At 74.7% G+C, this 92,574-nt stretch carries 76 protein-coding genes and 4 pseudogenes; 45 read left to right on the plus strand and 35 right to left on the minus strand.

The annotated features are described in order from the left end of the window. Positions 1-202: pseudogene (locus ACFVGO_RS03045) on the minus strand (NmrA family transcriptional regulator); the annotation flags it as partial. Positions 203-590: 388 nt separating this feature from the next. Further along, positions 591-1,424 (minus strand): SDR family oxidoreductase, encoded by an 834-nt coding sequence (locus tag ACFVGO_RS03050; RefSeq protein WP_380630717.1) that lies wholly within the window; start codon positions 1,422-1,424, stop codon positions 591-593. A 162-nt stretch (positions 1,425-1,586) separates the two neighbouring features. Here ACFVGO_RS03050 and ACFVGO_RS03055 point away from each other — a divergent pair, with 162 nt between their 5' ends. Then, a complete protein-coding gene (locus ACFVGO_RS03055) occupies positions 1,587-2,063 on the plus strand; it encodes a hypothetical protein (RefSeq protein WP_380630718.1) in 477 nt (158 codons plus the stop codon). A 275-nt stretch (positions 2,064-2,338) separates the two neighbouring features. On the opposite strand, the gene ACFVGO_RS03060 is transcribed toward ACFVGO_RS03055, so the two are convergent. From ACFVGO_RS03060 to ACFVGO_RS03095, 8 genes are all read right to left on the minus strand, one after another. Further along, a complete protein-coding gene (locus ACFVGO_RS03060) occupies positions 2,339-5,200 on the minus strand; it encodes a condensation domain-containing protein (protein WP_380630720.1) in 2,862 nt (953 codons plus the stop codon). Continuing rightward, a complete protein-coding gene (locus ACFVGO_RS03065) occupies positions 5,197-7,065 on the minus strand; it encodes a non-ribosomal peptide synthetase (RefSeq protein WP_380630721.1) in 1,869 nt (622 codons plus the stop codon). Before ACFVGO_RS03065 ends, ACFVGO_RS03060 begins: the two co-directional genes overlap by 4 nt. Before the next feature lie 68 nt (positions 7,066-7,133). Continuing rightward, a complete protein-coding gene (locus ACFVGO_RS03070; protein WP_380630723.1) occupies positions 7,134-9,023 on the minus strand; it encodes an amino acid adenylation domain-containing protein in 1,890 nt (629 codons plus the stop codon). Between the two features lie 39 nt (positions 9,024-9,062). Beyond that, a complete protein-coding gene (locus ACFVGO_RS03075) occupies positions 9,063-10,238 on the minus strand; it encodes an acyl-CoA dehydrogenase family protein (RefSeq protein WP_359900872.1) in 1,176 nt (391 codons plus the stop codon). After that, the gene (locus tag ACFVGO_RS03080) at positions 10,235-13,321 is read right to left on the minus strand and encodes an amino acid adenylation domain-containing protein (RefSeq protein ID WP_359900869.1); all 3,087 of its coding nucleotides are present in this window, start codon (positions 13,319-13,321) and stop codon (positions 10,235-10,237) included. The genes ACFVGO_RS03075 and ACFVGO_RS03080 overlap by 4 nt, the downstream gene beginning before the upstream one ends. 322 nt (positions 13,322-13,643) lie before the next feature. Then, the gene (locus tag ACFVGO_RS03085) at positions 13,644-14,957 is read right to left on the minus strand and encodes a non-ribosomal peptide synthetase (RefSeq protein WP_380630724.1); all 1,314 of its coding nucleotides are present in this window, start codon (positions 14,955-14,957) and stop codon (positions 13,644-13,646) included. 173 nt (positions 14,958-15,130) lie between these two features. Further along, on the minus strand, positions 15,131-16,456 hold the full coding sequence (locus ACFVGO_RS03090; protein WP_380352247.1) for an MFS transporter: 1,326 nt from the start codon (positions 16,454-16,456) through the stop codon (positions 15,131-15,133). 480 nt (positions 16,457-16,936) lie between these two features. Next, positions 16,937-18,073: a PP2C family protein-serine/threonine phosphatase gene (locus ACFVGO_RS03095; protein WP_380630726.1), complete on the minus strand. Its 1,137-nt coding sequence runs from the start codon at positions 18,071-18,073 to the stop codon at positions 16,937-16,939. Between the two features lie 184 nt (positions 18,074-18,257). Here ACFVGO_RS03095 and ACFVGO_RS03100 point away from each other — a divergent pair, with 184 nt between their 5' ends. Further along, complete coding sequence (locus ACFVGO_RS03100) at positions 18,258-18,476, plus strand: hypothetical protein (RefSeq protein WP_380630727.1); 219 nt, start codon at positions 18,258-18,260, stop codon at positions 18,474-18,476. A gap of 38 nt (positions 18,477-18,514) precedes the next feature. Here ACFVGO_RS03100 and ACFVGO_RS03105 read toward each other — a convergent pair whose 3' ends face one another. Further along, complete coding sequence (locus ACFVGO_RS03105; protein ID WP_380352241.1) at positions 18,515-19,180, minus strand: maleylpyruvate isomerase family mycothiol-dependent enzyme; 666 nt, start codon at positions 19,178-19,180, stop codon at positions 18,515-18,517. Between the two features lie 71 nt (positions 19,181-19,251). Between ACFVGO_RS03105 and ACFVGO_RS03110 the strand changes: the two genes are divergently transcribed. Further along, positions 19,252-20,379 carry a LysR family transcriptional regulator gene (locus tag ACFVGO_RS03110; RefSeq protein WP_359900855.1) on the plus strand — a complete coding sequence of 376 codons (1,128 nt, stop codon included), beginning with the start codon at positions 19,252-19,254 and terminating at the stop codon, positions 20,377-20,379. Here the strand turns inward: ACFVGO_RS03110 and ACFVGO_RS03115 are convergent. Then, entirely contained in the window at positions 20,292-21,446 is a 1,155-nt protein-coding gene (locus ACFVGO_RS03115) for an erythromycin esterase family protein (protein ID WP_380630728.1), read from the minus strand. The two genes, ACFVGO_RS03110 and ACFVGO_RS03115, sit on opposite strands and share 88 nt — an antisense overlap. 169 nt (positions 21,447-21,615) lie before the next feature. Here ACFVGO_RS03115 and ACFVGO_RS03120 point away from each other — a divergent pair, with 169 nt between their 5' ends. After that, complete coding sequence (locus ACFVGO_RS03120) at positions 21,616-22,335, plus strand: TioE family transcriptional regulator (protein WP_380352236.1); 720 nt, start codon at positions 21,616-21,618, stop codon at positions 22,333-22,335. A 34-nt stretch (positions 22,336-22,369) separates the two neighbouring features. Continuing rightward, a complete protein-coding gene (locus tag ACFVGO_RS03125) occupies positions 22,370-22,789 on the plus strand; it encodes an SgcJ/EcaC family oxidoreductase (RefSeq protein ID WP_359900846.1) in 420 nt (139 codons plus the stop codon). Between the two features lie 100 nt (positions 22,790-22,889). On the opposite strand, the gene ACFVGO_RS03130 is transcribed toward ACFVGO_RS03125, so the two are convergent. Beyond that, positions 22,890-23,744: a BTAD domain-containing putative transcriptional regulator gene (locus ACFVGO_RS03130; RefSeq protein ID WP_380630792.1), complete on the minus strand. Its 855-nt coding sequence runs from the start codon at positions 23,742-23,744 to the stop codon at positions 22,890-22,892. 280 nt (positions 23,745-24,024) lie between these two features. After that, the gene (locus ACFVGO_RS03135) at positions 24,025-24,735 is read right to left on the minus strand and encodes a ScbR family autoregulator-binding transcription factor (protein ID WP_380352234.1); all 711 of its coding nucleotides are present in this window, start codon (positions 24,733-24,735) and stop codon (positions 24,025-24,027) included. Positions 24,736-25,196: 461 nt separating this feature from the next. Here ACFVGO_RS03135 and ACFVGO_RS03140 point away from each other — a divergent pair, with 461 nt between their 5' ends. Both ACFVGO_RS03140 and ACFVGO_RS03145 read left to right on the plus strand, forming a co-directional pair. Next, positions 25,197-26,195, plus strand: coding sequence for a ScbA/BarX family gamma-butyrolactone biosynthesis protein (locus tag ACFVGO_RS03140; protein WP_359900840.1), 999 nt, complete (start codon positions 25,197-25,199; stop codon positions 26,193-26,195). A 307-nt stretch (positions 26,196-26,502) separates the two neighbouring features. Next, positions 26,503-27,033 (plus strand): DUF5959 family protein, encoded by a 531-nt coding sequence (locus ACFVGO_RS03145; RefSeq protein ID WP_359900837.1) that lies wholly within the window; start codon positions 26,503-26,505, stop codon positions 27,031-27,033. A gap of 7 nt (positions 27,034-27,040) precedes the next feature. Here ACFVGO_RS03145 and ACFVGO_RS03150 read toward each other — a convergent pair whose 3' ends face one another. Both ACFVGO_RS03150 and ACFVGO_RS03155 read right to left on the minus strand, forming a co-directional pair. Beyond that, on the minus strand, positions 27,041-28,558 hold the full coding sequence (locus ACFVGO_RS03150) for an MFS transporter (protein WP_380630729.1): 1,518 nt from the start codon (positions 28,556-28,558) through the stop codon (positions 27,041-27,043). Further along, complete coding sequence (locus ACFVGO_RS03155; protein WP_380630730.1) at positions 28,558-29,046, minus strand: MarR family winged helix-turn-helix transcriptional regulator; 489 nt, start codon at positions 29,044-29,046, stop codon at positions 28,558-28,560. Before ACFVGO_RS03155 ends, ACFVGO_RS03150 begins: the two co-directional genes overlap by 1 nt. Before the next feature lie 83 nt (positions 29,047-29,129). Between ACFVGO_RS03155 and ACFVGO_RS03160 the strand changes: the two genes are divergently transcribed. Next, a complete protein-coding gene (locus ACFVGO_RS03160; protein WP_380630732.1) occupies positions 29,130-29,798 on the plus strand; it encodes a response regulator in 669 nt (222 codons plus the stop codon). Positions 29,799-29,894: 96 nt separating this feature from the next. Here ACFVGO_RS03160 and ACFVGO_RS03165 read toward each other — a convergent pair whose 3' ends face one another. The 3 genes from ACFVGO_RS03165 to ACFVGO_RS03175 all read right to left on the minus strand — a co-directional run bounded on the left by ACFVGO_RS03165 (position 29,895) and on the right by ACFVGO_RS03175 (position 33,532). Beyond that, positions 29,895-31,208, minus strand: a complete 1,314-nt coding sequence (locus ACFVGO_RS03165) for a sensor histidine kinase (protein ID WP_380630733.1) — start codon at positions 31,206-31,208, stop codon at positions 29,895-29,897. A 162-nt stretch (positions 31,209-31,370) separates the two neighbouring features. Continuing rightward, complete coding sequence (locus tag ACFVGO_RS03170; RefSeq protein ID WP_380630735.1) at positions 31,371-32,762, minus strand: FtsX-like permease family protein; 1,392 nt, start codon at positions 32,760-32,762, stop codon at positions 31,371-31,373. 5 nt (positions 32,763-32,767) lie between these two features. Continuing rightward, complete coding sequence (locus ACFVGO_RS03175) at positions 32,768-33,532, minus strand: ABC transporter ATP-binding protein (RefSeq protein WP_380630793.1); 765 nt, start codon at positions 33,530-33,532, stop codon at positions 32,768-32,770. Between the two features lie 174 nt (positions 33,533-33,706). Here ACFVGO_RS03175 and ACFVGO_RS03180 point away from each other — a divergent pair, with 174 nt between their 5' ends. The 26 genes from ACFVGO_RS03180 to ACFVGO_RS03305 all read left to right on the plus strand — a co-directional run bounded on the left by ACFVGO_RS03180 (position 33,707) and on the right by ACFVGO_RS03305 (position 68,408). Further along, positions 33,707-33,904, plus strand: a complete 198-nt coding sequence (locus ACFVGO_RS03180; protein WP_380630736.1) for a hypothetical protein — start codon at positions 33,707-33,709, stop codon at positions 33,902-33,904. Beyond that, entirely contained in the window at positions 33,901-34,629 is a 729-nt protein-coding gene (locus tag ACFVGO_RS03185) for a hypothetical protein (protein ID WP_380352223.1), read from the plus strand. Before ACFVGO_RS03180 ends, ACFVGO_RS03185 begins: the two co-directional genes overlap by 4 nt. Positions 34,630-34,690: 61 nt before the next feature. After that, a complete protein-coding gene (locus ACFVGO_RS03190; protein WP_380630737.1) occupies positions 34,691-35,596 on the plus strand; it encodes a ketopantoate reductase family protein in 906 nt (301 codons plus the stop codon). A gap of 177 nt (positions 35,597-35,773) precedes the next feature. After that, entirely contained in the window at positions 35,774-36,169 is a 396-nt protein-coding gene (locus ACFVGO_RS03195) for a hypothetical protein (RefSeq protein ID WP_380630738.1), read from the plus strand. A gap of 497 nt (positions 36,170-36,666) precedes the next feature. Continuing rightward, positions 36,667-38,400 (plus strand): peptidoglycan-binding protein, encoded by a 1,734-nt coding sequence (locus ACFVGO_RS03200; RefSeq protein WP_380630739.1) that lies wholly within the window; start codon positions 36,667-36,669, stop codon positions 38,398-38,400. Between the two features lie 19 nt (positions 38,401-38,419). Continuing rightward, the gene (locus tag ACFVGO_RS03205) at positions 38,420-38,887 is read left to right on the plus strand and encodes a hypothetical protein (RefSeq protein WP_380630740.1); all 468 of its coding nucleotides are present in this window, start codon (positions 38,420-38,422) and stop codon (positions 38,885-38,887) included. Positions 38,888-39,074: 187 nt separating this feature from the next. Continuing rightward, complete coding sequence (locus ACFVGO_RS03210; protein ID WP_380630741.1) at positions 39,075-40,922, plus strand: phage tail sheath family protein; 1,848 nt, start codon at positions 39,075-39,077, stop codon at positions 40,920-40,922. 7 nt (positions 40,923-40,929) lie between these two features. After that, entirely contained in the window at positions 40,930-41,454 is a 525-nt protein-coding gene (locus ACFVGO_RS03215) for a phage tail protein (RefSeq protein ID WP_380630743.1), read from the plus strand. Positions 41,455-41,465: 11 nt separating this feature from the next. Continuing rightward, entirely contained in the window at positions 41,466-42,197 is a 732-nt protein-coding gene (locus ACFVGO_RS03220; RefSeq protein WP_380352214.1) for a hypothetical protein, read from the plus strand. Beyond that, positions 42,190-42,888: a hypothetical protein gene (locus tag ACFVGO_RS03225; protein ID WP_380352212.1), complete on the plus strand. Its 699-nt coding sequence runs from the start codon at positions 42,190-42,192 to the stop codon at positions 42,886-42,888. Before ACFVGO_RS03220 ends, ACFVGO_RS03225 begins: the two co-directional genes overlap by 8 nt. A gap of 37 nt (positions 42,889-42,925) precedes the next feature. Beyond that, positions 42,926-44,194: a DUF4255 domain-containing protein gene (locus tag ACFVGO_RS03230; RefSeq protein ID WP_380630744.1), complete on the plus strand. Its 1,269-nt coding sequence runs from the start codon at positions 42,926-42,928 to the stop codon at positions 44,192-44,194. Between the two features lie 20 nt (positions 44,195-44,214). Beyond that, positions 44,215-46,194: an ATP-binding protein gene (locus ACFVGO_RS03235; RefSeq protein ID WP_380630746.1), complete on the plus strand. Its 1,980-nt coding sequence runs from the start codon at positions 44,215-44,217 to the stop codon at positions 46,192-46,194. After that, entirely contained in the window at positions 46,185-46,565 is a 381-nt protein-coding gene (locus ACFVGO_RS03240; protein WP_359900789.1) for a hypothetical protein, read from the plus strand. Before ACFVGO_RS03235 ends, ACFVGO_RS03240 begins: the two co-directional genes overlap by 10 nt. Continuing rightward, entirely contained in the window at positions 46,562-52,795 is a 6,234-nt protein-coding gene (locus ACFVGO_RS03245) for a DUF4157 domain-containing protein (RefSeq protein WP_380630747.1), read from the plus strand. The genes ACFVGO_RS03240 and ACFVGO_RS03245 overlap by 4 nt, the downstream gene beginning before the upstream one ends. Before the next feature lie 20 nt (positions 52,796-52,815). Further along, positions 52,816-53,400, plus strand: coding sequence for a hypothetical protein (locus ACFVGO_RS03250; RefSeq protein WP_359900783.1), 585 nt, complete (start codon positions 52,816-52,818; stop codon positions 53,398-53,400). Positions 53,401-53,405: 5 nt separating this feature from the next. Beyond that, positions 53,406-54,038, plus strand: coding sequence for a hypothetical protein (locus ACFVGO_RS03255; RefSeq protein ID WP_380630794.1), 633 nt, complete (start codon positions 53,406-53,408; stop codon positions 54,036-54,038). After that, complete coding sequence (locus ACFVGO_RS03260; RefSeq protein WP_380630750.1) at positions 54,038-54,397, plus strand: hypothetical protein; 360 nt, start codon at positions 54,038-54,040, stop codon at positions 54,395-54,397. Before ACFVGO_RS03255 ends, ACFVGO_RS03260 begins: the two co-directional genes overlap by 1 nt. Then, positions 54,390-55,547 (plus strand): hypothetical protein, encoded by a 1,158-nt coding sequence (locus tag ACFVGO_RS03265; protein ID WP_359900777.1) that lies wholly within the window; start codon positions 54,390-54,392, stop codon positions 55,545-55,547. Before ACFVGO_RS03260 ends, ACFVGO_RS03265 begins: the two co-directional genes overlap by 8 nt. 22 nt (positions 55,548-55,569) lie before the next feature. Continuing rightward, positions 55,570-56,079 (plus strand): phage baseplate assembly protein V, encoded by a 510-nt coding sequence (locus ACFVGO_RS03270; RefSeq protein WP_359900775.1) that lies wholly within the window; start codon positions 55,570-55,572, stop codon positions 56,077-56,079. Between the two features lie 14 nt (positions 56,080-56,093). Further along, on the plus strand, positions 56,094-56,426 hold the full coding sequence (locus ACFVGO_RS03275) for a hypothetical protein (protein ID WP_359900772.1): 333 nt from the start codon (positions 56,094-56,096) through the stop codon (positions 56,424-56,426). Further along, positions 56,423-56,863, plus strand: a complete 441-nt coding sequence (locus tag ACFVGO_RS03280) for a GPW/gp25 family protein (RefSeq protein ID WP_359900769.1) — start codon at positions 56,423-56,425, stop codon at positions 56,861-56,863. Before ACFVGO_RS03275 ends, ACFVGO_RS03280 begins: the two co-directional genes overlap by 4 nt. Further along, entirely contained in the window at positions 56,860-60,069 is a 3,210-nt protein-coding gene (locus ACFVGO_RS03285) for a putative baseplate assembly protein (protein ID WP_380630752.1), read from the plus strand. The genes ACFVGO_RS03280 and ACFVGO_RS03285 overlap by 4 nt, the downstream gene beginning before the upstream one ends. Further along, on the plus strand, positions 60,066-63,845 hold the full coding sequence (locus tag ACFVGO_RS03290) for a putative baseplate assembly protein (RefSeq protein ID WP_380630753.1): 3,780 nt from the start codon (positions 60,066-60,068) through the stop codon (positions 63,843-63,845). Before ACFVGO_RS03285 ends, ACFVGO_RS03290 begins: the two co-directional genes overlap by 4 nt. A gap of 64 nt (positions 63,846-63,909) precedes the next feature. Beyond that, entirely contained in the window at positions 63,910-66,129 is a 2,220-nt protein-coding gene (locus ACFVGO_RS03295) for a hypothetical protein (RefSeq protein ID WP_380630754.1), read from the plus strand. A gap of 29 nt (positions 66,130-66,158) precedes the next feature. Further along, positions 66,159-67,574 carry a DUF6519 domain-containing protein gene (locus ACFVGO_RS03300; RefSeq protein ID WP_380630755.1) on the plus strand — a complete coding sequence of 472 codons (1,416 nt, stop codon included), beginning with the start codon at positions 66,159-66,161 and terminating at the stop codon, positions 67,572-67,574. Positions 67,575-67,748: 174 nt separating this feature from the next. Then, positions 67,749-68,408 (plus strand): transcriptional regulator, encoded by a 660-nt coding sequence (locus tag ACFVGO_RS03305; protein WP_380630756.1) that lies wholly within the window; start codon positions 67,749-67,751, stop codon positions 68,406-68,408. 28 nt (positions 68,409-68,436) lie between these two features. Here the strand turns inward: ACFVGO_RS03305 and ACFVGO_RS03310 are convergent, their stop codons facing one another. Both ACFVGO_RS03310 and ACFVGO_RS03315 read right to left on the minus strand, forming a co-directional pair. After that, on the minus strand, positions 68,437-68,958 hold the full coding sequence (locus tag ACFVGO_RS03310) for a hypothetical protein (RefSeq protein WP_359900751.1): 522 nt from the start codon (positions 68,956-68,958) through the stop codon (positions 68,437-68,439). 196 nt (positions 68,959-69,154) lie between these two features. Further along, complete coding sequence (locus tag ACFVGO_RS03315; RefSeq protein ID WP_359900748.1) at positions 69,155-70,378, minus strand: ROK family protein; 1,224 nt, start codon at positions 70,376-70,378, stop codon at positions 69,155-69,157. A gap of 304 nt (positions 70,379-70,682) precedes the next feature. On the opposite strand from ACFVGO_RS03315, the gene ACFVGO_RS03320 reads away from it, so the two are divergent. Then, complete coding sequence (locus ACFVGO_RS03320) at positions 70,683-72,440, plus strand: SpoIIE family protein phosphatase (RefSeq protein ID WP_380630757.1); 1,758 nt, start codon at positions 70,683-70,685, stop codon at positions 72,438-72,440. 118 nt (positions 72,441-72,558) lie between these two features. Here the strand turns inward: ACFVGO_RS03320 and ACFVGO_RS03325 are convergent, their stop codons facing one another. Both ACFVGO_RS03325 and ACFVGO_RS03330 read right to left on the minus strand, forming a co-directional pair. Then, on the minus strand, positions 72,559-73,767 hold the full coding sequence (locus tag ACFVGO_RS03325; RefSeq protein WP_359900742.1) for an aminotransferase class I/II-fold pyridoxal phosphate-dependent enzyme: 1,209 nt from the start codon (positions 73,765-73,767) through the stop codon (positions 72,559-72,561). Between the two features lie 200 nt (positions 73,768-73,967). Next, positions 73,968-74,342, minus strand: a complete 375-nt coding sequence (locus tag ACFVGO_RS03330) for a hypothetical protein (RefSeq protein WP_380630759.1) — start codon at positions 74,340-74,342, stop codon at positions 73,968-73,970. A gap of 225 nt (positions 74,343-74,567) precedes the next feature. Between ACFVGO_RS03330 and ACFVGO_RS03335 the strand changes: the two genes are divergently transcribed. Further along, positions 74,568-76,232: an LCP family protein gene (locus ACFVGO_RS03335; RefSeq protein ID WP_380630760.1), complete on the plus strand. Its 1,665-nt coding sequence runs from the start codon at positions 74,568-74,570 to the stop codon at positions 76,230-76,232. An 82-nt stretch (positions 76,233-76,314) separates the two neighbouring features. Here the strand turns inward: ACFVGO_RS03335 and ACFVGO_RS03340 are convergent, their stop codons facing one another. The 4 genes from ACFVGO_RS03340 to ACFVGO_RS03355 form a co-directional block, all read right to left on the minus strand. Beyond that, the gene (locus ACFVGO_RS03340; RefSeq protein ID WP_380350204.1) at positions 76,315-76,974 is read right to left on the minus strand and encodes a zinc ribbon domain-containing protein; all 660 of its coding nucleotides are present in this window, start codon (positions 76,972-76,974) and stop codon (positions 76,315-76,317) included. A 93-nt stretch (positions 76,975-77,067) separates the two neighbouring features. Further along, positions 77,068-77,361, minus strand: a complete 294-nt coding sequence (locus ACFVGO_RS03345) for a hypothetical protein (protein ID WP_359900733.1) — start codon at positions 77,359-77,361, stop codon at positions 77,068-77,070. Between the two features lie 179 nt (positions 77,362-77,540). Further along, a complete protein-coding gene (lepB, locus tag ACFVGO_RS03350) occupies positions 77,541-78,599 on the minus strand; it encodes a signal peptidase I (RefSeq protein ID WP_380630761.1) in 1,059 nt (352 codons plus the stop codon). Positions 78,600-78,662: 63 nt separating this feature from the next. Further along, positions 78,663-79,259 (minus strand): XRE family transcriptional regulator, encoded by a 597-nt coding sequence (locus ACFVGO_RS03355; protein WP_359900727.1) that lies wholly within the window; start codon positions 79,257-79,259, stop codon positions 78,663-78,665. A 121-nt stretch (positions 79,260-79,380) separates the two neighbouring features. Between ACFVGO_RS03355 and ACFVGO_RS03360 the strand changes: the two genes are divergently transcribed. After that, the gene (locus ACFVGO_RS03360) at positions 79,381-79,737 is read left to right on the plus strand and encodes a hypothetical protein (protein WP_380630762.1); all 357 of its coding nucleotides are present in this window, start codon (positions 79,381-79,383) and stop codon (positions 79,735-79,737) included. Positions 79,738-79,740: 3 nt separating this feature from the next. Here ACFVGO_RS03360 and ACFVGO_RS03365 read toward each other — a convergent pair whose 3' ends face one another. Together ACFVGO_RS03365 and ACFVGO_RS03370 are read right to left on the minus strand one after the other, a co-directional pair. Next, positions 79,741-79,902 carry a hypothetical protein gene (locus tag ACFVGO_RS03365; RefSeq protein ID WP_359900721.1) on the minus strand — a complete coding sequence of 54 codons (162 nt, stop codon included), beginning with the start codon at positions 79,900-79,902 and terminating at the stop codon, positions 79,741-79,743. A 198-nt stretch (positions 79,903-80,100) separates the two neighbouring features. Next, positions 80,101-81,264 carry a magnesium and cobalt transport protein CorA gene (locus ACFVGO_RS03370; RefSeq protein ID WP_380630763.1) on the minus strand — a complete coding sequence of 388 codons (1,164 nt, stop codon included), beginning with the start codon at positions 81,262-81,264 and terminating at the stop codon, positions 80,101-80,103. Between the two features lie 528 nt (positions 81,265-81,792). On the opposite strand from ACFVGO_RS03370, the gene ACFVGO_RS03375 reads away from it, so the two are divergent. Continuing rightward, positions 81,793-83,127, plus strand: a complete 1,335-nt coding sequence (locus tag ACFVGO_RS03375) for an NAD(P)/FAD-dependent oxidoreductase (protein ID WP_380630764.1) — start codon at positions 81,793-81,795, stop codon at positions 83,125-83,127. Positions 83,128-83,212: 85 nt separating this feature from the next. On the opposite strand, the gene ACFVGO_RS03380 is transcribed toward ACFVGO_RS03375, so the two are convergent. Continuing rightward, positions 83,213-84,133 (minus strand): alpha-L-glutamate ligase, encoded by a 921-nt coding sequence (locus ACFVGO_RS03380; protein WP_359900712.1) that lies wholly within the window; start codon positions 84,131-84,133, stop codon positions 83,213-83,215. A 271-nt stretch (positions 84,134-84,404) separates the two neighbouring features. Here ACFVGO_RS03380 and ACFVGO_RS03385 point away from each other — a divergent pair, with 271 nt between their 5' ends. Then, complete coding sequence (locus ACFVGO_RS03385) at positions 84,405-86,006, plus strand: ABC-F family ATP-binding cassette domain-containing protein (protein ID WP_380630765.1); 1,602 nt, start codon at positions 84,405-84,407, stop codon at positions 86,004-86,006. Positions 86,007-86,070: 64 nt separating this feature from the next. Here ACFVGO_RS03385 and ACFVGO_RS03390 read toward each other — a convergent pair. Continuing rightward, positions 86,071-86,220 (minus strand): annotated as a pseudogene (locus ACFVGO_RS03390) (SAM-dependent methyltransferase); the annotation flags it as partial. A 340-nt stretch (positions 86,221-86,560) separates the two neighbouring features. On the opposite strand from ACFVGO_RS03390, the pseudogene ACFVGO_RS03395 reads away from it, so the two are divergent. Both ACFVGO_RS03395 and ACFVGO_RS03400 read left to right on the plus strand, forming a co-directional pair. Then, positions 86,561-86,671 (plus strand): annotated as a pseudogene (locus tag ACFVGO_RS03395) (hypothetical protein); the annotation flags it as partial. A 538-nt stretch (positions 86,672-87,209) separates the two neighbouring features. Further along, positions 87,210-87,467 (plus strand): tyrosine-type recombinase/integrase, encoded by a 258-nt coding sequence (locus ACFVGO_RS03400; RefSeq protein ID WP_359900883.1) that lies wholly within the window; start codon positions 87,210-87,212, stop codon positions 87,465-87,467. Here the strand turns inward: ACFVGO_RS03400 and ACFVGO_RS03405 are convergent. Next, positions 87,424-87,714, minus strand: coding sequence for a helix-turn-helix domain-containing protein (locus ACFVGO_RS03405; RefSeq protein WP_380350493.1), 291 nt, complete (start codon positions 87,712-87,714; stop codon positions 87,424-87,426). The two genes, ACFVGO_RS03400 and ACFVGO_RS03405, sit on opposite strands and share 44 nt — an antisense overlap. A 22-nt stretch (positions 87,715-87,736) precedes the next feature. Between ACFVGO_RS03405 and ACFVGO_RS03410 the strand changes: the two genes are divergently transcribed. From ACFVGO_RS03410 to ACFVGO_RS03420, 3 genes and pseudogenes are all read left to right on the plus strand, one after another. Next, on the plus strand, positions 87,737-88,474 hold the full coding sequence (locus tag ACFVGO_RS03410) for a DUF5131 family protein (RefSeq protein WP_380630766.1): 738 nt from the start codon (positions 87,737-87,739) through the stop codon (positions 88,472-88,474). Continuing rightward, a complete protein-coding gene (locus ACFVGO_RS03415; protein ID WP_380630767.1) occupies positions 88,365-88,715 on the plus strand; it encodes a DUF5131 family protein in 351 nt (116 codons plus the stop codon). Before ACFVGO_RS03410 ends, ACFVGO_RS03415 begins: the two co-directional genes overlap by 110 nt. A gap of 515 nt (positions 88,716-89,230) precedes the next feature. After that, positions 89,231-89,329, plus strand: a pseudogene (locus ACFVGO_RS03420) (Rieske 2Fe-2S domain-containing protein); the annotation flags it as partial. A gap of 102 nt (positions 89,330-89,431) precedes the next feature. Here ACFVGO_RS03420 and ACFVGO_RS03425 read toward each other — a convergent pair. The 3 genes from ACFVGO_RS03425 to ACFVGO_RS03435 all read right to left on the minus strand — a co-directional run bounded on the left by ACFVGO_RS03425 (position 89,432) and on the right by ACFVGO_RS03435 (position 91,209). Further along, complete coding sequence (locus tag ACFVGO_RS03425) at positions 89,432-90,427, minus strand: iron-containing redox enzyme family protein (RefSeq protein WP_359900704.1); 996 nt, start codon at positions 90,425-90,427, stop codon at positions 89,432-89,434. Then, positions 90,424-90,729, minus strand: coding sequence for a hypothetical protein (locus ACFVGO_RS03430; RefSeq protein WP_359900702.1), 306 nt, complete (start codon positions 90,727-90,729; stop codon positions 90,424-90,426). The genes ACFVGO_RS03425 and ACFVGO_RS03430 overlap by 4 nt, the downstream gene beginning before the upstream one ends. Positions 90,730-90,795: 66 nt before the next feature. Continuing rightward, on the minus strand, positions 90,796-91,209 hold the full coding sequence (locus tag ACFVGO_RS03435) for a hypothetical protein (protein WP_359900899.1): 414 nt from the start codon (positions 91,207-91,209) through the stop codon (positions 90,796-90,798). Positions 91,210-92,195: 986 nt separating this feature from the next. Here ACFVGO_RS03435 and ACFVGO_RS03440 point away from each other — a divergent pair. Further along, complete coding sequence (locus ACFVGO_RS03440; RefSeq protein WP_380630768.1) at positions 92,196-92,438, plus strand: hypothetical protein; 243 nt, start codon at positions 92,196-92,198, stop codon at positions 92,436-92,438. Positions 92,439-92,574: the final 136 nt, after the last annotated feature.

Genomic DNA, 92,574 nt, shown 5'->3' on the forward strand with positions numbered 1-92,574 from the left:
ACGCCGCACTCACCCCCTCCAACGCCCCCTCCCACGTCCCCTCGTCGTGCCAGTCGAACGGCACCGCACCCGAACGCGACCCCACCCGCACCCCGTAACCCCGCGCCGCCAGCCGGTCCGCCACCCGACGACCCGTCTTCCCCGTCCCACCGACCACCAGCACCACACCGGACTCGACCGCGAGATCCACCACACCAGCCATCACAATCACCCTCACTCGGAGTAGGAGCCTGTTCGGATCGTCGGACCGGCCGGGTTCCGTGAACCCCGCGCGTCCGTCCTCGTGTCCACCAGTCAAGGCCACTCCGGGCCGGCGAACCATAGCCTCCGCACTCAGCTCCATGCGCCAGCGTCTACGCCCCCGCGCGCGCCCTCCGCCCTCCACCAGAACACACCGGGGCCGCCCCGGACCACCCGTCTCGACCTGGCCTCCAGCGGCCCTTGAGCACCCGGCCGAGCCGCGGAACGGCCGGGCGGCGAAACGGTGCGGCGGGCGGCGGTGCGGGGCGCTGTGCTCCCGGCGACGACCATTCACGCTGTTCACGGAATGGGGGTACGGCGGGGCGTGCCCGGCCTGGGCGGGGGGCTCGTCAGCGGAAGGCGGCGACGTTCTCGGCGACCCAGTGGTGGAACGGCCTGGCGGGGGATCCGGTGACCCGCTCGACGGTGTCGCGGACCTCCAGCAGGCCGTCGTTGACGTCCCCGCCCGTCAGGTCGAGCACCGCGTCCGCCGCCTCGGCTCCCAGGGCCTCGGCCAGCTCCCGCCGGGCCTCCTCCCGGCCGATCACCGCGAGGGGCACCGTCCGCCCGAGGGCCGCCGCGATGGCCGCCACCTGCTGGCGGGCCGTCACCCGCTCCGGCCCGGTCAGCGCGTACACCCGTCCCCGGTGGCCGGGCCCGGTCAGCGCCACCCGCGCCACCGCCGCGATGTCCGCGGGGTGGATCGTGGGCAGTCCGGTGTCCGCGTACGGCACGCGGACCGTCCCCCGCTCGCGGATCGCCGGCGCCCACCACAGGGCGTTGGAGGCGAACTGGGTGGGCCGCAGGACCGTCCACGCCATGCCGCTGTCCATGACCAGCCGCTCGACGTCCGCGTTCTCCCGGGCGGGGCCCAGGTGCGGATGCGTCTCGACGGTGACGGACGACACCAGCACCACGTGCTCGACGCCGGCGCGGCGGGTGGCGTCGAGGATCCCGGCATCGGAGCCGATCCGCGACACCAGGAACAGCGAGCGCACCCCGTCGAGGGCGGGCGCCAGGGAGGCCGGGTCGGCGAGGTCGCCCTCGCGCACCTCCACGCCCTCGGGGAACCGGGCCCGGGCGCCGTCCCGGGTGAGGCCCCGCAGGGGGCCGGCCCCGCGGGCCCGCAGCTCCTCCAGCAGGGAACGTCCGATGTTGCCGGTGGCCCCGGTCACGAGAATCATGCGCTCTCTCCTGTCGCCCGACGATCGATCGGGTGAAGGCTAGAAACTCAAGCCGACTTGAAGTCAAGGAGGCCGCCGACGGCAGCGCCGGACCCGCCCTCCACCGGCCGTGCGACCATCGGGCGGGCAAGCGGCCACGACAGGACGGAAGAGGGAACCCCGGTGACCGAGACAGCAGCGGCCGGTGCGGAAGGCTTCGAGCCGGACGAGCACGTACGGTTCGCACGGTACCGCCGGGCCTTCGCGGACGTGGCTCCCGAGGACGCGGCAGCCCTCGCGGCCCGGGTGCTCACCGACCCCGAGCGCCCGATGGCGAGCTGCGCGGTCTGCGAGTACCTGGACCGGCGCGCGGCGGAACTGCTGACGGAGCCGGGCTTCCCGGCCTGGCGGCGGGAGCTGGCGGGCGCAGTGGCGGCCGACGCGTTCGCCGCCCGGCGCCTGCGGGACTGGGCGCTGCTGCGGGCGACGGTCCTGGACGAGCCGTGGGAGGAGGAGCAGCTGCTCGCGGCGGAGAACTGGCTCCAGGGACGCCTCGCCGAGGAGTCGCCCGACCGGGCCGCGCTGGGCCTGCTCGCCGAGAACGGCCGTACCCGGCGCACCCGTAACATCGCCGACTCCCGCCTGCGGCGGCTGCGGTAGCGGGCGGAGGGGGCCGGTCGGACATGATGCGCCGGTGTCCGTCGACGCCGGCACGGCCGTCGGCCTCGACGCGTGGGCGGCGGTGCGGTGGCCCGCGGTGTCCTTTCCGTGGGTGCCGCGGGACGGGGCCGAGTGACTGCTGGAGCAGCCCGGTCGCGGGCTGGGGTTGGTTAGTTTTTGTTTTGTTGTGGGGGGGGGGGGGAGGGGGCGGGGTGTGGGTGGGTCCGCTCGGTTGGGGGCCGTCCTCCCCCTCCCCCCCCCGCGACCGGAGAGGGTCAGCGGACCATGGCCGCCAGGACGCTGCGCCAGTCCTCGCCGGGCTCGGGGGCGAGCGGGCCGGCCAGGGTGTCCGCCCGGTAGTGCCAGGGACGGCGGAGTTCCCCGTCGGCGTCGGGGGTGGCGGCGATCGGGCTGTCGGAGCCGAGCAGGCGGACCAGTTCGGCGGTGAAGTCCGCCCAGGAGAGGTGCCCGCTCACCGCGTTGACGACCCGGCCGGCGGCGGGGTGGTCCGGGGCGAGGCAGGCACCGAGGGCGCGGGCCAGGGCGGCGGAGTGCACCCAGGAGGCTCCGTGCCACTCCTCGGCGTCCGGCAGGCCGATCGGCCGGCCGGCCAGCGCGGCCTGGTAGAGGGGGCCGGTGGCGCCCCAGCGGAGCTGGTCGCGCAGGCGGTGGTGCGGGCCCCAGACGATCGGGGAGCGGACGGCCACGGCCTGGCCCCGGCCGGCCGCGGCGGCCTCGAAGAGGATCCGCTCGCAGTCCAGCTTGGCCTGCCCGTACGGGGTGACGGGTGCGCTGCTGGGGGCGCCCTCGGCGACCTCTGTGCCGGCCGGGCGGCCGTACGCGTCGATGCTGCTGACGAAGACGAACGGGCCGCCCCGCCAGCCGTCGACCAGGGCGCGCATGGCGGCGAGGTCGGTGGCGTGGTCGGTGAAGGTGCAGGCGGAGTGGATGACGGCGTCGACGCCGTCGACGGCCCGGCGCAGGCTGTCGAGGTCGCCGAGGTCGCCCTCCGCCACCTCGGCGCCGTTCAGCGCGGGCAGGTGCGCGGACTCCGGCCGGACCAGGACCCGGACCGGCCGGCCCTGGGCCATCAGCTCCTGGAGCACGGCCGCGCCGACCCCGCCGGTGGCGCCGGTGAGCAGGACGGTGCCGGTGCGGGCGCCGGTGGTCCGCGAGCGGGCACCGGCCTGGGCGAGGGCCGCGCGGCGCTCGTCCGTGCGGGTGGCGAGCAGGGCGGCGAGGGCGCGCGGGGTGCGCTGCTCCAGGATGTCGAGGCCGGTGAGCGGCAGCCCGGTGCGGGTGCGCAGGCGTTCGGCGAGCTGGACGGCGACCAGGGAGTGGCCGCCGAGCGCGAAGAAGTCGCCGTCGGCGGGCGGGGTCGTGCCGAGGAGTTCACCGAAGGCCTGCCGTACGACGTCCAGCGGGCCTGCCTCCAACGGGCCCTCCGCCGCCGCGGTGGCGCCGGGCAAAACGGTGGCGCCGGGCAGCACGGTGGCGCCGGGCAGCCGGTCGCGGTCGGGGGTGCCGTCGGCGTGGCGGGGCAGCCGGTCCACGAGGGTGACCGCGAGCGGCAGTTCGGCGGCCGGCAGGCGCCCGCGCAGGGCGGCCCGCAGGGCGCTGCCGCTCGGCGCGACCGGCCCGCGGACCACCGCGTAGGCGAGCGGCGGGCCGTCCGGGTTCTCGACCACGGCCGCCTCGACCACCGCCGGATCGGCCGACAGGGCTTCCACGACCGGGTGTTCGGCGGCCGTCAACCGCTCTCCGGGCAGTTCGGACAGCCGCCGTTCCGGGTCGGCGGCCACGGCGGTGAGCAGTTCGGCGAAGGCACCGACCAGCCGGGCGGCGGTGTCCGGGTCCAGCGCGTCCCGGTCGTGCTGCAGCAGGCAGCGCGGCTCCGGGCCGTCCTCCAGCAGCAGGGTGAGGCCGAACTTGGCCAGCCCCAGGTCGAGTTCCACGTTCTCGGTGTGGAGGCCCGGCAGCGCCAGCGGGTCGACGGTCTGGACGAGGTCGCAGCTGACCGAGAGCAGTGGGGTGCCGTCCGCGCCGCGCGCGGCCGCGCCGAGCCGCTCGACCACCAGGTCGAGGGGCACCTCGTGGTGCTGCTGGGCGTCGAGCAGGGCGGTGCGGACCAGAGCGAGCAGCTCGGTGAACGACGGGTCCCCGGACGGATTCGCGCGCACGGCGAGGGTGTTGACCGCGAGCCCGACGGTCCGGCGGAACTCGGGCCGCGCCCCGTGGCCACTGGCGCAGCCGAGGACGAGGTCGTCCTGCCCGGAGGCGATGCCCAGCGCGGCGAACGCGGCAGCCAGCACGACGGTGTACAGCGTGGCGCCGTGCCGCGCGCCGACGAGGCGCAGCTGTTCCACCACGGCGGGCTCCAGCGGGGCGGCGTGCAGCGCGGCGCGGCGCTCCCGGGCGCCGGGCGGGACGGGCCGCAGCAGGGGCAGCGGCCGGGCGCCGGCCAGCCCGGCCGCGAGGACGCCGGCGGTGGCCGTCAGCTCGGCGTCGCGGGCGCGTTCCTGGCGGGCGTAGTCGGCGTACGAGGGGGCCGGCGGCGGGAGCCGGTTCGGCTCGCCGTCGCGCGCGGCGCGGTACAGCTCGGCGAGGTCCGCGGTGAGGAGGCGCAACGTGCCGCCGTCCACCGCGATGTGATGGATGGTCAGCAGCAGCGTGTGGTCGTCGGAGCCGTGCCGCAGGAGCAGGGCCCGCAGCACCGGGCCGGTGGCGAGGTCGAACGGCCGGGCGGCCTCGGCGGCGAGCTGCTCCGGGCCGGTGGCGTCCAGGACCGGCAGCGGCACCGGGACGACCGGGTCGATCTGCTGGTACGGCTCGTCGCCCCGGCGCGGGTAGCGGGTGCGCAGGACGGCGTGCCGCTCGGTCAGGCCGGTGATCGCGGTGGCGAGGGCCGCCCGGTCGAGCGGGCCGCGCAGCCGGGTGGCGACCGGCACGTTGTAGAGGGCGCCGCCCTGGCCGAGGTGGTCCATCAGCCACATCCGCTGCTGGGCGTGCGAGAGCGGGGCGGGGCCGGTCTGCGGTGCGGAGGCGGCGGAGGCGGCGGAGGCGGCGGAACCGACGGGGGTGGCGGCGCGCCGGTTGCGGGCGCGGCGCAGCAGGTCGCTCTGGTCGACGGTGGTCATCGGTCGGCTCCGGGGGTGTCGTCGGCGGCCCGCAGGGCGCGCTCCAGCAGCTCGGCCTGGGCGGCGACGGTCGGGTGGCCGAGGAAGTCGGCGAGCGACAGCTCGACCCCGAGGTCCTCGCGCAGGTCGTCCACCACCCACATGGCGAGCAGCGAGTGCCCGCCCTCGGCGAGGAAGTCGGCGGACGGGTCGGTGATCGGGCGTTCCAGGGCGCGGCTCCACGCCTCGGCGACGACCTGTTCGATCGGGCCGAGTTCGGCGGCGGCGGACGGCTGTGCCCCGTCCGGTTCGTCGGCGGCCAGCGCCCGCCGGTCCACCTTTCCGCTGCCGGTCAGCGGCAGCGCGGCGAGCACCGTCCAGGCGGTGGGCACCAGGTGGGCGGGCAACCGCTCGGCCAGAGCGGCCCGCAGCGCCTCGACGGCCGGGCGGGAGCCCTCGGCGAGGACCAGGCAGGCGGTGAGCGCGGCGTCGACCTGCCCGGCGCGGCGGACCACGACCGCCGCCTCGGCGACCTCGGGCAGCTGGAGCAGCGCGTGCTCGACCTCGCCGGGTTCGATCCGGAAGCCGCGCACCTTGACCTGGTCGTCGGTGCGCCCGTGGTACTCCAGGGAGCCGTCCGGCCGTTCGGCGACCCGGTCGCCGCTGCGGTAGGCGCGTCCGATGCCGGGCAGTTCGCGGAAGCGCTCGGCGGTCAGCTCCGGCCGGTCGAGGTAGCCGAGGGCCAGCCGGTCGCCGGCGATCCACAGTTCGCCGACGCCGTCCGGCGCCACCGGCGCGAGCCGCTCGTCCAGGACGTACGCCCGGGTGCCGCCGAAGGCCCGGCCGATCGGGACGGATCCGGCGCAGTCGGCCCGGGTGACCCGGTGCAGGGTGGTGAAGGTGGTGGCCTCGGTCGGCCCGTACGCGTTGATCAGTTCGAGCCACGGGAAGGCCTGCAGCACGGCGCCCGCGTACTCGGAGGAGAGTGCCTCGCCGCCGACGACCAGGGTGCGCAGCACGCCGAAGACCCGGGACCGCCGGGCGGCCAGGTGGTGGAAGAGCGCGGTGGTGAGGAAGACGGTGGTGACGCCGAAGCTCTCGACGTCGCGGACCAGGTCCTCGGCGCTGGGCCGCTCGCTCGGGGAGACGGCCACGGCGGCGCCCCGGGCGAGCGGCGCCCACAGTTCGAAGGTGGTGGCGTCGAAGGAGACGGTGGAGTGGAAGAGCACCCGGTCGCGGGGGCCGAGGCCGATCGAGTCCTCGGCGGTGGCCAGGTCGGCGACGGCGCTGTGCGGGACCAGGACGCCCTTGGGGCGGCCGGTGGAGCCGGAGGTGTAGTAGAGCAGCGCGGGCGCGGCCGGGTCGGCGGCGTCGGGCGCCGTGCCGTCGGCGGCCTCGGTGCCGCGCTCGGTCAGCACCAGGGTGCGGTCCTCGGGGAGCCCGGCCTCGGCGAGCAGTCCCTTGTCGCCGAGGACGAGCCGGACGTCCGCGTCGGCGATCATTTCGGCGATCCGCGGGCGCGGGTAGGCCGGGTCGAGCGGGACGACCAGTGCGCCGGCCCGCCAGACGGCGAGCTGGGCGACGACGAATCGGGTCGAGCGGGCGCACAGCAGGGCGACGGCGCTGCCTGGGCCGATCCCCCGATCGGCCAGGACGGCGGCCAACCGGCCTGCGGCGTCGACGAGTTCGCGGTAGGTCAGGACGGTGGAGCCGTCGGTCACGGCGAGCGCGTCGGGACGCTGCTCGGCCTGCCGGGCGACCAGGGCGGGCAGCGGGGCGGGCAGGGCTTCGGCGGTCCGGTCGAGCGGAGCCGCGGGGTGCGCGGAGGTCGCTGAGGTCGCTGAGGTCGCGGGGTGCGCGCGGTGCTCGGTGGTGCTGGTGGTCATGGGTGGTTCCCTTCCGGGCGCCCCGGCCGGGTGGGCCGGGGCGCCCCGCTGAGGAGGTTCGGGCGGGGTCAGGCGGTCGCGGCCAGATCGGCCACCCGCTCCTCGACCAGCCGGGCGACGGCCCGCAGGTCGGGCTGGCGCAGCACCAGGGGGGCGCGCAGCCGTACGCCGTACTCGTTCTCCAGGGCCTCCAGCAGTCTTGCCGCGGCGAGCGAATTGCCGCCCGACGCGAGGAAGTTGTCCTCGGGCCCGAGGTCGGCACGGCCGATCAGCCCGCGGCAGAGCTTCAGTACGGTGCGCTCGACCGGGGTGCCGGCCTCGTCCGCCGGGGCCTCCTCGTCCGGGGCCGGCGCGTCGGCCAGCAGGGCCGGGCGGTCCACCTTGCCGTTGGCGTCCAGCGGGAAGCGCTCCACCAGCCGGACGGCGGAGGGCACGGCCTGCTCGGGCAGCCACGGGCGGACGGCGTCGAGCAGCGCCGCGGGGTCGGCGCCGTCCTCGGCCTGGACGAAGGCGAGCAGCCGGACGCCGCCGGTCGGCGCCTGCTCGGCGGCGACCACCGCCCGGCGCACCTTCGGGTCGCGCTCGAAGGCGGCCTCGACCTCGGCGGGTTCGATCCGCACACCGCTGACCTTGACCTGGTCGTCGAGGCGGCCGTGGAACTCCAGCACGCCGTCCGGGCGCATGACCACCCGGTCGCCGGTGCGGTAGACCCGGTCCGTGCCGACCACGCCGGCGGGCGCGCCGACGAAACGGCGGGCGGTCAGCTCGGGGTCGAGGTACCCGGCGGCCAGGCCTCGGCCGCCGATCCGCAGCTCGCCGGCCGTGCCGCGCGGCACCGGGCGGCCGTCCTCGTCGGTGACCAGGAGGACGGCGCCGTCGATCGGCAGGCCGATCGGCGGGGCGCCGGCACCGTGGTCGCCGCCGGGGGCCATGGTGTGCACGGTGGTGGTGACGGTGGCCTCGGCGGGGCCGTACGCGTTGTGGACGGTCGCGGTGACGTCGGGCCCGGGGGCGCGGCGCAGCCGGTCGCCGCCGATCACCAGGTGGCGCAGCGGCGACTCGGCGGGCCAGGGCCGGCCGAGGAGGGGCTCGGCCAGCGGGGTGGGCAGGATGGACACGGTGACGCCGGCCTCGCGCCACCAGTCGGTGAGCGCGCCGGTGTCCCAGCGGACCGCCTCGGGGGCGACCACCAGGGCCGCGCCGGAGGTGAGGCCGGCCCACAGCTCCTGCATGTGCGGGTCGAAGGCGACGCCGATCAGCAGGCTGTGCCGCTCCCCGGGGCCGAGGCCGGTCAGTCCGCGGTACCACTGCAGCAGCGCGCCGAGCGCGGGCTCGGTGACGGCGACGGCCTTCGGGGTGCCGGTGGAGCCGGAGGTGAGCACCGCGTAGTGGGTGCCGGCCGGGACGCGCACCTGCTCGCCCGGGTTCAGGGCGGCCACCACGCCGGCGGTGGGCAGGTCCAGCGGCAGCCGCTCGCCGCCGGGCGGCAGCAGGTCCGGCTCGCCGACCAGGCAGGCCGGGCGCAGCTGCTCGGCGACGGCGCGCAGCCGGTGCTCGCCGGGGCGCGGGCCGAGCGGCAGGTGGACGGCGCCGAGCTTGGCGGCGGCCAGGGTGACGGCGACCAGCGAGACCGAGTGGGCGAGGCAGACGCCGAGCAGGTCGCCCGGGCCGACCTTGCCGCGCAGGGCCTCGGCCACGGTGTCGGCGAGGCGGTCGAGTTCGGCGTAGCTGTAGACCTGCTCGCCGTCGATCAGGGCGGGGGCGTCGGGGGTGCGGTGCGCCCAGGTGGTGAAGAGGTCGAGCACCGCGCCGTCCTGGTGCGGACGGCCGTAACCGATGCTCGGGGCGTCGGTGTTCGGGGTCCCGGTGTTCGGGGTCCCGGTGTTCGGAGTCCCGGTGTTCGCGGCGTCGACGCTCGGGGCGTCCGCGTTCGGGACCTTCGTGTCAAGGTGTTCCATCATCATCTCCAGGAGGTCGCGTGCGAAGGTGACGCTTCGTCAGTTCAGGCCCATGGAACGGGCGATGATCACCTTCTGGACCTCCGAGGTCCCCTCGATGATCGTGGTCATCCGGACGTAGCGGTACAGGAACTCCAGCGGGTGCCCGCGCACCCAGCCGGTGGCCCCGTGCACCTGGAGCGAGCGGTCCACCGCGCGTACGGCGGTCTCGGAGGCGGTGAGCTTGGCGAGCGCCGCGTTCTCGGGGGACTCGGTGCCCTCGTCGACCAGCCGGGCGCAGGCGAGGGTGAGCAGCTTGGAGGCCTCGACCTCGGCCCGGGTGGCGACCAGGTGCTCCTGGATGTGCTGGTACTCGCCGATCACCCGGCCGAAGGCCCGCCGGTCCTTGGCGTACTCGACGCCGATCCGCAGCGCGTGCTCGGCGATGCCGTTGCACATCGCGGCGACCACCAGACGGCCGCGCGAGAGGCTGTCGATGGCGAGGGCGGTGGCCGCGCCGACGCCCTCCTCTCCGCCGATCACGGCCTCCGGGCCGGCGGTGACCCCGTCCAGCAGCAGCTCGAACAGCGGCTCGCCGGACATGCCCTCGTAGCGCTGGCCGATCCGCAGCCCGGGCTGGTCCATCGGCAGCACGAAGGCGGTGGCGCCGGCCGTGGGGCCGGCCCCGTCGCCGAGGTCGGTGGCGGCGACGACCAGCGCGATCCCGGCGTGCTCGGCGTTGCTGACGAAGGTCTTGCGGCCGTTCAGCACCCAGCCCTCGCCGGTGCGCACGGCGGTGGTGGTGAGGTGGAACGCGTCGGAACCGGCGTGCGGCTCGGTGAGGGCGAGGCAGCGGGTCTGCTCGCCGCGCACCAGCGGGACCAGGTGGCGCTCGACCTGCTCGGGGGTGCCGTGCCGCAGCAGCGGGCTGGGCCCGTCGGAGCCGGCCAGCGCGTACGGGGCGAGCACGCAGCCGCTGCGCCCGGCGGCGTGGTGCAGCAGGACGACGGCGGTGAACGGCATGTCGGCGCCGCCGAGCTCCTCGGGGTAGTCGCCCGCGTAGAAGCCGAGGGCGGCGGAGCGCTTGCGGACGTAGGTCCGCAGGTCGGCCGGGACCTGGTCGGCGGTCTCGGGCAGCTCGGCTGCCAGCGGAACGAGTTCGCGGCGCACGAAGCTCTCGAAGGCCTCGACGAGCTCGCGGTGGCCGGCTTCCAGGACGGCGGAGGGCGAAGTCACTTGGCACCACCGGTGGTGAGGGCCTTGGCCTGGTCGGCCAGGACGGCGTGTCGGAACAGGGTGCGCAGCGGCGGCCGGCTGCCGAGGTGCGGCTCCAGGTACGCGGCGAGCTGGGCGGCGAGCAGCGAGTGGCCGCCGACCTCGAAGAAGTGCGAGTCCGCGGCGAAGCGGTCGTGGCCGAGCACCTCGCGCCAGGCGGCGGCGATCAGCTGCTGGCCGGGGTCGGTGAACTCGCTCGGCTCGACCTCCTCCGCCTCCGGGGCCTCGTCCACCAGGCGGGCGAGGGCGGTGCGGTCGGGCTTGCCGCCGGGCAGGGTCGGCATCACGGCGACGGCCGTCCAGCTCGCCGGGACGAGTCCGCCGGGCAGCCGGCGGGCGAGCGCCTCGTGCAGCGCGGCCTGGTCGGGGCGCTCGGCGCCCTCCAGGAAGCCGACCAGGCGCGGGCCGGTCTGCGGGTCGGTGTGCAGCAGCACCGCGCAGGAGCGGCCGCCGAGTTCGGCGGAGGCCGCGGCCTCGATCTCCTCCAGCTCGATCCGGTGGCCGCGCAGCTTGACCTGGTTGTCGGCGCGGCCGAGGAAGCGCAGCCGCCCGTCCAGGTCGCGGTAGCCGCGGTCGCCGGTGCGGTAGACGCGGGCGTCGTCGAGCGCGGGGACGGTCGTGAAGCGGGCCGCGGTGGGCTCCGGCAGTCCCAGGTAGCCCTCGGCCAACAGGGGTCCGCCGACGACGAGTTCGCCGACGCAGCCGGGGGCGAGCGGGCGCAGCGTGTCGTCCAGGACGTGGATGCGCACGCCGTCGAGTTCGGCGCCGAGCGGGATCTCGCCGTCCTCGGCGACGTCGGCGTCGGTGACCTCGTACACGGTGGAGGTGACGGTGGCCTCGGTGACGCCGTAGGCGTTCAGCACGGTGGTGGCCCCGGTCAGGCCGGCCAGCGCCCGGGCGGGCAGCCGCTCGCCGCCGAGCACCAGCAGGCGGGGCGCCCAGCGGCCGTCCCGCAGCGCCTCGCGCAGGTCCTCGCGGACGGCGAGCAGGTAGCTGGTGGGCAGGTTGGCGACCGTGACGCCGCGGGCGGCCAGCACGGCCACCAGCTCGGGCCCGGTGGGCACCTCGCGCTGCGGCACGACGAGGGCGGCGCCGGCCGTGAGGGCGGGCAGCACCTCCTCCAGGGCCACGTCGAAGGACGGCCGGGCGAACAGCAGCACCCGGTCGGCGGAGGTGAGCCGGTAGCGGTCGGCGATCGCGGCGACGTACCCGGCGAGGGCCTCGCGGCCGACCAGGACGGGCTTGGGCACGCCGGTGGAGCCGGAGGTGTGGATCACGTAGGCGGCGCCGTCCAGCACGGCGGCGGGCCCGGCCTTCGGGAAGGCGGGGCCGTCCAGCAGCGCCGGGGTGACGCCCTCGGCGGGCAGTGCCAGCGCGCTCTGCCGGGTGGCGAGGACGAGCGCCGGGCCGAGCCGCTCCAGCAGCAGCCCGAGCCGGGCGGCCGGGTCCTCGGTGGACAGCGGCGCGTACACGGCGCCGTACCGCAGGCAGGCGAGCAGGGCTACCACGCTGTCGGCGCCGCGCGGCAGCACGGTGGCCACCGGCTGGCCGGGGGTGACTCCGGCGGCGCGCAACCGCTCGACCAACTCGGTGACCCTGCGGTCGAGTTCGCCGTAGCTGATCCGCTCGGTGCCGGCCAGCAGGGCGAGCGAGGTCGGGTCGTGGGCGGCGGCCGGGTCGAGTGCGGCCGGGGTGACCGGGGCGGCCGGTTCGGCCTCGGGCGCGGGGGCCAGCCCGGCGATCGGCGCCTGCGGGCGGTCCAGGTAGCAGCGCAGCAGCTCCAGCAGCCGCTCGGACAGCAGCACCGCCTCGGACTCGCGGAACAGGTCGGCGTCGTAGTCCCAGACCAGGGTCATCCCGGCGGCGCCGTGCTTCTCGCCGACCACCCGGCGGTCGTCGGGCAGCAGCACCAGGTCGAGGTCGAAGCGGGTGGTGCCGGTGTTGAAGCCCTCGTACAGCGAGACCTCCAGCCCGGGCGCCTGGACGTCGGGCAGTGCCGCGTCGTGCGCGCTGAACATCACGTTGAACAGCGGGTTGTCGGCGCCGGTGGTGTGCAGCCCGAGCCGGCGGGTCAGCTCCTGGACCGGCAGGTCCTGGTACGGCAGGGCGCGCAGCAGGACGTCGGTCACCTCGTCCACGGCGTCGGTGCCGGGGACCGCCGGGTCGAGCCGCAGGCGCAGCGGGACGGTGTTGACGAACATGCCGACGGTGCCCTCGAAGCCCTCCGGGCGGTTGCCGACGGCGGTGCCGATCACCACCTCGCGGTGGCCGCTGTGCCGGCGCAGCAGCTCGGCGAACAGGGCGAGCAGGGTGCTGAACGGGGTGTGGCCGTCGGCCTTGCTGCGCTCGCGCAGCCGCTCGGCCAGGTCGGCGCCGATGGACTGGCGCAGCTGGCCGCCGCGGTGGCGCCGTTCGGCACCCGGCCGGGCCAGCCCGGGGAGGGTGACCTCGCGCGGGGCGTCGGTCAGCTCCTTGGTCCAGAAGTCGAGTCCGCGGTCCCGGGGGAGGTCGGCGGCGGCGCGGGCGTGGTCCTCGTAGGAGGGCGCGGTGGGCAGCTCGTACGGCTCGCCGAGGACGGTGGCGCGGTAGACGGTGAACAGGTCGCGCAGCAGGATCGCGAAGGAGTGGCCGTCGTGGACGAGGTGGTGCTCGACGTGGATCAGCCGGTGGTGGTCGTCGCCGAGCCGGACCAGGTGCCAGCGCAGCACCGGCGCCCGCTCGGTGTCCAGCGGCTCCTCGGCCTCGGCGGCGAGCAGCCGGCGGAAGGTGGCCTCCGGGTCCTGCTCGGCTGCGAAGTCGCTGTGGCGCAGCTCCGGTTCGCAGACGTCGGCGACCCGCTGGCCGGGAAGCCCCTCCGGCCTGGGCACCAACTCCAGCCGCAGACCGGGGTGGTGGGCCAGCACGGCGGCCAGGCCGGTGTGCAGCGCGTCCCGGTCGAGGGTGCCCCACAGGTCGAGGACGGCGGTGAAGTTGTAGGCGCGGCTGCCCGGCAGCATCTGCTCGTGCAGCCAGACGATCTCCTGCGAGGGAGAGAGTGCGAACATGGTCGATTCCCTTGTGTGGTGGGCTTGTCGGCACTGCGGTGGCCGGACGCGGACGTGGGGTGTTCCCGTGCCGGCCGGCGGCCCAGGGGCGTACCGGGGTGAGGTGCGGCCCTGGGCCCGGGGTCCCGTCCGGCGGCGTGTCGGACGCGCGCGGACGGGCGTGGTGGGTTCGTGGCGGACCCGTCGTGGGTCCGTGGTGGGTCCGTGGTGGGTCCGTCGCGGGAGTTCGGGGCCCGCGGGGTGGGGCGTGCGGACGCGGGCGTACGAGGTGAGCGGGTTCAGGCGGGCGGGCTCGGGTGGGCGACGCGGCCGGCCGGGCGCCTCAGGCCTGCGGGACCGGGACCGGCCGGGCGTGCAGGTGGTGCCGCAGCACGGCGAGCAGTTCGCCGAAGGCGGCCCGGGCGTCGGCCTCGGGGAAGCGGTCGCGGTCCCAGGCCAGCCGGATCAGCAGGTCGTCGCCGTGCGAGGCGGAGACGGCCAGCGGTGCGGCGAGCGGGCGCCCGTCCAGGTGGGTCTCCCGGCCGGGGGTGCCGCCGAGCACCAGCGGTGGGCGGCGGTGCAGGTCCTCCATCGTGAGCAGGCCGTCCAGGGCGCCCGACCACGGGGCCCCGGCGGTGCGGGCGGCGCGGACCACCTCGTCGAAGGGGGTGCCGGCCTGGTCGAGGTCGTCCCACCAGGCGTCCGCGAGGGCGTCCAGGTCCGCGACCGGGCCCGAAGTCGCCGGGTGCACCAGGGTGTTGAGGAAGCAGCCGAGCGCGGCGGGTGCGCCCGCCGGTCGTCCGCCCCACGGGTAGCCGAGGGCGAGCGGCCCTCCCCCGGTCTCCCGCCGGGCCGCCCCGTCCACCCCGTGCAGCCGGTGCAGGGCCGAACCGACCGCGTCCAGCAGGGCTGGGAAGACCGCGCCGCGGGCGGCGCCCCCGGCGGTGGGCAGCCGCTCGGTGAGCATGCCGGTGGACGTCGCCGCGCCGCCGCCCGCCCCGGTCAGGCCACCCAGCCGGCGGCCCCAGTGGGCCTGGGCGGCGGGGCCGCCGGCGGCGTCCTCGGCGGCGAGCTGCAGTTCGACGGCCTGCCGGTAATCGGCCAGCGCCCGGGGGTCGGGCCCGTCCGCCGGTGGCTCGTCCCGCTCGTACGCGGCGCCGAGTTCGGCGGTGAGCAGGCCGAGCGACTGCTCGTCGCAGGCGGCGTGGTCCAGTGCGAGGGCGAGCAGTTCCTCGTCCCCGTCCGGGTCCGCGGCCACCAGCAGGCGCAGCGCGGGTCCGTCGGCGGGCCAGTCCGCCAGGGCCTCGCGCAGCGCCGCGCGGGCGGTGCCGCCGGGGGCGACGGCGATCCGGGCGGCCTCGGCGGAGGGGCCGCCGGTGCGCAGCACGGGTGTGCCGCGCACGGTCGCGAATCCGCCGCACAGCGCCGGGTGGTGGGCGGCCACGGCGGCCGCGGCGCGGGCCAGTCGGCCCAGGTCGAGGGTGCCGCACGGGTAGGCGAAGAACAGCGGGACGACGTCGGTGCGGCTCTGCGGAGCGAGTCGGCGGGTGATCAGGAAGCGCCGCTGGGCGCCGGTCAACGGGAACAGCTCCACCGGGGATTCGGCGGCGGCGGAGCGGTACCGGGCGAGGTAGGCGGCGGTGATGCTGGCGTGCACGGGAACGGTCTCCGGTTTCCGGTCGCGGCTCGGGTCGGGGATCGGTCGAGGGGGGATCGGCCGGTGCCCTGCTCGGGTCCGGGACGTGCGGGGATCAGGTTCGGTCGGCAGAAGGGATCGGGTTCGGTCGGCAGGAGGGGTTCGGGTGCGGAAGGCGCGGGTGGGGCGGCCGGTCAGGACGTGCCGGGGCTCACCGCGCTCTCCTGGTCGGTGGCGTCCGCCTCCGCGTCCGCGTCCTGCCCGGCCGTACGGTCGGGGCCCGGCAGCTCGCGCATCCGCCGCAGCGGGGAGAGCAGCAGCGGCAGCGGCACCAGCAGGAAGCCGGCGGCGCAGAGCCAGAGCGCGGTGCGCGGCCCGGCCGCCTCGGCGACCACGCCGCCGATCAGGGCGCCGATCGGCAGGGTGCCCCACACCAGGAACCGCATGGTGGCGTTCATCCGGCCGAGCAGCTCCGGCGGGCAGATGCTCTGCCGGAAGCTCACCTGGGCGACGTTGTAGGCCACCGCGCCGAACAGCACCACCCCGGAGGCCAGGCCGAACAGCACCACGCCCGCACCGCCTCCGGACAGCGGCCACAGCAGCGCGAACGGCGCCGTCACCACCGTGGACAGCCAGATCAGCCGGGCCTGTCCGATCCACCGGGCGAGTTGCCCGGCGCACAGCGCGCCGGCCAGTCCGCCGACGGCGGAGACCGACAGCAGCACGCCGATGGCTCCCGGCGACAGGTCGAGCACCCTCACCCAGAACACCGTCTGCACGGCGGTCAGCACGGCGGAGAACAGGTTGGACGTGGCGGTGGCGGTCGCGATCGCCCGCAGCAGCGGGTGGCCGAGCACGAACCGCACGCCCTCCCCGACCTCGGCGCGCAGCGAGCGCCCCGGCTCGGGCTCCGGCCGCGGCTCGTCGACCTTGATCCGGACGAGCAGCAGGGCGGAGGCGAGGTAGCCGCAGGCGTCGGCCACGATGGCGAGCGGCGCCCCGAGCAGTTGGACCAGCCCGCCGCCGAGTCCCGGCCCGGCGATCTGCGCCGAGGAACGGACCGTCTCCAGGGCGCCGTTGCCGCCGACCAGTTGCTCGCGCGGCAGGACGGCGGGCAGGAAGGACTGGTGGGCGACGTCGAAGAAGACCGTCGCCACCCCGGTGACCAGCGCCACCAGGTAGAGCTGCGGCATGGTCAGCACCCCGAGGGCGGCGGCCGGCGGGATCGACCCGACGGCCAGGCAGCGCACCACGTCGGCCCGGATCAGCACCGGAAGCTTGCGCATCCGGTCCAGCCAGGCGCCCGCGGGGAGGCCGACGAGCAGGAAGGCGGCGGTCTCGGCGGCGGTCAGCAGACCGACCTCGAACGGCGTGGCGTCGAGCACCATCACGGCCACCAAGGGAAGGGCGACCAGGGTGACCTGACTGCCCGTCTGGGCCGCCGCGGCTCCGGTCAGCAGGAGCCGGAAGTCGCGGTGGCCGAGCAGACGGGCCTGGCGGGGGCTGGGCTTCTCGTTCATCGGTGCGACTCTCGGTCACCCCTTCGACACGGGGCAAGCACCAGGTCCGTTTCCGGACGGAACGCAGGTCGGCCGAATCCCGCCACTCCCCCGGCCCGCCTTTGCGCGCTCCTTATGGCCGCTTCTCCTGCCCTCACGCCGCCCGCAGCGTCCGTCGGCCTAGGCGGCACCGGCCGACGGGCACTCCGACCGGCTCCGGGCCCGTCCGTCCATTTCCTTGTCCGGTATTCGGACGCCGTCTTTCCAGCCACCGGACGGAGACGCTCAACTTGGCCGGATTCCATGGAGTGCAGTCCGACCGTCATCTCATCGTGATACTGGCGTGACCGTAGCGAGCCGTAGACAAGGTGACCGGACGGTCACGGACCACCCGTGCCCGACCCGGTCCGCCACCCGTCCCGCCCCCGTTCCGCCGACCGGTTCGCCACCCCCGTTTCGCCGCCCGTTCCACCGACTGCTCCGCCGACCGACGGCCGCCCGTCAGCCGTCCGACTCCGCATCCGCCTCTGCCCCCGCCTCCGCCCGACGGGTGATCGCCAGCACCGCCATGTCGTCGTCCCTGGGCCCACCGGTCCACCGCTCGACGTCCGCCACCAGCGCGTCCAGCACCTCGCCGGGCGCGGCGAACGGCCCCAGCGGGGCCAGCCCGAGCACCGGGTCGTAGAACTCCCCCGCCGTGTCCCGGGCCTCGGTGACCCCGTCGGTCACCAGCAGCAGCGTCCACCCGGGCAGGAACGGCCGGCTCTCCGGCGCCGGGCGCGCCACGCCCAGTCCGCCCATCCCCAGCGGCAGCCCCGGATCCGCCGCGTCCAACCGGCGCACCGGGGGCTCGCCCGCGCCCCGCGGGTACGGGTTCAGCAGGTACGGGCCGGGGTGCCCGCAGTCGAGCGTGCGCACGCTCTCCTCCCCCGGCGGGAACTCCACCAGCAGCGCGGTGATGAACCCCTCCAGCCGCAGTTCCTCGCTCATCCGCTCGCTCTCCCGCAGCAGCGAGTCCTCCAGCGCGTCCGCGAGCGCGGCCAGGTCCGGCAGCCGGTGGGAGTCCTCGCGGAAGGCGCCCAGCAGCACCGAGACCGCCCCGACCGCGTGCAGCCCCTTGCCCCGCACGTCGGCGATCAGCCCGCGCACGCCGTACGGGGTGACCTGCAGCGCGTACGCGTCGCCCCCGATCAGCGCCTCGTCCTGGGCGGCCCGGTAGCAGGCCGCGACCGACAGCCGCCCCACCTCCGCGGGGGGCTCCGGCAGCACCGCCCGCTGCGCCGCCTCGGCCACCGACCGCACCCGTGCCAGCCGGCGCCCGTGCCGGGCCACCACCCGGTTCACCCCGATGCCGAGCAGCGCCGCGAACGCCGTGTTCGCCAGCTCCAGGAAGCCGGCCCCGGTCCCGATCGACCCGTCCTGGGTGGACAGCAGCAGGATGCCGAGGACATTGGCCGCCCCCACCGCGACGGTGTCCCGCAGCGCCAGCAGCGCGCCCGCCAGCACGGCGGCCGCCGCCAGCAGCGGATCGCCCCAGTAGTCGGTCGGCTCCAGCGCGTTCCACACCAGCCCGCCGGCGGTCAGCAACCACGGCGCGACCCGCACGTACGGGGGCCACTGCACGGACCTCGGGGCCATCGGCGACCTGGCTTCCGTCTCACCACCATCCGGAAGGACTTCTTCCGATCGTAGTCACGGGCCCCCGGAACCCGCACGACGGCCGCCCGGGCGCCGGCTGGAACTCGGCGCGATCCCCAACCACTGCCACCCGGACGTCCGGTTCGGAGACGCTCCCGAACCTGAGGGCGGCTGGCCTCTCCCGGTGGAGTACCTCCGGCTGGGCCTCGGCGGGCCCGCCCCGCGCGACCCGGAGGACGCGGACGGCACCGGCGGCACCGGCGGCGCGGACGGCACCGGCGGCACCGGCGGCGCGGACGGCACGGGCGGCACGGGCTCCCAGGCGACGGTGATCCCGGACCGCGCCCAGGTCGAGCTGATGCACGCCACCCTCACCGAGTGGCTGAACACCGACCGCCGGTAGCGTGCCGTTCGCCCGTACGCCTGTACGCCAATCCGCCGCTACGCGGCGTCGGCCGTGAAGCGTCCCGCGCCGGGCCCCGCCAGCAGGCCCTCCGGCACCCGGCGCCCGTACGCGAGGAGCAGCAGGTGCTCCGCCCGCCCGGTCACGGTGAGCGACCCGTCGCCGTACGCCCAGGCGGTGTCCGTCGCCACCAGCCGGACGCCGTCCAGCCGGGCCCCGAAGAACCGCAGGGTGCGGGGTGAGACACCGGCCAGCAGGGCCTTCGTCCGCGCCACCGGCAGCCGGACGGGCAGGCCGAGCGCCACCGTGATGTCGAGGCCGTGGACGACGTCGTGGGCGAGGGCCGCGATCGGGCCGCCGACCGGCGGACGCCAGGGGTGGTCGGCGTGGTCGGCCATGGCGGCGGCGAGTTCGCGCTCGGTCATGGCGGCCGCGTCGCGGCGGGCGATCCGGTCGGCCATGCGGTGGACGTTGCCGCCGGAGCGGGCGAGTTCGAGGAGCGTGCGCGCCGTCGAGTGCCGGAAGCCGGTGCTCATGTGCGCGGCCACCTCGCGGATCCGCCACCCACCGCACAACGAGGGCGAGTTCCACTCCTCCGGGGCGAGGTCGGCGAACACCCGGGCGAGCTCCCGGCGCTCGGCCGCGATCTGCTCGCGGATCCAGTGGATCTGCCCGGTGTCCTGGTTCTGCGGCACGGTTTCCATGCGCCCAGCCTGCGGCCGGAACCGCACACCCGTCCAAGACCGGGAAGTTCTGGCACTTATGATCGGGAGTTATGGAACTGCGGCAGCTCCAGTACTTCGTCACCGTCGCCCAGCACGGCAGCTTCACCCGGGCCGCGCGGCTGCTGCACCTCACCCAGCCCGGGGTGAGCTCCCAGATCCGGCAGCTGGAACGGGAGCTGGGCCACCCGCTGCTCGACCGCTCGGGCCGCACCGTACGGCTCACCCCGGTCGGCGAGGCGGTGCTGCCGCACGCCCGGGCCGCGCTCGCCTCCGCGGCCGCGGCCCGCCGCGCGGCCCAGGAATTCGGCGGGCTGCGGCGCGGACACGTGCGCCTGGGCATGGTCGCCGGGGCGGCCCTGACCCCGCCGTCCGAGCTGGGGACCTTCCCGGGACTCGCCACCACGCTCGCGGCGTTCCGCCAGGAGCACCCCGGCATCGACTTCTCGCTCACCGAGGACACCACCGCGCGGATGCTCTCCGCGCTGCGCGACGGCCGGCTGGACCTCGCCGTCGTCGGCCTGCCCACCCCGGGGAACGGGCGGGAGGGCGACGACGGCGGGTCGTCGCTGAGCGGGCTGGCGCTGCACACGGTGCTGGAGGTCCCGCTGGTCGCTGCCTGTCCGGTGGACCATCCGCTCGCGGACGCCTCGGGGGCGGGACCCGCCTCGGGCGCGGGCTCCGTCAACGGCGCGGGCTCCGCCGGGGGCTCGGGAAGCGGGGCCGGTGTTGCCGCCCCCGGCCGGGACGCGCTGCCGGTCGCGGCGCTCGCCGGACACCCCCTGGTGAGCACCCCGCGCGGCACCGGCCTGCGCACGGCGCTGGAGCGCGCCCTGGCCGAGGCCGGCGTCGAGGCGACGGTCGGCGTCGAGGCGGCCGCGCCACCGCAGTTGGCCGAGCTCGCCGCGCACGGCCTGGGCGTGGCCGTGCTGCCGGACCCGGGCCCGCTGCCCGGTCTGCGGGTGCGTCCGCTGACCGACCCCGTCCCCCGGGTCCGGATCGCGCTCGCCTGGCCGACCGGACAGCCCTCCTCGCCGCCGACCGCCGCCCTGGTGGCCCACCTGCGGCGGGCCTACCCCGGGCCGGCGGCCGCTCAGGCTCCGGCCGTCACCGCCGCGCCGTCGGTGATGTGCAGCAGCGCGGCCGCGCCGTCGAGCACCTCCCGGTCGAGCGGGAAGTAGCCCTGTCGCGGGACGGTATCGGTGCGGGTACGGGCGTCGGCCGGCAGCGCGGTGTCCGTCAGCTCCCAGGCCGCACCGCGTCCCCGCAGGTGGGCCTCGTACGTCCCCGGCGCCGGCTCGGCCAGTCCGGTCGCCTCGCTGCGCCCCAGGCTCCCGGCGACGAAGGCGTAGCGCTCGCCCAGCAGCGTGCCGACGGTGTGGCCCGCGCCGGTCCACCGGCAGTCCAGCTCGCCCAGCGCCCAGGCGCTCGGGTTCCGCTGCACGTGCCGGTTGTGGGCGAAGAGCAGGGTCGGTCCGCGCCGGGCCTCGATCTCGCGGATGTCGAGGAGGTTCTGCGCCATCAGCGCGTCCCGCACGCCGAGCAGGGCGCTGATCCGGGCGCTCGGGGTGCGGCCCCGGACCGCCGACTGGGCGTGGTAGCGCAGCAGTCCGATCCCGGCGGCCAGCCGGGCGCGGGCCTCGTACCATTCGGCCGGCGAGGTCGATCCGATCAATTCCGGTGCCCGCATGTGGAGTTGGAGGAGAAGGTCGTCGGCGAGGCAGCGCAGCCGGGCGGCGTCGGCGGTGTCGCCCGGCGACTGGGCCGGGTCCGTCACCGCCTCCGTACGGCTCCAGCGCTCGTCCTCACCCGCCGCACCGGCGACGTCGAGATCGAGCCCCAGGTAGTCACGGGCGTGTTCGAGGTAGCGGCGCGGGCTGGGGGCGCTGGTGTTCTCGGTCGGGATGTCGAAGCCGTGGAGGGCCAGCCGCTCCCCGGACGGCCGCTGCCGGTTGAACTCCCGCATCCAGGCGACGAGTCGGCGGTTGGGGACGAGTTCCCCGAAGCCGTGCGTGAAGCCCTTCCGCATCGCCGATTCGAGAGTGCCGACACCCTCCCGGACGTAGGCGTCCACGGCGAGGGCGGCCACCCGGTCGGTCTCCAGGGCGATCGACCGGAAGCCCCGGTCGACCAGCCCGGCGAACAGCTCGTTGCGGACCAGCCCGAACGCCGGCTCCTGGTGCGTCGGCTCGCCCAGCCCCAGAAGCTCGCACGCGGGAGTGATGAAGTCATACACGTCCTGGTTCATGGACCTCAAGCGTATCCTTGAAGGAACGGTTGAGACTTTTTCCGCTTCTGCCGCCAGGCCGCCGACGAAAGCCTCAAACAGCCCGAACGGTCGATCGGCTTCGCACACCCCGCCTCACCCGGCCCCACCTCGCCCCACCCGACCCGGAACGGGAGACGACCGGACGACCATGCGACCCTCCGACCTCGCGCGCGAGCACGGCATCTCGACCCAGGCGATCCGCAACTACGAGCGCGACGGCTGCCTCCCGCCCGCCGAACGCACGCCCACCGGATACCGGATCTACACCGAGCTGCACGCCGCCGCCCTGCGCGCCTACCTCGCCCTCGTCCCGGCGTACGGGTACGCGACCGCGGGCTCGGTCATGACCGCCGTCCACGCCGACCGGATCGGCGAAGCCCTCACCGAACTCGACCGGGGCCACGCCCAGTTGCTGCGCGACCGGGAGACCCTCGCCGCCGTCCGCGAGGCCGTCGGCCACCTGACCGGCGGCGCCGCCGCCGGAACCGGGCTCCCCGCAGCGCCCGGCCCCCGCTCCGTCGGCGAGGTCGCACACCGACTCGGCGTCACCCCCGCGACCCTGCGGGCCTGGGAGGCCGCCGGCATCCTCACCCCGGCCCGGGACCGCACCACCGGCCACCGCCGCTACCTCCCCGCCGACGTCCGGGACGCCGAACTCGCCCACCTGCTCCGCCGGGGCGGCTACCTGCTGGACCACATCGCCACCGTGCTGCGGCAGATCCGTACCGCGGGCGGCACCGGCGAGCTCGCCGCCGCCCTGGACGGCTGGCAACAGCGCCTGACCACCCGGGGCCTGGCGATGCTCACCGCCTCCGCCCGCCTCGACGACTACCTGGGGCTGCGCACCGGAACGCCCCGACCGGCTTGACCTCAAGGCCACTTGAGGTGCCAGAGTGATCCACATGAACACCGAAGCAGCAGTTGACGCGCAGGCCGCCCCCGAGGCGGACATCCAGGCCATCGAACGGGTCGTGGCCGCCGTCGAACGCGCCCAGCGCGCCAAGGACCCGGACGCGTTCCTCGCACTGTTCCACCCCGAGGCGATCTGGACCACCGCGCACGGCAAGGTCCTCCTCGGCCTGGACGCGATCGCCGAGTTCACCCGTGCCGTGCTGCCCGCCGCGACCTGGGACGGCGACGTCACGTACGAGCCGGTGCACATCCAGTTCCTTCGCCCCGACGTGGCCGCCGTCAAGGTCCGCCAGGTCTACCGGTCGCCGGAGGGGGACTCGGAGGGCGCACCGCTGTACGTCATGACCAGGCAGGACGACGGTCGGTGGCTGCTGCACGCCTGCCAGAACACCGGCGTGCTCGCCGAATAGCCACCGGGCCCGTCGCAGTCCGCCCCTGCCCGTCCCCGCCCGTCCCGCCGGACGCCGGCGCCGCGCCCCGGGTCGGCCGGCCCGGCCCGTCCGGCCCGGCTCAGCCGACCCGGGTGAGCCGGGCGGTGCGGGCGCCGGCGCCGTCCGCGAGCGCGACCGACTGCTCCTGGTCCGCGCGTTCGGGGCCGGCGAGCAGGATGGAGCGCTGGAGCCGCCGCAGCGCCGCGGACGGCTCCATGCCCAACTCCCTCACCAGGGTGTTCCGCAGGCGCTGGTAGGCCTCAAGCGCCTCGCCCCGCCGGCCGGAGCGGTGCAACGCGATCATGTACTGGCCGTGCAGGCTCTCGTGGGTGCGGTAACGGTCGATCAGGACGGTGAGTTCGGCGAGCAGCACCCGGTGCCGGCCGAGTCGCAGGTCGGCCTCGATCCGCTGGTCCAGTGCGCAGAGCCTGATCTCCTCCAACCGTCTGGCCTCGACGGCGAGTTGGCCGCCGACCGGGACATCGGCGAAGGCCGGGCCGCGCCACAGCGCGAGCGCGTCGGCCAACTGGCGGGCGGCGAGCGGGAAGTCGCCCCCGTCCATGGCGCGGTAGCCGTGCCCGGCGAGGCGGTCGAACTCCTGGAGGTCGACCAGTCCGCCGCCGCTGTTCAGCATGTAGCCGCCGGCCGAGGTGACCAGGACGTCCTTCGCGCAGGAGGCCCCCGGGCCGCCGTCGCCCTGGGCGAGCGCCCGGTCGATGAGGTCGCGCAGTTGGAGCACATAGGTCTGCACGGTGGTGCGGGCACTGCGTGGCGGGCGGCCGGACCACAGCTCCTCGGCGAGGACTCCCGCCGGCACGACCTGATCGGCCCGTAACGCCAGCAGGGCGAGCACCTGCCGCGGCTTCGGCGCCGACGGCACCACCGACGCCCCGCACAGTCGGACCCCCAAGGACCCCAGCACCCGGATCTCCACGACGACCACCCCATATCCAGACGGATCGGCGGCCCCGACGGCCGCCGGCCGGGCGGGTGCTCCGCTGCTCACCGTCCACGCAGGTCCGCTGGAAGGTCGGTCGAGCACCCGACGCCCATCCAAAAACAGGACAGACGGTTTGTCAATACAAAACCGAACGCGCTGTTTGTTTTTGGGCGGAGCAATCCCCACTGGAACCGGACGCCGGACCGCCCGTCCGACCCCGAACCGCTTCGGACGAGGCCCGCACGGACCACCCGGGCCGTCCCGAGCGCCCGACTCAGGAGGGTCCGACGCCGGCCGCACCCGCCCCGGCCGGGCCGCCCGCCCCGCCCGTGCCGGACTCCGCCACCCGGGCCGCCGCGAGCTCCGCGACCACCCGGGCGCCCCGGTCCACCGCGAGGTCGAGCGTGGCCAGCACCCCGGGCACCGCGATACTGGGCATCACATGCTGGTACAGCGCGGAGATCCGGCGCTCCAGATCCGCCCGGCCGGACATCTTCTGGGACTGGATCTGCACCCCCGTCCAGGCCCCGGTGACCAGCCAGGCCGTCTCGGCGGGCACCACCTGGGGCAGCAGCTCACCGCGCCGGCCCGCCGTTTCCAGCACGCTCTCGGCCCGCTGGATCCAGCCGGGCGCCGCACCGCCGCTGAAGTCTCCGAACACGTCCTGGCCGAGGGAGAGCCGCGCGCCCGCGCTCAGGACCGGGTCGCGCGGCATGAGGTGGGCGACCACCATCCCGAGGTCCACGAACTCCTGGAGCTTGCACTGCCGTTCGGGGATCTCGTCCCGGCCGAACTGCTCCTCCACGACCCCCTGGGCGAGCTCCCGCTTGGAGGCGAAGTGGAAGTACACCGCGCCGCGGGTCACCCCGGCGCGGGCCACGACCTCGCCGATCGTCGCCCCCTCGTACCCGTACTCGTCGAAGACCGACGCCGCCGCCTCCAGGATCAGTCGACGCGTCCGGACCGCCCGCTCCTGTCGCACCACCGCAACCACCCCACCCGAAACGCTCGGCAAACAAAACCAAACACCCCGTATCTTACCCGCCGCGGTCGACGGGGGTCCCTGCATCCCAGGTCACATAGGGCCGTCCTCAAGCGGACTAAAACCGCGTGGACGGTATGGGACGAACAGATGGCCGACATCTCGCCGCCAGCCCCCATATCCGGAACAACAGCTCCCACTTGTGCCCGGGGGGACGACGAACGATCCAGTCATAGCAATGAACCTGACAACTTTGGCCGTCGACATTCCCACAGGTCAAGCAGGCCAACTCGGTGAACCCGATCTCGGGGTGGCGACCGGCACACACCCACCGTGCCCGACCGAACACGCTCGGCCGCCGACGAACCTTTGTTCTGGCTCCTTGAAAACCAAACCGGTAGGTACGTATCTTACGAGCCCTGAGCAGCCCACCCCGCCCATCACGGCCTTTCGGAGCGCTCCCCATGACTCTGCTTGCCTTCCGCACGCCCGCCTCCGCCCTCGCCACCGGCCCGGACTCCCGGACGATCCCCGGCCCGGCCGCAGCAGCGGCCCCGGCGCCTCGCCTGACCAGCACCGTCGCCAAGGAGTACGTGCACCGGGCCTGCCACGCCGAGGTCTTCATCACCGGCAGCGAACAGCTGACCGACACCGCCTTCGCCGTCACCGCGCAGTGGCCGCGGGCGCACACCTTCTTCTGCACGCCGGACGGCACCCGGCACGACCCGATGCAAGCAGCTGAAACGATCCGCCAGGCCGGCCTCTACCTTGCCCACACCCGGTTCGGCGTACCGCTCGACCACAAGTTCATGATGTGGAACCTCGACTACACCACTCGGCCGCGGCAACTGCCGATCGGAGCGGCGCCGACCGACCTCACCCTGGAGATCCAGCTCCTCGCCCAGCCGCGCCGCTCCGGCACCACGGTCGACTTCACACTGGAAACCGTCGTCCGACGGGGCGCCCAGCTCGCCGCCACCGGGTACGCCCGGTTCACCACCGTCCCGGACTCCACCTACCAGCGGCTGCGCCGGGGGCGCCAGGACGCCGAGCACCCCGCGGCGCCGACCGTGACCGCCGAGCCGCTCCCGCCGGCCCGGGTCGGCCGACTCCGCCCGAGCGACGTCGTCCTGACCCCGGCCGACGCCCCCGACAGCTGGCACCTCACTCCCGACTTCCGGCACCCGATCCTCTTCGACCACGCCAACGACCACATCCCCGGCATGGTCCTGCTGGAGGCGGCCCGGCAGGCGGCCAACGCCCTGAGCAGCCCGGTCACCGTGACCCCGGCCGCCGCGGCCACCACCTTCCACCGGTACGCCGAGCACGACGCGCCCACCACGATCACCGCCCGGCACACCCCCGGCGAGGAGCCGGACAGCCTCACCACCACCGTGACCGGCCACCAGCACGGCGAACCGATCTTCACCACCGTGCTCACCGGCCACCCGGACCACCGCTGACCCGACGGCCACCGACGCGCCGACCGGGCAGCCGGTACGGCCCGAGCAGCGGTCCGCACCCGCCGCACCACCGGACGCACCCGCCACCCCGCCACGCGGACGGCCCGCCCGACCTTCCCGGTCCGGCGGGCCGTCCGCGTCCGGGAGGCCGTCCGCGTGCCGACGACGCTTGCCGGGGCGCGCCCCCTGGCACAGGGCGTTTCCCGCCCGTCGGCGACGACCGGAACATCCCGATTCCGGGCTGGCACCGGGGCGAACACCTGCGCAAGGATGTCAGCCCCTGATCCGCTGCCAACAGGAGCACGCCGTGAGCGAAGTCGCTTCGCAGCAGAACGAGTTGATAAGACTGACCGACCGCCCCGGAACCGACGACGCCCCCGGCCGCGACGGGCGGACCGGCGGCCGGAACGTCCGGGTACGGGTGCTCGGACGGCACGCACCGGGCTCCCTGCTCGGACACGACTGGCTGGACTGCGAGATCACCGTCACCGCCGACTCGGTGCGCGGGCAGTTCGTCACGCTGGTGACCGACCGCCATCTCACCCAGTGGGAGACGGCTTTGGAGCGGCTCGGGCGCGGCGCCGCGGTCCGCTGGCTGGACGAGGAGCACGGCCCGGAACTGCGGATCGAGCCCGCGCGGCCGGGCGGGCTCTGGGTGACCGTCTCGGACGCGGAGGAATCGGGCGTCACGCTCCGGGTCGTCCTCTCCCCCGCACCGGACTGGCTGGACGAGCAGCGCGCGCTGCTCAAGCTCGTCCGGGAGGCCTATCCGGCCGAGGTGGTCGAGCTCGCCCCGGGACTCCACGCCTGGCGCGGAACCCCGGTGGAGGAGAGCTGATCATCCGTCATCCCCGAGTCCGTACTGGCCGTCCCAGCCGGCCGAGCGAACGGTCGGGCACGGTGAGGAGGAAGAGCAGGGCCGCGCCGCCGAGCATGAACAGCGCGAGGCGGTGCAGGCCGCCCGTGGTGGCACCGTGCGGGAAGAAGGCGGCGTTCGCGGCCGAGGCCGCCATCGCGCCGAGGTACATGAAGGTGCGCAGCAGCCCGGCCGCCGAGGCGATGGCGGCCGGGTCCGCCTGGTGGTAGAGGGCGGTCTGGGTGCCGAGCCCGATCAGCCCCTGCGAGACGCCCGCCAGCACACCGACCGCGATCAGCAGAGCACCCGGGCTGCTCGCGTGCACCGACAGCAGGGCGGCACAGGCCGCGATCTGGCAGGCGGAGCCGACCAGCAGCTTGCCGCGCACACCCGGACTGCGGCCGGTGACCCCGGCGGCCGTGAGCGCGGTCAGCGACAGCGGCAGCAGCAGCAGTCCGGCGGAGGCCGCCGACAGGCCGCGCCCCTCCTCCAGCCACTGGGTGTAGCCGTAGAGGAAGGCGTAGACGGAGGTGTAGCCGAGGACCTGGCGCAGGTAGGTGGCGATCAGCGGGCGGTTGCCCGCGAGCGACCGCAGGTCGATGAAGGGGATGCGGGCCCGCCGCTCGCGGACGGCGAAGGCGACGGCCGCCAGGACGGCGAGCACCGGCAGGTACCAGCGCGCCGGGTCGGGCCGCATCAGGAACAGCATCAGGGCGAGCAGCAGGACCGCGAACAGCGCGATCCCGGCATGGTCGAGGCGCTCCGGACGGTCGAGGCGGTCGCCGCGGCCGGCCCCGTCTCTGCCATCGGTCCCGTCTCTGCCATCGGTCCCGTCTCTGCCGTCGGTCCCGTCCATGCCGTCCGGACGGCCGGAGCGGCGGTCGGTGACGGGCAGCCGGGCCGCGCCGAGCGCCAGACAGGCCAGTGACAGCGGGACGTTGACGGCGAAGACCGTCCGCCAGCCGCCCGCGCCGATCAGCAGACCTCCCAGAGTGGGGCCGACCACCGCGACGGTCTGGTTGGCGACGGCCAGCAGCGTCAGCACCCCGGTGGGGCTGGACTGCCCGGTCCGCTCGGCCTCGGTACGGGTCAGGTGCATCGCGGCCGGGTAGGCCGCGGAGGTGCCCAGGCCGAGCAGCACCCGGGCGGCGATCAGCAGTCCGAGCGTCGGGGCGAGCGCGCCGAGCAGTCCGGCGAGGCCGACCAGGGCCGTCCCGGCGAGGTAGAGCCGGCGCGGCCCGTGGGTGTCCACGAGCCTCCCGATCACCGGCTGGCCGACGGCGGTGGCCAGGTAGAGCGCGGTGACCAGCCAGGCCGTCTCGGCGGGCGGCGCGCCGAAGGCGGCGCCCACGGGCACCAGGGCCACCGCGATCATCGACGAGTTGATCGGGTTGAGCACCGATCCGAGCACCATCGGTGCGATCAGCCGGCGATTGAACCCGCCCGCCGGAGCGGGCAGCCGGCGGCGGGCCCGGAGCCGGGCCAGCAGGGCGGACGGACCGGCCATCACCGGTTCAGCCGGTCCATCAGGGCCAGTGCCTCCAGTACGGTGGCGCGCTCGGCCTCGGTGTAGTGCTCCGCCATGGCCCGGGTCAGCCACTCCTGACGGGCCTGGCGGCTGTCCGCGACGTGGGCCAGGCCCGCCTCGGTGAGGCTGACCACCTGGCGGCGACCGTCCTCGGGGTCGGGGCGGCGACCGACCAGTCCGTGCTGTTCGAGCACGGCGAGAGTGGCGGCCATCGACTGGGGACGGACCCGCTCGGCGGCGGCCAGCGCGCTCGCGGAGGCCGGACCGTCGTTGATCAGCCGACTGAGCACGGCGGTCTGGGAGGGGGTCAGGTCGCTGGTCCCGCTCGCCTCCCGCAGGGTGCGGCGCAGCCGGCTGAAGACGGCCCGCAGCTCGCGGGCGGCCAGTGCCGCGGTGTCGGGCGCCACGGCCTCGGCGGGGGCTTTACGGGCCGCGGCGGCCTGGGGGCCGGTTCGCTTCTCGGTCATGGTTCCACGGTAATTTCATCAGTCTGGACTGTCCAGTCTGGACTGAAGGATTTCCCGGGAACGGAGAGCCGGATAATGACGGCATGATCGACAATCAGCTCCGCGTCGTCCTCGCCGAGGATTCGGTGATCCTCCGGGACGGCATGGTCGAACTCCTCACCGCCCGTGGGTGCGCGGTGGTCGCCACCGCCGGTACGGCGCCCGAGCTGGTGGCCGCCGTCACCGAGCACCGGCCCGACGTGGCCGTGGTGGACATCCGGATGCCGCCCACCCACACCGACGAGGGCATCCGGGCCGCGGTGGAGATCCGGACCGCCCTGCCCGAGGTCGGCGTCCTGGTCTTCTCCCAGCACGTCGAGACCGTCTGGGCGGCCCGGCTGCTCGCGGCCGGCGCAGCGGGCATCGGCTACCTGCTCAAGGAGCGGGTGGCCCGGACCTCCGAGTTCGTGGACGCCCTGCACCGGGTCGCCGCGGGCGGCACGGCCCTCGACCCGGAGATCGTCAACGGCCTGATGCACGGCGGGCGGCGCAGCCGGGTGGACGCGCTCACCCCGCGTGAGCGGGAGGTGCTGGAGCTGATGGCGCAGGGGCACTCCAACCGCTCGATCGCCACGGTGCTGACGGTCTCGGAGCGGGCGGTGGAGAAGCACGTGGCCGCCGTGTTCGGCAAGTTCGACCTGCCCGCGACCGACGCCGACAACCGGCGGGTCAAGGCCGTGCTCGCCTACCTCGCGGAGAGCGGCGCCTCCTGACTCGACGGACCCGGAACGGCGACGCCGCAAGGCCGGCGACCCCGAGGCCAGCAGCCCCGGAGGGCGACGGCCCCGAAGGCAATGCCCGTGTCCCCGTCAGAGCCGGCCGGGCAACTCGGCACCGACCACCGTCGGCCCACCGGGCGGGCTGTCCACCCGCAGCGTCCCGTCCACCGCCGCGAGCCGTTCGGCCAGGCCGGCCAGGCCGGTGCCCGCGCCGATCGCGGCGCCGCCGCGCCCGTCGTCGCGGACGGTCAGCCGGACCCTCCCGTCGGCCGCGGTCACGGTCAGCTCCGCCGACCGCGCGTCGCTGTGCTTGGCCACGTTGGTCAACAGCTCGGCCGCGCAGAAGTAGACGGCCCGCTCGATCACCTCCTCCGGACGCTCCCGCAGGTCCAGCCGGACGTCGACCGGCACCGGAGAGGTTGCGGTCAGCCCCGGCAGGGCCTGGGCCAACCCGCCGTCCAGTGCCACCGGGTGGATGCCCCGGGTCAGCCGGCGCAGGCTGGCGATGGTGTCGTCGGTCTGCCCACGGGCCCGATCGACCAGGGTGCGCAGCCGCCCGAGGTCGGGCCCGCCCGAACCGGCCGGTCCGCCCGCGGAGGGAACACCCCCGGTGGGAACACCCTCGGTGGGAGCACCCCCGGCCGGTCCGCCCGCGGAGGGGACGCCCGCCGCCAGGACGTCGTCGGCGAGTGACAGGGTGATGGCGAGCGCGACCAGCTGCGCCTGGGTGCCGTCGTGCAGGTCGCGTTCCAGGCGCCGCAGCCGGTCGGTGTTCTCGGCCAGCAGGGTGGCCCGGGCGTTCTCCAGCTGACGCACCCGCTGCTGCGAGCGCACCGGCCCGAGCAGGGCGCGGGCGAGCGTGCGGTCCGCTCCGCCGAGGGCGCGCACCGCGGCGGGGACGACGGCCAGCACCGCGAGGCCGATCGGGACCGCTCCCAGGTCCAGCAGGCCGATCGACCGCGGGCCCGGCTCCATCATCCGCACCCAGAGCGGAAAGCCCACCAGCCAGACGCTGCCGAGCGGCAGCACGACCACGGCGAGGAACCCGAGCACGCCCAGCGGCAACCGCAACACGAGGTAGAGCAGCGTCCGCCAGGCCACCGGGTCGGTCAGCACCGCCCGGCCCCGGGCGAACACCCCGGACGGGCGCGGCAACAGCGGCGGCGCGGGCACCTCCTCCCGGAGCAGCCTCCCGACCAGCCACCGGTGCAGCCCGCCGAGCCGCCTCGCCCCGAGCAGCGCGGCGACCACGAACGGCAGGCCCAGCACGGTGAGCGAGAGCAGCGCCCCGGCGTAGAGGACCGCGACGGAGTACACCCCGCCGAGCACCCCGAGCGGCAACCCGAGCACCGCGAAGGCCAGTTCGCCGCCGCTCACCGACCGGTACCGCCACCGCTCAGCCACCGTCCACCTCACCGTTCACCCTCCGACCGGCCTCCAGCATCCACCAGGCACCTCCGGAGCCACCGCACCCACCTGCCCCTCAAACCGGACGGCCCTTCGAACCACCACGGCACCGACCCAGCGGCCCGCCCACCGTCGACGCCCGCCTCGGCCTCCCTCGTCTCACCGCCGTTCCCCGCCCGTCGACGCCACCGCCGAGCCGCCGACCGCCCACAGCCCCGTGCCCACGATCCCCGGTACCGTGAGCACCGCCGCGCCCAGCACCACCCGGGCGCAGGCCGCGCCCGGCACCACCGGGACCACCGAGCCCGTCACCGCCAGGCTGAACGCCCCCGAGGCCGCGGCCGCCACCGCCGCACCGAGCAGCACCCCGATCGCCGTGGTCAGGACCGCCTCCACGGAGAGCATCCGCAACAGCTGGCGCCGCGTCGCCCCGACCAGGCGCAGCAGCGCGAACTCCCGGCGCCGCTCGGCGGTCAGCGCCACCAGGGTGTTGACCGTGGAGACCGCCGCGAAGCAGACCAGCAGTCCGAGCTCCATCTCGCGCAGCCAGATGTCGCTCTCCTTGGTGACGCTGGTCGCGGCTCCCGTCGCCCGGGCCACGTGCTCCGCGGTGCTGGTCAGGGTCAGCATGGTGCCACAGAGCCCGACCAGCAGCGCGACCGGCACCACGGCCGAGGAGAGCCGGGCCGCGTAGCCGCGGAGGTTGGCGTCCGCCAGCCAGCCGGCCCTGGGCACGAGCGCCCGCGCCGGGGCGCCGAGCACGGCCGCCAGGCCCTTCGCCGCCACCGGCCCCAGCAGTCCGACCGCGATCAGCAGCACCAGCGAGCCGAGCAGCGCGGCCTGCCCCGCCTTGTCCAGCTCTCCGGCCGGCCGGCTCGCGGCCAGTCGCAGCAGCAACCCGCCGCCGGCGAGCACCGCCACCCCGGCGAGCACCCGCAGCGCGCCCGTCCGCCGCGGCCCGCCCGCGCCCTCGGTCAGCGCGACGGCCGGGGCGGGCCGGGTGATCCGGCGGGCCGCGACCGCGGTGGCCGCCAGGCCGACCAGCAGGGCCACCCCGAACCCGACCAGCGCCGGCACCGGCGCCCCGGGTATGCGGAGCCCGGGTGCCGCCATGCCGCGCCGCTGGAGCGCGGCGAGGAAGGCCCGGGCCGCGAGGAAGCCCGCCAGGCCGCCCGGCACGGCCACCAGCAGGGCCGTCGCCACCACCTGCGCGCGCACCACCCGGCGGACCTGACGGGGCGTCGCCGCGACGGTGCGCAGCAGCGCCAGGTCCCGGTGCTGCTGGCGCAGCGTGAAGCCGAGCGCGTTGACCACGACGAACAGCGCGACCAGGACGGCGACCTCGCCGAACGCGCCGGCGATCAGCACCAGGCCCGGCCCGGACACCGTCGTCCGCGACACCGCGGCCGGTGCCGTGACCTGCGCGGCGACCAGCGACCCGAACAGCGTCACCGCCGCCACCGCCAGGAACAGCGCCGTTCCCAGCCCGGCGAAGGAGGCCGGGCGGCGGCGGATCTGCCCCGCCGAGAGGCTCAGCACGGGACTGCTCACGGCGCTCACCCGCCCAACCGGCTCAGCCGCTCGCCGACCTGCGCGGCCGTCGGCCTGATCAGCTCGTCCACCAGCAGGCCGTCGGCGAGCAGCAGCACCCGGTCCGCGTACCCGGCGGCGACCGGGTCGTGGGTGACCATCACACAGGTCTGTCCGTCGACGTCGACGCCGGCGCGCAGCAGGCCGAGGACCTCCTGCCCGGTGGCGCGGTCCAGTGCGCCGGTCGGCTCGTCGGCGAACAGCACCTCCGGCCGGGAGACCAGGGCCCGGGCTATCGCCACCCGCTGCTGCTGACCGCCCGACAGCTGCCCGGACCGGTGCCGCTCGCGCCCGGCCAGCCCGACCCGGGCCAGCGCCTCCCGCACCGCGCCCCGCTCCGGCGGCCGCCCGGCCAGCCGCCCGGGCAGCTCGACGTTCTGCGCGACCGTCATCGCGGGCATCAGGTTGAAGGCCTGGAACACGAACCCCACCCGGGTGCGGCGCAGCTCCGCGAGCCGCCGTTCGGGCAGCCCGGACACCTCGGTGTCGCCCCACCGCACGGTGCCCCTGGTCGGGCGGTCCATCCCGGCCAGGCAGTGCAGCAGGGTGGTCTTGCCGGATCCCGAGGGCCCCATCACCGCCGTGAACGTCCCCGGCGCGAAGCCCACCGACACCCCGCGCAGCGCCCGCACGGCCGCCGCGCCGCGCCCGTACTCCCGGTGCAGCCCGACCGCGCTCAGGGCCGCGCCCGTCATCCCGTCGTTCGCCGCCGTGGTGGCGGCTGTCGTCATCCCGTTCATGCCCTCCATCGTGGGCGTCCGGGGCCGGGAGATCGATTGTGCTGGCACCCGAATCCGGGGTTCGGAAAACCGAACCCCGCAGGTGGTGCTACGCCCCCTCGGGCCTCTTCCGCCCGTCCCCACCCCGCCTCCCCTCGAATCCGCCCGACGGGGAATCATGATCCGGTGACCATCGACCTGCTGCCCGGCCACGGCCTCCGGCTGCCCGCCCCGGGCCGCGAGCCGCACCGAGAGGAGCCGTTCTCCTCCGGCTCCCGCCACCGCTCCGCCCCCGCAGAGCACGACGCACCGACCAAGCACTGCGCACCGACCGAGCACGACGCACCGACCGAGCACGACGCACCCACCGAGGCCGCCGCATGATCCCCCTCCCGACCGGCACCGCCACCGGTCCGCACGACGCCGCCTACCTGCCCCGCCGCCGGCTGTCCCCGCGCCCGGCCGAGCGACCGATCACCGCACCGGTCCCCAAGCTCGGCGGCGAGCCGTACTGGCTGGCCGAGCCCACCTGGCCGCTCGACCCCACCACCGGCGAACCGCTGGTGTTCATCGGGCAGTTCCCCGTCCCGGGCGAGCCCGGCCGGCTGGCGTACCTCTTCCTGGAGGAGGAGGGCGAGATCATGGGCGGCCTCGACCCGGAGCGGGGCGACGGCCTGCTGCTCGTCCAGCCGGGCGGGCGCATCCCGCCGTTCGCCGTGATCGGCCCGCCCGGTACCCGGGGCCGTACGCTCTGGCGCTGCGAGGCCGACGGCGAGCGGACCCCCGTCGAGTACCACCTGGACGTGGTGCCGCTGTCGGACCACGTCGACCGGGCGATGGACCAGCGGGCCGCCTTCCAGCGGTACCGGCGCGACGAAGGCCCCGAGGTCCCCTTCCCGGACGGCGACCACGTGTACGACCACCTCGGCGGAGACCCGTCCTACGCGAACGGCCGGGCCCGGGTCCCGGCGCCCTGGCAGTACCTCTTCGCCCTCGCGGACGCCCCGGACGAGGGCGATCCGTACTTCCTCAACTTCGGTTACGGCAACGGCTTCGGCTTCCTCAGCCCGGACGGCCTGGAGGGCCGGTTCTTCTGGGAGGCGTCGTAGCCGGGCCCGCCCCTCCGCCTCCCCCTCCTTCACCCACCCACCCCCACCCACGGGAGTCACCATGACCACCACCCCTCTGACCGTCGCCGTCCTCGGGCCGGGCGGCGTCGGCGGACTGATCGGCGGGCTGCTCGCCCGCGACGGCCACCGGGTCGTCTGCCTGGCCGGCGAGGAGACCGCGGCCGCCGTCCGGCGGGACGGACTGCACGTCCGCAGCGGCCGGTTCGGCGATTTCACCGCCCGGGTGGAGGCCGCGACCGAGCTGTGCGAGCCGGTCGACGCGGCCTTCGTGACGGTCAAGGAGACGGCGCTGGCCGCCGCCCTCGACCGGATGCCCCCGGAGGTGCTCGGCACCGGGATCGTGGTGCCGCTGCTGAACGGCCTGGACCACATGGCGCTGCTGCGCGAACGCTACCCGGCCGGGCGCGTGGTGGCCGGCACGATCCGGGTCGAGGCCACCCGGACGGCGCCCGGGAAGATCGAGCACACCAGTCCGTTCGCCGCCGTCGAGCTCGGCGCGACCGCCGAACCGGCCTCCCCCGTGGCCGGGTTCGCCGAACGGCTGCGCCACACCGGGCTGGACGTGACGCTGCGCGAGGACGAGACGGCGATGCTGTGGGGCAAGCTCTCCTTCCTCGCCCCGTTCGCCCTGCTCACCACCCGCCACGCGAGCGGGATCGGCGCCGTGCGCGCCGAGCACCGGGCCGAACTCCTCGCGGTGCTGGACGAGATCACCGCCGTCACCCGGGCGGTCGGCGCGCCGGCGGACGCGCAGGCGCTGCTCACCTCCTTCGACCGCCTCCCCGCGGCGATGAAGTCCTCGATGCAGCGCGACGTGGAGGCCGGCCGGGCGACCGAGCTGGACGCCATCGGCGGCGCCGTGCTGCGGGCGGCCGACGCCCACGCCGTGGCCGCCCCGACCATCGCCCGCCTGGTGCGCGAGCTGTCCGGGTCCGCCGACCGGTAGGACCGGGAGAGGTGTTCACCCCACGCACGGCGCCCATGGGGTGAACGCCCGCTCGCCTTCCCTCACATGACGGAACCTCACCTTCCACGGTGGGCAAAGACTTTCCCAACGGTTCACCCGGTCTTCCGGAACCTCCGCACGGCGGAACGGCGTTGATACGGCGGGAGGGATAGAGACATGACAAGGAAGCCGTACCGATTGGCCGCCACCACGCTCGCGCTGCTCCTCGCGGCCCCACTGTTCACCGCGTGCGACGCCGACAAGGCCCTGGACTGCGGAAAGCGGGCGATCAGCCTCACCGGCGACGTCCAGGACCTCGCCGATTCGGCGATCAACGTGGGGCAGATCACCGACGAGAGCCGCCGCAACCACACCGCCGAGGCCTTGCGGAAGGTCGCCGACGACGCCAAGAAGATCCGCCAGGACGGCGGGGACAAGATCGACCCCGCGGCCGACCGGCTGGCCAAGGCCGTCAACGACGCGATCGACCGGGTCTCCAAGGGCAAACAGCCCGACTTCAAGCCGATCACCGACGCCGCCGGCGACATCGGGAAGGCGTGCGCCGACTCCTGACACGCCGGCGCGCTTCCCGGTTCCCGCACGCCCGCCGCCCGCCCCATCGCGCTCCCGGCCCGGCACACAGCCCGGCCGGGGGCGCGATGGGCTTGCAGGCCGTCGCGGACCCTGCCGCATCGTTCACGAGCGCCGGCCACCCGCACCGCTGCCACGGCATGCGCAGGGCTCACCCGTTGACGGAACGGGGCAGCCAGGACCGCCCCGCACCCGCTCCCACCCCGGCCGGCCCGACCACGCGCCCCTGACCACCGGACAGGCCCCTCTGAACACCCTCGCTTCGGCGTGTCGTCCGGCAAATGTGCCAGTGGCACAGGTCTGCCGAACGGACCACTCGCAGGAGGCCCGCAGAATCAACAGAACACCTTCAAATCAAGAGAGTTGACGCTCAGTCAGTTGTCATGTGGAGTGAACATGACGCTCTGGCCGGCGTCGGCGCCCCGGGGGATGGGGCCGGTCGGCCGTGGCTGCCATCGGCGCAAAGGGGGAGCATCCTGATGGCATACGCGAAGGGTTATGACGTCTCCGACTTCCAGTCGGGCATCCCGGGGGACGCGGAATTCGTCTTCATCAAGGCCACCGAAGGCGGCCACACCGGCCAGTCGGGGTACACCGACAAGCTCGCGGACGCCCGGGGGCGCGGGCTGGTGGTCGGGCACTACCACTTCCTGCACGCGGAGAACCCGGTCGACGGTGAGGTGGAGCACTTCTGCCGGGTCGTGGGGCAAGTGCCCGCGGGCGAGCTGCTGGTGCTGGACTTCGAGCCGTACGGACAGTCGGTCGGCGACGGCGACGCGACCGAGGCGAAGAACCGGTGGCTGGCGGCGGTCAAGCAGCGTTACCCGGACCGCCTGGTCGGGCTCTACACCAACCGGGACTACTGGTTCCGGACGGACGACAATGCCGGTGACTTCCTGTGGATAGCGGACTACGTGCCCGCGGGCTCGCCGCGGATCCAGGCGTCCTGGCGCTTCCACCAGTACAGCGACGACCCGCTCGACGCGGACGTGTTCAACGGCTCGCTGGACGAGTTGCGGGCGTGGGCCGGCGCCGGCCGGACCCCGGACCCCGAGCCTCCCGCGCCGACCCCGACCCCGGGGCCGCAGCAGCCCGACTGGCCGGGGCTCCAGCTGGTGCCCCGGGACCAGTGGGGCGCGCAGCCCTGGCGCGAGCCCAACGGTTCGATCCCGTACGCCGGTCCGCGCGCCGGAGTGAAGGTGCACTATCTCGGCACGGCGTACACCTTCGACAGCCACGACACCTGCCCGGCCTACGTACGGCGCCTCCAGGCCTCGCACATGGACGACGACGGCTGGTCGGACATCGGCTACAGCTTCGTGGTCTGCGAGCACGGCCACGTGTTCGAGGGCCGCGGGCTGAACCGGCGCAACAGCGCCAACGGCGACGTCCCGCTCAACGAGGCGCACTACGCGGTGTGCGGGCTGGTCGGCGCCTCCGGCTCGACCGTGCCCACCCCGGACCAGCTCAACGGGCTGCGGGACGCGATCGAGTACTGCGAGCAGCAGGGCCCGGCGGGCCCGGAGATCAAGGGGCACCAGGACGGCTACTCGACCGACTGCCCCGGCCCGGCGCTGTACGCCTGGGTGACGTCGGGTGCGCCGCGCCCCTCCGGCACGGTGGTCACCCCGCCCCAACAGCCCGCGCCCCAGCCGGACCCGACCCCGGCCCGGTACCGGAACAGCGTCGGCGGCCTGCCGTACGGCTACGGCGCTCACGGTCCGCAGGTCACCCTCGTCGGCGAGGCGCTGGTGGCGGCGGACTTCGGCTCGCACTACACCCAGGGCCCCGGCCCGGACTGGACCGACGCCGACACCCTCAACTACGCCGACTTCCAGCGCAGCCTGGGCTACTCCGGCGGGGACGCGGACGGCGTGCCCGGCGAGGCCTCGCTGCGCCGGCTGCTCGGCGGGGCCGTCCCGCTCGCCGAGGTGTCGAAGTCGAGGGTGGTCGCGGCGGCCCGTCAGGACCCGGACGCGGCCCAGGGCACCACCACGTACCCGGACGAGGTGTACACGGTGGAGCGGGCGCTCGTCGCCGAGGGGCTGCTCGACCGGCAGTGGGCCGACGGCTCGTTCGGCACGAAGACCATCGACGCCTACGCCGAGTTGCAGCGCCGGTACGGGTACAGCGGGCAGCAGGCGGACGGCATACCCGGCATCAACTCGCTTACCCGGCTCGGCCAGGCGCACGGCTTCACCGTCGTCGGCTGACACCGGCCGAGGAGGACAGATGTACCAACTCGCCCTGTCCCTGTGGCGCACGTGCGTGCCCTACATCGTCGCGTTCCTCGTGGTGCAGGCGGCGCGGCTCGGCATCCACCTGGACAACGCCTCCGTCACCTCCGCCCTGGTCACCGGCTTCGGTACGGTCTACTACGCCGCGTTCCGGTTCCTGGAGCACCGGTTCGGCGCGAGCTGGGGCTGGTTCCTGGGGGCCGCCCGGCCGCCGTCCTACCAGCCGCCGGTCCCCGCGCCCGCACCCGCGCCCGCACCCACGCCCGCGCCCGCGCCCGCCGCACCTACGCCTGCGCCGCCCGCACCCGCACCCACGCCCGCACCCGTACCGGCGCCCGCACCAGCGCCGGAGCCCACACCCACGCCCGCACCAGCACCCACGCCCGCGCCCGCGCCCGCAGCGACGCCGCCGGACCCCACGCCGGCCCGACCCGACTACCGGAACCTGCCCGAAGGCGGCTGACGGGCACCCGCACAAGGGTTGCGGACCACCATATTCCGCAACCCCGAAATCAGGCCCAGTAATACAATTAGCCTTTCACGTTCAGGTCTTGACGAATTGTCACCTGAATCTGAGACTGAGCCTGCCACCAATGCATCCGGATCCCATTCCACGGCCTCTTGATGCACGAAGTGAACGGAGGGGGAATTTGCCGACGACACCGACCTATCCGGGCGTCTACATCGAAGAGCTTCCCAGCGGCGTCCGTACCATCACCGCGGTGAGCACCTCGGTGACCGCCTTCGTCGGGGCCACCCGGCGCGGCCCGCTCGACCAGCCGGTCACCATCACCAGTTTCGCGGACTTCGAACGCCGTTTCGGCGGACTCGCGGATCAGAGCCCGGTCAGCTACGCCGTCCAGCAGTTCTTCCTCAACGGGGGCTCGGTCGGGGTCGTGGTCCGGGTCGCGGCGGCCGGCACCGGCGCCGCCGCGGGCGTCACGCTCAACTCGACGCAGTCCTCCACCGCCACCCCGGCCCTGGAGGTCACGGCCGTCGAGCCGGGACTCTGGGGCGGGGGGCTGCAGGTCGCCGTGGACTACCGGACGCCGACCCCGGCCGAGACCTTCAACCTCCAGGTCTTCGACACCTCCGGCGCCGTCCGGGAGTCCTTCGCGGACCTGTCGGTCCGGGCCGCCAGCCCCCGGTTCGCCGAGACGGTGGTGAACAGCGGCTCGACCGTCGTCTGGGTCAAGGTGCTCGCGGAGAGCCGGCCGGACCCGGTGGGCACCGTCTCCAAGCCCTTCGCGGCCACCCTGCCGGACCTCACCCACGAGATCCAGGTGAAGATCGCCGACGTCTCGCGGACCGTCAAGATCTACGACCCGGCCGCGGACGGCACCGCGCCGACCACCGTCCCCGAACTCGCCCTGCTGCTGGAGCGCAAGCTGCGGGCCCTGCCCGACGCCCCGGGCAAGCGGGCCTTCGCGGGCACCCGGGTGAGCGTGTTCGGGCGGCAGCTCCAGGTCGTCGCCGGCTCCACCGACCCGGCCGACGTGGTGCGCTTCCTCGGTGAGGCCGCCAACAACCTCGGGCTGGAGGGCTCGGTCAACCCGCCGGTCCTCGCCCTCGCCGGCGGCCAGGACGGAGCGGCCCCCGGCATGACCGACCTGATCGGCAGCGAGGCCGGCAAGACCGGCATCCAGGCCCTGCGCGACGTGCCGGACGTCAACCTGCTGGTGCTGCCGGAACTGGCCGGCTACGCCAGCGTGGACGACGCCGTCACGGTCGTCTCGGCCGCCCAGGCACTCTGCGCGGAGCAGCGGATGTTCCTGATCGTCGACTCGCCGCAGGCGTGGACGACTCTGGACGCCGCCCGGGCGGGCCTGTCCGCCTTCGACTCGGTGCGCAGCGACCACGCCGCGCTGTACTTCCCGCACCTGGAGCTGGTCGACCCGCTCACCGGCCGGCTGCGCAGCTTCCCGCCGTCGGGCACCATCGCCGGCGTGATGGCGCGCACCGACGGCCAGCGGGGCGTGTGGAAGGCGCCCGCGGGCACCGAGGCCGGACTGCCCGGGGTGCGCGCGCTGACCGTCCCGCTGACGGACCGGGAGAACGGCCTGCTGAACCCGCTCGCGGTGAACTGCCTGCGGACGTTCCCGGTGGTGGGCCCGGTGGCCTGGGGCGCGCGGACCATGGCGGGCGCCGACGCGCTCAGCTCGCAGTGGAAGTACGTCCCGGTGCGGCGCCTGGCGCTGATGCTGGAGGAGAGCCTCTACCGCGGCACCAAATGGGTCGTGTTCGAGCCCAACGACGAGCGGCTGTGGGCGCAGATCCGGCTGAACGTGGGCGCGTTCCTGCACTCGCTGTTCCAGCAGGGCGCGTTCCAGGGCACGTCGGCGCGCTCGGCCTATTTCGTCAAGTGCGACAAGGACACCACCACGCAGGACGACATCAATCGCGGTGTGGTGAACGTCGTGGTCGGATTCGCGCCCCTCAAGCCCGCGGAATTCGTGATCGTCAAGATCGAGCAGCTCGCCGGACAGTTCGAGGTTTAGGATCTCCATGGTCGAGTTCACCGTCAATCCGCACCGGTTCGATCCGTACAAGAATTTCAAGTTCCTGGTCGTCTGGGACGGTCGGGTCGTCGCCGGAATCAGCAAGATCAGCCCGCTCAAGCGCACCACCGAGGTGGTGAAGCACCGCAGCGGGGGCGATCCGAGCGCGCCGCGCAAGTCGCCGGGGCGCACCGACTTCGAGGCGGTCACCCTGGAGCGCGGGGTCACTCACGACCCGGAGTTCGACCGCTGGGCCAACAAGGTCTGGATGGTCGGCGCGGGCCGCGAGGCGGAGGTCTCGTTGCGGGACTTCCGCAAGGACCTGGTGATCCAGGTGCTCAACGAGGCCGGGCAGGTGGCGGTCGCCCACAAGCTGTACCGCGCCTGGCCGAGTGAGTACCAGGTGCTCGGCGAACTGGACGCCAACGCCAACGCGGTGGCGATCCAGAGCCTCAAGCTGGAAGTGGAGGGCTGGGAGCGGGACGAGGAGACGCCCGAACCGGAAGAGCCCTCGTTCCAGCAGCCGGCCTGAGCGGCCGACCGATGGAACTCGCAGGCGAGGCCGCCCTGTTGGCCGCCTGGGAGGCCGGGCTGGCGGCCGGCCGCACCGGGCGGGCCCTGCTGCTGCACGCCGTCGCCCGTCCGGGCGCCGGGGCGGAGGAGCTGCTGGCCGTTCCGCTCGGCCATCGGGACGCCGAACTGTACGGCCTGCGCGCCGAGTTGTTCGGCGAACGGCTCAATGTGCGGGTCAGCTGCCCGAGTTGCGCGGAGGAGATGGAGTTCGCCTTCGACTCCGGGGAGGTGGTCGGTGCCGCGCGGCCGGCGGACGGCCCGCTGCGGGTGGAGCTGGACGGCTGGCAGGTCGGCTTCCGGCTGCCCACCCCCGGCGATCTGGCCGCCGCCGAACAGGCCCCCGCGGACCGGGCCAGGGCCGTGGTGCTGGAGCGGTGCGTGCTGATCGCCGAGCACGGCGGGGAGCCGGTCGCCGCCCGGCAGCTCCCCGAACCGGTCCAGCGGCGCGTGGCCGAGGCCGCCGCCGCAGCCGACCCCTGCGCCGACGTCCGGCTGCACCTCGGCTGCCCCGAGTGCGGCGAGCAGGCCCTCGCCGAGCTGGACATCGCCTCCTACCTCTGGGAGGAGCTGGACGACTGGGCCCGGGCGACCCTGCTCCATGTCCACCTCCTGGCCACCGCCTACGGCTGGAGCGAGGCGGAGATCCTGGCGCTCAGCCCACTGCGGCGCCGCTACTACCTGGAGCTGTGTGCAGATGCCTGACCACTTCGACCGCCTGGTGGCGAAGGGCGGCCCGGGCGGGGACCGGACCGGGGTACGGGTGCGCCCGCGCCTGCCGGGGCCGTTCGAACGGCTCGACGCGCTCGCTCCGGCGCCGCCGGTCGTGGACGAGGAGTCGTTCGGGCCGCGCCGCTCGGGCGGACGACCCGTTCCCGTGCCACTCCCCCGGCCGCCGGCGGCACCGCCCGCGGCGCCGGTCGAAAGGGCGCTGCGGGCGGTGGTCGGTGAGGACAGGCCGGCTGTCGCACCCGTCCTTCCGCTGCCGCGCACGCCGCTGCTGATCGCGCCGCCGGTCACCCCCGGTGCCGCACCGGCCGTCGAGCCGGCGGCCCGCCGTACGGACGCCCGCCCGGCAGCCGTACCGACGCCCGTCACCGCACGGCACCTGGCGGCCGCCCCCGAGCCGCCGACCGCGGCACCGCCCGCACCGGCCCGGCCGGCCGCCGCACCGGCGTCCGTACGGCGGGCCGCCGGGGCAGCTGCTCCGGGCCAGGCGCACGGGACCGGGGCCCGACGCCGGCAGCGGCCGGTCGAGCGGGTGGTACAGGTCCGGATCGGGCGGGTCGAGGTCACGGCCGCCCGGAGCACCCCGGCCGGACCGCCCAAGCCGGCGGCCGCCCGCCCGGGCCCGGCCCTCGACCTGGACAAGTACCTCGACCGGGAGACCTCATGAGCGGGCGGGTGCGGCACATGACCGAGGGGACGGGCCCGTGAGCAACCACCTCGCGATCGCCACCGTGAGCGAGGCGCTGCGGCAGCTCATCACCCGAGCGCTCTCGCCCGACATCCCGTTCGCGGTCGAGGTCGGCGCCCGCAAGCCGCCGACCGAACCGCCCACCGACCCGACCATCACCGTCTTCCTCTACCAGGTCACGGCCAACGCCTCGCTGCGCAACCGCGACGCGCCCACCCGCGCGACGGACGGCACGGTGCTGGCCCGGCCGGCCGCCGCCCTGGACCTGCACTACCTGATCAGCTGCTACGGCGAGGAGTCCCAGCTGGTCGGCCAGCGGCTGCTCGGCTGCGTGGTCCGGGCACTGACCGAACAGCCGGTGCTGTCCCGGCAGTTGATCGAGGAGGCAGCCGCCCAGCCGTTCCTGGTGGGGACGGACCTGGCCGCCTCGCCGCAGCGGGTGCGCTTCACGCCCACGACGATGGACGTCGAGGAGCTGTCCAAGCTGTGGAGCACGCTGCTCCAGACGCCGTACGCGCTGTCCGTGACCTACCAGGCCGCCGCCGTCCTCGTGGAGGGCAGGGTCGATCCGGTGGCCGGCAAGCCGGTGCTGCGCCGTACCGTGCGGGCCGTGCCGTCCCGCGGGCCGGTCGTGGAGCGAGTGCTGTCCCGGCCCGCCGGGTCCCCCGGTGCTCCCGGGGAAGGGCCGGTGACCAAGGACCGGGAACTGGTGCTGGAGGGCACCGGCCTGCGCGCCGACCTGGTCGTGGCCCGGCTGGGCGAGCGGCGGGTGCCGGTCGACCCGGGCGGCGTCCGGGACGACCGGCTGGTGGTCGCCGTCCCGGAGGACCTGCCGCCGGGCGTGTACCAGGTGCAGGTGCTGCACGGACTGGCGCTGGACGGCAGGCCCGCCGCCGACCACCTCGCGCTGGAGTCCAACGCGCAGACCTTCGCCCGGCAGCCGCGGATCGACGGGCCGATCGGCACGGCGGACCGCGCCGACGGACCCTCCGGGGTCTCGGCCCGGCTGGACGTCCGGCTGGACCTGCCGCTCCGGGACGACCAGCAGGTCCTGCTGCTGCTGGACGAGTTGCACCCGCCCGCCGGGCGGCGCGGGGCGAGCCACCAGTTCCGCGCGCCCGCACCGCCGCAACCGCGCACCGACCCGTACGAGGTCCGGGTGCCGGTCGTCGGCGTGCGCCCGACCGCGTACCTGGCCCGGGTCCAGGTGGACGGCGTGCCCAGCGAATTGACGGTGTCGAGCGACGGATCGTTCAACGGTCCCGTCGTGGACCTGACGCACTGACCGCAGGACGGGGGACCCGGATGAGCACGCGTCGAAGGCAGGGCCGCGACGGCCCGGCGGACGAGCCGCACCGGCAGGCGCTGTCGGCCGCGGTCGCCGCCGTGCTCGACCGCGTCGACGCGCACGCGGCCGGCCGCGACGCGGGTGACCCCGCGTCGTCCGACCAGCCCACCGGCCGCCGGGGCGGACGGCGCCAGCCCACCACCGCCCTGGACGCGCTCAGCGCCTCCTTCGGGCTCACCCCCTTCGAGCGCGACGTCCTCGTGCTGGCCGCCGCTCCCGTGATCGACCCCACCGCCGCCGCCCGGTGCGCCGCGGCCGGCGGCGACCCCGGGCGCGCCCACCCGACCTTCTCGCTCGCCCTCGCCGCCCTGGACCAGCCGCACTGGAGCGCCCTCACCCCGGTCGGCCCGCTGCGCCGCTTCCGGCTGGTCGAGCTGGACGACGAGACCGCGCTCACCACCTCCCGGCTGCGGATCGACGAGCGGGTGCTGCACTTCCTGGTCGGCGTGCCGTACCTGGATGTGCGGCTGCACGGCCTGCTCACCCGGGTCGGGCCGCCCGGCGAGCTGCCCGAGCCCCACGAGCGGTGCGCGGCCGAGCTGGCCCTGGGGTGGACCGCGGCCGGGCTGACCGGCCCGCCGCACACCGAACTGACCGGCGCCGACCGCCGCACCCGCTGGGAGATCGCGGCGGCGGCGGCCCACCGCGCCGGGCTCGGCCTCTACGCCGCGCACCGCGAGGACCTGCCCACCGAGCCCGCCGAGCGCGAGCAGCTCGCCCGGCTGTGGCAGCGGGAGGCGATCCTGATCCCGGCCGCGCTCCTGGTGGAGGGCGGCGAGCCGGGCCGGCAGCACCCGCGGTCCCCGAACGGCACGGAGGCCTTCCTCGCGAGCCTGGCGGTGCCGCTGGTCGTCTCCGGCGACGAGCTCCCGGCGGAGGGGGCCCCGGACCGGGCCAGGCTGGCCGTACCCGCGCTCGGCCCCGAGGAGCAGCTGGCGATCTGGGCCGCGGAACTGGACGGTGCGCCGGGGGTCACCGAGGGCGGAATCCGCGCGCTGGCCGCGCAGTTCTCGCTGCCCGGCCATGTGATCCGCGCGGCCGCGGCGACGGCGCGGCGGGCGGCCGAGGACGGCCGGGACATCGGCCCGCTGGCCTGGCACGCCGGTCTGACGGAGGCCCGGATGTCCCTGGAGGAGCTGGGCCGGCGGGTCGAGCCGCGGGCCGGCTGGGAGGACCTGGTGCTGGAGGAGCGCCAGCGCTCGATCCTGCGCGAGATCGTCGCCCACGTCCGCCGACGCGGCACGGTCTACCAGGAGTGGGGCTTCGAGTCGGTGCTGCGCCGCGGCCTCGGCGTCACCGCGCTGTTCGCCGGCGGGTCGGGCACCGGGAAGACGCTGGCGGCCGAGGTCGTCGCCGGGCAGCTCGGCGTGGACCTGTTCGTCATCGACCTCTCGCAGGTCGTCAGCAAGTACATCGGCGAGACCGAGAAGAACCTCCGACGGGTCTTCGACGCGGCCGAACGCGGCGGCGCACTGCTGCTGTTCGACGAGGCCGACGCGCTGTTCGGCAAGCGCAGCGAGATCAAGGACAGCCACGACCGCTACGCCAACCTGGAGGTCAGCTACCTGCTGATGCGGATGGAGGCCTACCGGGGCCTGGCCGTGCTCACCACCAACATGAAGAAGGCGCTGGACCCGGCGTTCATGCGGCGGATCAGGTTCGTGGTCGACTTCCCGTTCCCCGGGGTGCCGGAGCGCACCGAGATCTGGCGCCGGGTCATCCCCGAGGAGACCCCCAGCCAGGGCCTCGACCCGGAGCGGCTCGCCCAGCTCACCGTGGCCGGCGGCTCCATCCGCAACATCGCGTTGTCCGCCGCCTTCCTGGCCGCCGACGAGGACTGCCCGATGCAGATGCGGCACCTGCTGGCCGCCGCTCGCACCGAGTACCTGAAGCTGGAGCGCTCGCTGACGCCCTCGGAGGTCGGCGGATGGATCTGACCGAGGGGGCTGCGACGGGGAGGGACGGCGCCGGGCGGAACGGGGCCGAGCCCGGTGGCGCCGAACGGGCCGAGCCCGGGCACGGGGGCGCCGGGCGGATCGAGGTCGAGATCGGCGAGCTGGTCCTCGACGGCTTCGCGCACGTCGACCACGACCGGCTGACGGCGGCGTTCCGGAGCGAACTGACCCGCCTGGTCGAGGCGCGCGGCGTGCCGCTCGCGGTCGGCGGCGACCGCACGCTGGACCTGCTCTCCGGGCTGCCGCCGCTCCCGGCCGGCGCCTCACCGCAGCGGCTCGGCGAGGCGCTCGCCCGCGCCGTGCACGCCGGGCTGTCCGGCGGTGGCCGGCCGCCGGGACGGGGGCGGACATGACTCGACCCGCCCTCGCGACCAAGGACTCCGCACCGGACACCGAGCGGGGCGCGGCCCGGCGCAGGACCCGGGCGCCGAAGGCCCGTACGCCCGAGCCCAAGGAGATCGTCTCCGGCGCCGGCCAGCCGCTCGACCCGGGCGTGCGCCGGGAGCTGGAGGCGCGGCTCGGGCACGACCTCAGCCGGGTCCGGGTGCACACCGACCGGGACTCCGCCGCGCTGACCGAGCTGATCGGCGCGGACGCCGTCGCCGTCGGCCCGGACCTCTTCTTCGGCGAGGGCAAGTACCGGCCCGCCGCCGAGGACGGCCGGCGGCTGCTCACCCACGAGCTGCTGCACACCGTCCAGGTCCCGAACCCGCTCGGCGCGCTGCGGGCCGGCCGCGACCTGGGCGCGGTCAGCCTGCCGCAGGACGCGATCGAGCGGGAGGCGGAGCACGGCGCGCGCGACGACCGGCCGACGGCGGCGACGCCGGGTGCCACGCCGGGGTGGCTGCGCTACGCGACCGTCGACGCCGACCGGTTCCGCGCCGAGCGGCTCGACCCGGCCACCCTGGTCGACCGGCTGGCGGCCGGCATCCTGCGCTCACTGCGCGGCGACCCGACCGACTCCGCCGGCCGGGCCCGCTGGCAACTCGCGCGCTTCGCCCCCGAGTTGCAGGCCTCCGTGCTGGAGCGCCTGGAGATCCGGCTGCCCTCCTCGGACTACACCCGGGTACTGGAGCTGGTCGAGGCCGCCGAGCACCGCCCGGCCGACCCGGACGGCGCGCAGACGCCCGAACCGGTCACCGATGCCGCCGACCGGACCACCGACGACCGCGAGCGGACCGACCGGAAGGACCGCGGCGAGCAGGACCGGCAGCGGCAACTCGACGAGGAGGCACGGCAGCCGGACGGCCCGAAGGGGCGGCGCGGGCGCCGCAAGGGTCACGGTGACGCGGAACGCCCGGAGGAGCGGGGCGAGCAGCAGGACGAACGGCGGGACGAACAGCAGGCGCCACCCCCGGAGGCCGAGGCCGCGCAGCCGCGGGCCGATCAGGCCCAGCCTCCTGGGCAGGCGCAGCCGTCGACCGCTGAGGCGGCCCCGGACGCGGGCCCGGAGCAGTCGCCCGCGCCGGCCGAGGAGGCCGCCGCCCAGCCCGTGGCCGCCGTCGCACCGGACTCTCCCGAAGCCGGGCAGCCGGACCCCGCCGCCCAGCCCTCGGCCGGTACGAAGCCGCAGGACCCCGCCGCCCGTCCGCTGCCGCAGCCCGCGCCGGTCAAGCCCGAGCGCCTGGACGCGGTCGCCCGGGCCGAGGACGGTCCACTGGCTCGGCACGGGCTGCTGGCGGGAGACCACGAGAAGGCCGAAACCCCGGACGAGGAACGGCCGTTGGGCATGGAACCCGACGCGGAGTCCGAGGTCCAGGACGGACCGGGCAAGGAGCAGGACCGGCAGCCGGCGTCAGCCGACGCCGGGCCGGAGATCTCGCCCGAGGACTTCCTGCCCTCATCCGACCTCGACATGTCGGCCGTCCCGACAGCCGATCGGATCAGCCTGTCACCGGACGGCACTCCGGCCGGGAACGCCGAGGCCCCGGAGTTCCCGGAACCGCCCGCGACCAAGGCCGACCAGGTGCAGGCCGAGCGGGACGCCCGGCCGGAGGAGGACGCGGAGCCTGCGGCGGCACCGCCGGAGCAGGCGCAGCCCGGGGCGGCACCGCCGGCCGCCCCCGAACCGGCCCCCGCCCCCGAGGCCGAGGACCGCAGCGCCCGCGACCTCCAGCCGGAACAGCCGGTCGAGCAGGAGATCGGCCCCGAAGCCACCGCGAACCCGGCCGCCCCGGCGCCGGCCGCCGCCGAGCCCGCCCCGGTGGAACCGCAGCGGCCCGACACCCCCGCCGAGGAGGCGCGCGAGGCCGGACCGGCCCCCGAACCGGCCGGCTCGCCCGAGCCGGGCGGCGCGGAGCGCACGGCCGCGCCCACCGCGGCAGGGCCGGTCGGCGGGGAGGGCCCGGGCGGTGACGGCGCCGGTCCGGACACCGGCGGGCCCGAAGCGGCACCCGGCGCGGACTCTCCCGGGACCGCCGCCGAGACCGCCCCCGGTCCGGCGGCCGAGCAGGCCGAGGCGCCCGCCGGACTCGCCGGCCGGCCCGCCCCGGACGCCTCCCTGGAGTCCGGCGGCGGCGCCTGCGCGGGCCCGCAGCAGCCCACCACCGAGGCGGAACCGGACGGTGCCGGAGCCGGTGGCTGCGCAGCGGGGGGCGGCGCGGCGGGCGCCCCGGCCCAGCAGGAGCAGAAGCCCGTCCCGCCCGACGTCTCCGGCCAGGACCCGCAGAGCGCGCTCGCCACCGCCGCGAGCCTGCCGCCCGATCGGATGGCCACCACCCTGGACGGCGTGGACGGTTCGGTGGACCGTACGGTCGGCGAGCAGCGGGCCCGGCTGCAGGCCGCCCCGCCGACCGTCCGGCGCCCGTCCGGAGCCCCGCAGACCCGGTCCGGCACGCCCGAGGCCGCGCCGCCCGCCGAGGCGGTGACGGAGCGGCTGGAGCGGGTCGGCCCGCCGGGCGCGGACGGCGAGCAGCAGCGGGCCGAGGAGAAGAAGGTCGAGGGCCGCAACCCCGGCGACCGGGTCGCCCCGCCGCACGTCGCCGACGACCCGGGCAACCAGGTCTCGCCGCAGGAGGTCCAGCAGGCCCAGGTCGCGGTCGACGGCGTGCCCTCGTCCGACCCGGCGCTGAACACCACCGTCGGCCCGGCGCCCAAGGTCGAGCTGACCGGGGAGAGCGACCCGGCGCGCACCGACCGGCAGGCCACGAAGCTCAAGGAGAGCTCGACCAGGATCCTCGGCGTCGGCCGGGAGGACGCCGCCAAGCCGATGGGCGAGGACCGGATCTACCCGGACGTGCCGAAGGAGACCCTCACCGCCTCCGTCCCCGGGGGCGGCCGCGGGCGCGGGGGCGCCGGTGCGCGCGGCGCGACCGACACCAAGCCGGGCATCGGCATCGTCACCCAGCAGGAACGCGGCCCGCAGATCCAGGCCGCGGTCGGCCAGGGGCAGGGTCGACTGGGCTCCGCCCAGGCCGAGCGGAAGCAGGGCGAGGCCGAGGCGCGGCGGCAGAACCAGGCCGAGACCGACCAGGCGGTGGCCGACAACGCCGAGGCCCAGGCCGGCGAGCGGGGCGAGGCCGCGGAGAGGGTCCGGGCCGAGCGCGAGCAGTGGCGCACCGAGCAGGACCGGAAGGTCTCCACCGCGGACCAGGACTCCGCCGCGGAGCACCAGGACAGGACCGAACAGATCGGCGGGAAGCGCACCGAGGCCGACAAGGACGTCCAGGACCGTCAGCAGCAGGACAACCAGAAGATCCAGGACAAGCGGAAGGAGGCCGAGGAGAAGGCCCAGAAGGAGAAGGACCGCAAGAAGGAGGAGTCCGAGGGCTGGTGGGGCTGGGTCAAGTCCAAGGTCAAGGCGGCCTTCGACGCGCTGGTCGAGGCGGTCACCAAGGTCTTCGACTTCTTCCGCGGCCTGATCAACGACATCATCGACGGCTTCCGGAAGTTCGCGAACTGGGCGATCGACCAGGCGCGGAAGTTCGCCGTCGACCTGATCGACAAGCTCGCGGACGCGCTGATCAGGATCTGCGACGTGCTGCTGGCGGCCTTCCCCGAACTGCGGGACAGGTTCCGCAAGAAGATCGAGGAGTGGCGCGACAAGGCCGTCGCCAAGGTCAACGAGTGGGCGGACAAGCTCAAGAACGCCGTCAACAAGCTGCTCGACCTGCTGGCGGCCGGGCTGAACGCGCTGATCAACGCGTTGGAGGCGGGACTCAAGGCCGCGATCGAGGCGGTCCGCAAGACCGTCATGGACGCCATCGACTTCGTGCAGAAGGCGATCGCGGTCTTCGGCGAGTTCGCGGTCCTGATCGGCGACATCGCCTCCGACCCGGGCGGCTGGCTGAAGAAACTCGGCAGCGCCGCGATCGACGGCATCCAGCACTACCTGTGGGGTGCGATCAAGAGCGCGGTCAAGCAGTGGTTCAACGAGAAGGTCGAGTCGGTGGTCGGCCTGACCTCCACCATCGTCAACGTGCTGGTCAAGGGCTGCATCTCGATGGCCCAGATCGGGCGGATGGCCTGGCAGGCGATCGTCGCCTCGCTGCCCGGGATGATCGTCTCGATCGTGATCGAGAAGCTGGTGTCGCTGATCGTGCCGGCGGCGGGCGCGATCATGGCGATCATCCAGGGGCTGGTGGCGGCGTGGAACACCATCAGCAAGATCGTCGCCGCGATCGGGAAGTTCGTCACCTTCCTCAAGGCGGTCAAGTCCGGTTCGGCCGCGTGCCTGTTCGCCGACGCGGTCGCGGCGGGCGTGGTCGCGCTGCTGGACTTCATCTCCAACTTCCTGCTCAGCAAGCTCAAGGGGGCCGGCAAGGCGGTCGGGACCAAGCTCAAGGGGATCGCGCAGAAGATCCTCAAGGGCCTGGCGAGGGCCGGCCGGGGCGGCCGCAAGACGGCCGGCCGGGCCGTCAACAAGGCCCGGGCGGGCCTGCGCCGGGCCACCCGGTCCCTGCGCGAGCGGCCCTCCCCCGGCCGCACCCGCCCCGCGCGAACGGGCCCCGCCCGGCAGACCGTCCGCCACGCGGAGCACCACCCGTCGACCACCTCCGGACGCCCCCGCCGCGAGGTCGCCCGCCCGAGGCCCGCCTCCCGCCGCCACCCCGTCTCCCCCGTCGGCCGTGCCCTCAACGCCTCCCGCCAGACCGTCAAGGCCGCCCTCAACCGGGTGCGGACGGCCGCCCGCACCCTCGGCCGCAAGCTCCTCAACAGCAAGTTGGGCCGCGCCCTCACCAACGGCGCGCACAGGCTCCGCGACGCCTACCGCAAGCAGCGCGACCGCCTGGGTGCCTGGCAGCGGAAGCGCCAGCAGCAACGCGCCCAGCGCCGCGCCCACGAGAACTCGCCGCAGGCGAAGCAGAACCGCCTCGACCTGATCGCCGCCCGCATCCGGCCACGGATCCAGCGCCTGCTCCACCGAGGCGTCCGGGGCCCGGTGCTGCGGGCGCTGCTCGCCGCGATGCGCACGTGGTACCGGCTGTCGAGCCTGGGCATCGAGGGCGACAGGAACTTCGCCGTCACGGCCACCCTCAATCCGCAGGTGAAGCTCACCGACGCGCTCACCCTGGACGAACGGGACCTGCTGGCGATGCTCGACGAGCTGTCCGCCGAGATCCTGGACCACTCCCGGACCGTCAGCGGTGCGAATCGGATCCACCGGAAGGACGACGATTCCGCGGCGGACCAACGGCGGTTCGGAGTCCCGCAGGGAGTCGGCTTCGCCTCCATGGCCCGGTTCATGAACCATCAGGGCCCGAGCATGGCGGGCTTCGAGTACACGAACGAGAGCGCACACGACGTGTTCGAGTTCGAGGACGGGCCCGACCGGACCCCGGCCGCCGTCACGCACACCGTGCTGCGCGAGACCAACAAGATGCGGAACGCCCAGCAGAAGCGGATCGCGGCCGGTGCCGACAAGGAGGAGCAGGAGAGCCTCCGGGCGGTCGAGAGCGCCCAGCGCCTCCAGCGGGCCGTGATCAAGCGGCAGCACGAGAACGGCCAGGCCGAGGAGCATCTGCGCTACCGGGGCCGCAAGAACCGTGCCGGCACGTTCAAGGAGGGCATCGCCGAACGGATCCTCAACGACCCCGACCACAACCGCGAGGTGGTCGAGGGGGTCCGGACGATGGCCGCCGGCGGCCGGGTCGACGGCCAGGTGGGGCGCGACGCCGCCTTCCTCGGCAGCCTGATCATGGGCAAGGAGGTCCACCGGAACGAGCGGTCGATCATCCACTCGGGGATGCTGCTGCAGATGGCCGCCGAGGGCAGCCGGGTCTCCGGGGTCGCCCCGACCGCCGACCCGAAGACCAGCCTCCCCGGCCTGCGGGTCCACCGAGGCGAGGCGATGCCCGTCGCCGAGGCACTGAAGTACCTCCCGATGGAGGGGGGAGGTGCCATGGAGCAGGCCAGGACGCTCGACCGGCAGCGCGCGAAGGAGCGTGAATCGGGTGCGGACACGAGCGAGAAGGCCTTCAACGGAAAGAACGTCCAGGGGCTGGCCAACCGTGAAATCCTGGTGATCCAGATGTGGATCAAGTCCCTTGACATCAAGACCGAGAAAGGAAGCGAGATCACCACTCTCGAACAACTCAAGGGCCGGATCCGCGAAAAGCTTTTCCACCTGTACGGACTGAAGTAGCTCCCCGAGGTGATCGACCGATGACTGAGATTTTCGACCGAAGCCGACGGCTGGTCCTGCGGGACGACGCCGACGAATCCGCCGTGGAGGAACTGGCCGCGCTGATCGGCTGGCCGCGGCGCATCGACATTCCCGCGGACCCCGAGGAATGGACGCCCCGCCAGATCTCCTGGTACGTCGGCCCGGCCATCGCCCTCACCTACTGCGAGGATCTCCTCTCCGGTTTCTTCTATGTGATGATCACCGGTTCGGACGAGAAGGTCATCCGGAGCACGGTGGAACTCGCGGAGTCCACGCTGAACACCTGGCGGCTCCCCGAACTCGTCCGGAGTGCCGACCCCGAGGCGGATCCGGACACCTACGCGGCGGAGGTCCTGCGCCTGGGGCTGGGAGCACCGGTGGAATTCGACGAGGAATTCTTCCGGAGCGTCCGCCGCGCTCTGCGGAGCGACCGGCCGGAGGTCCGGAAGAACGCCGTGTGGGCGATCACGTACGAGCCGTGGCCCGCCTACGCGCCGTTGTTGGAGGAACTGCTGGACGAGGAGCAGGACGAGGAGGTGGCCGACATCGCCCGGTCCGTGCTTGAGGAGATGGCAGCGACGTGACGTACATGGACGCCCCCAAGCCCATCAGGGCCGGGCTGGTCATCGTCGATCCGCAGCGGGGGACGCCGCAGCGGATCGTCGTGCTGCAGTTCAACCCCGACAGCCTGGAGCGGTCGCTCGCCCCGCAGGTGGCAGGAGCCGACGGGAGCGGGGACCGGACGGAGGCGTTGCGGCTGAAGGGCCCAGCCGTGGAGACGTGGAAGTTCACGGCGGAGCTGGACGCCACCGATCAGTTGGAGGTGCCGGCGCCGAACGGGATCCATCCGCAGTTGGCCACCTTGGAGTTGCTGGTGCAGCCGGCCAGTGCGCAGCTGCGGAGCAATCAGGCGCTGGCCGCGCTCGGGACGCTGGAGATCACCCCGATCGAGGCCCCGCTGACCCTCTTCACCTGGGGTGGGAAGCGGATCCTGCCGGTGCGGCTGACCGAACTGACCATCACCGAGGAGGCGTTCGACATCGAGCTGAGTCCGATCAGGGCCGCCGTCGCGATCGGCCTGCGCGTCCTGACCGTCAGTGATCTGCCGACCGGGCACCGCGGGGCGGAGCTGTACCTCGCACACCTGGCGCAGAAGGAGCGGCTTCTCGGCACGGCGGCCGGTGGCCGGCTGAGCGCGCTCGGCCTCGGAGGGGGGTTCTGATGACGGTCAACGACCCGCTGAACGCGCTGCCCGCGCCCTCGCCGTACCCGCTGACCAGCCGGTACCACGGCGTCCCGGTCGGCTTGCACACCGAGCCGGACGGGCGGCAAGTCCCTTTCCTCAAGCGGCGGTTGTTGCCCAGTACGGACGGCCTGACCCCGCTCGCCGAGCACACCGTCAGCGCCGGCGACCGCCCCGACCTGCTGGCCTACCGCTACCTCGGCAGCGCCGACCAGTGGTGGCGGATCGCCGACGCCAATCCGGTCCTCGATCCGCGGGAGCTGACCGCTACCCCGGGCCGGCGGATCACCATCGCGCTACCCGGCGCGGTGCCCGGGCCGGGGGTGGGAAATGGCTGACGCCTCGGCCGTCACGGGGGGCGGGCCGATCGGGTCGATCCACCTGAGCCTGCTGATGGGCCCGCAGCTCCCGGTACCGGTGCCGCAGCCGGTGACCGACGCGCTGCTGTCGGCGCAGGTCACGGTGGCCTCCGGGCAGCGCAGCGGGTTCCAGCTGGCCTTCGACCTGTCGAAGCACGGTCTGATCAACACCGCGCTGCTGCCGGGCGGCTTCTTCGACCCGAAGATCAGGGTCGTGCTGGTGGTGACCGTCACGGGCACCCCGACCGTGCTGATGGACGGGGTGATCATCCGCCAGGAGGTCGGCATCAGCAACCAGCCCGGCCAGTCCACGCTCACCGTCACCGGCGAGGACCTGACGGTGCTGATGGACCTGGAGGAGCAGGCCGGCGTGCCGTTCCCCGCGATGTCCCCGGCGGCCCGGGTGGCCGCGATCATCGCCAAGTACGGGCAGTACGGCATCGTGCCGCTGGTCATCCCCGAGCTGGTGCCGCAGACGCCGATGCCGACCCGGCGGATCGACTTCCAGAAGGGCACCGACCTCGGGTACGTCAACGAGCTGGCGAAGGCCAACGGTTACGTGTTCTACCTCGACCCCGGCCCGGCCCCCGGGATGAGCCGCGGCTACTGGGGACCGGAGATCCGGCTCGGTGTGCCGCAGCACGCGCTGAACGTGAACATGGACGCGCTGTCGAACGTCGACCAGCTCACCTTCGCCTTCGACGGGACCGCCCGCGAGGAGCCGGAGGCCCGCGTCCAGTTCCCGGCGACCAAGGTGTCCGCCGTCCTGCCGGTGCCGGAGGTCAGCATCCTGCGTCCGCCGCTCGCGCTCAGGCCCGCGCCGGCGCTGAAGAAGAAGGTCATCGCCGACACCGCCAAGAAGGACAGCTCCCAGGCCGTCGCCGAGACCATCGCCAAGGCGATGCAGTCGGCGGACGCCGTCTCGGGCTCCGGCCAGCTCGACGTCGTCCGGTACGGCCACGTGCTGCGGCCGCGCGAGCTGGTCGGCGTCCGCGGCGCCGGACTCACCTACGACGGCCTGTACTTCGTCAAGAGCGTCACCCACAACCTCAAGCGCGGCTCGTACACCCAGAACTTCACACTGACCCGCGAGGGCCTGATCGCCCTCCAGCCGACCGTCATCCCCTGACGCTGCAGCAGGAGTTGCCCACATGGCCGAACCGACCCGCTACCTCGGCAAGTTCCGGGGGACGGTGGTGAACAACGTCGACCCGCTCGGGATCGGCCGCATCCAGGCCCAGGTGCCCGACGTGCTGGGCGAGGTCGCGTCGACCTGGGCGATGCCCTGCTTCCCGGTGGCCGGCCCGGGAATGGGGCACTACGCCGTCCCGCCGGTGGGGGCGGGCGTGTGGATGGAGTTCGAGCAGGGCGACCAGAGCTATCCGATCTGGACGGGCTGCTGGTACGGCTCCGCCTCCGAGGTGCCGGCGGAGGCGACGACCGGCCCGCCGGGCGTGCCGAACCAGGTGCTGGAGACCACCGGGCGGCGGGTGATCGTGCTGTCCGACGACCCGACCACGGGGATCACCCTCCGCACACCGAGCGGGGCCTCGATCGTGATCAACGACTCGGGCATCCGGATCAGCAACGGCCAGGGCGCCTCGATCTCGCTCGTCGGCGCCACCGTTTCCATCAACCAGGACGCCCTGAGCGTGACCTGACGGGGGAGAGACTCGTGCCCGGAAATCTGCTGCACGTCAATGCGACGGTGACCTGCCCGCACGGCGCCCAGGCGACGGCCCTGCCCGCCCAGGCCCGGGTGCTGGTCGCCGGCCAGGCCGTCACCAGCACGGCCGACCTGTACACCGTGACCGGCTGCCCGTTCACCGTGGCCGGAAAGCCCCAGCCCTGCGTCACGATCCGCTGGGTGGTGCCGTCCGCCCGGATCCGGGTGAACGGCTCCCCCGCGCTGCCGCAGTCCGCCGTCGGGCTGTGCCAGAGCGCCGAGCAGGTCCCGCAGGGGCCGCCGGTCGTGACCGTCGTCCAGCAGCGGGCGGTGGGGGTATGAGCACCCCGACGAGCACCGCACAGCTCGACGGGCCCGGCGCCCGGCCGACGGCTCCGCTGCCCGGCCCGGCCCGGACGGACATCGCGTTCCCGTTCCGGATCGACAGCCGCGGACGCACCGCCGAGGCGGCGTACGACGACCACGTGCGCGACCTGATCGAGCAGTTGCTGTTCACCAGCCCGGGCGAGCGGGTCATGCACCCGGACTTCGGCTGCGGACTGCTCGACCTGGTCTTCGCGCCGAACAGCCCGGAGCTGGCGGCCACCCTGCAACTGTCCGTCCAGGCGGCGCTGCAGCGGTGGCTCGGCGACGTCATCGAGGTCGCCGCGCTCGACGTGGAGAGCGAGGACAACGTGGTGCGGGTCGAGCTGGCGTACGTCGTGCGCCGGACCGGTACCCAGCGGCAGGACGTCTTCGAGGGCGGGGTGGCGGCATGACCGGGCGATCCGAACGTCCGACGGCACGGTGCGGGACGGAACTGCGGCGCGCCGACGTGCGCGCGGCGCACCTGCTGGGCGTGGACGGCGCCGAGCTGGAGGACGACCGGCGCACGCTGAGCGTGACCTTCCTCGGCCGGGCGCCGCAGGAACTGGGCCCGGAGAACATCCGCGTCGACGGCGGCCGGCGGATCACCGGCCTGCGCGCCGTCGCGGTCGACATCGAGCGCGCGGACGACCCGGAGCTGGACGACCGGATGCACGTCACCCTCGACCGCACCGGCGACACCTCCCGCTACCGACTGACCGTGGTCGAGGCGGACGCCCACGGCCGGCCGGGCCCCCGCCCGTACCCGGGCTTCGACCCGAGGTACGCGAGCACCGGGTTCTCCTTCGACGCCGAGTGCCCCTCCCCCTACGACTGCCGCACCGAGGAGGACTGCCCGCCCGCCGTCCGACCGGCCCCGGTCATCGACCGCACCGCCCGGGACTACGAGAGCCTGCGGCGGCTCGTGCTGGACCGGATGAGCCTGACCGCCCCCGGCTGGACCGAGCGGCACCTGCCCGACCTCGGCGTCACCCTGGTCGAGCTGCTCGCCTACACCGCCGACCAACTCTCCTACCAGCAGGACGCGGTGGCCACCGAGGCGTACCTCGACACGGCCCGGCGCCGGGTGTCGGTACGCCGGCACGTCCGGCTGATCGACTACGCCGTGCACGACGGCTGCAACGCCCGGGCGTTCGTCACCCTGGCGACGGACCGCCCGCTCACCCTCCACCCCGGCACCTTCCGCTTCGCCGCCGTCGACGTCAGCCGGCTCGGCCCGCAGGAACGCCCGGAACTGTCCACGGTGATCCCCGACGAGCAGTTGGACGCGCTCACCCGGACCGCGGCGGTCGAGGTGTTCGAGCCGCTCGGCGGAACGGACCTGGTGCTGCACCCCGCGCACAACACCATCCGGTTCTGGACCTGGGGCGACCAGGACTGCGTCCTGCCGACGGGCGCGACCTCCGCCACCCTGCGCGACGACTGGCACGAGGCCGACCGGCCGGAGGACCGCACCCGGCACCTGGCGCTGCGCCCCGGCGACCTCCTGATCGTCGAGGAGGTGCTCGGCCCGCGCACCGGCGCCGCCGCCGACGCCGACCCCGCGCACCGCCAGGCCGTCCGGCTCACCTCGGTCACCCACCTGGTCGACGAGCTGTACGAGCAGCCCGTGGTCGAGGTCGAGTGGGCGCCGGAGGACGCGCTCACCTTCCCGGTCTGCCTGTCCGCGCGCGGCGGGAGCGACTGCGGCCCGATCCCCGACGTGAGCGTCGCCCGCGGCAACGTCGTGCTGGTCGACCACGGCCGCTCGCTCACCTTCTGCGGCGGAGCCCCGGAGACCTTCACCGTGCCGCCGGAGCCGGTCCGGGTGGCGTCCTGCGGTCCGGGCGGGTCCGGCTGCGCGGACCGCGTCCCGGGCAGCCCCGCGGCGGAGGCGATCCACGAACTGCTCGACCGGACCAGGACCGGCCGCCAGCTCGGCCCGCGACAGGTCCGCGAGCTGTACGCGCTGCTCGGCGAGGCGGCGGTGCGGCGGGCCGGGCTGAGCATCCAGCTCGCGCCGGGCGCGAGCGCGGAGGGCGAGGACGGCCAGGGCACCGCGGTCGAGCCGCCCACCGCCGACGCCCAGGCGGCGACGCTGGAGACGCTGCTCGACCAGACCCGCTACCCCGTCCTGCCGCAGCCCTTCCGCCCGGTGCTGCGCTACGCGCCGGTCACCCAGGCGGCCGCCTACCCGGACCGGGCACACGTCTGCGCCCGGCAGGCCGTCCTGCTCGCCGGCATCCCCGAACGGGTCCGGCAGCGGCTGGAGGAGATGTGGCACCGGGCGGACTGCGGCCACCCCCTCTCCCGTGCCGAACTCGCCGAACTGACCGTGCTGTTCGGGGCCCAGTCGGTGCACGAGCTGCGCCTCGCGGAGCGGCCCGCCGCCGGACTGCGCGAACTGCTGGCCCGCCGCACCCGCCTGCTCGCCGCCAAGCTGCGCCGCCTCGACGTGCTCACCGCCCGGGCCCGCGCCGGCGGGGTGCTCCGGCGGCCCGGCGTCTGGGAGGTGGCCCAGAGCTGGGGCGGCCGCTACGCCTCCGGGCTCGACCCCGACTCCCCCGCGTCGGCCGGCCCGGCGTCCGGGATCGCCGTCCAGGACCCCCGTGCCGCACTGCCGGCCGTCCGGGCCACCGCCGGGGGCCAGGAGTGGACGCCCCGCCGGGACCTGCTCCCGGACGGCCCGCGCGACCGGCACTTCGTCGGCGAGCCGGAGGACGACGGCCGCCTCGCGCTGCGCTTCGGCGACGGGCGGCACGGTCAGCCGCCCCGGCCCGGCGCGGAGCTGCGGGTCGCCTACCGGATCGGCAACGGCACAGCCGGCAACGTCGGCGCGGAGGCCGTCAACCACCTGGTGGTCTGCCGGGACCAGCCGCCCCACGCGAAGGGACGCAGCACCGTCACACCGCCGCAGGACGCGCTGCTCCGGGTCCGCAACCCGATGCCCGCGAGCGGCGGCACCGATCCCGAACCCCTCGACCAGGTACGGCAGTCGGCCCCGCTCGCGCTGAGCCGCACCCGGCTGCGCGCCGTCACCGCCGCCGACTACGCGGAGCTGGCCGCAGCCCTGCCGGGCGTCCGGCGGGCCGCCGCCGAACTCCGCTGGACCGGCAGCGTCCAGGAGGTCCACGTCGCCGTCGAGCCGTACGGGCAGGCCACCGCCGACACCGTCCTGCTGGCGGCGGTCGGCGACGGCCTGGAGGCGTACCGCCGGATCGGCCACGACCTGGTCGTCCGCCCCGCCCTGGTGGTACCGCTCGACCTCGAACTGCAGGTCTGCGCCGCCCCCGGTCACCAACGCGGCCACGTGCTGGCCGAGTTGCGCCGGGTGCTGGGCAGCCGCGCCCTGCCGGACGGACGGCTCGGCTTCTTCCACCCGGACGCGCTGGGCTTCGGCGAGCCGGTCCGGGTCTCCCGGCTGGTCGCCGTCGCCGCCGCCGTGCCGGGCGTGGTCAGCGCCCGGGTCACCCGGCTGCGGCGGCAGTTCGGGCGGGACGACGGCGAGCTGGCCGACGGGCTGCTGCGGCTCGGCGCGCTGGAGATCGCCGGCTGCGACAACGACCCCGACCGGCCGGAGAACGGCCGGCTCTCGATCGTGATCGGAGGCGGCCGATGAACGGCCAGTGCACCTGCGGCTGCTCGGGCACCGCCACCGCGACCCCGGCCCCGCTGTTCAACCCGCCCGGGCTGGACGCCATCGGCTACCGGGTCGGCCGCTACGGGGAGTTCCTCGACAGCCTGCTCGCTCGGCTGTCCGGCCCCGCCTACCCGGCGCTGCGCGACCTGACCGTCCGCACCCCGGACGACCCGGCGATCGCGCTGCTGGACTCCTGGGCCGTGCTCGCCGACGTGCTCACCTTCTACTCGGAGCGGATCGCCAACGAGGGCTACCTGCGCACCGCCGTCGAGGAGGAGTCGCTCACCCTCCTCGGCCGCCTCGTCGGGCACCGGCCCCGGCCCGGCGTGGCCGCCGACACCTACCTCGCCTACACCCTCGACCACGACCCGCGGGCCGCCGAGGACCCGACCGTCGTCGTCCCGCGCGGCGCCCGCAGCCAGAGCGTCCCCGGCCCCGGCGAGGACCCGCAGTCCTTCGAGACCGCCGAGGACCTCGCCGCCCGCTCGGCCTGGAACGAGTTGGCCGTGCTGCGCCGCCGCCCGTACCAGCTGACACCCGGACAGCTGAACCCCGGCGGGCGGGCCGAGCTGTTCGCCGCCGGGACCGCCAACAACATCAAGCCCGGCGACCGGCTGCTGTTCGTCTTCAGCGCCGACAAGGCCGCCGACCCGGTCCACCGGGTGATGCGGCTGGTGCCCGAGGTGCGGCTCGACCGCGAGAACGACGTCACGGTGATCGGGCTGCCCCGGGACCTGCGCACCCTCAAGGACCTGCGCGCCGAACTGGCGGACCGGATCACCGTCTCCGAGGGCGCCCCGAATCCCAGGCCCGGGCACAGCCGGATCATCCGGGACTTCGACGACCAGGTACTGGCCCCGCTGCGCGCCGACCTCGACCGACCGTCCGGCCCGCTGAGCACCCCGGCCGACTTCGCCGAACGGCTCACCCCGGTGATGGCCCGGGCGGCCGAGGCCGCCGAACTGGCGCACTCCCAGCAGCCGGTGGCCGACTGGTTCGGACGCCTCGGCGAGGAGCTGTCCGGCCTGCGCGACCGCGCCCACCAGCTGGAGCCGCCGCAGGCCCCCGACAAGCCCGGGCCGAACCCTCCCGGCACCGGAGCCGCCGACCCGGCCGTCCGCGGGCTCGGCTCGGTGCTGGCGGCGCTGCGCACCGCCCCCACCCGGCCCCCGCTGAGCGCCCGGGACCTCACCCGCGACCCGCAGCGCCTGTTCGCGCCCGGCTCGGACCTCGGCGTGCAGCTGCTGTCCGCACTCGACCCCCGGCTGCGCGACGGCCTCTACCCCGCCTGGCGGCGGGTCGACCTGACGGTGCCGCTCGCCGTGCACGAGATCCAGGCGATGCGGGTGGTCGCCACCCCGTTCGGCGCCACCGCGCCGCTCAAGCCCGTCTACGGCAACGACGGCCGGATCGACCGCTACGTGGACTGGCCGCTCGCCGGCAGCACGCTGATCGGAGTCCGGATCGGCTTCGACACCGCCGGCACCGTCCCGAGGACCGCCGACTTCACGTACGTCGAGGCCGGCAGCCTGACGCACGACGGCTTCTCGCTGCCGTGGGACCACACCTTCACCCTCGGCCCCGGACAGGTCAAGGTGGTCACCACCGAGCCGCCGGCACCGACGCCGAACCCGCACGCCGCCGCCGTGCGCGCCGCGGTGCCCGCTCCCGACCAGGAGGCCGGGGTCAGCGCCAGGTTCCTGGCCAAACTGCCCGAACGCACCGTCTTCGTGTCCCGCCCGCAGGCCGACGGCCGCATCCACGTGACGGTGGACGGCGGGCCCGGCCCCGCGCTCGACCACCAGCTCGAACCGGGCCAGGAGAAGACCGGCGAGTCCGGCGAGCTGAACGTCCGGGTCCACCGCTACACCGCCACCGACGAGTCGCCGCCCGCGGTCGAGGTGGTGTTCACCACCAAGCTGCAGCCGGTCTCCGGCACGGTCCTCACCCTCGACGCCGTCTACGACCAGATCGCGCCCGGCAGTTGGGTGGTCATCCAGCGCCCGCGCAAGGGGATCGACGGCGGCATCCCGGGCAGCCGCGACCTCGCCGAGGTCATCACCCGGGTGACCGACGTGCGCGTGATCTCCCGCGCCGACTTCGGCATCACCGGAAAGGTGACCGAACTGTCGCTGCAGCAGCCGTGGTTGGACGAGAAGGACACCCAGCTCTCGGACATCCGGGACACCACCGTCTACGCCCGCGGCGAGTCGCTGCGGCTCGCCGACGAGCCCGTCACCGAGGAGGTCCACGGCGACCGGATCGAACTCGCCCGGCTCTACGACGGGCTGACCCCCGGCCGATGGATCGCGGTCAGCGGCGAGCGGACCGACATCCCGAACACCACCGGGGTCCGGGGCACCGAACTCGCCATGATCGCCGGTGTCGGGCAGAGCGTCGACCCGTACCTGCCCGGGGACACCGTCCGCACCGCGATCACGCTCAGTGCCCCGCTGGCCTACCGCTACCGGCGCGACACCGTCCAGGTCCTCGGCAACGTGGTCCGCGCCACCCAGGGGGCCACGCGCGACGAGGCCGTCGGCAGCGGCGACGCCGGGGTCCCCGGCCAGCGCTTCACGCTCTGGCAGTCGCCGCTCACCTGGCTGGCCGCCGACACCCCCGGGGGCGCGCGCAGCACCCTGGAGATCCGGGTCGACGGGGTGCGCTGGCACGAGGTCGACAGCCTCGCCGGGCGCGGCGCCGACGAACGGGTCTACGTCACCTCGACGGCGGCCGACGGCCGCACCACCGTCACCTTCGGCGACGGCGTGCACGGTTCGCGCCTGCCCACCGGCCGGGAGAACGTCCGCGCCCGCTACCGGATCGGCATCGGCGAGTCGGGCAACGTCGGCGCCGGACGGATCACCCAGCTCACCACCCGCCCGCTCGGCGTCTCCGCCGTCGTCAACCCGCTGCCCGCCACCGGCGGCGCCGGCCCGGACGGCCCGGGTCCGGCCAGGCGCAACATCCCGCTCGCCGTCACGGCACTCGACCGGCTGGTCTCGGTTCCCGACTACGAGGACTTCACCCGCTCCCGGGCCGGCATCGGGCGCGCCGGCGCCACCCGGCTCTCGGACGGCCGGCGGGAGCTCGTCCACGTCACGGTGGCCGGGGTGGACGACATCCCGCTCACCGCCGACTCCGACCTGATCCGCACCCTGCACTCCTCGCTCACCGCGTACGGGGACCCGAAGCTGCCGGTCGAGGTCGCGCTGCGCGAACTCGTCCTGCTGATCGTCGCCGTGAACGTGAAGGTCGACCCGGACCACTCCTGGGACCTGGTCGAGCCGGCGCTGCGCCGCGCCCTGCTCGACCGCCTCGGCTATGCCGGGCGCCAACTCGGCCAGAGCGCCCACCTGTCCGAGGTGCTCGCCGTCGCCCAGGCCGTCCCCGGCGTGGACCGGGTCGACGTCGACGCCTTCACCGGTGTGCCCGGCAGCCTCACCCCGGAGGGCCTGGAGCACTTGTCCGAGCAGCTCGCGCAGCCGCAGCCGACCGTCCCGGCCCGGCTCGCCCGCTTCGACGAGCAGCGCTACCGGGTGCGGGACCCCGACGGGGAGACCCTCACCGACATCGCCGCCCGCAACGGCATCTCCGTCGCGGAGCTGCTGCGCCTCAACCCGGCGGTCACCGACACCCGCCCGCTTCCGGCCGGCCGCGTGGTGACGGTGTTCCGCGGCATCCGTCCGGCCCAACTCGCCCTGCTGTCACCGAATCTTCCCGACACGTTGATCCTCAAGGAGATCCGCGCATGAGTGAGCGACGGGGGTCCCCCCGGCCGGCGGCCGGGGAAGAGCGAATCGTCGAGAGGTGCGTCCGATGAGCCGCGACCCGGACGGACTGCTGGAGCTGCTGCCGCAGTGGCACCGGCTGCGCGACGCCGAGGCGGGCGAGCCGCTGCGCGCCCTGCTGGCCGTCATCGCCGAGCAGGTCGACGTCGTGCGCAGCGGCATCGAACAGGGCTACCAGGACTGGTTCGTCGAGACCGCCGCCGACTGGGCCGTCGCCTACCTCGGCGACCTGGTCGGCTACCGGATCCTGCCCGGTTACGAGGAGGTGCTCGCCACCGGCCTGCACGGCGGGGCCTCCCCGGAGCGGGTCGCGGCCCGCGACCGGCTCGCCGCCCGGCTGGCGCCGCGGCACGACGTCGCGAACACCGTCGCCCACCGCCGGCGCAAGGGCACGCTCGCCCTGCTGGAGGAGCTGTCCGCCTCTGTCGCCGACTGGCCGGCCCGGGCGGTGGAGCTCTCCCGGCTGCTCGGCGGCACCCAGCCGGTGCGGCTGCTGCGCCCCGACGAGGAGGCGGCCGACCGCCGGCGGCTGAGCCGGGGCCGGCTGGTCGACGTGCGGCGCGGCGCCGAACTCGACCTGCTCGGCGGGCCCTTCGACGGGCAGGCGCACACCGCCGACGTCCGCCGGGCCGCCTCCACCCGCCGCCAGGGCGGCTACACGCCGGCCGGGGTCGCCCTGTACGTCTGGCGGCTGAAGCCGTACCCGGTCACCCGGGCGCCGGCCTACTGCATCGACCGGGCCAGGAACCTCTTCACCTTCTCGGTCCTCGGCAACGACGCCCAGCTGGTCACCAAACCCGAACCGGAGCCGTCGACCACCCACCTCGCGGCGCTCGACAACGCGCCGGCCCCGATCCGGCGCCGGCAGCTCGCCGAGCGCCTGGCCGACTACTACGGACCCGGCAAGAGCTTCGCCATCTGGCGCGACGGCGCCCAGGAGCCGGTCCCGCCCGCCGAGATCACGGTGGCCGACCTGAGCGACTGGACGTACCGCCCCAAGCGCGGCCAGGTCGCCGTCGACCCGGTGCTCGGCCGGATCGCCTTCGGCGCCCGCTCCGCCCCGCGCCGCGGCGTCCGGGTCGACTACCACCACGCGTTCGGCGACGACACCGGCGGCGGGGAGTACCCGCGCGACCGCCCGGAGGCCCGGCACCGGGCGCTCTACCGGGTCGGCCCCGGCGGGCCGCACGAGCGGATCAACGACGCCTACCAGCAGTGGCGCGCCGACCAGGAGGACGGCAGCGCGGGCGGCGCCGCCGTCATCGAGATCACCCACAGCGGCGCCTACCAGGAACAGCTGGACTTCGACCTGGCGGAGGACGACCGCCTCGAACTGCGCGCCGCCGAGGGCACCCGGCCGGTGATCCGGCTGCTCGACTGGTACAGCAACCGGCCGGACGCGCTCAACGTGCGGGGCGTCTGCCCGGGCGGGCGGCTGGTCCTGGACGGGCTGCTGATCACCGGTCGCGGGGTCAACGTCACCGGACCGCTGGCCTCCGTCACCCTGCGGCACTGCACCCTGGTGCCGGGCTGGTCGCTGGAGCCGCACTGCGAGCCGCACTCGCCGCAGGAGCCCAGCCTCGTGCTGGACCACACCACCGCCTGCGTGACGATCGAGCGCAGCATCCTGGGCACGATCCAGGTCGTCGGCGACGAGGTGGACACCGACCCGCTGGAGATCCACCTCGCCGACAGCATCCTGGACGCCACCGGACCCGAGCAGCCCGCGCTCTCCGGGCCCGACTGCGAACACGCCCACGCGCTGCTGCACGCCCACCGCTCCACGGTGGTCGGCGAGGTGCACACCCACGCGGTGCCGATCGCCGAGGACTGCGTGTTCACCGGGCGGCTGCGGACGGCCCGCCGCTCGCTCGGCTGCCTGCGGTTCTGCTACGTCCCACCGGGCTCGCGCACCCCGCGCCGGTACGAGTGCCAACCCGACCTGGTGCGCTCGGCGGTGACCGAGCTGGTCGAGCGCGGCGAGCTGGACCCGGCGCAGGCCGCCCGGCTGCGCGAGCTGGAGGCCGAGCGGGTCCGCCCGCTGTTCACCAGCCTCCGCTACGGCACGCCCGGCTACGGGCAGTTGGCCGCCGGGTGCGCCCCGGAGATCACCCGCGGCGCCGAGGACCGCTCCGAACTCGGCGCCTTCCACGACCTGTTCCAGCCCCAGCGCGAGGACAACCTGCGGGCGCGGCTGGCCGAGTACACCCCGGCCGGCACCGACGCCGGGATCTTCTTCGTCTCCTGACCCGCCCCGATGACTCCGAAAGGGAAACCGTGCACGCAGACTTCTCGCGCCTGACCTTCCGGCCCGGCAAGCACTACTCCGCGGTACTGACCCAGCAGGGCCGGGTCCAGCTCGACGCCGACGCCAACGAGCAGGCGGCGATCGAGCGGTACCAGCTGCGCACGCTCGCCGCCGACCTGATCGGCCGCCGCGGCGGACCGGCCGGGGCGGCGGGATTCGCGATCGGCTACGTGCCGGGCAGCCACGACGTGGACGACCTCACCATCGGCGGCGGCCGCTACTACGTGGACGGCATCCTGTGCGAGGCCGACCGGCCCGAGCCCGGCATCGCCGTGCCCGACGACGGCGGCCAGGGCGACGGCGACGACGCCCGGGAGGCGCCCGCCGGCTGGACGTACTGGGACCAGCCGGACGCCTACCGGGACCAGGAGCGCGACGGCGACCGGCTGCCCGGCGAGTTCCCGTTCCTGGTCTACCTGAAGGTCTGGGAGCGCAGCGTCACCGCCGTCGAGGACCCGGAGATCCGCGAGGTGGCGCTCGGTGCGGCGATGCCCGACACGGCGGCCCGGGCCAAGCTCGTCTGGCAGGTACTCACCCTTCCCGCCTCGGAGTTGAGCGTTCCGGACGGCGGGGCGTCCCGGGTGCGGGAGGCCTTCGACACGTGGGCCGACGCGCACGAGCGGCCGGGCGGGCTGCTGGCCGCGCGCGCCCGGCGGCCGGAGCGGGTGAGCGAGGACCCGTGCCTGGCCCACCCCGAGGCCGGCTACCGGGGTCCGGAGAACCAGCTGTACCGGGTGGAGGTCCACCACGGCGGCTCGGCGGAGGGCTGCGCCACGTTCAAGTGGTCCCGGGAGAACGGCTCGGTCGTCCTGCCGATCGCCTCGATCGAGGGCGTCTGGGTCGACCTCACCACGCTGGGCGACGACGACAAACTCAGCCTCTCGGTCGGCGACTGGATCGAAATCGCCGACAGCGCGTACGTCAGCCGGGGCGAGGCGGCGGACCTGCTCCAGGTGGAGGAGACCGACCTGCCGGGGCGCCGGGTACGACTGTCCGCCGAACCGGGGCCGGAGGTCGGGCGGTCGGCCGAGCGTCACCCGTTCCTGCGCCGCTGGGACCACCGGGCGCCCCGCGGCCGGAACACCCTGCCGCTGGCCGGCGGCGCCCTGCAGCTCCAGGAGGGCGCCTGGCTCGACCTGGAGGACGGCGTCCAGGTCTACTTCCGACCGGGCGGCGAGTACACCCGGGGCGACTACTGGCTCATCCCCGCGCGAACCGCCACCGGCTCGGTGGAGTGGCCGCAGAACGCGGCCGGCGAGGCGCTGCTCCGGGAACCGGCCGGGGTCCGGGTGCACCACGCCCCTCTCGCCTGGGTGAAGGGCCCGACCACGGTCGTCGACCTCCGACAGACCTTCGCCCCGCTGACCGCCCCCACCCCGCAGTAGGACGTGCGGCCCGGGGGGATCGGGTGCGGGGCGGTCGCCCGCTCCACCGGCTCCCGGCCCGGCACACGGACCGGCCGGGAGGGGCAGGGGCGCCGCCCCCGGCCTGTCGCCGCCGCACCGGCACCGTCGGACGGTAGGAATGGCAGCGGACCGTACCGCACCCCGGAGGCACCGGTGAACCACCCGATCCTCGACCAGATCCAGGACCTGCGCGCCCGGTTGGCACCCGGCGACACCGTCCCGCCGCTGGTCACCGCACTCGCCGACGGCACCGCACCACGCTCGGCGCTGGCCGAACTCTGCGCCCAGCAGCACCGGATCATCCGCTCCGACCGCCGCAGTCTGCTGCTGCTCGCCGGCCGCAGCGCCGACCGGCCGGTCAGCGCCTGGTTCGCCGCCCTGGCCGAGGGCGAGAGCGCCGCGCTGCGCACCCTGCCCGCGCTCGGCGCCGCCGTCGGCCTCGACCGCGACGCGCCGGAGTCCCGACCGCCCCTGCCCGGCTGCCAGGCCTACCCGCACTTCCTCGCCTGGCTCGCCGTGAACAGCGACCCCGACCCGGCGGCCGCCGCCCTGGTCGCCAACTTCGCGGCCTGGGGCGGCTACTGCGCCACCATCGCGCAGGCGCTGCGCAGCCGGTACGGCTTCTCCGACGAGGCCTGCGCGTTCTTCGACTTCTTCGCCCAGCCCGCGCCCGAGCTGGAGCAGCAGGCCGCCGACGCCCTGGGCCCGGACCGACTGGACGGGCCGACCCTGGCCGCCGCACACGAGTACGGGCTGCTGCTCCAGGCCTACGAGCACCTGTTCTGGGACACCCTGGGCGTCATCGGCGCCTGAGCCCGGAGCGCCCCGGGCCCGCCGGGCCTCAGGCCTGCCAGTGCGGCTTCCCGCTGACCATCCGGCAGTAGATCACCCGGCCGCCGGCCTCGTGGGTGCTCTTGCCCAGGTCCGCGGTGCGGCAGAACTGCCCGGCCTCGTAGCAGTTGCCCGCGGCCGAGCGGATGTCGCAGCCGGCGCCGGCCGCCGCCGGAGGCTCCGGGTCGGTCGGCGGCTGGGCGGTGGTCACCTTCGGCTGCGGCGCCTTGGTGACGGGCGGCTGCGCGGGGGCGCTGGGCTGGGCCGGAGGCGCGACCGGCGGGGGCGTGGCCACCGGCGCCGCGGGGGCCGGCTGGGCCGGCGGGCTGCTGACCGGGGCCGGGGCGGGGGGCGCCGCCGGCGGGGTGGTCACCGCGGTCGTGGTGGTGGCGACGGTCGGCGTGGCCGAGGCCGTGGCACCGCCGTCGGCCGCCGACGGGTCGCACCCGGTCAGTGCCAGACCGACGGTGAGGACGAGTCCGGCGAATCCGGCCAGGCCGGCCCGACGACGGCCGGCTATCCGTGAAGGCATGGGAGGAGAACGCTCCGTTCCGTATGGATGAGTCGTGCGATTCAAGCAGGAACCGCACACGCACCGTCCACCGAACCCCCACTCGTTGGCAGATCGAGACCTTCCGGCCACGGGCCGAACGCAACAGCCCGAACGCAACAGCCCGAATGCGGCAGCCGAACGCCGCGGCCGCCCGGCCGGCCCCGCCGGTCGACCGTCAGCGCAGCCCCGCCGTCCGGCGCTCGAACACCTCGGGGCGGGCGGTCTCCAGCGCCGTGGAGACCGCGCCGAGGAGCACCGCCTCCTCCCCCAGCAGGCTCGGCGCGAGCGTCGGACGCATCGGGGCGAGCCGGTGCAGGGCCTGCTCCAGCGGTTCCAGGAGCAGGTCGGCGCTGCTGCCGATCCCGCCGCCCAGCACCACCAGGTCCGGATCCAGGACGGCCGACAGCACGGCCACCGCGTAGGCGAGCCGCTCGGCCTCCCGCTCCACCGCCCGGACCGCCGCGGGCTCCCCGGCCCGGGCCCGCTCGAACACCTGCTTCGCCGTCAGCTGCCGCGTCGCGGACTCCCCGTCCAGCCCGAAGTCCCGGGCTGCACGCACCACGGCGTCCGCGGCGGCGTCCTGCTCGATGGTCGCGCCCGGCTCGCCGGACCGCCCGGGCAGCGGGACCAGGCCGATCTCGCCCAGCGCGCCGTGGGCGCCGAGCAGCAGCTCGCCGTCCTTCACCACACCGAGCCCGAGGCCGGTGCCGACCAGCAGGTACGCGAACATCCGGCTGCCCCGGCCGGCACCCAGTGTGTACTCGCCGAGCGCCGCCAGGTTGGCGTCGTTGGCCACCGAGACGGCCGTTCCCAGGCCCTCCCCTATCCGGTCGAACAGTCCCGGCCTGCCCCAGCCGGGCAGGCTGCTGGCGTAGCGCACCCCGCGCCGCTGCTCGTCCCACACCCCCGGGGTGCCGATCACCGCGTGCACGATGTCCCCGGCGGCCAGGCCCGCCTCGGCGATCGCCTCGTGCGCGGCGGCGACCACGGCGTCCGCGACGGCGTTCGCCGAGCGGCCCCGGTTGGCGACGTCCCGGCGGGCGATCACCGTCCCGGCCAGGTCGGCCACCGCCACCCGCAGCCGGGCCCGGCCGATGTCCACGCCGAGCACGTGCCCGGCCGTCGGGTCGACCTCGTACAGCACGGCGGTGCGGCCCCGCTCGGGGGCCAGCCGCCCGGCCTCCCGGACCAGGCCCGCCCGCTCCAGCTCGGCCAGGGCGGCCGAGACCGTCGGCTTGGACAGCCCGGTGTCCCGGGCCAGCTGGGCGCGTGAGGAGCCGCCGCCCGTGCGCAGCAGCTCCAGCAGGAGCCACTCGTTGTTGCTGCGCAGCCGCTGCCGGTTCCACGGCACCCCGGGGGCCCCGGCCGCCGGGCGACTGGTCGGCTGGTGGGGGCTCATCGGGTTCCTCCGGTCTGGGTCTTCGGGCGCGGGCCGGGGCGGTGCGGCCGGGTCGGTACGGCCGGGTGGGCCCGGCCCGGCCCGCGGCGTCCGGGGTCGGGCGCCGCCGCCCAAGTATGACCGGAGATCATCCGGCGTTCGCCTGCCGTATCCGTACGCGGCACGGAGTCCGCGCGGATGTCCGCCGCGGTCGGCCCCACAGCCGTCCGAGCCGTCCGAGCGTTCCGTTACAGCACCGTCTCCGGCCGGTCAACGTTTCACCCACCTGTGGGCGTGCCGCGCGCGGGCGCGTGATCATGGGCGTATGCACTTCCGGCACGGCAACCGAGCAGAGGGTCCGCGGCCCGCGACACCGGACACCCGGTCCCTGGCGGCGACCGCGGCGGCCCTCGCCGCCCGGCTCGGCGCGATCACCGGCGGTGACAGCGGCGGTGACAGCGGCGGCGACGATCCGGAGCGGCTCCGCGAGGTCCTGGCCGCCGCCCCCGTCGGCGTCGCGCTGCTCGACGAGCGCCTGCGCTGGCAGTACCTGAACGCGGCGTTCACCACCGCCACCGGGCTGCGCCGCGCGGACCTGCTCGGCCGGGCCGCCGGGACCACCGCCTTCGCCGGGGCCCTCGGCATCCTGCGCCGGGTGCTCGCCGACGGCCTCGCCCGCGAGCACGCCACCGGAGGCCCGGACGGGGCGGGCGCGCCCGTGCCGCCCGGCCTGCGGGTGCGCTACCGGGCGCTGCGGCGCTCCGGGCGGACCACCGGGGTGGTCGTCGTCGTCCTGGACGACCCCGACCCCGCCCGCGACCAATTGCGCGAGCTGGAACGGGCCAGGGCCCGGCTCGCCCTGCTGGACGCCGCCACCGAACGGATCGGCACCACCCTCGACATCGCCACCACCGGCGCGGAGCTCGCCGCGTTCGCCGTGCCCCGGCTCGCCGAACTCGCCGTCGTGGACCTGCTGCCGCCCGAGGCCGAACCCGCCCGGGCCGGCCACGGCACGCCCCAGCGGCTGCGCCGCGCCGGCGCCCGGTCCGTGCCCGCGCTGGCCGCCGCCCTCGCCGAGCTGCCCCGGTCAGGAGAATCGATCCGCCACCGGGAGGGCTCGGCCGCCGCCCGCAGCCTGGCCGGCGGTGTCGCCGTGCTCACCGAGCCCGGCCCCGAGGACAGCTGTCCGGCGGGTACGGCCTCGCTGCTGGTCCTGCCGCTGGCCGCCCGGGGCCGCCTGATCGGGCTGCTCACCCTCGGCCGCACCGCCGCCGGCCCGGCCTTCACCCCCGACGAGGCCGCCCTGCTCGGCGACCTCGCCGCCCGCGCCGCCACCGCCCTCGACAACGCCCGGCGCTTCGCCCGCTCCCAGGGAATCGCCCTCGAACTCCAGCGGGCGCTGCTGAGCGAACCCGGCAACCCGCACCAGAACCTCGTCCTCGCCTCCCGCTACCTGCCCTCCGGGAGCGCCTCGGTGGTCGGCGGCGACTGGTTCGAGACGGTCCGGCTGCCGTTCGGGCGCACCCTGCTCGCCATGGGCGACGTCATGGGGCACGGCGTCGAGGCCGCCGTCGACATGAGCCACTACCGCTCGGCACTGCGCGACCTCGCCGGGATGGACCTGCCCCCGCACCGGATCCTGCGTCAGCTCGACAACATCATCTCCGCCGACGACTCCGCCCGCCCGGCCACCTGCCTACTGGCCCTCGCCGACCCGGGCCGCGGCCGCTGGACCCTCTCCAGCGCGGGCCACCTGCCACCCGCCCTGATCACCCCCGGCCGGCCGACCGAGCTGCTGCGCGTCCCCACCGGCCCGCCGCTCGGCACCGGTCTCGGCGGCTACGAGCAGACCGCCCACCCGCTCCTGCCGGAGCAGGCCCTGCTGCTCTACACCGACGGCCTGGTCGAGCGCCGGGGCGAGGACATCGACGTCTCGCTGGAGCGGCTCGCGGCGCTGCGGCTGCCCGCCGCCGGAGACCTCGACGACCTGCTCGACTCCGTCCTGCGCTCCCTCGCCCCGCCGCCGGCCCGGGCCGCCGAGGACGACATCGCGCTCCTGGTGGCCCGGCCCCGGCAGCGCTGACGGGCCGGGCGGCGCGCCCGCCTCCACCGCGCTCCGGACCCGGGCGGCGCCCCGGACGCCGAGCACGGGGCCCGGGCCGGCCCGCACTCACCCGCTCCGGCGGCCGCACCGCTCGGGCTCACACCTTAGCCAGCGCCCGCGCGACGTCCGCCCAGATGTCCTCCGGGTGCTCGATGCCCACCGACAGCCGCACCGTCCCCGGCCCGATGCCCACCGCCGCCAGTTCCTCGTCCGACAGCTGCCGGTGGGAGGTGCTGGCCGGGTGGATCACCAGGGTGTGCACGTCGCCCAGGGACGGTGCCAGCGAGGCGAGCCGGACGGACTCGGTGAACGTGCCGGCCGCCTTCCGGCCGCCGGCCAGGTCGAAGGCCAGGACGCCGCCGTGGCCGCCGGGCAGCAGCCGGCGGGCGAGGTCGTGGTCGGGGTGGGTGGGCAGGCCCGGGTAGTGGACGGCGGTGACCGCGGGGTGGGCGGCGAGCCGGCCGGCCAGGTCGAGCGCGGTCTCGCACTGGCGGCGGACCCGAAGGGCGAGGGTCTGCATGCCGCGCAGGGTCAGCCAGGCGGCGAACGGGTCGGCGGAGGCGCCGAGTTCGAGCGAGCGCCGCCAGACCCGCCGGTGCAGCTCCGGGTCGGCGAAGACGGCGACCCCGCCGAGCACGTCCGAGTGCCCGCCCAGGTACTTGGTCACGGAGTGGATCACGATGTCCGCGCCGTGCTCGATCGGGCGGCACAGCAGCGGGGTCGCGAAGGTGTTGTCCACCACGCTCACCACCCCGGCGTGCCGGGCGACGGCGATCAGCCCGGGCAGGTCGGTGACCCGGGTGGTGGGGTTGGAGACGGTCTCCAGGAGCAGCACCCGGGTGCGGGGCCGCAGCGCGGCCGCCACCCCGGCGGGGTCGTCGCCGCTCACGTAGTCGACCTCGACGCCCCAGCGCTCGGTGAGGTCGGTCAGCGCGCCGACGGTGCCGCCGTACAGGCTGCGCTGGGCGATCACGTGGTCGCCGGCGCGCAGCAGGGAGAGCAGTGCGGTGTTGATCGCGCCCATGCCGGAGGCGGTGGCGAGGGCGCCGGTACCGCCCTCCAGTCCGGCGACGGCCTGCTCCAGGGAGCGGACGGTGGGGTTGCCGAAGCGGTTGTAGAGGAAGGCGCCGTCCGGTCCGTCGTGGGCCCCGGCGAGTGCGCCGCCGGTGTCGAAGGCGAACAGGTGGCCCTGGTGCAGCGGGACGCCGAGCGGACGGCTGCCGGTGACCTCGGCGAGCGGCGGGTGGACGACCCTGCTCTCGGGACGCAGACCTTCGGGGCTCTCGTGGGTGCGGAAGTCGCTCATGGCGCCCATCCTCGGGCGGCCCCGGCACCCCGGCCAGGGCCAATCGGCGTCAAGTGGCCCGCCCCGGGCGGTCGTTCCGGCTCCACCGCCCGGCGGGCGGCGGCGAACGCCCGGGTCGCGGCCGTGCGCGCTGCGCGGTGTACTCGGCCAGTAAACGGCCGGTGCACGACCGGTGCACGACCGACGCTGGCGGCGCGCGGCTACTTGCGGCGGCTGAAGATCCGCTTGGCGGCGTAGACGATCCCGACGATCAGCAGGATGACGAGCAGGATCAGCAGGATGACCACGACCAGCAGGAACTTGCCCAGCTTGGCGAAGAAGCCCTTTTTCTTCTTCTTCTCGTCCTTGGCCGCGAGGTGCGCGACATCGGCGGCGGAGGAGATGGCGGAGGTGGCGGAGGTGGCGGAGGTGGCGCGCGCCTCCGTGCCGATCTGCGCGCCGCCGTCCGCGGCGGCGGCCGCGACGGTTCGGGGTGCGGCAACCGCCGCCGCGCCCGAGGCCGCGGCGGTGAGGCCGGCGGCGGCCAGCAGGGCCACCAGGGCGCCGGCTATCGAACGTGCTATCCGATCAGTCATCGTGCTCCTCGTACGGGTCCGGAGCAGCGCGGAACAGCCGCTCTGACCAATTTCTCATGGTCTGACCAGCTGGTTTTCCCATCCGCGCCTAGTATGCTCCACTGAAGTTCTACAGCGGTGTAAAAGTTTAGCGACGGGTCACGCCCGGATCGGCTCCGGCCCCGGGCCACGCGAACCCGCCGCTTTTCGACGGGGGCTCGCGTGGCAACTGTGGAGGATGACGACGTGTCTGGCCGAAAGGGTTCCCCCGAAGCCGAGAATTCGCCGCACCGGGCGGGCGGACGCCGGGCCACCGGCCGGAGAACCGGCCAGAAGAACGACCGGAACCCGGACAGTGCGAGCATATCGGACGGCCGTTCAGCGGCCCGGGCGCGCAAGAAGCCCAAGCGCAGCACCAAGGAGAAAGTGCTCTGGGCGACCGCCGGCTGCACCGCGCTCGCCGTCCTCGGCGGCGCCGGCCTCTACTACCGGCTGAACAGCAACATCAACACCTTCGACGGCGACGCCCTCAGCAAGGACCGCCCGGAGGCCGCGACCCCGGACGCCCAGGGCCGCACCCCGGTCAACGTGCTGATGATCGGCTCGGACAGCCGCGGCAACGGCAACAGCGACCTGGGCGGCGGCGGGGACGGCGGCGCCCGCTCGGACACGGCGATCCTGCTGCACGTCTACGCCGACCACAAGCACGCCGTCGGCATCTCCATCCCCCGCGACTCCCTGGTCACCGTCCCGCCGTGCAAGCTCCCCAACGGCAAGTGGACCAAGGAGCAGACCAATGTGATGTTCAACAGCGCCTTCTCGGTCGGCGACAGCGACCAGGGCAACCCGGCCTGCACCCAGAACGCCGTCGAGAAGCTGACCAACCTGCGCGTCGACCACACCATCGTGGTCGACTTCAACGGCTTCGCCGCGATGACCAAGGCGGTCGGCGGCGTCGAGGTCTGCCTGCCGAACGACATCCACGAGGGGGACCTCAACCCCAACCTCGGCCACAAGGGGAAGCTGCTCTTCCCCAAGGGCAAACAGAAGGTCGAGGGCCAGGCCGCGCTGGACTACGTCCGGGTCCGGCACGGCATCGGCGACGGCTCCGACATCGGCCGCACCAAGCGCCAGCAGGCCTTCATGTCCTCCCTCATCAAGGAGGTCAAGTCCCGCGGCATGGACCCGACCACGCTGCTGCCGCTGGCCGACGCGGCCACCAGGTCACTGACCGTCGACCCCGGCCTCGGCTCGGCCGCCAAGCTGCTCTCCTTCGCCATGGAACTCAAGGACGTGAACCTGCACGACATCAAGTTCCTCACCGTGCCCTGGCGCTACGAGGGCCCCCGGGTCGCCCTGGTGCACCCCGACGTGGACCAGCTGTGGGCCGCGCTCAAGGCCGACCGCACCATCGACGGCCAGGACGCGAGCGCCCCGGCCGACGCCGCCACCCCCTCCGCCCCACCCGCCGCCGAGGCCGCGCCCACGCCGGCCCCGACCCCGGCACCGGACGCCAAGGCCGCCGAGGTGAAGGTCTCCGTGCTCAACAGCACCGGCGAGTCCGGGCTCGGCGGCCGGGCCGCGGAGACCGTCAAGGGCGCCGGCTACACCGTCGCCGGCGTCGGCAACGCGGTCGGCAAGCCGCGCAGCACCACCGTCGTCGAGTACGGCACCGGCGAGCGCACCGCCGCCGAGGCGGTCGCCAAGCTGTTCCCCGGCGCGACCGTGCAGCCCGGCGGCCGGGGCGTCAGCGTCGTCCTCGGCCACGACTTCGCCGCCGCCAACCCCGCCGGCCCCGCCACCGCGGCCCCCGGCGGCGCCCCCACCGCCCCGGCCCCGCTGCCCACCAGCGTCAGCGGCGCCGCCCGCTCGGCCGACGACGATCCCTGCGCCAACCTCTCGTACGGCTGAGCCGGTCCCTCCCGCGCACACGACGGCGGGGCGCCTCCGGCCCGTCGCTCCGGGGGCGCCCCGCCGTCCTGCGGACGAGGTGTCAGCATCTCGTCCCGCAGGACGGACAGAACGCGGCGCCGTCCGGGACGTCCTTGTGGCAGCTCGTGCACTGGACGGGCTGCGCCAGTCGGAAGCCGCAGCCGGGGCAGAACGGCGTGCCGTGGGTCTCGGTGTGGCACTGCGGGCAGACCAGCTGACGCGGCGCGTTGACGTCGAACTCGGCCCCGGACTGCTGACCGGACTTGTACGCGCGCTCGGTGACCGTGTCGTTGAGGCCGCGGTGCTGCGCCGCCACCGCCTCGGCCGCGGTGTCCGGGGCGCAGGTGTGGCACAGGCCCTGGGCCGGGTCGAAGCAGCGGCCGCAGACGTAATGGGTGCACCGGGCGCAGCGGTTGAAGTGGGACTGGGCGTTGGTGATGGCCCGTTGGAAGGCCTCGTCCCGCGAGGTGCCCCAGGTCTGGCCGGCCAGACCGTCGGCGGCGTTGCTGATGGTGTTGGCGTTGCCGCCGATGAGGTTCCAGGCCGCGCTGACGCCCTTGCCTATCCAGCCCGCCACCTGACCGGTCCGGAACGGCTCGAACGCCGAACGCCAGGTGTCCGAGCAGCGGTAGCAGGAGAACTCGAACTGGAAGCCCGCGCCGGTGCCGTGCTGCTCGCACAGGTCGCGGTAGTTGCTGCTGAAGTAGATCTCCGAAGTCACGTCGTCCCCGGTCGCTAAATGGCCTGTCGGCGGTCGATCCCAGGGACGACGGGGCCCGCCGAACGGTTCCACCGGAATGTCCGACCGGCCTGCTCAGAGCCCGGACACCGGCAGCAGCAGCACCCGCGCCGGGTCGAACGGCTGCCAGAGCGCGGGCTGTCCGCCGCGGCCGATGCGCAGCCGGCACCAGCGCTGCCCGGCCGCGTCCTGCCACCACGCGCTGATCCGGCCGAGCGCCCAGCCACCGTCCCCGAGGTCCACCTCGACCGGCTGGTAGACCCAGCGGACGTCCCGGGCCGCCGTTTCCGGTCCTGCCTGATCCGTTCCCGCCGGTTCCGGCCCCGCCGGACCTCCGGCGTCCCCGGGGCTGCACTGATTCTCCATCACGGCTCCGCCTCCCGACCCGGACCCGGCCGCCGGGCGCCCGCTCGGGGCGGCCGGCCGCCGGGCGTTCAGCTCACCTCCTGAACTCTACAGGCGTGTAGATGTCAGTGGGAGGAGTTCCGTCGAAGCCGATCGAACCCGATCGAAGCCGATCGACCGGGTTCCGGGAAGGCGAGCCGGCCTCAGCGGTCCTTCCGCGCCGAGCGCCGCCGCTGCCACAGGGCGAGCGGCACGATGCCGGCCAGTGCGGCGGCCTCCGGCGCCGGCGGCGTCCCGAACGGCGCGCCTGCCGCGCCCGCCGCCCCGGCCGGCACCTTGTCGAAGGTGTCCGGGACCGGCAGCGTGGACCAGTCGGACAACGGCCAGGCGACCACGAAGGCCCGGCCGACCACGTTGTCCACCGGCACGAAGCCGTCGCCGGTCTCGTTGTGGTGCCACCGGGAGTCCCGCGAGTTGTTGCGGTGGTCGCCCATCACCCACAGCTTGTCCTTGGGCACGGTGACGGTGCCGACCGGGTCGTTGTCGCAGGGCGTCGCACCCGGGAACAGGTACGGCTCGTCCAGCGCGACGCCGTTCACCCTCAGCGGCGAGCCCGCCTCGCACTCGACGGTGTCGCCGCCGACCGCGATCACCCGCTTGATCAGGTCCTTCTCGTCCGCCGAGGGCATCAGGCCGACGGTGCTGAGCGCCTTCTGGACGGTCCCCATCACGGAGTCGCCCGAGACCGTCGGCGTGCCCTCCAGCCAGCCGCCCGGATCGCGGAACACCACCACCTCGCCACGCTCGGGCTTGGCGCCGAACCACGGGGTGAACTTGTCGACCAGCACCCGGTCGCCGATCGCGAGGGTCTGCTCCATCGAGCCGGAGGGGATGGAGAAGGCCTGCACGAAGAAGGTCTTGATGCCGAGCGAGAGCAGCAGCGCGACCACCAGCAGGATCGGCAGCTCCTGCCAGAACGGGCGCTTCTTCCGGGGGCGCTCGGCCTCCTCGTCGGCCGCCCCGGGAGCGACGGCCGGCCCCGGCGCGACGGCCGTCCCGGGGGCACTGCCCTCCCCGGGGGCCGCTTTCCCGGGAGCACCCGCGCTCCCGGGCGCACCGATCCCGCCGGGAGCACCGGCGCCCGCGTCCGCACCCTTCGCCACCGCGCTGCCCGTACCCGGCTCCGCCCGGCCGTCCCCGGCCTCCGCACGCTCCCCGGCTCCGCCGCTCTCGCCGGACTCCGCGCTCTGCTGCACAGTCATTTCCTCGGCCCCTCCCGATGGCCTGGCGGGAGCCGGTAGGAAGACCCCCTGTCAGGAACGAACCTACCGAACAGAGGTTCCCGGGCGCGCCCTGACGTGGATGCGCTCCCCCTGCGGCCCGAACAGGCTGAGGAACTCCACCGGCTGCTGCCCCGCGTTGCCGAAGGCGTGCGGGGTGCGGGTGTCGAACTCGGCGGCCTCACCGGCCGTCAGCACCAGGTCGTGGGTACCGAGGACCAGCCGCAGCCGTCCGGACAGCACGTACAGCCACTCGTACCCCTCGTGGACCTTCAGCTCCAGCTCGGGTCCGGCGTTCCGGCCCGGCGGCACGATGTGCTTGTAGGCGTGCAGGCCGCCCAGGTGGCGGGTGAGCGGGACGATGGTCTGGCCGTTCCTGGTCACCGGGCGCGGGTGGATCCGCGGGTCGCCGGTGGCCGGGGCGCCGACCAGTTCGTCCAGCGGCACCCGGTACTCCCGGGCCAGCGGCAGCAGCAGCTCCAGCGTCGGCTTGCGCTGCCCGGACTCCAGCCGGGACAGCGTGCTGAGCGAGATGCCGGTGACGGCGGCCAGTTTGGCGAGCGTGGTGCCGCGCTCCCGCCGCAGCGCCCGCAGCCGCGGGCCCACCGTGGTGAGGACGTTCTCGAAGTCTTCGTCGGCCATGCCTGCCATTTGCCGGTACGGCAATGCCCCTTGTCAATCCGGCACACGGGTGAGGCCCCGCCGCCACCCCCGCGGGCCACACCCCGGGCGCTCGCCCGCGGCTCCGGCCTATCCTCCCGCCATGCGCATCCTCCTCACCCGCGACAGCGTCGCGGCCGGCGACGACGCCGACGCCCCGCACGCCGAGACCCTCACCCTCCCCGACCACCTGGACACCCAGGCGGCGCTCACCGCCCTCGGCCTCCCCCGGCCCCGGCTCCCGCTGATCGGCGGCGGCCGCGCCACCTGGGTGGTCCGCACCGCCGACGGCACCCCGCTGGCCGTCCTCGCACAGCAGTGGCCGCAGCCCCACCCGCTCCCGGCCGGCGCCGGCCCGCTCGACCGCCTGGCCGGAACGGACGGCACCGTCCGGCTGCACGTCGAGTACCGGCGCCAACTGGACCCGGAGGCCGAGTACGAGCGACTGCTGCCCGGCTGATGTCTAGGGCGTGCCGTGGGCCCAGAGGAAGAAGCCGTGCACGTGCACCCACCGCGCGATCGGGTCGAACCAGTCCGTGAAGGCGAACAGCAGCAGGCTCACCGCCCCGCCCAGCAGCAACCCCATCACCACGGCCGCCGTCATCATCCCCGCGATCGCCCGCATCCGGACCCCCTCCCCGCTCCCGGGGAAGGGTCCCCCTCCGATCCCGCGCCGGCACCGAACGTCCTTGGAACGAGGCCGAGTTGTCACCGTCCGGTGAGGAAAGCGGAGCACGGGGTCCACGCACAGAAGCGGCCCCGGGCCCGGGGGCGCGGAACCCGGGTCAGCGGGACCCGGGTCAGCGGGACCCGGGGCTCCGGACTACAGCCAGTCCCGCTTCTTGAACACCAGGTACAGCCCGGTGCACACCAGCGCCATCAGCCCGATCGCGAACGGGTAGCCGAAGACCCACTTGAGCTCCGGCATCGTCTCGAAGTTCATCCCGTACACCGTTCCGATCAGTGTCGGCGCGAAGAGGATGGCCGCCCAGGAGGAGATCTTCTTGATCTCGTCGTTCTGCGCGTGCCCCGCCTCGGCGAGCTGCTTCATCTCCTCGTTCTGCCGCTGGGAGACCAGCGTCGCGTTGACGGTCAGGATGTTCTGGAGCATCTGCCGGAAGCCGTCCACCCGCTCGGCGGCGTAGGTGGCGTGGTCGGCGACGTCGCGCAGGTAGCGCTGGAGCTCGTCGTCGGTGCCGTACTTGCCGAAGCCCGCCTCCAGGCTCTTCATGATCTCCAGCAGCGGGCGGGTGGCCCGCTGGAACTCGATCACCTCGCGGGAGAGCTCGTAGATGCGGCGGGAGACCTGCGGGTCGCCGCCGAACACCTCGGTCTCGATCTCGTCGATGTCGTGCTGGAGGCCGGCGATCACCGGCGCGTAGCCGTCGACCACGGCGTCCAGCACCGCGTACAGCACCGCTTCCGGGCCGAGCGCCAGCAGCTCCGGGTCGGCCTCCAGCCGGCGGCGCACCGCCGACAGGTCCGGGGCCTGGGAGTGCCGGACGGTGAGCACGAAGTCGGGGCCGACGAAGAGGTGGATCTCGCCGAAGTCGACCTCCTCCGCCTCGTCCAGGTAGCGGGCGGCGCGCAGCACCACGAACAGGGTGTCGCCGTAGCGCTCCAGCTTCGGCCGCTGATGGGCGACGATGGCGTCCTCGACGGCCAGCTCGTGCAGGTCGAACCGGTCGGCGGCCTCCAGCAGTTGCGCCTCGGCGGGGCGGAAGAGCCCGATCCAGGCCATCGTGCCGGGCCGGTCGGGCAGCGTGCGGTAGATGTCGGCGAGGTCGGTGGGCGCGTCCGTCCGGCGGCCGTCCCGGTAGACGGCCGCGTCCACCACGGAGCGTTCCAGCGTCACCGGCTCGACGGGCTGGTCGGGCCGGGGGTCCATCGAGTGCTCGGGCGCGGGCTGGGTGTCCGTGGGCCGGACGACGGAACGGGAGAACGGACGCTTGCTCGCGCGCACGGCGCGCACACGCCAGTCGGACATGGCGGGACCTCCACGGTGGATGCCCGGCCGCCGCAAGGGGACACGGCGGACCGGAGGCGCCCGGCCGGCCGCCACGCGCACGGCGCGACCGGCGGCGCCTCGCCGGGAGGACGAGGTCAGTGCCGCGCGGGAGCCGTACGGGAGGAGGTGTGCCGGGGGCCGCGAGTGGTGCGGGACAACCGGGGGCGGGGCCGACTTCGACCCGTACTACTGCACTCCACGGCCCTCACCTCCTCGCCTCCGCGCGCCTGCACACCGGGAGGGGCGCCAGCACAATCCCGTCGAGTCTAGTACCCGCACGACCGGGGCCCCGACCGGGGTGACGGCCCGGGCTCCGGCCGGGGCCCGCCCGGGCCTGCGCCCCCGGACCGTGTCCGCCGCCCGCGCCTGCCGCCCCCGCGCACGCCCCACGCGCGCCCCGCGGACCGTCCGGTGCCGCCGTGCGCCGTCAACGGCCCCACCGGGCAGGGCTGTTCGTCGGCAGCGAAGTGATCACGGGGAGGCGAGCACGCCACTACGCTACGTGTCATGACTTCTTCGGAGAGGGCCCCGGGGCGGGGTACGGCAGTGGTGATCGGCGGCGGGCTCGCGGGAATGGCGGCCGCGTGGGCGCTGCGCGGGTTCGCCGAGCGGATCGTGGTGGTGGAGCGGGACCGGTACCCGGCGGGGGCGGAGTTCCGGGCGGGGGTGCCGCAGGGCCGGCACGCGCACCTGGTGCTGGAGGCCGGGCACCGGCTGCTGGAGGAGATGATGCCCGGCATCAAGCAGGAGCTGGTGGCCGCGGGCGCGCAGCGGGTGGCCGCCTCGGACGTCAGGTGGCTCTGCTCCGCCGGGTGGCTGGCCGAGTACCCGGCGCAGGTGGGCTTCCTCTCCTGCACCCGGTCGCTGCTGGACTCGTTCGTGCTGGACCGGGTCCGCGCCCATCCCGCGATCGAGTTCCTGGAGGGCACGGACGCGGTCGGACTGCTCGGCACGGCGACCACGGTGACCGGGGTGAAGGTCCGCGAGCGCGGTCAGGAGCGCGGCGAAGTCCGGGAGATACCCGCCGAGTTGGTGGTGGACGCGACGGGCCGCTCGACCTCGGTGCCGAAGTGGCTCGCCGAGCTGGGCTGCCCGCCGGTGCCCGAGGAGCGGGTGGACGCGGGCGTCGCGTACGCCTCCCGGATGTTCCACCGCCCGGACGGGTCCGAGACCGTCGGCCGGGCGGCCTACCTCCAGACCAAGGCGCCGGACGCGCAGCGCATGGGCGTGCTGCTGCCGGTCGAGGGCGACCGCTGGATCGTCAGCCTCGCCGGGATGCGCGGCGCCGAGCCGGCGGCCGGCGAGGAGGGCTTCACCGAACACCTGCGCCTGCTGCGCGACCCGCTCCTGCACGAGATGCTGCGGGACGCAGAACCCGCGGGCGAGGTCCGCGGGTTCCACCCCGGCCCGGGCGTGCGCCGGCACTACGAGCGCAGCTGCCCGGACGGGCTGGTGGTGGTCGGCGACGCCGCGAGCACCTTCAACCCGGTGTACGGGCAGGGCGTCACCGTCGCGCTGTTCTGCGCCCGGGAGCTCCGCCGCACCGCGAAGCGGCACGGCGGCATCGGACACGCCACCGCCCGGGCCGCACGGCGCGCCGTCGCGGTGGCGTCCAAGATCCCCTGGGTGATCTCCTGCGCCGAGGACGCCCGCTTCCCCGCCACCACCGGCGCGCCCTCGGGCGCCCTGATCGGGCTCCAGCACAGCTTCTTCGACAAGGTGCTGGCGGCCAGCACCTTGGACACGGCGGTCACCGCGGTGTTCCACGAGGTGATGTCGCTGGTGGCGCCACCGTCGGCGCTGTTCCGGCCTTCGGTGCTCGCGGCGGTCCTGCGGGCCTGAGTCGGGCACCGGGGCCTTCCGGGCACCGACGGGGTGTTCCGGGCACCACTGGGGTGTTCCGGGCACCGGCGCGACGCCCCCGGCGCTACTCGCCGAGGTGCGCGGCGACGTACGGCAGCGCCACCTGTTCCAGGCCGCGCCGGCCGAAGGCGGGGTGGACGTTGACCTCGAAGACCACGCCGCCGCTCTCGGCGGCGAGGTCCACCCCGGCGAGGTCGAGGCCCGTGGAGGCGGCCGCCGCGACGGCCGACTCCGCGAGCCCGTCCGGCAGTTCGGTGTAGTCGAGCAGCGTGGAGACGGCCCCCCGGCTCTCGTTGCAGGGCGCGTCCGGGTCCGCCTGGACGTGCTCGACGACCCGGACCACGCGCCCCTGCAGCACCACCACCCGGTACTGGTGGCGGCGCCCGTCCGGGAGGACGTTCCGCGCGTCGCGGGCGATCAGCCAGTCCGCGCCCGCCCGGGCGTAGTGCCGCGCGGCGGTGTCGAGCTGCGCGTGGGTGGTGACGTGGAAGACGTCGTCGCCGCCCATCCCGATGCAGGGCCTGGCCCAGACGTCGCCGCCGAGCGCCGCGAAGGCGTCGGCGGCGGCCTCCGGGCTCGGCCTGGAGAGCGCGATGCTGGGCATGTGCGGCACGCCGTCCCGGACGAAGCTCGCGACCGTGGCGTCCTTCTCGGTGGCCGCCCGCCACGCCTCGGCGTCGGTGCCGAGCGAGCGGGCGCCGAAGCCGCGCAGCCGCCGTTGGCAGCCCTCGAACGCGCGGCGCCGGTGCGGCGGGATCTCGTAGACGATCACCGTGTCGGCGGTCACCGCCCGGCCGCCCGCCTCCAGCCGGATTCCGCCCGCGTCGTCGGCCTCGATCAGACCGCTGCCGCCGGTCATGAAGTGCCGGGCGTCCAGCTGGACGGGTTCCCGGCCGGTCAGCGTCCGCGCGGCGGCGGCGAGCACCTGCCGGCTGCCTTCGGTCGAGCTGTGGTCGGTCAGGAGTACGAGATCGCGTCGGCCCATGCGGACATGCAAGCGATTACGCCGCGACCATGACAAGGAGGCCCCGCGCGCCATCCGCCTCCGGCATGGCCGAAACCGCACCGCCCCGGGCGGACCGGCCTGCCCTCTGGGCCCCGCCGCGGCCGACCACCCCGCGCCGCCCCGTTAATTCGAATGCGTCCGGTCCACCCCTCCCGCTACCGTGGCCCCATGTCAACGCCCCGAATTTCCTAGCCGACGGACCGCTTCCACGCCACCCGTCTGTTCGCTAGCCCTTTCGGAGCGTCATCCCGTGATCACCACCCGTGGTGTCGACGTGCGCGTCGCCGCCCGTCTCCTGCTGTCCGACGTCACCCTGCACATCGCCCCCGGCGACCGGATCGGCCTGGTCGGCCGCAACGGTGCCGGCAAGACCACGCTGCTCGCCACCCTGGCCGGGCAGCTGGCACCCGCCGCCGGCACCGTCACCCGAACCGGAGCCGTCGGCTACCTCCCGCAGGACTCCCGCGCCGCCGACCCGTCGGCCACCGTCACCGACCGCATCCTGTCCGCCCGCGGCCTGGACACCGCCGTCCGCACGCTGCGCGCCGCCGAGGCGACGATGGCCCACGCCGGGACGCCGGCCGAGGAACGCCGGGCGATGGACGCGTACGTCCGGGCCGAGGCCGGGTTCCAGTCCCGCGGCGGCTACGCCGCCGAGGCCGAGGCGGCCCGGGTCGCGGCCGGGCTCGGCCTGCCCACCCACCTGATGGGCTCGCCCGTCGGCACGCTCTCCGGCGGCCAGCGCCGCCGGGTCGAGCTGGCCCGCATCCTGTTCGCCGACCACGGCACCCTGTTGCTGGACGAGCCGACCAACCACCTGGACGCCGACTCCGTCGCCTGGCTGCGCGGCTTCCTCGCCACCCACCAGGGCGGGCTGGTACTGATCAGCCACGACCTGCGCCTGCTCGCGGAGACCGTCAACCGGGTCTTCCACCTGGACCCGCAGCGCGCCACGATCGACGTCCACAACACCGGCTGGGAGACCTACCTGACCCAGCGCGCCGCCGACGAGCGCCGTCGCACCCGGGAGCGGGCCAACGCCGAACGCAAGGCCGCCTCCCTGCACGCGCAGGCCGACCGGATGCGGGCCAACGTCGCCACCGCGACCACCGCCCGCAGCATGGCCCGCCGGGCCGACCGGATGCTCGCCGAACTCGAACCCGTCCGGCAGGCCGAACGCACCGCCCGGATCCGGCTGCCCGAGCCCACCCCGTGCGGCCGGATGCCGCTCGGGGCGATCAGCCTCGCCAAGTCCTACGGCGGCCGGCCGGCGCTGACCGGACTGGACCTGGCCGTGGACCGCGGCAGCCGGCTGGTCGTGCTCGGCCCGAACGGAGCCGGAAAGACCACCCTGCTGCGCATCCTGGCCGGCCGGGAGACACCGGACTCCGGCCGCGTCGTCCCCGGCTCCGGTCTGCGACTCGGCTACTTCGCCCAGGAGCACGACACCCTCGACCCGGCACTCAGCGTGCGCGACAACCTCGCCGCGGCCGCCCCCGGCCTGACCGACGGCGAACTGCGGCACGTGCTCGGCGCGTTCCTCTTCCGGGGAGACGACGCCGACAAGCCGGCCAGGGTGCTGTCCGGCGGTGAGAAGACCCGGCTCGCCCTGGCCGCCCTGGTGCACTCCGGCGCCAACGTCCTGCTGCTGGACGAGCCGACCAACAACCTCGACCCGGCCTCCCGCACGGAGGTCCTGACGGCTGTGGGCAGCTACCCGGGCGCGATCGTGATGGTCACCCACGACCCCGGCGCCATCGAGGCCCTCCGGCCCGACCGCGTGCTGCTCCTGCCGGACGGGGACGAGGACCTCTGGCACGACGCGTACCTGGACCTGGTCGCACAGTCCTGAGCTCCGACGCCGGCCCGCCGGTCCCCTGCCCGGCGGGCCGGCGTCCGGCGGGCCGCGGCTACGGCTACGGCTTGCGCGCCTCGATCAGGAAGCGCGCCGAGTGGGCCACGAACAGGCCCTCGGCCCGGATCCGGGCGTCCAGCTCGCGCAGCCGGTCCCGGTAGGCGTCGACGGTGAAGCCCGGGACCATCCAGATCACCTTGCGCAGGATATAGCGGAACTGACGTTTCCGCCCAGCTCAGGGGCATGATCGACCATCCGGAGTCAGCAAAACGTCAGCAAGACTCCCGGAGGTTCCGACCACCATGGCGACCACAGGCCTCACCCGCGGCATGGGCAGCTTCTTCAAGGAGTGCGAGCACCCCGAGTCCCGCTGGAGCAAGTGCCCTCACGAGTACAAGATCAGGTACCGCAACGCGGCGGGCCGTCAGACGGAGGAGTCCGGCTTCGCCACTCAGGACAAGGCCAAGACCCGTCTCGCCGAGGTGTACCACGCGCGAAAGAACTCCCCGCAAAGCCAGCGCAAGGCCGAGCGCGTCCAGAAGTACGGAGGGATGAGTTTCTCCGACTACGTCGCCGAGTGGCTCAAGAGTCAGCGCGACCTGGGTCCCACTTCGCTGCGGAACGTCGACTCCCTTCTGAGGATCCACCTCCTCCCCGCCTTCGGCAGTCGCCGCATGGGCACATTCGACCACAAGGTCGTCGAAGCGTTTATCCAGGACATGGAGCGAAACGGCGTCGGCCTGGCCACCCAGGCCAACGCGTTCATGAGCCTGAAGGCCATCCTGCTCGACGCGCACAGGCTCGGCCTCTACGAGGGCAGCCCGCTCGACGGGGTCAAGTCGCCGCAGTACGACCCGAAGCGTGCGGTGATCCCGTCGCTCTCTCAGTTGCACCAGATCCGGGATGCGGGCGCCGACACCTTCCGTCTGATCGCCAACCTCGTGAGCGGCTGTGGTCTGCGCAACGGAGAGGCGTACGCCGTCAACATCAACAACATCGTCGCCGACGACGTCTACCGGGTCACCGAGCAAGTCAACCAGACCACCCGGTCCTACGCCCGTCTGAAGCACCGCAAGGCCGGCGAGTACCGGGACGTCCCACTGCCGGCCCGCACCCGGCGCTCGATCGAGGAGTACGCCGACACGTACGGAACCGTGGACGGGTACCTCCTCCCGCAACCCCGTGGACATCACCCGGGCTATGCCGCACTACGTCATCGACCGCCAGTGGCGGCGGATCAAGAAGTCCGGCCTCGCCGGCATCCCGGAAGGGATGGTGCTCTACGGCCTCCGTCACTTCTTTGCGTCGAACTGCCTCAGCAACGGCATAGCGATCACCGACGTGGCGGAGTGGATGGGCCACCGAAGCATCGACATCACGTTCGGGATCTACCGCCACCTCATGCCCGGCTCGCTCAGCCGAGCCGCCCAACTCCTCGACCTCGGCCTGGCCACCTGAACACGCGGAGGGCCTGCCCTACCCAGGGCAGGCCCTCCGTCACGCGCGAACGCCGTGAGACCCCCGCTATCCGCTGCTGCTTCACCCACGCCTGGACCTCCGACAGCTTGAACTGGAGCTTCGCGTTCGGTCCGCGGCCGAACTTGTAGGGGCTCAGCCCGACCCGCGGCGCCTCTCGGTACACCCAGGCGACAGACATATTCAGGTAGGCAGCGGTCTGCTTGACGGTCATGAACTGCTCGGGCATGAGTGCTTCTCCCTGGGGGGCGATGAGCACCCGTCGGACAACGGGGCGACCGATCGTCGCCGGATCGGACAGCTTGGCCGAGCCGTCGGCCGGTGATAGGCGTCCCCGGCGAGTGCGGAGCTGTGACCTGCCGGGTTCGACAGGGCTCCGGCGACGGAGGAGGGTTGTCCCGAACACGGGACGCGGACGCTTGCGGGGGCGGGGCCGCAGAGCACGACGGAGATCGGGAGCGGCAGCGGGCGAGCGCAGCGGGATCGAGTGGACGGAGGTGACGTGGAATCCCACGACGGGGTGTGACCGAGTGTCGGCTGGCTGCGACAACTGCTACGCGCTCACGCTGGCGAAGCGGTTGAAGGCGATGGGCGCTGCGAAGTACCAGAACGACGGTGATCCGCGGACGTCGGGGCCCGGCTTCGATCTCACGCTCCACCCGGACGTTCTGCGGGCTCCGTACGGATGGCGCGGTCCGCGGACGGTCTTCGTCGACTCGATGTCCGACCTCTTCCACGCCCGGGTCCCGCTGGACTTCGTGCGCCGGGTCTTCGCCGTGATGGCGGACACGCCGCAGCACACGTACCAGGTGCTGACCCAAGCGGGCCCGCCGGCTCCGGCGCGTGGCGGACCGGCTGGAGTGGCCCTCCAACGTGTGGATGGGCGTGTCCGTGGAGAGCGCGGAGGAACTCGACCGGGTGGACGACCTTCGCGTAGTGCCCGCCGCTGTCCGGTTCCTGTCCTGCGAGCCGCTGTTGGGCCCACTTGACGGGCTGGAGCTGGGCGGCATCCACTGGGTCATTGCCGGTGGTGAGTCCGGGCCGGGGTACCGCCCCATGGAGGCGGCCTGGACCCGGGACATCCGCGACGCCTGTGTTCAGGGCGAGGTGGCGTTCTTCTTCAAGCAGTGGGGCGGGCACACCCCCAAGGCCGGCGGCCGCCTACTCGACGGCCGCACCTGGGCCCAGCTGCCGCTGCCGGTCATGGGGCGATTGCCCATCGACTGGTAGAGCGTCAGCAAGGCCACCGCTGTGCCAGGCTCCGCCGCGGCAGCCTGTAGGACGGCTCGGCACGCCGGCTCCCAGGCCGAGGAGACCGCCGCAAACAGCACCGCGTGAAGGTCCCGGGGATGAGCGCACCTGCGGCAATGCGTGCGACCACCTCCGCCACCACAGCGGGTGCGAATTGCGGCAGTTCCAGAACGTGCTGCAGGCGGTCGGCGAAGGACAGCTCCCGTGCCTGCTCGGGAAGCGGATCGCTCGCGTACCGCGCGCTGCTGACACCCAGCCCGACACCGAGCCGGTTTGCTCGACCGGCTCGATGCCAGCTATGTGTCCCAGCAGGCTCACTGTTGCGTACTGGTGGGCGGCCTTCTTGGTGGTCCGAGAGACCGCCGCGCCGTGGACCTGGGAACTGCGCCAGCCGGCCTGCACCCTGAAGACCCCTGGCGGGCAGGGCTCCAGATGCGTACATCGCTGATCACGCCGGTGAAGTTCTCCATGGACGGCCGTGCCGCACAGGGCCGATCTCCGAGAGCGAACTGGTGGAGGGCTGCCTGCGCTGCCCGTGGCACGGCAGCGAGTTCCGATTGCGGGACGGCGAGGTCGTACATGGCCCGGCCACCGCGCCCCAGCCGGCACTGGAGACGCGGGTGCTCTCCGAGCACCTGGAGGTCCGGCTCCCAGGGCCGGCTGACCGTCCGGGCCGGGGCCCGGACGGGCCCGGCTCACCCCGTGCCGTCCGGCAGCGGGGAGCGCAGCGAGCTGCGTCCGGCCCGCCAGCGGCCGAGCAGGTGGTCCGCGAAGTGCCCGCCGACCACCCCGGCCGCAGCCACGCCGAACGCCACGTCCCGGGCGAACTCGGGCTCGGCCGCGACCAGTTCCTCGATGACCCCGCGCCGCACGAGTTGCTCGTGGACGGCGTCCGCCTCGACGTGTTCCCGGTAGAAGAGGGTGCCGTCCGGGCCGCCGCCGAGCCGTTCCAACGCCGCCGCCAAGCGGGCGGAGCCGGGCGACGAGGTGACCTCCACGGTGGCGAAGTGCCCGACGGCCGCGCCGCGCAACGCCCGGTGCAAGCCGAAGAGCGTCATCAAGTTGACCACGGCCAGGGTCGGCGCTGGCACGAGGTCCAGGTAGTGCCCGTAGCCGGGGTCGAGGCCGAAGGCGACCATCATCCGCTCGAACAGCCGGGCGTGGGCCCGCTCCGGCCGTCCGGCACCGTACTCGTCGTAGAGGATCGCCGTCAGCACCGCCTGTGCGGGCCCGTGGATCCTCGGCAGCATCCACAGCTGCGGGTCCGCCTCCTTGAGATGGTAGACCGAGCGGTGCACCAGGTACTCGCGGGCGTGCCGGCGCTCGCCCTCGGCGAGCAGGTAGTGCGACGGGCCGGTGCCGTCGGGCGGCTCGGTGAGCAGTGCTTCCAACGCCTCCCTCAAGGGCGGCACGGGCTCCGCCTCCGCGCGCACCGCGGCCAGGAAAGGCTGCTCCAACTCTTTCCGGAATCTCAGGAGTTCGGGATCCCACTCCCAGCCGTCCGGGACCCCGGGCAGCCCGCGGTCGTGGAGCTCGTAGCACAGGTGCAGGGCCAGTTGGTGGTCCTCGCCCCACGGCTCGGTGGGCGGGCCGGACGGTGTGAGCGGACGGCCCGCTCCTGGCGGTCCGGAGGTGAGCAGGGCCGACACCGCAGCCGACAGCGGACCGCGCGGCGTGGGCAGCGCGTTCACCCTTCCTCCCGGCGGCCGTCGGCGCAGGCACAGAGCACCGCGAAGGCGATGGTCAGGGTCAGGGCCCAGCAGCCCGTGAAGACCCACAGAAACGGCGCCTCGGACGTCCCCAGGCCTGCCCCGAGCAGGCCCAGCGACAGCAGCGCGAGCGCCAGGACGGTCCGCGGCCGCACGCCGCGCAGCACGTCCCAGGCCCGGCCGCGCAGGCGGAGCCCGACGACGCGCAGCCGCAGCTCCAGGACGCGGTCGCGGTGGAGCCCCCGTTCGATCCCGCGCAGCTCCATCTGCTCACGTCCGTCCATGCCGTCCGCCTCCTCGCAACGTGGTCCCCGCGGTCTGCCGCTGCGGCTACCCCGGATCCGCGATCGCTAACGCCTCGACCCCGCCCGGAGCCGGGCGGCCGGCAGGTAGCTGTCGTCGTCGGAGCTGGGGCCGCCGAGGCGGGCTGCGATGCGGTCGAGGAAGTCCGCCAGCTCGCGGGTGCCGCGCTTCTCGGCCTCGCGCAGCAGCCGGTCCGGGCGGACAGTGCCCTCGTCGCGGCGGTTCAGCAGGCCGTCGGTCCAGAACAGCACGGTGCCGTCCTCGGGCCGCAGCGGCAGAGCGGTGTCGCGGCAGTGGGTCTCCGGCTGCCCCTGAGGGCGGTCCCGGTGGGGCCTGCGACCGCACCTCGCAGGCCGGCGGGCGGCGGGTTCCCGGCCGCACTCCTCCAGAGCCGCCGTACGCCGCCCGGCCAGCAGCCGCCGCAGGAACAGCCGGGCCGCCGGGCGACCGGCGGGATGCAAGCGGGCCACCGGTTCGGTCGGGTCGACCGGCTCCGTGCGGTCGGGTCGAGGTCGAGCAAGGCATAGGGCCTCACTGGACAGCTCCGGCGGTGATGCAGCAGGTCGAGGACGGCATGTTCGACAGTCTCGCCGCCGCCCGGCAAGTCTGGGCCCGCGGGGTCCGCGACGAGGCCGGGCAGCGCGACGGCGATGGTCCGCCCGTAGGGCTCGATGAGTCTGGGATTGACGTCGGAGGCCCGGCACACCGCCGGGGTGGTGCCCAGATTTAGGACGCCGTCTCCCTGACAACGCGGCCGGCGGCGCGGCACCGGGCTCTCCTCAAGCTGCTCGCCTGACGGAAGAAGCCGCGCGCGCATCCTCGGCCCCGCCACCTCTTCGGCCGGTCGCTGACAGGACGGCAGGCGGGCTCTGGCCGGGCTTGGGCGGCAGCGGGGCGCGCGGCTCCGTGGGCTCCGTGGGCTCCGCCACCGGCGGCGGCTGCACGCCGGGCGCGCCCGGCACTTCCGGCCGGCCGTGATCCATCTTGCCCGAGACAGCGTCCGTCACGGCGCCCACGAGCTTGCGCACAGGGTTGGACTTGCTCATTGGTCCTCCAGACAAAACTCCGGCCCAGCCAGATCCGGGCGGACGAGTCAGCGGCACCCCCGGGCGCCCGGCGCCACTGGTCGGCCGCGAGCGGCGGCCCGACCCAGCGAGACCGCAGGACGTCCGGCCACCGTCTGCCCGGTCCGCAGCGCGTTACACGCCTCGACCGACGCGCCGTGCGTGGCGCCGGGGCACGATGCCTTCCCCGGCATCGACGGTCGTGGCAGGTGCCGCGATGTAGGGCGCCGGGCGGACCAGCGACCCGTGGGTCCGTCGGCGGGCACGGTCACGGAGGGAGACCGCAAGTCGCGCCTACCCCCTGGGACCGGCCGGGAGCACCGGAGCTACCACGCCCCGCCCGTGGGGTCCATGCCGCGCGCTTGGCGGCCGCTCGCGGCAGGATGAAGAGACCAGAGCGCTTCCCGCCAGTGGCCAAGATGCTGGACTGGTTCATCTGCCACCACCCCGCCTCCGCACAGCACACCCTCGGCGAGATCCAGCGCGAGGCCGAAGCCCGTCTGAAGATCCCGGCTGACGCCAGCGCTGACGCGCTGCGCAGCGCGCTGAGCCTCGACGGCAAGCTGGAGAAGACGGCCCGCGAGGAGTACCTCGACCGCGTCCTCGCCTCGAACGAACCGTCCTGACCCAACACCTGACCGCCGCCGCCCCGCCTCCTTGGCCGGTGGCGGGGGGGGGGCTTCGTGGCCAGGGCTCGTCCCAAAGGACCCCAGGGGGGCCCCTCCCGGAGAAGATTGCCAACAACCACCCCAAAACGGCCGT

Origin of the sequence: Kitasatospora sp. NPDC057738 (assembly GCF_042798815.1) — a bacterium.
GTDB classification, from domain to species: Bacteria; Actinomycetota; Actinomycetes; order Streptomycetales; family Streptomycetaceae; genus Kitasatospora; species Kitasatospora lactacystinica.

Coding starts and splice junctions, on each gene's coding strand:
- lepB (WP_380630761.1), bottom strand. CDS start 78,599: ATGACTGTGCAGCAGAGCGCGGAGTCCGGCGAGAGCGGCGGAGCCGGG.
- ACFVGO_RS03110 (WP_359900855.1), top strand. CDS start 19,252: ATGGAACTGCGGCAGCTCCAGTACTTCGTCACCGTCGCCCAGCACGGC.
- ACFVGO_RS03330 (WP_380630759.1), bottom strand. CDS start 74,342: ATGACTGATCGGATAGCACGTTCGATAGCCGGCGCCCTGGTGGCCCTG.
- ACFVGO_RS03080 (WP_359900869.1), bottom strand. CDS start 13,321: ATGTTCGCACTCTCTCCCTCGCAGGAGATCGTCTGGCTGCACGAGCAG.
- ACFVGO_RS03240 (WP_359900789.1), top strand. CDS start 46,185: ATGGATCTGACCGAGGGGGCTGCGACGGGGAGGGACGGCGCCGGGCGG.
- ACFVGO_RS03360 (WP_380630762.1), top strand. CDS start 79,381: ATGCGCATCCTCCTCACCCGCGACAGCGTCGCGGCCGGCGACGACGCC.
- ACFVGO_RS03205 (WP_380630740.1), top strand. CDS start 38,420: ATGTACCAACTCGCCCTGTCCCTGTGGCGCACGTGCGTGCCCTACATC.
- ACFVGO_RS03125 (WP_359900846.1), top strand. CDS start 22,370: ATGAACACCGAAGCAGCAGTTGACGCGCAGGCCGCCCCCGAGGCGGAC.
- ACFVGO_RS03190 (WP_380630737.1), top strand. CDS start 34,691: ATGACCACCACCCCTCTGACCGTCGCCGTCCTCGGGCCGGGCGGCGTC.
- ACFVGO_RS03410 (WP_380630766.1), top strand. CDS start 87,737: ATGAGCACCCGTCGGACAACGGGGCGACCGATCGTCGCCGGATCGGAC.
- ACFVGO_RS03415 (WP_380630767.1), top strand. CDS start 88,365: ATGGGCGTGTCCGTGGAGAGCGCGGAGGAACTCGACCGGGTGGACGAC.
- ACFVGO_RS03160 (WP_380630732.1), top strand. CDS start 29,130: ATGATCGACAATCAGCTCCGCGTCGTCCTCGCCGAGGATTCGGTGATC.
- ACFVGO_RS03295 (WP_380630754.1), top strand. CDS start 63,910: ATGAGCCGCGACCCGGACGGACTGCTGGAGCTGCTGCCGCAGTGGCAC.
- ACFVGO_RS03195 (WP_380630738.1), top strand. CDS start 35,774: ATGACAAGGAAGCCGTACCGATTGGCCGCCACCACGCTCGCGCTGCTC.
- ACFVGO_RS03215 (WP_380630743.1), top strand. CDS start 40,930: ATGGTCGAGTTCACCGTCAATCCGCACCGGTTCGATCCGTACAAGAAT.
- ACFVGO_RS03370 (WP_380630763.1), bottom strand. CDS start 81,264: ATGTCCGACTGGCGTGTGCGCGCCGTGCGCGCGAGCAAGCGTCCGTTC.
- ACFVGO_RS03235 (WP_380630746.1), top strand. CDS start 44,215: ATGAGCACGCGTCGAAGGCAGGGCCGCGACGGCCCGGCGGACGAGCCG.
- ACFVGO_RS03255 (WP_380630794.1), top strand. CDS start 53,406: ATGGACGCCCCCAAGCCCATCAGGGCCGGGCTGGTCATCGTCGATCCG.
- ACFVGO_RS03375 (WP_380630764.1), top strand. CDS start 81,793: ATGACTTCTTCGGAGAGGGCCCCGGGGCGGGGTACGGCAGTGGTGATC.
- ACFVGO_RS03270 (WP_359900775.1), top strand. CDS start 55,570: ATGGCCGAACCGACCCGCTACCTCGGCAAGTTCCGGGGGACGGTGGTG.
- ACFVGO_RS03290 (WP_380630753.1), top strand. CDS start 60,066: ATGAACGGCCAGTGCACCTGCGGCTGCTCGGGCACCGCCACCGCGACC.
- ACFVGO_RS03090 (WP_380352247.1), bottom strand. CDS start 16,456: ATGAACGAGAAGCCCAGCCCCCGCCAGGCCCGTCTGCTCGGCCACCGC.
- ACFVGO_RS03355 (WP_359900727.1), bottom strand. CDS start 79,259: ATGGCCGACGAAGACTTCGAGAACGTCCTCACCACGGTGGGCCCGCGG.
- ACFVGO_RS03185 (WP_380352223.1), top strand. CDS start 33,901: ATGATCCCCCTCCCGACCGGCACCGCCACCGGTCCGCACGACGCCGCC.
- ACFVGO_RS03260 (WP_380630750.1), top strand. CDS start 54,038: ATGACGGTCAACGACCCGCTGAACGCGCTGCCCGCGCCCTCGCCGTAC.
- ACFVGO_RS03200 (WP_380630739.1), top strand. CDS start 36,667: ATGGCATACGCGAAGGGTTATGACGTCTCCGACTTCCAGTCGGGCATC.
- ACFVGO_RS03175 (WP_380630793.1), bottom strand. CDS start 33,532: ATGACGACAGCCGCCACCACGGCGGCGAACGACGGGATGACGGGCGCG.
- ACFVGO_RS03430 (WP_359900702.1), bottom strand. CDS start 90,729: ATGGACGGACGTGAGCAGATGGAGCTGCGCGGGATCGAACGGGGGCTC.
- ACFVGO_RS03365 (WP_359900721.1), bottom strand. CDS start 79,902: ATGCGGGCGATCGCGGGGATGATGACGGCGGCCGTGGTGATGGGGTTG.
- ACFVGO_RS03140 (WP_359900840.1), top strand. CDS start 25,197: ATGACTCTGCTTGCCTTCCGCACGCCCGCCTCCGCCCTCGCCACCGGC.
- ACFVGO_RS03380 (WP_359900712.1), bottom strand. CDS start 84,133: ATGGGCCGACGCGATCTCGTACTCCTGACCGACCACAGCTCGACCGAA.
- ACFVGO_RS03050 (WP_380630717.1), bottom strand. CDS start 1,424: ATGATTCTCGTGACCGGGGCCACCGGCAACATCGGACGTTCCCTGCTG.
- ACFVGO_RS03265 (WP_359900777.1), top strand. CDS start 54,390: ATGGCTGACGCCTCGGCCGTCACGGGGGGCGGGCCGATCGGGTCGATC.
- ACFVGO_RS03120 (WP_380352236.1), top strand. CDS start 21,616: ATGCGACCCTCCGACCTCGCGCGCGAGCACGGCATCTCGACCCAGGCG.
- ACFVGO_RS03250 (WP_359900783.1), top strand. CDS start 52,816: ATGACTGAGATTTTCGACCGAAGCCGACGGCTGGTCCTGCGGGACGAC.
- ACFVGO_RS03320 (WP_380630757.1), top strand. CDS start 70,683: ATGCACTTCCGGCACGGCAACCGAGCAGAGGGTCCGCGGCCCGCGACA.
- ACFVGO_RS03060 (WP_380630720.1), bottom strand. CDS start 5,200: ATGACCACCGTCGACCAGAGCGACCTGCTGCGCCGCGCCCGCAACCGG.
- ACFVGO_RS03115 (WP_380630728.1), bottom strand. CDS start 21,446: ATGAACCAGGACGTGTATGACTTCATCACTCCCGCGTGCGAGCTTCTG.
- ACFVGO_RS03440 (WP_380630768.1), top strand. CDS start 92,196: ATGAAGAGACCAGAGCGCTTCCCGCCAGTGGCCAAGATGCTGGACTGG.
- ACFVGO_RS03095 (WP_380630726.1), bottom strand. CDS start 18,073: ATGGCCCCGAGGTCCGTGCAGTGGCCCCCGTACGTGCGGGTCGCGCCG.
- ACFVGO_RS03065 (WP_380630721.1), bottom strand. CDS start 7,065: ATGACCACCAGCACCACCGAGCACCGCGCGCACCCCGCGACCTCAGCG.
- ACFVGO_RS03155 (WP_380630730.1), bottom strand. CDS start 29,046: ATGACCGAGAAGCGAACCGGCCCCCAGGCCGCCGCGGCCCGTAAAGCC.
- ACFVGO_RS03325 (WP_359900742.1), bottom strand. CDS start 73,767: ATGAGCGACTTCCGCACCCACGAGAGCCCCGAAGGTCTGCGTCCCGAG.
- ACFVGO_RS03225 (WP_380352212.1), top strand. CDS start 42,190: ATGCCTGACCACTTCGACCGCCTGGTGGCGAAGGGCGGCCCGGGCGGG.
- ACFVGO_RS03405 (WP_380350493.1), bottom strand. CDS start 87,714: ATGCCCGAGCAGTTCATGACCGTCAAGCAGACCGCTGCCTACCTGAAT.
- ACFVGO_RS03280 (WP_359900769.1), top strand. CDS start 56,423: ATGAGCACCCCGACGAGCACCGCACAGCTCGACGGGCCCGGCGCCCGG.
- ACFVGO_RS03245 (WP_380630747.1), top strand. CDS start 46,562: ATGACTCGACCCGCCCTCGCGACCAAGGACTCCGCACCGGACACCGAG.
- ACFVGO_RS03285 (WP_380630752.1), top strand. CDS start 56,860: ATGACCGGGCGATCCGAACGTCCGACGGCACGGTGCGGGACGGAACTG.
- ACFVGO_RS03315 (WP_359900748.1), bottom strand. CDS start 70,378: ATGAGCCCCCACCAGCCGACCAGTCGCCCGGCGGCCGGGGCCCCCGGG.
- ACFVGO_RS03070 (WP_380630723.1), bottom strand. CDS start 9,023: ATGGAACACCTTGACACGAAGGTCCCGAACGCGGACGCCCCGAGCGTC.
- ACFVGO_RS03105 (WP_380352241.1), bottom strand. CDS start 19,180: ATGGAAACCGTGCCGCAGAACCAGGACACCGGGCAGATCCACTGGATC.
- ACFVGO_RS03400 (WP_359900883.1), top strand. CDS start 87,210: ATGCCGCACTACGTCATCGACCGCCAGTGGCGGCGGATCAAGAAGTCC.
- ACFVGO_RS03150 (WP_380630729.1), bottom strand. CDS start 28,558: ATGGCCGGTCCGTCCGCCCTGCTGGCCCGGCTCCGGGCCCGCCGCCGG.
- ACFVGO_RS03310 (WP_359900751.1), bottom strand. CDS start 68,958: ATGCCTTCACGGATAGCCGGCCGTCGTCGGGCCGGCCTGGCCGGATTC.
- ACFVGO_RS03220 (WP_380352214.1), top strand. CDS start 41,466: ATGGAACTCGCAGGCGAGGCCGCCCTGTTGGCCGCCTGGGAGGCCGGG.